86 protein-coding genes and 2 pseudogenes are annotated in these 88,194 nt (G+C 72.0%); 37 read left to right on the forward strand and 51 right to left on the reverse strand.

Annotated features, from left to right (window positions below; all coding sequences use genetic code 11):
* Both ACIBBD_RS35420 and trpS read left to right on the forward strand, forming a co-directional pair.
* Positions 1 to 256: hypothetical protein (locus ACIBBD_RS35420; protein WP_399423689.1), on the forward strand; the 256-nt coding region annotated here is incomplete at its 5' end.
* Positions 257 to 676: 420 nt separating this feature from the next.
* On the forward strand, positions 677 to 1,702 hold the full coding sequence (trpS, locus tag ACIBBD_RS35425) for a tryptophan--tRNA ligase (protein ID WP_399423690.1): 1,026 nt from the start codon (positions 677 to 679) through the stop codon (positions 1,700 to 1,702).
* Here trpS and ACIBBD_RS35430 read toward each other — a convergent pair.
* Complete coding sequence (locus tag ACIBBD_RS35430) at positions 1,642 to 2,640, reverse strand: GlxA family transcriptional regulator (RefSeq protein ID WP_399423692.1); 999 nt, start codon at positions 2,638 to 2,640, stop codon at positions 1,642 to 1,644. The genes trpS and ACIBBD_RS35430 overlap by 61 nt on opposite strands.
* A gap of 75 nt (positions 2,641 to 2,715) precedes the next feature.
* Between ACIBBD_RS35430 and ACIBBD_RS35435 the strand changes: the two genes are divergently transcribed.
* Positions 2,716 to 3,300, forward strand: a complete 585-nt coding sequence (locus tag ACIBBD_RS35435; protein WP_399423694.1) for a cysteine hydrolase family protein — start codon at positions 2,716 to 2,718, stop codon at positions 3,298 to 3,300.
* 19 nt (positions 3,301 to 3,319) lie between these two features.
* Here the strand turns inward: ACIBBD_RS35435 and proC are convergent, their stop codons facing one another.
* The 5 genes and pseudogenes from proC to ACIBBD_RS35460 all read right to left on the reverse strand — a co-directional run bounded on the left by proC (position 3,320) and on the right by ACIBBD_RS35460 (position 6,473).
* Positions 3,320 to 4,132, reverse strand: coding sequence for a pyrroline-5-carboxylate reductase (gene proC, locus ACIBBD_RS35440; RefSeq protein WP_399423696.1), 813 nt, complete (start codon positions 4,130 to 4,132; stop codon positions 3,320 to 3,322).
* A gap of 102 nt (positions 4,133 to 4,234) precedes the next feature.
* A pseudogene (locus tag ACIBBD_RS35445) lies at positions 4,235 to 4,418 on the reverse strand (ABC transporter permease); the annotation flags it as partial.
* Positions 4,419 to 4,463: 45 nt separating this feature from the next.
* The gene (locus ACIBBD_RS35450) at positions 4,464 to 5,228 is read right to left on the reverse strand and encodes a class I SAM-dependent methyltransferase (RefSeq protein ID WP_399423697.1); all 765 of its coding nucleotides are present in this window, start codon (positions 5,226 to 5,228) and stop codon (positions 4,464 to 4,466) included.
* A 362-nt stretch (positions 5,229 to 5,590) separates the two neighbouring features.
* A complete protein-coding gene (locus ACIBBD_RS35455; protein ID WP_399423699.1) occupies positions 5,591 to 6,112 on the reverse strand; it encodes an EamA/RhaT family transporter in 522 nt (173 codons plus the stop codon).
* Positions 6,113 to 6,158: 46 nt separating this feature from the next.
* Positions 6,159 to 6,473 (reverse strand): SH3 domain-containing protein, encoded by a 315-nt coding sequence (locus ACIBBD_RS35460; RefSeq protein ID WP_399423700.1) that lies wholly within the window; start codon positions 6,471 to 6,473, stop codon positions 6,159 to 6,161.
* Positions 6,474 to 6,656: 183 nt separating this feature from the next.
* On the opposite strand from ACIBBD_RS35460, the gene ACIBBD_RS35465 reads away from it, so the two are divergent.
* A complete protein-coding gene (locus tag ACIBBD_RS35465) occupies positions 6,657 to 8,912 on the forward strand; it encodes a serine/threonine-protein kinase (protein ID WP_399423702.1) in 2,256 nt (751 codons plus the stop codon).
* Between the two features lie 88 nt (positions 8,913 to 9,000).
* On the opposite strand, the gene ilvD is transcribed toward ACIBBD_RS35465, so the two are convergent.
* The 3 genes from ilvD to ACIBBD_RS35480 form a co-directional block, all read right to left on the reverse strand.
* On the reverse strand, positions 9,001 to 10,854 hold the full coding sequence (gene ilvD, locus ACIBBD_RS35470) for a dihydroxy-acid dehydratase (RefSeq protein ID WP_399423704.1): 1,854 nt from the start codon (positions 10,852 to 10,854) through the stop codon (positions 9,001 to 9,003).
* A gap of 364 nt (positions 10,855 to 11,218) precedes the next feature.
* Complete coding sequence (locus ACIBBD_RS35475) at positions 11,219 to 12,043, reverse strand: sugar phosphate isomerase/epimerase family protein (RefSeq protein WP_399423705.1); 825 nt, start codon at positions 12,041 to 12,043, stop codon at positions 11,219 to 11,221.
* Positions 12,044 to 12,588: 545 nt separating this feature from the next.
* A complete protein-coding gene (locus tag ACIBBD_RS35480) occupies positions 12,589 to 13,521 on the reverse strand; it encodes a Ppx/GppA family phosphatase (RefSeq protein WP_399423707.1) in 933 nt (310 codons plus the stop codon).
* Positions 13,522 to 13,616: 95 nt separating this feature from the next.
* Here ACIBBD_RS35480 and ACIBBD_RS35485 point away from each other — a divergent pair, with 95 nt between their 5' ends.
* A complete protein-coding gene (locus tag ACIBBD_RS35485; RefSeq protein ID WP_399423708.1) occupies positions 13,617 to 14,537 on the forward strand; it encodes a hypothetical protein in 921 nt (306 codons plus the stop codon).
* An 88-nt stretch (positions 14,538 to 14,625) separates the two neighbouring features.
* On the opposite strand, the gene ACIBBD_RS35490 is transcribed toward ACIBBD_RS35485, so the two are convergent.
* Complete coding sequence (locus ACIBBD_RS35490; protein WP_399423710.1) at positions 14,626 to 16,344, reverse strand: hypothetical protein; 1,719 nt, start codon at positions 16,342 to 16,344, stop codon at positions 14,626 to 14,628.
* Positions 16,345 to 16,594: 250 nt separating this feature from the next.
* On the opposite strand from ACIBBD_RS35490, the gene radA reads away from it, so the two are divergent.
* Both radA and disA read left to right on the forward strand, forming a co-directional pair.
* Positions 16,595 to 18,004, forward strand: coding sequence for a DNA repair protein RadA (gene radA / locus ACIBBD_RS35495; protein WP_399423712.1), 1,410 nt, complete (start codon positions 16,595 to 16,597; stop codon positions 18,002 to 18,004).
* Positions 18,005 to 18,084: 80 nt separating this feature from the next.
* Positions 18,085 to 19,209, forward strand: a complete 1,125-nt coding sequence (gene disA / locus ACIBBD_RS35500; protein WP_365461508.1) for a DNA integrity scanning diadenylate cyclase DisA — start codon at positions 18,085 to 18,087, stop codon at positions 19,207 to 19,209.
* Positions 19,210 to 19,291: 82 nt separating this feature from the next.
* Here disA and ACIBBD_RS35505 read toward each other — a convergent pair whose 3' ends face one another.
* The gene (locus ACIBBD_RS35505) at positions 19,292 to 20,113 is read right to left on the reverse strand and encodes a hypothetical protein (RefSeq protein WP_399423714.1); all 822 of its coding nucleotides are present in this window, start codon (positions 20,111 to 20,113) and stop codon (positions 19,292 to 19,294) included.
* A gap of 313 nt (positions 20,114 to 20,426) precedes the next feature.
* Here ACIBBD_RS35505 and ACIBBD_RS35510 point away from each other — a divergent pair, with 313 nt between their 5' ends.
* From ACIBBD_RS35510 to cseC, 5 genes are all read left to right on the forward strand, one after another.
* A complete protein-coding gene (locus ACIBBD_RS35510; protein ID WP_399423715.1) occupies positions 20,427 to 21,422 on the forward strand; it encodes an A/G-specific adenine glycosylase in 996 nt (331 codons plus the stop codon).
* A 301-nt stretch (positions 21,423 to 21,723) separates the two neighbouring features.
* Complete coding sequence (locus tag ACIBBD_RS35515) at positions 21,724 to 22,266, forward strand: SigE family RNA polymerase sigma factor (protein ID WP_390659458.1); 543 nt, start codon at positions 21,724 to 21,726, stop codon at positions 22,264 to 22,266.
* Positions 22,251 to 22,910: a hypothetical protein gene (locus ACIBBD_RS35520; protein WP_399423717.1), complete on the forward strand. Its 660-nt coding sequence runs from the start codon at positions 22,251 to 22,253 to the stop codon at positions 22,908 to 22,910. Before ACIBBD_RS35515 ends, ACIBBD_RS35520 begins: the two co-directional genes overlap by 16 nt.
* Positions 22,911 to 23,280: 370 nt before the next feature.
* Positions 23,281 to 23,982, forward strand: a complete 702-nt coding sequence (gene cseB / locus ACIBBD_RS35525; RefSeq protein ID WP_399423719.1) for a two-component system response regulator CseB — start codon at positions 23,281 to 23,283, stop codon at positions 23,980 to 23,982.
* 13 nt (positions 23,983 to 23,995) lie between these two features.
* Complete coding sequence (gene cseC, locus ACIBBD_RS35530; RefSeq protein WP_399423720.1) at positions 23,996 to 25,336, forward strand: two-component system sensor histidine kinase CseC; 1,341 nt, start codon at positions 23,996 to 23,998, stop codon at positions 25,334 to 25,336.
* Positions 25,337 to 25,483: 147 nt separating this feature from the next.
* On the opposite strand, the gene ACIBBD_RS35535 is transcribed toward cseC, so the two are convergent.
* The 3 genes from ACIBBD_RS35535 to ACIBBD_RS35545 form a co-directional block, all read right to left on the reverse strand.
* The gene (locus ACIBBD_RS35535) at positions 25,484 to 25,918 is read right to left on the reverse strand and encodes a VOC family protein (protein WP_399423722.1); all 435 of its coding nucleotides are present in this window, start codon (positions 25,916 to 25,918) and stop codon (positions 25,484 to 25,486) included.
* Positions 25,915 to 26,397, reverse strand: a complete 483-nt coding sequence (locus tag ACIBBD_RS35540) for a helix-turn-helix transcriptional regulator (protein ID WP_399423724.1) — start codon at positions 26,395 to 26,397, stop codon at positions 25,915 to 25,917. Before ACIBBD_RS35540 ends, ACIBBD_RS35535 begins: the two co-directional genes overlap by 4 nt.
* Before the next feature lie 225 nt (positions 26,398 to 26,622).
* Complete coding sequence (locus ACIBBD_RS35545) at positions 26,623 to 28,212, reverse strand: MDR family MFS transporter (protein WP_399423726.1); 1,590 nt, start codon at positions 28,210 to 28,212, stop codon at positions 26,623 to 26,625.
* 169 nt (positions 28,213 to 28,381) lie between these two features.
* Between ACIBBD_RS35545 and ACIBBD_RS35550 the strand changes: the two genes are divergently transcribed.
* The gene (locus tag ACIBBD_RS35550) at positions 28,382 to 28,975 is read left to right on the forward strand and encodes a TetR/AcrR family transcriptional regulator (RefSeq protein WP_399423728.1); all 594 of its coding nucleotides are present in this window, start codon (positions 28,382 to 28,384) and stop codon (positions 28,973 to 28,975) included.
* 51 nt (positions 28,976 to 29,026) lie between these two features.
* On the opposite strand, the gene ACIBBD_RS35555 is transcribed toward ACIBBD_RS35550, so the two are convergent.
* On the reverse strand, positions 29,027 to 29,620 hold the full coding sequence (locus ACIBBD_RS35555; RefSeq protein ID WP_399423729.1) for a M23 family metallopeptidase: 594 nt from the start codon (positions 29,618 to 29,620) through the stop codon (positions 29,027 to 29,029).
* Between the two features lie 517 nt (positions 29,621 to 30,137).
* On the opposite strand from ACIBBD_RS35555, the gene ACIBBD_RS35560 reads away from it, so the two are divergent.
* Positions 30,138 to 30,791 carry an HAD family acid phosphatase gene (locus ACIBBD_RS35560; RefSeq protein WP_399423730.1) on the forward strand — a complete coding sequence of 218 codons (654 nt, stop codon included), beginning with the start codon at positions 30,138 to 30,140 and terminating at the stop codon, positions 30,789 to 30,791.
* A gap of 78 nt (positions 30,792 to 30,869) precedes the next feature.
* On the opposite strand, the gene ACIBBD_RS35565 is transcribed toward ACIBBD_RS35560, so the two are convergent.
* Positions 30,870 to 33,395, reverse strand: coding sequence for an ATP-dependent Clp protease ATP-binding subunit (locus ACIBBD_RS35565; protein WP_399423732.1), 2,526 nt, complete (start codon positions 33,393 to 33,395; stop codon positions 30,870 to 30,872).
* A 430-nt stretch (positions 33,396 to 33,825) separates the two neighbouring features.
* On the opposite strand from ACIBBD_RS35565, the gene ACIBBD_RS35570 reads away from it, so the two are divergent.
* On the forward strand, positions 33,826 to 34,515 hold the full coding sequence (locus tag ACIBBD_RS35570) for an SCO3374 family protein (RefSeq protein WP_399423733.1): 690 nt from the start codon (positions 33,826 to 33,828) through the stop codon (positions 34,513 to 34,515).
* On the opposite strand, the gene ACIBBD_RS35575 is transcribed toward ACIBBD_RS35570, so the two are convergent.
* The 10 genes from ACIBBD_RS35575 to ACIBBD_RS35620 all read right to left on the reverse strand — a co-directional run bounded on the left by ACIBBD_RS35575 (position 34,494) and on the right by ACIBBD_RS35620 (position 42,843).
* Positions 34,494 to 34,829 (reverse strand): Lsr2 family protein, encoded by a 336-nt coding sequence (locus ACIBBD_RS35575; protein WP_399423735.1) that lies wholly within the window; start codon positions 34,827 to 34,829, stop codon positions 34,494 to 34,496. The genes ACIBBD_RS35570 and ACIBBD_RS35575 overlap by 22 nt on opposite strands.
* Before the next feature lie 225 nt (positions 34,830 to 35,054).
* Positions 35,055 to 35,588, reverse strand: coding sequence for an amino-acid N-acetyltransferase (locus ACIBBD_RS35580; protein WP_399423736.1), 534 nt, complete (start codon positions 35,586 to 35,588; stop codon positions 35,055 to 35,057).
* Between the two features lie 9 nt (positions 35,589 to 35,597).
* Positions 35,598 to 35,996: a BlaI/MecI/CopY family transcriptional regulator gene (locus ACIBBD_RS35585; RefSeq protein WP_399423833.1), complete on the reverse strand. Its 399-nt coding sequence runs from the start codon at positions 35,994 to 35,996 to the stop codon at positions 35,598 to 35,600.
* A 164-nt stretch (positions 35,997 to 36,160) separates the two neighbouring features.
* A complete protein-coding gene (locus ACIBBD_RS35590) occupies positions 36,161 to 36,340 on the reverse strand; it encodes a hypothetical protein (protein ID WP_399423738.1) in 180 nt (59 codons plus the stop codon).
* Positions 36,341 to 36,413: 73 nt separating this feature from the next.
* Entirely contained in the window at positions 36,414 to 37,136 is a 723-nt protein-coding gene (locus ACIBBD_RS35595) for a hypothetical protein (protein WP_399423834.1), read from the reverse strand.
* A gap of 266 nt (positions 37,137 to 37,402) precedes the next feature.
* Positions 37,403 to 38,200 carry a type III pantothenate kinase gene (locus ACIBBD_RS35600; protein WP_397964686.1) on the reverse strand — a complete coding sequence of 266 codons (798 nt, stop codon included), beginning with the start codon at positions 38,198 to 38,200 and terminating at the stop codon, positions 37,403 to 37,405.
* 14 nt (positions 38,201 to 38,214) lie between these two features.
* Complete coding sequence (nadC, locus tag ACIBBD_RS35605; protein ID WP_399423740.1) at positions 38,215 to 39,207, reverse strand: carboxylating nicotinate-nucleotide diphosphorylase; 993 nt, start codon at positions 39,205 to 39,207, stop codon at positions 38,215 to 38,217.
* A 5-nt stretch (positions 39,208 to 39,212) separates the two neighbouring features.
* The gene (locus ACIBBD_RS35610; RefSeq protein ID WP_399423741.1) at positions 39,213 to 40,928 is read right to left on the reverse strand and encodes an L-aspartate oxidase; all 1,716 of its coding nucleotides are present in this window, start codon (positions 40,926 to 40,928) and stop codon (positions 39,213 to 39,215) included.
* Positions 40,925 to 41,917, reverse strand: a complete 993-nt coding sequence (gene panC / locus ACIBBD_RS35615; protein WP_399423743.1) for a pantoate--beta-alanine ligase — start codon at positions 41,915 to 41,917, stop codon at positions 40,925 to 40,927. Before panC ends, ACIBBD_RS35610 begins: the two co-directional genes overlap by 4 nt.
* Complete coding sequence (locus ACIBBD_RS35620; protein WP_399423744.1) at positions 41,914 to 42,843, reverse strand: Rossmann-like and DUF2520 domain-containing protein; 930 nt, start codon at positions 42,841 to 42,843, stop codon at positions 41,914 to 41,916. The genes panC and ACIBBD_RS35620 overlap by 4 nt, the downstream gene beginning before the upstream one ends.
* 196 nt (positions 42,844 to 43,039) lie before the next feature.
* Here ACIBBD_RS35620 and ACIBBD_RS35625 point away from each other — a divergent pair, with 196 nt between their 5' ends.
* On the forward strand, positions 43,040 to 44,239 hold the full coding sequence (locus ACIBBD_RS35625; RefSeq protein WP_399423835.1) for a threonine aldolase family protein: 1,200 nt from the start codon (positions 43,040 to 43,042) through the stop codon (positions 44,237 to 44,239).
* On the opposite strand, the gene ACIBBD_RS35630 is transcribed toward ACIBBD_RS35625, so the two are convergent.
* A complete protein-coding gene (locus ACIBBD_RS35630; protein WP_399423746.1) occupies positions 44,229 to 44,444 on the reverse strand; it encodes a hypothetical protein in 216 nt (71 codons plus the stop codon). The two genes, ACIBBD_RS35625 and ACIBBD_RS35630, sit on opposite strands and share 11 nt — an antisense overlap.
* Before the next feature lie 160 nt (positions 44,445 to 44,604).
* Here ACIBBD_RS35630 and ACIBBD_RS35635 point away from each other — a divergent pair, with 160 nt between their 5' ends.
* Positions 44,605 to 45,711: a DUF5937 family protein gene (locus ACIBBD_RS35635; RefSeq protein WP_399423748.1), complete on the forward strand. Its 1,107-nt coding sequence runs from the start codon at positions 44,605 to 44,607 to the stop codon at positions 45,709 to 45,711.
* Between the two features lie 196 nt (positions 45,712 to 45,907).
* Here the strand turns inward: ACIBBD_RS35635 and ACIBBD_RS35640 are convergent, their stop codons facing one another.
* Positions 45,908 to 46,576 (reverse strand): response regulator, encoded by a 669-nt coding sequence (locus ACIBBD_RS35640; RefSeq protein WP_399423837.1) that lies wholly within the window; start codon positions 46,574 to 46,576, stop codon positions 45,908 to 45,910.
* A 119-nt stretch (positions 46,577 to 46,695) separates the two neighbouring features.
* Entirely contained in the window at positions 46,696 to 47,898 is a 1,203-nt protein-coding gene (locus ACIBBD_RS35645; protein ID WP_399423750.1) for a sensor histidine kinase, read from the reverse strand.
* A gap of 130 nt (positions 47,899 to 48,028) precedes the next feature.
* Between ACIBBD_RS35645 and ACIBBD_RS35650 the strand changes: the two genes are divergently transcribed.
* A complete protein-coding gene (locus ACIBBD_RS35650) occupies positions 48,029 to 49,198 on the forward strand; it encodes an SAM-dependent methyltransferase (RefSeq protein WP_399423752.1) in 1,170 nt (389 codons plus the stop codon).
* Positions 49,199 to 49,208: 10 nt separating this feature from the next.
* On the opposite strand, the gene ACIBBD_RS35655 is transcribed toward ACIBBD_RS35650, so the two are convergent.
* Positions 49,209 to 50,360 carry an NADH-quinone oxidoreductase subunit D gene (locus ACIBBD_RS35655; RefSeq protein ID WP_399423754.1) on the reverse strand — a complete coding sequence of 384 codons (1,152 nt, stop codon included), beginning with the start codon at positions 50,358 to 50,360 and terminating at the stop codon, positions 49,209 to 49,211.
* A 31-nt stretch (positions 50,361 to 50,391) separates the two neighbouring features.
* Between ACIBBD_RS35655 and ACIBBD_RS35660 the strand changes: the two genes are divergently transcribed.
* Complete coding sequence (locus ACIBBD_RS35660; protein ID WP_399423756.1) at positions 50,392 to 50,895, forward strand: PH domain-containing protein; 504 nt, start codon at positions 50,392 to 50,394, stop codon at positions 50,893 to 50,895.
* Positions 50,892 to 52,235, forward strand: coding sequence for a PH domain-containing protein (locus tag ACIBBD_RS35665; RefSeq protein WP_399423757.1), 1,344 nt, complete (start codon positions 50,892 to 50,894; stop codon positions 52,233 to 52,235). Before ACIBBD_RS35660 ends, ACIBBD_RS35665 begins: the two co-directional genes overlap by 4 nt.
* Before the next feature lie 263 nt (positions 52,236 to 52,498).
* On the opposite strand, the gene ACIBBD_RS35670 is transcribed toward ACIBBD_RS35665, so the two are convergent.
* Both ACIBBD_RS35670 and ACIBBD_RS35675 read right to left on the reverse strand, forming a co-directional pair.
* Complete coding sequence (locus ACIBBD_RS35670; protein ID WP_399423759.1) at positions 52,499 to 54,136, reverse strand: hypothetical protein; 1,638 nt, start codon at positions 54,134 to 54,136, stop codon at positions 52,499 to 52,501.
* 153 nt (positions 54,137 to 54,289) lie between these two features.
* Complete coding sequence (locus ACIBBD_RS35675; protein ID WP_399423761.1) at positions 54,290 to 55,411, reverse strand: alpha/beta hydrolase; 1,122 nt, start codon at positions 55,409 to 55,411, stop codon at positions 54,290 to 54,292.
* Between the two features lie 206 nt (positions 55,412 to 55,617).
* On the opposite strand from ACIBBD_RS35675, the gene ACIBBD_RS35680 reads away from it, so the two are divergent.
* From ACIBBD_RS35680 to ACIBBD_RS35705, 6 genes are all read left to right on the forward strand, one after another.
* Complete coding sequence (locus tag ACIBBD_RS35680; RefSeq protein WP_399423763.1) at positions 55,618 to 57,453, forward strand: phosphatidylglycerol lysyltransferase domain-containing protein; 1,836 nt, start codon at positions 55,618 to 55,620, stop codon at positions 57,451 to 57,453.
* 135 nt (positions 57,454 to 57,588) lie between these two features.
* A complete protein-coding gene (folP, locus tag ACIBBD_RS35685) occupies positions 57,589 to 58,557 on the forward strand; it encodes a dihydropteroate synthase (protein WP_399423765.1) in 969 nt (322 codons plus the stop codon).
* Positions 58,554 to 59,057: a nuclear transport factor 2 family protein gene (locus ACIBBD_RS35690; RefSeq protein ID WP_399423767.1), complete on the forward strand. Its 504-nt coding sequence runs from the start codon at positions 58,554 to 58,556 to the stop codon at positions 59,055 to 59,057. The genes folP and ACIBBD_RS35690 overlap by 4 nt, the downstream gene beginning before the upstream one ends.
* Before the next feature lie 282 nt (positions 59,058 to 59,339).
* Complete coding sequence (gene folB, locus ACIBBD_RS35695; RefSeq protein ID WP_399423769.1) at positions 59,340 to 59,699, forward strand: dihydroneopterin aldolase; 360 nt, start codon at positions 59,340 to 59,342, stop codon at positions 59,697 to 59,699.
* Entirely contained in the window at positions 59,696 to 60,307 is a 612-nt protein-coding gene (gene folK, locus ACIBBD_RS35700; protein WP_399423770.1) for a 2-amino-4-hydroxy-6-hydroxymethyldihydropteridine diphosphokinase, read from the forward strand. The genes folB and folK overlap by 4 nt, the downstream gene beginning before the upstream one ends.
* Positions 60,308 to 60,376: 69 nt before the next feature.
* Positions 60,377 to 60,862 (forward strand): DUF3180 domain-containing protein, encoded by a 486-nt coding sequence (locus ACIBBD_RS35705; RefSeq protein ID WP_399423772.1) that lies wholly within the window; start codon positions 60,377 to 60,379, stop codon positions 60,860 to 60,862.
* 53 nt (positions 60,863 to 60,915) lie between these two features.
* Here the strand turns inward: ACIBBD_RS35705 and folE are convergent, their stop codons facing one another.
* The 6 genes from folE to dacB all read right to left on the reverse strand — a co-directional run bounded on the left by folE (position 60,916) and on the right by dacB (position 68,899).
* Positions 60,916 to 61,521, reverse strand: a complete 606-nt coding sequence (gene folE / locus ACIBBD_RS35710; protein ID WP_399423774.1) for a GTP cyclohydrolase I FolE — start codon at positions 61,519 to 61,521, stop codon at positions 60,916 to 60,918.
* 142 nt (positions 61,522 to 61,663) lie between these two features.
* Positions 61,664 to 63,703 carry an ATP-dependent zinc metalloprotease FtsH gene (ftsH, locus tag ACIBBD_RS35715; protein ID WP_399423776.1) on the reverse strand — a complete coding sequence of 680 codons (2,040 nt, stop codon included), beginning with the start codon at positions 63,701 to 63,703 and terminating at the stop codon, positions 61,664 to 61,666.
* Positions 63,704 to 63,885: 182 nt separating this feature from the next.
* Positions 63,886 to 64,446 (reverse strand): hypoxanthine phosphoribosyltransferase, encoded by a 561-nt coding sequence (gene hpt, locus ACIBBD_RS35720; protein ID WP_037681206.1) that lies wholly within the window; start codon positions 64,444 to 64,446, stop codon positions 63,886 to 63,888.
* Positions 64,447 to 64,506: 60 nt separating this feature from the next.
* Complete coding sequence (tilS, locus tag ACIBBD_RS35725; RefSeq protein WP_399423777.1) at positions 64,507 to 65,544, reverse strand: tRNA lysidine(34) synthetase TilS; 1,038 nt, start codon at positions 65,542 to 65,544, stop codon at positions 64,507 to 64,509.
* Positions 65,545 to 65,781: 237 nt separating this feature from the next.
* Positions 65,782 to 66,900, reverse strand: coding sequence for a zinc-dependent metalloprotease (locus ACIBBD_RS35730; RefSeq protein WP_399423779.1), 1,119 nt, complete (start codon positions 66,898 to 66,900; stop codon positions 65,782 to 65,784).
* 352 nt (positions 66,901 to 67,252) lie between these two features.
* Positions 67,253 to 68,899: a D-alanyl-D-alanine carboxypeptidase/D-alanyl-D-alanine-endopeptidase gene (gene dacB, locus ACIBBD_RS35735; protein WP_399423781.1), complete on the reverse strand. Its 1,647-nt coding sequence runs from the start codon at positions 68,897 to 68,899 to the stop codon at positions 67,253 to 67,255.
* Positions 68,900 to 68,978: 79 nt separating this feature from the next.
* Between dacB and ACIBBD_RS35740 the strand changes: the two genes are divergently transcribed.
* Both ACIBBD_RS35740 and ACIBBD_RS35745 read left to right on the forward strand, forming a co-directional pair.
* Positions 68,979 to 69,470: an inorganic diphosphatase gene (locus ACIBBD_RS35740; protein WP_399423783.1), complete on the forward strand. Its 492-nt coding sequence runs from the start codon at positions 68,979 to 68,981 to the stop codon at positions 69,468 to 69,470.
* A 117-nt stretch (positions 69,471 to 69,587) separates the two neighbouring features.
* Entirely contained in the window at positions 69,588 to 71,249 is a 1,662-nt protein-coding gene (locus tag ACIBBD_RS35745) for a threonine/serine exporter ThrE family protein (RefSeq protein WP_399423784.1), read from the forward strand.
* Positions 71,250 to 71,289: 40 nt separating this feature from the next.
* Here the strand turns inward: ACIBBD_RS35745 and ACIBBD_RS35750 are convergent, their stop codons facing one another.
* Positions 71,290 to 72,264, reverse strand: a complete 975-nt coding sequence (locus ACIBBD_RS35750) for a DedA family protein (protein ID WP_399423785.1) — start codon at positions 72,262 to 72,264, stop codon at positions 71,290 to 71,292.
* 131 nt (positions 72,265 to 72,395) lie between these two features.
* On the opposite strand from ACIBBD_RS35750, the gene ACIBBD_RS35755 reads away from it, so the two are divergent.
* Entirely contained in the window at positions 72,396 to 72,761 is a 366-nt protein-coding gene (locus ACIBBD_RS35755; RefSeq protein WP_399423786.1) for a YbjQ family protein, read from the forward strand.
* A 15-nt stretch (positions 72,762 to 72,776) separates the two neighbouring features.
* Here the strand turns inward: ACIBBD_RS35755 and ACIBBD_RS35760 are convergent, their stop codons facing one another.
* Entirely contained in the window at positions 72,777 to 73,541 is a 765-nt protein-coding gene (locus ACIBBD_RS35760; protein ID WP_399423787.1) for a MerR family transcriptional regulator, read from the reverse strand.
* Between the two features lie 286 nt (positions 73,542 to 73,827).
* Here ACIBBD_RS35760 and ACIBBD_RS35765 point away from each other — a divergent pair.
* Both ACIBBD_RS35765 and ACIBBD_RS35770 read left to right on the forward strand, forming a co-directional pair.
* Positions 73,828 to 74,125, forward strand: a pseudogene (locus tag ACIBBD_RS35765) (ion channel protein); the annotation flags it as partial.
* A gap of 58 nt (positions 74,126 to 74,183) precedes the next feature.
* Positions 74,184 to 75,581 (forward strand): glutamate decarboxylase, encoded by a 1,398-nt coding sequence (locus ACIBBD_RS35770; protein WP_399423789.1) that lies wholly within the window; start codon positions 74,184 to 74,186, stop codon positions 75,579 to 75,581.
* Here the strand turns inward: ACIBBD_RS35770 and ACIBBD_RS35775 are convergent, their stop codons facing one another.
* The 5 genes from ACIBBD_RS35775 to ACIBBD_RS35795 all read right to left on the reverse strand — a co-directional run bounded on the left by ACIBBD_RS35775 (position 75,582) and on the right by ACIBBD_RS35795 (position 80,507).
* Complete coding sequence (locus ACIBBD_RS35775) at positions 75,582 to 76,340, reverse strand: ABC transporter permease (protein ID WP_399423790.1); 759 nt, start codon at positions 76,338 to 76,340, stop codon at positions 75,582 to 75,584.
* Positions 76,337 to 77,293 (reverse strand): ATP-binding cassette domain-containing protein, encoded by a 957-nt coding sequence (locus ACIBBD_RS35780; protein WP_399423792.1) that lies wholly within the window; start codon positions 77,291 to 77,293, stop codon positions 76,337 to 76,339. The genes ACIBBD_RS35775 and ACIBBD_RS35780 overlap by 4 nt, the downstream gene beginning before the upstream one ends.
* A gap of 75 nt (positions 77,294 to 77,368) precedes the next feature.
* Positions 77,369 to 78,010 carry a PadR family transcriptional regulator gene (locus ACIBBD_RS35785; protein WP_399423794.1) on the reverse strand — a complete coding sequence of 214 codons (642 nt, stop codon included), beginning with the start codon at positions 78,008 to 78,010 and terminating at the stop codon, positions 77,369 to 77,371.
* Between the two features lie 101 nt (positions 78,011 to 78,111).
* The gene (locus ACIBBD_RS35790; RefSeq protein ID WP_399423796.1) at positions 78,112 to 79,572 is read right to left on the reverse strand and encodes an aldehyde dehydrogenase family protein; all 1,461 of its coding nucleotides are present in this window, start codon (positions 79,570 to 79,572) and stop codon (positions 78,112 to 78,114) included.
* Positions 79,573 to 79,682: 110 nt separating this feature from the next.
* Positions 79,683 to 80,507 carry a helix-turn-helix domain-containing protein gene (locus ACIBBD_RS35795; protein ID WP_399423840.1) on the reverse strand — a complete coding sequence of 275 codons (825 nt, stop codon included), beginning with the start codon at positions 80,505 to 80,507 and terminating at the stop codon, positions 79,683 to 79,685.
* A 375-nt stretch (positions 80,508 to 80,882) separates the two neighbouring features.
* Between ACIBBD_RS35795 and ACIBBD_RS35800 the strand changes: the two genes are divergently transcribed.
* A complete protein-coding gene (locus ACIBBD_RS35800) occupies positions 80,883 to 81,368 on the forward strand; it encodes an ATP-binding protein (protein ID WP_399423798.1) in 486 nt (161 codons plus the stop codon).
* A 96-nt stretch (positions 81,369 to 81,464) separates the two neighbouring features.
* On the opposite strand, the gene ACIBBD_RS35805 is transcribed toward ACIBBD_RS35800, so the two are convergent.
* From ACIBBD_RS35805 to rpmG, 5 genes are all read right to left on the reverse strand, one after another.
* Entirely contained in the window at positions 81,465 to 81,725 is a 261-nt protein-coding gene (locus ACIBBD_RS35805; protein ID WP_399423799.1) for a DUF397 domain-containing protein, read from the reverse strand.
* Positions 81,726 to 82,486: 761 nt separating this feature from the next.
* Positions 82,487 to 82,720 carry a 30S ribosomal protein S18 gene (gene rpsR, locus ACIBBD_RS35810; RefSeq protein ID WP_399423800.1) on the reverse strand — a complete coding sequence of 78 codons (234 nt, stop codon included), beginning with the start codon at positions 82,718 to 82,720 and terminating at the stop codon, positions 82,487 to 82,489.
* Between the two features lie 4 nt (positions 82,721 to 82,724).
* Positions 82,725 to 83,909 carry a CobW family GTP-binding protein gene (locus tag ACIBBD_RS35815; RefSeq protein ID WP_399423801.1) on the reverse strand — a complete coding sequence of 395 codons (1,185 nt, stop codon included), beginning with the start codon at positions 83,907 to 83,909 and terminating at the stop codon, positions 82,725 to 82,727.
* Entirely contained in the window at positions 83,906 to 84,160 is a 255-nt protein-coding gene (locus ACIBBD_RS35820; protein ID WP_399423802.1) for a type B 50S ribosomal protein L31, read from the reverse strand. The genes ACIBBD_RS35815 and ACIBBD_RS35820 overlap by 4 nt, the downstream gene beginning before the upstream one ends.
* A gap of 9 nt (positions 84,161 to 84,169) precedes the next feature.
* Positions 84,170 to 84,334, reverse strand: coding sequence for a 50S ribosomal protein L33 (rpmG, locus tag ACIBBD_RS35825; protein ID WP_003999141.1), 165 nt, complete (start codon positions 84,332 to 84,334; stop codon positions 84,170 to 84,172).
* A 62-nt stretch (positions 84,335 to 84,396) separates the two neighbouring features.
* Between rpmG and rpmB the strand changes: the two genes are divergently transcribed.
* From rpmB to ACIBBD_RS35850, 5 genes are all read left to right on the forward strand, one after another.
* Positions 84,397 to 84,633 carry a 50S ribosomal protein L28 gene (rpmB, locus tag ACIBBD_RS35830; protein WP_399423804.1) on the forward strand — a complete coding sequence of 79 codons (237 nt, stop codon included), beginning with the start codon at positions 84,397 to 84,399 and terminating at the stop codon, positions 84,631 to 84,633.
* Positions 84,634 to 84,689: 56 nt separating this feature from the next.
* Positions 84,690 to 84,995: a 30S ribosomal protein S14 gene (gene rpsN / locus ACIBBD_RS35835; protein ID WP_399423806.1), complete on the forward strand. Its 306-nt coding sequence runs from the start codon at positions 84,690 to 84,692 to the stop codon at positions 84,993 to 84,995.
* 155 nt (positions 84,996 to 85,150) lie between these two features.
* Positions 85,151 to 85,708 carry a hypothetical protein gene (locus ACIBBD_RS35840; protein ID WP_399423808.1) on the forward strand — a complete coding sequence of 186 codons (558 nt, stop codon included), beginning with the start codon at positions 85,151 to 85,153 and terminating at the stop codon, positions 85,706 to 85,708.
* 203 nt (positions 85,709 to 85,911) lie between these two features.
* Positions 85,912 to 86,442: a DUF4232 domain-containing protein gene (locus tag ACIBBD_RS35845; protein ID WP_399423809.1), complete on the forward strand. Its 531-nt coding sequence runs from the start codon at positions 85,912 to 85,914 to the stop codon at positions 86,440 to 86,442.
* A 64-nt stretch (positions 86,443 to 86,506) separates the two neighbouring features.
* Positions 86,507 to 86,767, forward strand: a complete 261-nt coding sequence (locus tag ACIBBD_RS35850; protein WP_399423811.1) for a hypothetical protein — start codon at positions 86,507 to 86,509, stop codon at positions 86,765 to 86,767.
* A gap of 134 nt (positions 86,768 to 86,901) precedes the next feature.
* On the opposite strand, the gene ACIBBD_RS35855 is transcribed toward ACIBBD_RS35850, so the two are convergent.
* Positions 86,902 to 88,011 carry a DUF2786 domain-containing protein gene (locus ACIBBD_RS35855; protein ID WP_399423812.1) on the reverse strand — a complete coding sequence of 370 codons (1,110 nt, stop codon included), beginning with the start codon at positions 88,009 to 88,011 and terminating at the stop codon, positions 86,902 to 86,904.
* Positions 88,012 to 88,194 lie beyond the last annotated feature (183 nt).

The following is an 88,194-nucleotide window of genomic DNA, read 5'->3' on the forward strand; positions in this document are numbered from 1 at the left end:
GTTGAGTTCTCAAGGAACGGACGCTTCCTTTGTACTCACCCGAGAGACTCTCTCGCGGCTTTCCTCCGGGCGCTTCCCTTCGGTCTTGCGTTTCCGACTCTATCAGATCTTTTCTCGATCCGATTTCCTCGGCGCTTTCCAGGTTCCCGCTCTCGCGGCTCCCTTTCCGGCGGTTCTGACTCTATCAGATCCTTTCGGCGCTGATTTCCCGTCAGAGGGGTTGTCTTTCCGGCTGTTGGGCCGTTCCGACGAGTGAGACTTTAGCGGATTCCCGGCGCCCGAAGCCAATCGGGCCCTGCGCTCTTTCGAACGCGGATTCCTCATTTCGCGAATACGCATGCCAACTGAACGACGGCAGCCGAATCGACTGCTCACCGAGGAGTGGTTGGTACTTGCGGAATGGCTGCCCGGGGACCGACCGTGGTCGGCGCTCACGTCGGACAACCCGGAGAACACTACGTATCGGCTCGGGGTGTGTCAACTCATGTCCCACGGGCGCCCCTGGGGCGTACTCTGTGGGGCATGACAACGCGTACGTGCACCCAGCTGTGGTGGGCCGCCTGACGGCGGCCGGACTCACGTATGCACTCAACGGCCGCCGCTTCGGCGGCCGTTCTTGTTTCTCCCTCCCGAGGGGCGGCCGGCCGGTGCGGCGGCCCGACCAGGAGGTGGAGAGATGAAGCGGGTCTTCAGCGGGATCAAGCCGACCGGGCATCTGACCCTGGGGAACTACCTCGGGGCCATGCGGCAGTGGGCCGCGGTCGATCAGCACCGGGCGGACGCGCTGTTCTGTGTCGTCGATCTGCACGCGCTCACCGTCGATCATGATCCGGCACGGGTGCGTCGGCTCAGTCGGCAGACGGCGACGCTGTTGCTGGCGGCGGGACTGGATCCGGAGCTGTGCACGCTGTTCGTGCAGAGTCATGTGGACGAGCATGCGCGGCTGTCGTACCTGCTGGAGTGTGTGGCCACCGACGGCGAGATGCGGCGGATGATCCAGTACAAGGAGAAGGCCGCGCGGGAGCGGGGGCGGGGCGGGAGCGTGCGGCTGTCGCTGTTGACCTACCCGGTGCTGATGGCGGCGGACATCCTGGCGTACGGGACGGACGAGGTGCCGGTGGGGGACGACCAGGCGCAGCATGTGGAGCTGACCCGGGATCTGGCGCTGCGGTTCAACCAGCGGTACGGGCAGGCGTTCGTGGTGCCGAGGGCGACGCATCCGGCGGTGGCCGCGCGGGTGATGAACCTCCAGGACCCGACGTCGAAGATGGGGAAGAGCGACGACGCCGGGCCGGGGACCGTCTATCTGCTGGATGAGCCGGATGTCGTGCGGAAGAAGGTCATGCGGGCCGTGACCGACAGCGGGCAGGAGGTCGTCTACGACCGCGAGGGGCGGCCGGGGGTCGCGAATCTGCTGGAGATCCTCGCCGCGTGTACCGGTGGGAACCCGGAGGCGCTGGCACTCGTATACGAGTCGTACGGCTCTTTGAAGAAGGACACCGCCGAGGCCGTGGTGGAGGTTCTGCGGCCGGTGCGGGCCAGGCACAAGGAGTTGTGCGCTGATCCGGTGTACGTGGAGGGGGTGCTGCGGGAGGGGGCGGAGAAGGCACGGGCGATGGCCCGGCCGGTGGTGGACGCCGCTTATCGCGCCATCGGGCTGTTGCCCCCGGCGGCCGAGCCGGTGCTGAACGCGGCTCGGTAGGCGCGGGGGCTGGTGGCGAGGCGCGATGCGAAGTGCTGGCGCATCGTGACCTCGCTGCCGAAGCCGGCGCGGCGGGCGACCTCGGGCATGGGGAGGTCGGTGCGTTCGAGGAGTTTCTGGGCTGCGGCGAGGCGCTGGTCGAGGAGCCAGCGCAGGGGGGTGGTACCGGTCTCCGCGGTGAAGTGGCGGGCGAAGCTGCGCGGGGACATTCCGGCGTGGGTGGCCAGGTCGGTGACGGTGAGTGGTTCGTGGAGGTGGCGCAGGGCGTGTTCGCGGACGGCGGCGAGGGTGTCGGCGTCGCGGTGGGTCTGCGGGGTGGGGTGCTCGATGAACTGGGCCTGGGTGCCCGTGCGGAAGGGGGCGGTGACCATGGAGCGGGCGATGGTGGCGGCTGCCTCGGCTCCGTGGGCGGTGCGGACGAGGTGGAGGCAGAGGTCGATGCCGGCCGCGGTGCCGGCGGCGGTCCAGATGTTGTCGTCCTCGATGAAGAGGGCGTCGGGGACGACGGTGACCTCGGGGTGGTGGGTGCGGAGGAGGTCGACGAGGTTCCAGTGGGTGATCGCGCGGCGGCCGTCGAGGAGGCCGGCCTGGGCGAGGGTGAAGGCGCCGCCGCAGAGGGCGGCGAGGGTGGTGCCGCGGGCGTGGGCGCGGCGGAGGGCGTCGAGGACGGGGGCGGGTGCGGGGGTGAGGTGGTCGTCGAGGCCGGGGATCAGGATCAGGTCGGCGCGGGAGAGCCAGGCGAGGGCGCGGTCGGGGTGGAGGGCGAGGCCGCCGCGCATCGGGATGGGGGTGGTGGTGTCGGTGGCGACGCGGCGCAGGTCGAATGCGGGGGCGCCGCGGTCGGTGCGGTCGGCGCCCCAGACCTCGGTGATGACGGAGACGTCGAAGGCGCGGATGCCGGGGAAGGCCACCAGGGCGACGCGGTACGGGGTCTCCATGGCCGGCAGTAAACCATCGATCGCTGTCTTTCTGCCCTCTGGGGAGGGTGCCGGCCGGTCGGCAGGATCGTGGGCATGGAGATTTCGCAGAACGCCGCGCTGGTGGTCGTGGATGTGCAGAAGGGCTTCGAGGAGGCCGACTTCTGGGGGCCTCGGAACAACGCGGGGGCCGATGACAACATCGCTTCGCTCATCGACGTGTGGCAGGCGTCGGGGCGGCCGGTCGTCTTCGTACGGCACGACTCGTCGATGCCGGGGTCGCCGTTGCGGGCGGGGTACGCGGGGAACGGCTTCAAGGAGTACGTGGAGGAGCGGCGGGGGAAGGGGGCGGGGCCGGAGCTGTTGGTCACGAAGACCGTGAACTCGGCCTTCTACGGGACTCCGGATCTGGACGCCTGGCTGAAGGCGGAGGGGATCGCGCAGGTCGTCGTGGCCGGGATCCAGACCAACATGTGTGTGGAGACGACCGCGCGGATGGGCGGGAACCTGGGGTACGACGTCGTGGTCGCGTACGACGCCACGTACACCTTCGACCTGGAGGGGCCGTTCGGCTGGCGGCGGAGTGCCGAGGAGCTGGCGCAGGCGTCGGCGGTGTCGCTGCACGGGGGCGGGTTCGCGCGGGTGGTGACCACGGAGGAGGTCGTGGCCGCGGCGCAGTGACCGGCCGCGGCCCCGGGGGTCAGTCCTTCTTGCCGGAGGCCAGTTCGCGGCTGCGGTCGCGGGCGGCTTCGAGGGCGGCGATGAGGGCGGCTCGTACGCCGTGGTTCTCGAGTTCGCGGATGGCGTTGATGGTGGTGCCGGCCGGGGAGGTGACGTTCTCGCGGAGTTTGACGGGGTGTTCGCCGCTGTCGCGGAGCATCGTGGCGGCGCCGATCGCGGACTGGACGATGAGGTCGTGGGCCTTGTCGCGGGGCAGGCCGAGCAGGATGCCGGCGTCCGTCATGGCCTCGACCAGGTAGAAGAAGTACGCCGGTCCGGAGCCGGAGAGGGCGGTGCAGGCGTCCTGCTGGGACTCGGGGACGCGGAGCGTCTTGCCCACGGAGCCGAAGATCTCCTCGGTGTGGGCGAGGTCGGCCTCGCTGGCGTGGCTGCCGGGGGAGATGACGGACATGGCCTCGTCGACGAGGGCGGGGGTGTTCGTCATGACGCGGATGACGGGGACGCCGGTGGTGAGGCGCTCCTCGATGAAGGAGGTGGTGATGCCGGCGGCTCCGCTGATGACCAGGCGGCCGGCGGGGACGTGCGGGGAGAGTTCGTCGAGGAGGGCGCCCATGTCCTGCGGTTTCACCGTGAGGATGAGGGTGTCCGCGGTTTTGGCGGCTTCGGCGTTGGTGACCGGGGTGACGCCGTAGCGGGTGCGGAGTTCCTCCGCGCGTTCGGCGCGGCGGGCGGTGACGAGGAGGTCGGCGGGGGGCCAGCCGCCTCGGAGCATTCCGCTGAGCAGGGCTTCGCCGATCTTGCCGGTGCCGAGGACTGCGACTTTCTGGGTCATGGTGCGGGTGCCCTCCGGGGGATGCGTCGTCCTGGGTGCATCCTCGCACTGGGGATGCGTGAGCGGGGTGGGGTGTCCGGTGGGCGGACGTGGTGGGACACCTCACGCGGTGCGGTGGCGCAGGGTGGCCGCTCCCAGGCCCGGGGCCGGCGGTGTGCGGCTCGCCACGACGATCACGTCGCGGACGAAGTGGGTGGTCACGTCCGTGTGGGTGAGGCGTGGCGGGGGTGGGGAGGCCGCAGAGGAGGCGTTGGGGGAAGATCACCGCCGGCGTGAACTGGACCGCCGGACGCGTCGCGGGTGGTGCTCGGGGTGTGGTTGCCCCCGGGGGTCAGGGGCGGGTGGCGAGCAGCAGTTCCACGTCGTAGGTCTCCTCCACGGTGCCGTCGGGGAAGGCGGCCAGGAGGTGCCGGCGCTCCTCGGTGAGGAAGGCGGCGGTGCTCTCCTCGCCGTGGACCAGGAAGATCGAGTGGCTGCTGATGTTGGCCAGGTGCTTCTCGATGGTGACGCGGCGGCTCCAGCGGACCAGGCGGCGGGCGAAGTCGAGGCGGCCGGTGGGATCGGGGAGGGCGGTGTGGGCGCCGTTCTTGCCGATGACCTGGTCGGCACCGAAGTGGCGTTGGATGCGATCCGTCTGCGCGTCGATCCACGGCACGTCGAGGGCGCTTGCGTTCCACCACAGCGCCAGCGCGCCGCCCGGGCGCAGCACACGCAGCGCCTCCGGCACCGAGCGGGCCGGGTCGGTCCAGTGCCAGGACTGGGCGTAGGTGAGGAAGTCGAGGGAGGCGGTGGCGAGGGGGAGGCGGTTGCCGTCGCCGCGGACTATCGGCACGTCGGGGAGGGCGCGGTGGAACTGCGCCGCCATGCCGTCCCCGGGTTCGACGGCGAGGACGTCGGCGCCGCAGGCGTGCAGGAGAGCGGTCGAGATGCCCGTACCCGCGCCGATGTCGGCGACGCGGGCGCCGGCGAGGGGGCGGCCGGCCATGTCCTCGACCGCGTCGAGGAGGGCGGTCGGGTAGGAGGGGCGGTTGGCGGCGTACTGGGCCGCGGCGGTGTTGAAGGAGTGGGCTCTACTGGTGTGGGAGGGGGCCGTCATGGAGTCATGGTGGCGAGGGTGGGCGGGGAGGGGAACGGCTTTTTTCCGAGCCTTGGGTCTGGGAGAGGGGGATGGGGGTGTCGGGCCGGGTTTCGGTGCGTTCGGGCGTGGCGGTGTCGGGGACGGTGACTCGGGGCGGGCGAGGTGAGGCGGCGCGGGGACGGTGGCTCGGAGCGTTCAGCGCGGCGACGCGGCGTGGGGGACGGCGGCTCGGAGCGTTCGGGCGCGACGGTGCCGCGCGGGGACGCCGCTCGCAGCGATCACGCGCGCCGACGCGGCGTGGGGGACGGCGGCTCAGGCGCGTTCGGGCGCGGCGGCGTCGGGGCGCGGCGCGGCGCGGGAACGGTGGTGGCTCGCAGCGGTCAGACGCGGCGGCGCTTCTTCGACGGGTTGCCGGTGCGGCGGTTGGAGCGGCGCTCGTGCTGGGCGCGGGCCGTCTCGTACTCCTGGCGGTGGAGTTTCTCGCCCGGGGCCTCGGTGAGGGAGCGGAAGAAGTAGGCGAGCAGGGAACCGACGAAGCCGACGGCGAGCAGGCCGCGCAGGGAGGCCTGGCGGTCGGGGTCGGGGCGCTTGGTGAAGCTCTCCCAGGTGTGCCGGAAGGCCAGGGCGCTGCAGACGGCGAACATCACGACGACGAGCAGGGTCACGAAGCCGCCGATGTCGGCGATGGCCAGGCCCGCGTAGGCGAAACGGAGGACGAGGCAGGAGACCGCCGCGGCGAGCAGCGAGCCGGCGGCCACGGCGACGCGACGGAGCGGGTAGCCGTGGTCGTGGTCCACCCACGTGGTGCCGAAGAAGCGCAGGGGCTCGGGGCGGGGTCCCGTGGGGTCACCCGGGCCCGGGGAGCCCGCCGGGATGTCCGCGGTGCCGTTTTCGTCGCTCACGGGACGATTATGGCGGCCGACGGGGGCACGCTCCCCGGGGGGTGGGTCAGGCGCAGCGCGGCGCGATGTAGCCGTCGCTGCCCGTCCTCACGTACGCGTCCGAGACGAACTGGCTGTCGGCGATGTTGTCCCAGATGTTCGTGGTGCCGTACGGGCCGGTCACCGAGGTGCCCGGGGTCTGGCAGAAGATCGGCACCTTCGTGCCCTCGGGCAGGACCTTCACGATCGGGTAGCTGGTACCGGGACCGCTGCGGACGTTCAGCCGGACGCCGGGAGCGACCGGGTAGTACGTCAGGGCCGCCGCCGCGACGGCTTCCGCCTCGTCGCCGCTCTCGATCTCTTCCACACGGTCAACAGACATGGAAAAACCTCCCCCGTTACACCCCATGACTGCCATGGGGACACGTTGATTCCCCCGAATCACGACATGAAACACATGTGCGCAACTCGTACGCGGAGGCTAGCAAGCCGCCTCGGTCCCGTACGAGTCATCGACTAGGCTCCGTGCGTCGCGCGCGCGGCCGAAGCAGCACGGGGGTGGTTCATGACGCCACAGCGCAACACCGGGGCGGGCGCGGAAGCGGAACTTCCGGAGTACGTCGGCCACTACCGCCTGGAGTCCAGCCTGGGTTCCGGTGGCATGGGCGTGGTCCACCTGGCCCGCAGCACCTCGGGGATGAAGCTCGCGGTGAAGGTCGTACACGCCGAATTCGCGCGGGATCCCGAGTTCAGAGGGCGGTTCCGGCAGGAGGTGGCGGCCGCGCGGAGGGTCAGCGGTGCCTTCACCGCGCCCGTCGTCGACGCCGACCCGGAGGCCGAACGGCCCTGGATGGCCACGCTGTTCATCCCGGGGCCGACGCTCTCGGAGCACGTGAAGCGGAACGGGCCCATGGCGGCGGGAGAGTTGCGGCGGCTGATGGCCGGTCTCGCGGAGGCGCTGCGCGACATCCACCGGGTGGGGGTCGTGCACCGGGATCTGAAGCCCAGCAACGTGCTGCTCGCCGAGGACGGTCCGAAGGTCATCGACTTCGGCATCTCCCGGCCGAAGGACAGCGAACTGCGCACCGAGACCGGCAAGTTGATCGGTACGCCGCCCTTCATGGCGCCGGAGCAGTTCCGCCGGCCGCGGGAGGTGGGGCCGGCCGCCGACATCTTCGCGCTCGGATCGGTGCTGGTCCACGCGGCGACCGGGCGGGGGCCGTTCGACTCCGACAGCCCGTACGTCGTCGCCTACCAGGTCGTCCACGACGAACCCGACCTCACGGGCGTACCGGAGGGCCTCGCGCCGCTGGTGCAGCGCTGTCTCGCCAAGGAACCCGAAGAGCGGCCGACGCCCGACGAGTTGATGCGGGACCTGCGGTCGGTGGCGGCCTCGTACGACACGCAGGCGTTCATACCGGTGCAGCGGGCGGAGGACGGACCGGACACGCCCCAGCCGGACGCAGCCCCTGTGCCGGGGTCCCGGGCCGGCGTCCCGCGTTCGGACGAGCCCCGGCCGGACGGTCCCTGGCCGGACGAGCCCTGGCCGGAGGCGGCCCGGCCGGACGCTTCCCGGCCTGACCCGCCGGCAGCCGCAGAGGCCGCCGTGGGCACGGGACCGACGCAGGCGAGTGCGCTCCGGCGCAGGCGCAGGCGTGTAGGCCTCGCCGTCGGCGCGCTGGTCCTCCTCCTGGGCGGAGGGCTCGTCTCCGTCTCGTTGTTCGGCACCGACACGGACGGCACCGGTCGGGAAACGGGCGGATCGCGGTCGGCCTCGGACACGTTCAGTCCCTGGGCGACGCGACCGGCCACCGAGGGCGCGGGCGGCATGCCCCGGTGCACGTACGACGCGAAGCGGCTGATCTGCGGTCAGCCGGAGCAGGTGACCGCGCTCGATGCGTCCACCGGACGGGTGCTGTGGCGGCACCCCCTCTCCCCCGCCGACGAGCGCGGTGAGGCACCGGTGCTCGCGGGCGGGCTGGCGCAGGTGCTCACGCACTCGGGCAGGCGGGTGGAGGCCCTCGACCCGTCGACGGGCGAGACGCGCTGGGAGCGGGACGTGTCGGCGTACACGGGCATCCGGTACGCCGGCGGCACGCTGCTGCTGACCGCGGCCGACGGCACGGTGACCGGCGTGGACGCCGCCTCGGGCCGGACCGCGTGGAGCCGGCGGATCGCGGGCGCCGACCAGCCGTACTTCGTGTCGTTCCCCGGCGATCCGCTGGCGTACGTGACGAGCGCGTCCGGCGACGGGCGGACGCGGATCACGGCCGTGGACCCGGCCAGCGGTGAGGTGCGCTGGGACGAGCGGTTCAGCGGCACCCTGACCCCGGTGGGCACCGCGCGCGACAGCCTGGTCCTGCTGTCCGGCGGCGGGGACTACGGCAAGGCCGACGCCGTGGTCCGCTTCTACCCCGGGACGAAGGAGTCGCGACGGGTGGCGCTGAGCGTCGCGCTCCAGCAGGCGAGCGCGGCCGTGCACGGGGACCGCGTCTACCTGCTGACCTTCGACGGTTCGCTGGTGGCCGTCGACACGCAGGCGGGGAAGCGGCTGTGGTCCCTGCAGACGGCGGTGAGCCGGGGTTCGGTGCCGACGGCCGACGGTGAGTACGTGTACTTCAGCGCCCCCGACGGCCGTCTGCTCGCCGTGGACGCCGATGGGGGGAAGCTCATCGGGCAGACGTCACTGCGGCTCGGGGCGAACGCGGACGAGGTCGTGACCGCGCTGCCCGCGCCGGGCGTGGTGGGCTCCCGCGTCTACGCCGGCGCCCCCGACGGGACCGTGTTCGCCGTGGACGGGAGCGACCCCTCGGCCTGGTGATCCCGTCGGCCCGGCACCACGGCGAGGGACCGCCCCCGAGGAGGCGGCCCCACCGGCAGTCTTGGACGTCGCTCCGGTGCCGTGGACGTCAGCCCAGCATCGAGACGTCGCGGACCGCGCCCTTGTCGGCGCTCGTGGCCATCGCCGCGTAGGCGCGCAGGGCGGCGGACACCTTGCGCTCGCGGTTCTTCGGGGCGTACGTCCCGTTCAACGCCCGGTCGCGACGCGCGAGTTCCGCGTCGTCGACGAGCAGCTCGATCGTGCGGTTCGGGATGTCGATCCGGATGCGGTCGCCGTCCTCGACGAGGGCGATGGTGCCGCCGGCGGCCGCCTCCGGGGAGGCGTGGCCGATGGACAGGCCCGAGGTGCCGCCGGAGAAGCGGCCGTCCGTGACCAGCGCGCAGGCCTTGCCCAGGCCGCGGCCCTTCAGGTACGAGGTCGGGTAGAGCATCTCCTGCATGCCGGGGCCGCCCTTGGGGCCCTCGTAGCGGATGACGACGACGTCGCCTTCCTTGACCTGCTGGGTGAGGATCTTCTGGACGGCCTCCTCCTGCGACTCGCAGACGACCGCCGGGCCCTCGAAGGTCCAGATCGACTCGTCGACGCCGGCCGTCTTCACCACGCAGCCGTCGACGGCGAGGTTGCCCTTGAGGACGGCGAGCCCGCCGTCCTTGGAGTAGGCGTGCTCGGCGGAGCGGATGCAGCCGCCCTCGGCGTCCTCGTCGAGGGCCTCCCAGCGCTCCGACTGGGAGAAGGCCTCGGCGGAGCGGACACAGCCGGGAGCCGCGTGCCACAGCTCGACCGCCTCGGGAGAGGGGGAGCCGCCGCGGACGTCCCACGTCTTGAGCCAGTCCGCCAGGGACGGGCTGTGGACCGCGTGCACGTCCTCGTTCAGCAGGCCCGCGCGGTGCAGCTCGCCCAGGAGGGCCGGGATGCCGCCGGCGCGGTGCACGTCCTCCATGTAGTACGTGCGGTCCTTGGCGACGTTCGGGGCGACCTTGGCCAGGCAGGGGACCCGGCGCGAGACCGCGTCGATCTCGTTCAGGCCGAAGGGGACGCCCGCCTCCTGGGCCGCCGCCAGCAGGTGCAGGATCGTGTTGGTCGACCCGCCCATGGCGATGTCCAGGGCCATCGCGTTCTCGAAGGCGGCGAAGGTGGCGACGTTGCGCGGCAGGACCGTCTCGTCGTCCTGCTCGTAGTAGCGGCGGGTGATGTCCATGACCGTGCGCGCGGCGTCGACGTAGAGCTGTTTGCGCGCGGTGTGGGTGGCGAGGACCGAGCCGTTGCCGGGCAGGGAGAGGCCGATGGCCTCGGTCAGGCAGTTCATCGAGTTGGCGGTGAACATGCCCGAGCAGCTGCCGCAGGTCGGACAGGCGTTCTCCTCGATGCGGAGGATGTCCTCGTCGGAGATCTTGTCGTTCACGGCGTCGGAGATCGCGTCGACCAGGTCGAGCGTGCGGACGGTGCCGTCGACGAGGGTGGCGCGGCCGGACTCCATCGGGCCGCCGGAGACGAAGACCGTGGGGATGTTGAGCCGCAGGGCGGCGTTCAGCATGCCCGGGGTGATCTTGTCGCAGTTGGAGATGCAGACCAGGGCGTCGGCGCAGTGCGCCTCGACCATGTACTCCACGCTGTCCGCGATCAGGTCGCGGGAGGGGAGGCTGTAGAGCATGCCTCCGTGGCCCATCGCGATGCCGTCGTCGACGGCGATCGTGTTGAACTCGCGCGGGATGCCGCCGGCCTCGACGATCGCCTCGCTGACGATCCGGCCGACCGGCGCCAGGTGCGTGTGGCCCGGCACGAACTCCGTGAAGCTGTTGGCGACCGCGATGATCGGCTTGCGGCCGATGTCCGCACCGGGTACACCGGAGGCGCGCATAAGGGCGCGGGCGCCCGCCATGTTGCGGCCGTGGGTGACTGTGCGGGACCTCAGCTCGGGCATCGTCGCTCGCTCCTTCAGACAGATAGGGCTGCTCTCGAGCGTACGCCGCTCATCCAGGGGGCGGGACGAGGTGTCCGGAATGCGGGATGCGTGTCTCGTCGTCCCGGGGTGGTGAGAGCCGGACGGAAAGACGGGGGGCGTCGCCGGGAAGCGGTCGAGGGGCGCTTCGGGGGCCGGTCGGGCTTGGCCGCCGCGGCCGGCCCCGGCTCACCGAGTCCGTCGGCACCCGGGACCGTACCCGGCGCGGCCCGCGAGGAGTTCTCCGAGCGGGGCTGCGGGAAGACATCCGTCCGCGGCATCGTCCAGGCCGCGGCGTCGACTCGGCACTCGTGCACCACTGCTTGGGCGCGTGCGCCGGTGCCGGTCAGCGGCGGGGCACCTTCGCCGCCGAGGCCAGATGCAGGCGCGTGAAGGCGAGGGCCTCGGCGAGATCGGCCTCGCGTTCGGCGCTGGACATCGCGCGCCGCGTGTTGACCTCGATGACGACGTGCCCGTCGAAGCCGCTCAGCGCGAGGCGCTCCAGCAGTTCGGCGCAGGGCTGGGAGCCGCGGCCGGGGACGAGGTGCTCGTCCTTGGCGGAGCCGTTGCCGTCGGCGAGGTGGACGTGGCCGAGGCGGTCGCCCATGCGGTCGAGCATCTGGATCGCGTCCGTGCGGGCCGTCGAGGCATGGCTGAGATCGATCGTGAAGTGCCGGTAGTCGTCCTTGGTCACGTCCCATTCCGGCGCGTACGCGAGCATCTCGCGGTCGCGGTAGCGCCAGGGGTACATGTTCTCGACGGCGAACCGTACGTCCGTCTCGTTCGCCATCCGCCAGATTCCCTGGACGAAGTCGCGGGCGTACTGACGCTGCCAGCGGAAGGGCGGGTGCACGACGACAGTGGTCGCCCCGAGCTTCTCGGCCGCGGCGCGCGCCCGCTGCAACTTCACCCACGGGTCGGTCGACCACACCCGTTGGGTGATGAGCAGGCAGGGGGCGTGGACAGCGAGGATCGGGACCTGGTGGTAGTCGCTGAGCCGGCGCAGCGCGTCGATGTCCTGACTGACCGGGTCGTTCCAGACCATGACCTCGACGCCGTCGTACCCGAGGCGCGCGGCGATCTCGAAGGCCGTCGCCGTCGTCTCCGGATAGACCGAGGCCGTCGACAGGGCGACCTTCGCATCCGGGATGCGCACCACTGGTTCTGCCACGAGGGACAGCGTACGGTCCCGCGCTGCGCACCGGGGAGCGGGGCGTTGCGCCGGCCGTACGAGGGCGGGTCAACCGGCCACGCGCGCGTGCCTCATGGTGGCTTGTGAGCGGGGCGGAAGGGGCTTGACGGCGCGCTTTCGGGGGGCGAGGGGGCGCACTTCGCCGCTGAGGAGGGTGTCGGGTTTCACATGGGCGTACGGCTCGCGTCGCGGTCCCTTGGGCCTCAGGGCCCCCGGAGGCACCACCTGTACCAACGCGTCAGGAGGGTGGACGCTTTGGCACGGCTCGTGCCGGAGCCGGGGACAGGAAGTCGCCCACTCCGCCGGCGGTCGCCGATGTCGTGGGGACCGGCGCCGTCCCTGCCGCTGCCACGGGGAGCACCACCGCGGTGGCTGTCCTGATACATGCGGATGAGCATGCCGATGAGGAAGAGCTCGAACGGACGGGTGGACGTGCTCAAGGGCGCCGGGGGACGTCTGAGCCGCCGCACCTCGAGGGCGTCAGCGGCACCGACGGCACCGACCGCATCCGGGGGCAGGTCCGATCACTCCGTCGGCATGTGGTCCAGCCGCCGCAGGATCACGCCCTCGCGCAGCGCCCAGGGACAGATCTCCAGTGCCTCGATCCCGAACAGGTCCATCGCCCCCTCGGCGACCAGCGCGCCGGCCAGGAGCTGGCTCGCGCGGCCCTCGGAGACGCCCGGGAGCTCCGCGCGCTGGGCGGTCGTCATGCCGGCCAGACGCGGGACCCAGGCCTCCAGGGACTCGCGCTTCAGCTCGCGTTGGACGTACGGGCCGTCGGCCGAGCGGGCGGCGCCGGCCAGGCGGGCGAGCTGCTTGAAGGTCTTCGACGTGGCGACGACGTGGTCGGGGGCGCCGAAGCGGCTGAACTCCCCCACCGTGCGGGCGATCTCCGCGCGCGCGTGCCGGCGCAGCGCCCGTATGTCCTCGGGGTCGGGCGGGTCGCCGGGCAGCCAGCCGGCCGTGAGGCGGCCCGCGCCGAGCGGGAGGGAGACGGCCGCGTCGGGCTCCTCGTCGATGCCGTAGGCGATCTCCAGGGAGCCGCCGCCGATGTCGAGGACCAGCAGCTTGCCGGCCGACCAGCCGAACCAGCGGCGGGCGGCGAGGAAGGTGAGCCGGGCCTCCTCCTCGCCGGCGAGGACCTGCAGTTCCACGCCGGTCTCGGCCTGCACGCGCGCGAGGACGTCGTCGGCGTTGGTGGCCTCGCGCACCGCGGAGGTGGCGAACGGCAGCACGTCCTCGACGCCCTTGTCCTCGGCGGCCTGGAGGGCCTCCTGGATGACGGTGACCAGTTTGCCGACACCCTCGGGACCGATCGCGCCGCTCCCGTCGAGGAGCTGGGCGAGGCGCAGCTCCACCTTGTGCGAGTGCGCGGGCTTCGGGCACGCGCCGGGGTGCGCGTCCACCACCAGCAGATGCACCGTGTTCGATCCCACGTCGAGGACACCCAGTCTCATGGACGGAACGCTACTGCCCGTCGTCCCGTGCTCAGCCCCTCGTGCGCATCCTGAGACAGTGCTGTAAGCCGGCCCGGGCGACTTACCCTGGACGCGTGCCAAAGACGAAAAAGGCGAAGGACGAAAAGGCCGACAAGGCTGCCAAGACGGACAAATTCACCGACGGCGCTTCGCAGCCGAAGTCATCGAAGAAGTCGGGGAAGGCCCTGGTCGCTGACGAGAAGGGCCTCGACTTCGCGCGCGCGTGGGTGGAGTTCCCTGATCCGGCGGACGAGGAGCAGGTGTTCCGCTGCGATCTGACCTGGCTGACCTCTCGCTGGAACTGCATCTTCGGCAGCGGCTGCCAGGGCATCCAGGCGGGCCGCGCGGACGACGGCTGCTGCTCGCTGGGTGCCCACTTCTCCGACGAGGACGACGAGAGGCGGGTCGCCGAGCATGTGGCGCGGCTCACCCCCGACATCTGGCAGCACCACGACGAGGGCGTGCGGGACGGCTGGGTGTCGGAGGACGAGGAAGGCTCGCGCCAGACGCGTCCGTTCAACGGCTCGTGCATCTTCCAGAACCGCCCCGGCTTCGCGGGCGGCGCCGGCTGCTCGCTGCACATCCTGGCGCTCAGGGAGGCCCGCGAGCCGCTGGAGACCAAGCCGGACGTCTGTTGGCAGCTCCCGGTGCGGCGCACGTACGACTGGATCGACCGGCCCGACGACACGCGCGTGCTGCAGGTGTCGATCGGCGAGTACGACCGCCGCGGCTGGGGTCCGGGCGGCCACGACCTGCACTGGTGGTGCACGTCGGCGACCTCTGCGCACGGCGCGGGCGAGCCGGTGTACGTCTCCTACCGGGCGGAGCTGACCGAGCTGATGGGCAAGGCCGGCTACGACCGCCTGGTCGAGCTGTGCGAGGAGCGGCTCGCCTCGCGGCTTCCGCTGCTGGCACCGCATCCGGCGGATCCGGTGGACCGCGCGGAGCAGGCGGCTCCGGTGGGTCGGGTGGATCCGGCGGCTCCGGTGGCCTGACGTTCGTCACAGGAGCGGCCCGGGGCTCCGGCTCCGGCTCCGGGGCCGCTCCTGCTCCCGGTCCTCGGGCCGGCCGACGGGACGGCGCTCACGGCGCGTCGGGGCGGGGCGCGTCGCCGTCGCCGGGCGGCGGGACTGGGCTTCCCGGGGCGGACGGCGACGGGTCGCCGGGCGTGGGCTCCGGGGCGGGTGAGGACGGCGGATCGCTGGGCGTGGGGTCGGTGGGGGCCGAGTCCGTCGGGGTCGGCTCAGGGTCCGGGTCCGACGTCGGGGGCGGGTCGCTGGGGGTGACCGGCCCGGGACCGGGGTCGGAGGGGGTCGGCGCGATGCCGTAGCCCTCGATGGAGACGACGGCGCCCGCCGGGGCGATCGCCACGCGCGCGTGCCAGTGGCCGGAGGGCTCGCGCAGGTGGTCGACGTACACCTTGATCGTCACCGAGTCGCCGGGCTGGAGCGTGCCCGTGGAGCGGCTCAGGTAGAGCCAGGACTCCGCGGTGGTCGCCGACCAGCGGACGGGCTCGTGCGCGTCCGGGGACGCGGTGAGGGTGATCAGGGTGGTGTCGCCGCTGTTGGCGGCGGTCACGGAGAGCCTCCCGGCGCCGTTCCCGCCGAGCCCCGTGACGCTGATGACCTCGACGGAGACGTCCGGCTCGTCCCCCTTGGTGAAGCCGGAGCCGGGCCGGGTGCTGGCGTTCCCGGCGTTCTCGTAGTCGCCGGTCGCCTCGCCGTCGAGGCCGTCGGGGTGGTGTGCCTCGCCGGCCGTGGCCGCGCGGCCGTCGGCGCCCTCGGCGGTCGGGGTGCCCCGGTAGGCGGCCCACAGGGCGAGCACGGGCGCGGCGACCACCGTGGCGACGACGGTCGTCGTGATGGCACGCGCGCGGAGGCGGTCCCGGCGGGCCGCGCGGTCCTTGGGGTCCATCGGGAAGCCGCGCCGGTCGAAGCGGGGTGCCGCGGCACCCCGCGCGCGCGGGAGGCGCGCCAGGGCGGCGTGCAGTTCCGCGCGGGGTGCTTCCAGGACGGGCAGCTCGGCGGGCGTGACACCGGCGCCGGGCCAGCGGCCGGGGACGGCGCGCTCGGCGGCCCGGCGGCAGCGCGGGCAGTCGTCGACGTGCCGGACGAGTTCGCGGCGCAGGGGGGCGCTGAGCACGAGCTGGTGGTCGCCGGTGAGGCGCGCCACACCGGGACAGCCGCCGGTCTCGACGACGGCGAGGGCCGCACGGGTGCGCTCGACCTCGCAGGCGGCGGAGGCGAGCAGCTCACGGGCCGCGGCGAGGTCCCTGCCGAGGACGGCGGCGACCTCGGGGGCGGCGAGGTGGTGGCGTACGGCGAGTTCGAGCGCCTCGCGCTGCTCCGGGGTGGTGCCGGCCGCCTCCGGCCAGGCGAGCAGGGCGAGGCGGCGGCGCCGCTGTTCCTGGACCTCGTCGGGCACGGGCGCGGCACCGGTGTTCCGGGAGCCGCCGTGGCGTCCCGCCGCATGCGTGCCCTGACGTTTCTGCTTGGCCTCGGCGAGCTTGCGCAGGCATGCCCAGCGGGCCAGCGCGTACAGCCAGGCCCTGCGGTCCCCGGCGTCGGGGACCCGCTGACCACGCCGCTCGGCGAGCGCGAGGGCGTCGGCCAGCGCCGCCGTGGCCGCGTCGTGGTCGCACAGGACGGACAGGCAGTACGTGAACAGGCCGTCCAGATACGGCTCGTAGCGCGCGGGCGGCCGCTGCGCCAGCGTGCGCGCCGCAGCGCGGTCGCGCGCCTCCCTGTGCGCCCGGTCTGCGCCGGTCGTGCGGGTCGGGGTTTCCGGACTGCTGCTCATCATCCGTGCGACCGTAGGCGCCCGGGAACAGCCTCTTCTGCCCCCTTGCGTCCTTTTAATCCGTACGGGTGAAACGATCCCTCATAAGGGGACGGGAGCCGGTGGTTCCGTGGCGCGTTCACGACGAGGGTGGCTGATTCACAGGGGGTGCGCGTGCCCGGACGGCCGCTGCGACCGGCCCGCCCCGCCCGGTATGGACCCCGCTCGTCCACGGGCGCGGCCCGTTGTCAGTCCCGGCGGTTACGGTTTCCCCATGGCTGCCCGTACGAAGACCACCAAGGACCGCCCGTCCTACCGCTGCACGGAATGCGGCTGGCAGACGGCCAAGTGGCTCGGCCGCTGCCCCGAATGCCAGGCGTGGGGCACGATCGAGGAGTACGGCACGCCCGCGGTCCGTACGACGTCGCCGGGGCGGGTCACCACCTCCGCCGTGCCCATCGGCCAGGTCGACGGCCGGCAGGCCACCGCCCGCCCCACCGGCGTGCCCGAGCTGGACCGCGTCCTCGGCGGCGGGCTGGTCCCCGGCGCGGTGGTCCTCCTCGCCGGCGAGCCGGGCGTCGGCAAGTCCACGCTGCTGCTCGACGTGGCCGCCAAGTCGGCGAGCGACGAGCACCGCACGCTCTACGTCACGGGTGAGGAGTCCGCGAGCCAGGTCCGCCTGCGCGCCGACCGCATCGGCGCCATCGACGACCACCTGTACCTCGCCGCCGAGACCGATCTCTCCGCCGTCCTGGGCCATTTGGACGCCGTGAAGCCGTCGCTGCTGATCCTCGACTCGGTGCAGACAGTGGCCTCCCCGGAGATCGACGGCGCGCCGGGCGGCATGGCGCAGGTGCGCGAAGTGGCGGGGGCACTGATCCGGGCCTCCAAGGAGCGCGGGATGTCCACCCTGCTGGTGGGCCATGTCACCAAGGACGGCGCGATCGCCGGCCCGCGCCTCCTCGAGCACCTGGTGGACGTCGTCCTGCACTTCGAGGGCGACCGGCACGCGCGCCTGCGCCTGGTGCGGGGCGTCAAGAACCGCTACGGCGCCACCGACGAGGTCGGCTGCTTCGAACTGCACGACGAGGGCATCACGGGCCTTGCCGACCCAAGCGGACTTTTCCTGACGCGTCGTGACGAACCGGTGCCCGGTACCTGTCTGACCGTCACCCTGGAGGGCCGCCGCCCCCTGGTCGCCGAAGTGCAGGCGCTCACGGTCGACTCGCAGATCCCCTCACCCCGCCGCACGACGTCCGGGCTGGAGACCTCCCGCGTCTCGATGATGCTCGCGGTACTGGAGCAGCGCGGCAGGATCAGCGCGCTCGGCAAGCGGGACATCTACTCCGCGACGGTCGGCGGAGTGAAGCTCTCCGAGCCCGCCGCGGACCTGGCGATCGCCCTCGCGCTGGCCTCCGCGGCGAGCGACACCCCGCTGCCCAAGAACCTCGTCGCGATCGGCGAAGTGGGGCTCGCGGGCGAGGTCAGACGGGTCACGGGCGTCCAGCGCAGGCTCGCCGAAGCCCACCGTCTGGGCTTCACGCACGCGCTCGTACCGGGCGATCCCGGCAAGGTCCCCTCCGGGATGAAGGTGCTGGAAGTCGCGGACATGGGGGACGCCCTGCGGGTCCTGCCGCGCTCCCGTCGCCGAGACGCCCCACGGGACGAGGAGCAGCGCCGGTAGACTTTGCCCAGGTCTCGCCCGTCCGTACGAACCGAGTGCGCGAAACGGGAACACCCAGAACCTGCGACCGGAGGAGTGCAGTGGCAGCCAACGACCGGGCGGCAGCTCCCGGAAAGTCCGGTGGGAGTTCCGGTGCCGACGGCCTGATGCGCGCCTCGCTGAGTGCGGTGGCTCCCGGCACGGCCCTGCGCGACGGCCTCGAGCGGGTTCTGCGCGGCAACACCGGCGGACTCATCGTGCTGGGCTCCGACAAGACGGTCGAGGCGATGTGCACGGGTGGCTTCGTCCTGGACGTCGAGTTCACCGCGACGCGCCTGCGTGAGCTGTGCAAGCTCGACGGCGGCATCGTGCTCTCCTCCGACCTGTCGAAGATTTTGCGGGCGGGCGTGCAGTTCGTGCCCGACGCGACGATCCCCACGGAGGAGACGGGCACCCGGCACCGTACGGCGGACCGGGTCTCCAAACAGGTCGGTTTCCCGGTGGTCTCGGTCTCGCAGTCCATGCGGCTCATCGCCCTGTACGTCGACGGTCAGCGCCGTGTCCTGGAGGACTCGGCGGCGATCCTGTCCCGCGCGAACCAGGCGCTGGCCACCCTGGAGCGCTACAAGCTCCGCCTGGACGAGGTCGCGGGAACGTTGTCAGCGCTGGAGATCGAGGACCTGGTGACGGTCCGGGACGTCTCCGCGGTGGCACAGCGCCTGGAGATGGTGCGCCGCATCGCCACCGAAATCGCCGAATACGTGGTCGAACTGGGCACCGACGGCCGTCTCCTCGCCCTCCAGCTGGACGAGTTGATCGCGGGCGTGGAACCCGAGCGCTCACTGGTGGTCCGGGACTACGTCCCCGAGCCGACGGCCAAGCGCTCCCGCACGGTCGACGAGGCCCTGTACGAGCTGGACGCCCTCAGCCACGCCGAGCTGCTCGAACTGTCGACGGTGGCCCGCGCGTTGGGCTACACCGGCTCCCCCGAGGCCCTCGACTCGGCGGTCTCCCCCCGCGGCTTCCGCCTCCTGGCCAAGGTTCCTCGTCTGCCCGGCGCGATCATCGACCGCCTGGTGGAACACTTCGGCGGTCTCCAGAAGCTCCTCGCCGCGAGCGTCGACGACCTCCAGACGGTCGACGGCGTGGGCGAGGCGCGGGCGCGCAGCGTCCGCGAGGGGCTGTCGCGACTGGCGGAGTCGTCGATCCTGGAGCGGTACGTCTGACCGAGGGATGGGGACGGACGGTGCCGCCAAGGCGCCGGGCCGCGCCCCGAGTCAGCACCTGGGCGCCGCCGTCACCCCTGCCTCAGTCGGCCTCCAGCACGAACGACGTCTGCGCCTTCGCAAACCCCGGCGCCTTCGCCTCCACCAGATACGTCCCGGCTCCGGCGACCCCGGCCGGGGGCGTCGCGCACTCGGGCGCGCTGGGCCTGCGGTCCCACTCCAGGGTGTAGGTGAAGGTGCCGCCGGCCGGCACGCGGTACAGCAGACTGCCGGACACCTTGGGACAGTCGGCGGACGACCAGTAGTCCTCCGCGCCCCCTGCCTGAGTGATCGTCAACACCGCGTTCTTCGGCCCGAGATCGACCTTGCAGTCGCTCCCGGCGGAGTTCTTCGCCGTCAGCCGGAAGGTGGGCGTCTGGTCCGGCGAGTATGTGTTGCGGACACTGCGCAGGCTCAACGTGACCACGCTCGCGGTGCAGTTGGGCAACGTGGAGCCCGCCGGGAGGGTGGTGGAGGAGGCACTGCCGTTGGCGCCGTCGTCGGAGCCGCCCGAGCCCGCCGCGGCGCCACCACTGCCCGTGTCGGCGTCACCCGAACCGGAGCCGTCGCCCGAACCGGTGCCCGAGCCCGAACCGGACCCGCCGGAGTCCTCGTCGCCCGACTCGTCGCGGCCGCCCGGGTTTTCGCTGATGGCGGGCCCGGACCCGGTCGGTCCCGGCGTGATGGAGGACGCGGGGTTCTTGCCGTTGCCCCCGTCCGCGCCGTTCTTTCCGCCGCCACCGCCCGAGGCGACGATCCATGTGATCAGCAGCGCCAACAGGGCGACCACAGACAGCAGTACGACCCTCCGTCGCCAGTAGATGGAGGAGGGAAGCGGCCCGACCGGATTGCGCAGAGATCCCACGGCGCAAACTGTACGAGAGATCGCCGCGTTCCCCGGCCCCACCCGCCGCCCGGACCACAACTTTTCCGGATCATCATTTCGGAGACGGCCACCCGGCCCCCGACTTGCCTCCCCTCGCACCCCGGACGGTCGCAGGACGTGACGAGGAGGAGTCCGTCGCCACGGTCCGTGACCGCGGCTACTTTTTGCACGAGTGTGCCTTGCACCTCTGGCCACGGCTCCTCGGCACCCGTACCGGGGCGCCCCCGCACCCCACGCCGCCGGGTGGCGGTACGCGCGCGTGCCCCGGTGCGCATGGCAGGATCGAAAGGCCATGACTGCCCCCACGAAGCCCCCGCACAGCATCCCCGCCGACACCGACGCCGTCTCCGACCCCCTCCTCGGAGAGCAGTCGCCCTCCGGAGCCACCGACAAGACCCTCGCCGGGAAGACCTCCGGCACCCACCTGCACTCCCCCGTCATCGACTGGTTCGAGGACAACGCCCGCGATCTGCCCTGGCGGCGCCCCGAGGCCGGCGCGTGGGGGGTGATGGTCAGCGAGTTCATGCTTCAGCAGACGCCCGTCAACCGCGTCCTGCCGGTCTACGAGCAGTGGCTCGCCCGCTGGCCGCGCCCCGCCGACCTGGCCAAGGAGGCCCCCGGTGAGGCCGTCCGCGCCTGGGGCCGGCTCGGCTACCCGCGCCGGGCCCTGCGGCTGCACGGCGCCGCGGTGGCCATAACGGAACGGCACGGCGGCGACGTACCGTCGGACCACGCCCAGCTGCTGGCGCTGCCCGGCATCGGGGAGTACACGGCCGCCGCCGTCGCCTCCTTCGCGTACGGCCAGCGGCACGCCGTCCTGGACACCAACGTGCGCCGGGTCTTCGCGCGCGCGGTGACCGGCGTGCAGTACCCGCCGAACGCCACCACGGCCGCCGAGCGCAGGCTGGCCCGCGCCCTGCTGCCCGAGGACGAGAGGACCGCCGCCCGGTGGGCCGCCGCGTCCATGGAGCTGGGCGCGCTCGTGTGCACGGCCAAGAACGAGACCTGTCACCGCTGCCCGATCGCCGCGCAGTGCGCCTGGCGGCTCGCGGGCAAGCCGGAGCACGACGGCCCGCCGCGCCGGGGCCAGACGTACGCCGGTACCGACCGGCAGGTGCGCGGCAAGCTGCTCGCCGTACTGAGGGACGCGCACGCGCCCGTGTCGCAGGCGGTCCTCGACCGGGTGTGGCACGAGCCGGTCCAGCGCGCGCGTGCCCTGGACGGTCTCGTCGCGGACGGCCTGGTGGAGCCGCTGCCCGGTGGTCTGTACCGTCTGCCGCTGACCTGACACACCGTCACTTCACAGACGTGCCCCCTCCTCACGGCCCACGCCCGACTTCCGTCACACTCCCCTGCCGGACACAACACCCCATACCCGCACCATACGGCTCGCTTCCATACCCCGAACCTCCTTCCGTTACACAACCGACGGACAGCTGAGCGCTAGCCGCAGGCTGCCTCGGACAGTGCCGTGACAACCCCTCCGTAGCTTCGTCTGCGTGCCCCGGCAAGGGCACGAGGGCCACAGACCAGAAGCAGGAAACCGGCGGCGCGAGCCGGCCGGTACGGGGACACGGAGGCGGTTGATCATGGCGCAGGGCGAGGTGCTCGAGTTCGAGGAGTACGTCCGCACCCGGCAGGACGCGCTGCTGCGCAGTGCCCGCCGCCTGGTGCCGGACCCGGTCGACGCGCAGGACCTGCTCCAGACGGCGCTGGCGCGGACGTACGGCCGCTGGGAGGGCATCGCGGACAAGCGGCTGGCCGACGCCTACCTGCGCCGGGTCATGATCAACACGCGGACTGAGTGGTGGCGCGCCCGCAAACTCGAGGAAGTGCCCACCGAGCAGCTCCCGGACGCCTGCGTGGACGACTCCACCGAGCAGCACGCCGACCGTGCCCTCCTGATGGACGCGATGAAGGTGCTCGCTCCGAAGCAGCGCAGTGTCGTCGTGCTGCGACACTGGGAGCAGATGTCCACGGAGGAGACGGCCGCCGCCCTCGGCATGTCGGCCGGTACGGTCAAGAGCACGCTGCACCGGGCGCTCGCCCGGCTCCGCGAGGAGCTGGAAGCCCGCGATCTGGACGCACGCGCGCTGGAGCGTGAGGAGCGGGAGCGTTGCGCGGCGGCCTGACCGAGGCCGGGCCCACACCGGCCCGAGGCACCCTCCAGGCGGCGATCACGGCGGCGGCCGTGCTCGCCGCCCTCGCCCTTTTCGTCTCCGCCTGCACCACCGGCGGTACCGGCGCCCGGGACGAGGGGCCGGCCCACGCCGACGCGGCCGCCGGTGCCGCCACGGCCTCGCCCTCGGCCGCCCCCTCCAGCACCCCCGACCGCCGCGACGCGGTCCGGCTCGTCAAGGCCGACCCCGCGGTATCCGAGGAGGTCAAACGCGAGCTGAAGCCGTGCGTGGGAGACGAGTACCCGGTCGACGTGTCCTACGGCGACCTCACCGGCGGCTCCGACAGCGACATCATCGTGAACGTGCTGACCTGCGGTGACATGGTCGGCGTCGGCTCGTACGTGTACCGGGAGACGGACGGCCGCTACCGGAACGTGTTCAAGGCCGAGGAGCCCCCGGTCTACGCGGAGATGGACCGCGGCGACCTGGTGGTCACCCAGCAGGTGTACGAGAAGGGCGACCCGGTCTCCAGCCCGTCCGGCGAGAACGTGATCACGTACAGCTGGGCCACGGACCACTTCGTCAAGGAGTACAGCTGGCACAACGACTACAGCGTCGTCGGCGGGGACGCGTCGCCGGTGCCCGACAGCGGCTGACCGACGGCCGGTCCGGGAAAGGACGCGAGAGAAAATCTCCCGTCGCGTGAACCGATCGGACCGTCCGGACCGATGAACGAGTGAACGCACCACGCGCTCCGGGCGTCCCACCAAGGGACGGACCGCCGACCGACCGCCGACCGACCGGCTGCCCGCCCGCCACCGCCCGACATCGACGACATCGACGACACCGACCGGCAGACACCCTGCGCTCGGCACGTCACAGGCCGACCCCCCGTACGGCACCGAGAGCCCGTACCGCTACACCAGTACCCGTACCGCCACACCGAGACCCGCACCGCACCACCGAAACCCCGCCCACCCCACCAAGACCGTACGACCGACACCCACGAGGACTGAGAGCACCGGGATGGCAGATCAGACCCACGTCCTGTTCGTCGAGGACGACGATGTCATCCGCGAGGCCACCCAGCTCGCCCTGGAGCGGGACGGCTTCGTGGTCACCTCGATGCCCGACGGCCTGTCCGGCCTGGAGGCGTTCCGGGCCGACCGCCCCGACATCGCGCTGCTGGACGTCATGGTGCCCGGCCTGGACGGCGTGAGCCTGTGCCGGCGCATCCGTGACGAGTCCACCGTGCCGGTGATCATGCTTTCCGCGCGCGCCGACTCCATCGACGTCGTCCTCGGCCTGGAGGCCGGCGCCGACGACTACGTGACGAAGCCGTTCGACGGTGCCGTCCTCGTCGCCCGCATCCGCGCCGTCCTGCGCCGCTTCGGCCACGCGGGCGGCGGCGACCGAGCCGAACCGGGCGCCTCCCCCGCGGGCGGTGTGCTGACCTTCGGCGACCTGGAGATCGACACCGAGGGCATGGAGGTGCGCCGGGCCCGACAGCCCGTGGCCCTCACCCCGACCGAGATGCGCCTGCTGCTGGAGTTCTCCTCGGCTCCGGGCACGGTCCTGTCGCGGGACAAGCTGCTGGAGCGCGTCTGGGACTACGGCTGGGGCGGAGACACCCGCGTCGTCGACGTCCATGTGCAGCGGCTGCGGACCAAGATCGGCCAGGACCGCATCGAGACGGTCCGTGGCTTCGGCTACAAGCTGAAGGCCTGAGCGGGGCAGGGGTATGCGGGGGATGTTGCGGCACCTGGTTCCCGCCCGCCTGGAGCGCGCGGGCATCCGCTCCGGCCTGCGGTGGAAGCTCAGCGCTGCCATCGCGCTGGTCGGCGCGCTGGTGGCCATCGCGCTCAGCCTCGTCGTGCACAACGCGGCCCGGGTGTCCATGCTGGACAACGCGCGCGACCTCGCGGACGAGCGCGTCCGGATCGCCCAGCGCACCTACGAGGTGTCCGGGCGCCTCTTCCCCAGCATCGAGATCGACGACCCGGATCTGCCGTCGGAGCTGCGGCAGAAGGTCCAGGAGGGCCGCCGGGCGACCTTCGTCTCCGACCGCGCGGGCGGCGCGCCGGAGATCTGGGCGGCCGTACCGGTCAGGGACGGCCATGTGCTCTCCCTGCACACCGGATTCACCGACCGCAGCACCGACATCCTCTACGACCTCGACCAGGCCCTGGTGATCGGGTCCATCGCGGTGGTCCTCGGCGGCAGCGCTCTCGGCGTGCTCATCGGCGGGCAGCTGTCCCGCCGGCTGCGCAAGGCGGCGGCCGCCGCCAACCAGGTCGCCAAGGGCGAGACGGACGTCCGCGTACGGGACGCCATCGGCGGGGTCGTCCGGGACGAGACCGACGACCTGGCGAGCGCGGTCGACGCCATGGCGGACGCCTTGCAGCAGCGGCTGGAGGCCGAGCGCAGGGTCACCGCCGACATCGCGCACGAGCTGCGCACGCCCGTGACGGGCCTGCTCACGGCCGCCGAGCTGCTGCCGCCCGGCCGGCCCACGGAGCTGGTCCTGGACCGGGCCCAGGCCATGCGCACCCTCGTCGAGGACGTCCTGGAGGTGGCCCGCCTCGACGGGGCCTCGGAGCGCGCCGAGTTGCAGGACGTCCTGCTGGGTGAGTTCGTCACCCGGCGCGTCGCGGCCAAGGACCCGGAGATCGAGGTCCGCGTGGTGCACGAGTCGATGGTGACCACCGATCCCCGTCGCCTGGAGCGGGTGCTGTTCAACCTGCTCGCCAACGCGGCCCGGCACGGCAAACCGCCGGTCCAGGTCACCGTCGAGGGCCGGGTCATCCGCGTCCGCGACCACGGCCCCGGCTTCCCCGCGGACCTGCTCGCCGAGGGCCCGAGCCGCTTCCGCACCGGTAGCCGCGACCGCGCCGGCCACGGCCACGGGCTCGGCCTGACCATCGCCGCGGGCCAGGCCCGCGTCCTGGGCGCCCGCCTGACCTTCCGCAACGTCCGGCCGGCCGGGGCGCCCGAGCACATAGCCGCGGAGGGCGCCGTCGCCGTCCTGTGGCTGCCGGAACACGCGCCGACGAACACGGGGAGTTATCCGATGCTGCCTTGACGGGCGGGGGCGGCTCGGACGGGTGAGGCCGGCCCGGGCAGCACCGGCGGGCGAGGGGGACTGCTCGACAAGCGCCGCCCACCTGCGCCCCGCCCCGTCCAGTGCTCCCCTGCCGGGCGGTCCCGCCTCGCCGCGCACGGGACTCGTTCAGCCGAAGTCCTTCGAGAAGTCGAGCTCCTCGCTGCGCTCGGTCAGCGAGTACCAGTTGCCGTTGTCGTCGCGGAAGATCGCCTCGATGCCGTAGGGGCGCTCCTGCGGCTCCTGGATGAACTCCACGCCGCGTGCCCTGAAGGTCTCGTAGTCCCCGCGGCAGTCGTCCGTGCGGAAGGCGCCGGCGCCGATGACTCCCTTGCCGACCAGCTTCTTCAGCGCCTCGGAGGACTCGGCGTCGAGACCCGGGCCGTCCAGGCTCATCAGGGCCAGCTCGACGTCCGGCTGGTCCTTGGCGCCCACGGTGACCCAGCGCATGTCGCCCATGGCGAGTTCGGTACGCACCTCGAAGTCGAGCTTCTCGGTGAAGAAGGCCTTGGTGCGCTGCTGGTCGAAGGTCCACACGGTGGTGATGCCCAAGCCCTTGATCATGGCTCTGCGCTCCCGTCGGAGTCGGATCGGGTCGGTTCCTCTTCGTCACCGTAGGCGGAGCCGGACTCGGGCCGCTTCTTCGAAGTTGCGCTGGGGAAACCTCCCGCCCACAGCATGGCGTAGCACCCGGGGATGAGCGCGGCCCCACGGCCGACGTGCCGGGCCCGGTACTCACTGGGCGTGAACCCGGTACGGGTCTTGAACCGGGCGGAGAAGGTGCCGAGGCTGCTGAAGCCGACGAGGTGGCAGATCTCCGTCACCGACAGGCCGGCGCTGCGGAGCATCTCCTCGGCGCGTTCGATACGGCGGTGGGTCAGGTACTGGCCGGGTGTCTCGCCGTACGCGTCCTTGAAGGCGCGGACGAAGTGATAGCGGGAGTAGCCGGCGTGGGCGGCCACGGCGTCCAGGTCGAGCTCCGGGTCGGACCAGTCGCGATCCATGGCGTCCTTGGCCAGTCGCAACTGCCGCGTCTTGTCCATGGGCCGATGGTGACACGGGCCACCGACAAGCCCCGCGCCGTCGGCCGGACCGAGCCGCAGGGATCGGTCCCGTACGGCAGCGGGCCGGCGGCACCGCCCTCCCGGCAGGCCCCGTCCACCACGCCCCTCCCGGCAGTTCCCCTCCCGGCACCTTCCCCTCACGGGAGAGGCCCCCGGGGCGGACATCCGCCGGGGGCCTCGTGGACGACGTGGTGCGGGAGCGGGTCAGACGGGTTCCACCGCAGGCGCCTTGGCTGCGGGGGTCTCGTCCGTCGGCCCCTCCTGCTTCGGGCCCGCTCCCCGCAGCGGGACCTCCTTGACGAAGAAGGCCGCCACCAGAGCGATCACAGCCACCGCGGCCCCGAGGACGAACGCCGCGTGGGTGCCGTCGGACACCGCGTACTGGTACGCCTCCCGCGTCGGCGCCGGAAGCTGGGCGAGGCCGGCCGCGTCCAGTTGTGCGGACTGCTCGGTGACCTTCGCGCCCAGTGCGCCGGCCCGCTCGGCCATGACGTCCTCGACCCGGCTGTTGAACAGCGCGCCCATGATCGCGACACCGAAGGAGGAGCCGAGCGTACGGAAGAGGGTGGACGACGAGGAGGCGACACCCATGTCCTTCATCTCCACGCTGTTCTGCGCGACCAGCATGGTGATCTGCATCAGGCAGCCCATACCGAGGCCGACGACGGCCATGAAGACACCGGAGGTGAGCCGGGAGGTCCCGGTGTCCATCGTGGACAGCAGGTAGAGCCCGATGATCAACAGCACGCCGCCGACGATCGGGAAGATCTTGTAACGGCCGCTGCTGGTCGTGATCCGGCCCGCGACCATCGAGGTCACGAGCATCGCGCCGAGCATCGGCAGGAGCAGCAGCCCGGAGTTGGTCGCGGATGCGCCCTGCACGGACTGCTGGTACAGCGGCAGGAAGAGGGTCGCGCCGAACATCACGAAGCCGGTGATGAAGCCGATGAGGGACATCAGCGTGAAGTTGCGGCTGCGGAAGATGTGCAGCGGGACGATCGGCTCGGCGGCCCTGGTCTGCCAGAACACGAACCCGACCAGCGCGGCGACACCGATCCCGATCAGCTCCATGATCCGGGCGGAGCCCCAGGCGTACTCCGTGCCGCCCCAGGTGGTGACGAGCACGATGGCGGTGATGCCGACGGTCAGCAGCGCGGCGCCCAGATAGTCGACGCGCGCCTGGGACCGCTTCTTCGGCAGGTGCAGTACGGCGGTGATGAGGCCCAGGGCCACCACGCCGAGCGGCAGGTTGATGTAGAAGGCCCAGCGCCAGCCCCAGTGGTCGGTGATGGTGCCGCCGACCAGCGGTCCGCCGATCATCGCGATGGCCATCACGCCGGCCATCATGCCCTGGTACTTGCCGCGTTCCCGCGGCGGAACCAGGTCGCCGATGATCGCCATGACACCGACCATCAGACCGCCGGCGCCCAGGCCCTGGACGGCGCGGAAGGCGATCAGCTGGCCCATGTCCTGGGCCATGCCGCTCAGCGCCGACCCGAGCAGGAAGATCACGATCGAGCTGAGGAAGGCGCCCTTGCGCCCGTACATGTCGCCGAGCTTGCCCCAGATCGGGGTGGAGGCGGCGGTCGCGAGGGTGTACGAGGTCACCACCCAGGACAGGTGCTCCAGGCCTCCGAGTTCGCCCACGATCGTCGGCATCGCCGTGCCCACGATCATGTTGTCGAGCATCGCGAGCATCATCGTGATCATCAGCGCGAGCATCACGACCCGCACGCTCTTCGGCTGTTTGTCCGGTGTTGCGGTGTCCGTCTCAACGGTGCGTGTGTCCGCCATCGTTCCCACTCCCCCAGGGCCGCCACTTACTTGCCGCCCGGCTAGTTCAGTACACTCGGGAAAGTAGACCGGCAACTAGCCGGGCGTCAAGTAAGTTCCGGCCGGGCGGCGGGTAAGTTTTTCTTACCGAACGGCAGGGGATTTCCGCGGGACTCCGCGGAGTACGAGGATGGACGTCACCATGGACGGCACCAAGCAGCAGCGCCGCGGGAACACCCGCCAGCGCATCCAGGACGTGGCGCTCGAACTCTTCGCCGAGCAGGGCTACGAGAAGACCTCACTGCGCGAGATCGCGGAGCGGCTGGAGGTCACGAAGGCGGCCCTGTACTACCACTTCAAGACCAAGGAAGAGATCATCGTCAGCATCTTCGCGGACCTGACGAAGCCGATCGAAGACCTGATCGAGTGGGGCAAGGACCAGCCGCACACGCTGGAGACCAAGCGGGAACTCGTCCACCGCTACAGCCAGGCACTCAGCGGGGCCGCCCCGCTCTTCCGCTTCATGCAGGAGAACCAGGCGACGGTACGGGAGCTGCAGATCGGCGACTCGTTCAAGGACCGCATGCGCGGCCTGCGCGACATCATCATCGACCCGGACGCCCCCCTGACCGACCAGGTGCGCTGCATCAGCGCCCTCTTCACCCTGCACGCCGGCATGCACTTCCTGCACGACCTCGACGGCGACCCCGAGGAGAAGCGTGAAGCCGTCCTCGAGGTCGCCGTCGATCTGATCACCCAGGCCCACCGGGGTCCGCACTCCTGAGGGAGAGCCGTACCACCCCGAAGCGGGGACCCGTCAGGGAGCGGAGCCCCGTCAGATGGTCAGGCCCTTGCCCCGCAGGAACTTGACCGGGTCGACGGCCGAGCCGTAGTTGGCCGTCGTACGGATCTCGAAGTGCAGGTGCGGGCCGCTGGAGTTGCCGGTGTTGCCGGACAGGGCGATGCGCTGACCGGTCTTGACGATCTGGCCGATCCGCACGTCGACCTCCGACAGGTGGGCGTACTGGGAGTACATCCCGTTGCCGTGCTTGATGACGACGGCGTTGCCGTAGGCGGGGCCGTCGCCGGCGCCGTTGCCGCCGGCCTTGACCACGGTGCCGCCGTGCGCGGCGACGACCGTGGTGCCGTTCGGGACGGCGAAGTCCTGGCCGCTGTGGGTGGACTGCCACATGCCGCCGGCCTGGGCGTAGCTGGCGGACTTGGTGTAGTGGGCGACCGGCTTGACCCAGGAGGTGGCCGCGGCCGTCTTCGCGGCGGCCTGGGCGGCGACGGGCTGGGCGGCGGGCTGGGCGGCGGACGCCACCCCGCTCCCCAGCACGACCGAGGCGCCGAGAGCGGCGGCCCCGACGGCCACGCGGGTGCGGAGCTGGGACGTACGGGAAGAACGGGACGTGACGCGCTGGAACATCGAAACCTCATGGGGCCGGGGGCAGTGAAAACCACCCGACGCAGGACGTCCGCCGGATGGCCATCCCTTGGTAACCCGCCGGCTCGTAAAGCCCCAAACGTGTGATCTACGACGGAAGCTAGTATCTCCCGTCAAAAATGCACACTTCTTGACAGTCCGCCTTATCGCCCCAAATCCACCTCGGCGCCGGTAGAGGCCCTGCCACAACCGGAGTTATCCGAGGCTTTGGCACCTTTTGTCCGAATCGCCGTTGCCACTATTCCGCCTAGTAACGGACAAATCGCCTGTGCGGCATGTCACCGACGGTCCGTCGCAAGGCGCTTCGGAGTGTGACGGGGGCTACTCCCGTACACCCCAAGCGAGTTGTGACCCCCGTCACGATCGCCTGCACGAGGGTGTGACGGGCCTCTCAGACACGGCTACCGTCCAGTAACCCGCTGGTTCCCCTCAAGCCATCCCCACCGATGAGCATGCCCACGACACCCGCAGCGCCATGGACGCGAGAGGACCCCTCCACATGACCAGAGGCATCTGGACGCGCCGCATCGGCACAACCGCCGTGGCCACGGCCGCCGTCACCGCGATGGCCGTCCCGGCCGGCGCCCAGGCCGCGACGGCCACCGCCCCCTCCGCCGGCACCTCCACCGTCGCCACAGCCGCCTCCACCGCCGCCGCAGACGTCGACTACGACACCTGGCAGGCGGACTGCCAGGCCGTGATGGACCAGGCACTGCCCTATCTGAAGCAGCGCATCGCCGCCACCAAGCCGGGCGAGAAGCAGGCCGTCGTCCTCGACATCGACAACACCACGCTCGAGACCGACTTCGGCTTCAGCTACCCGCAGCCGGCCAACCAGCCGGTCCTCGACGTCGCCGAGTACGCCCAGGACCACGGCGTCTCGCTGTTCTTCGTCACCGCCCGCCCGGGCATCATCGCCTCGTTCACCGACTACAACCTCGATCACGTCGGCTACCAGGTCTCGGGCCTCTACGTCCGCGGCTTCCTGGACCTCTTCAAGGACGTCGCCGCCTACAAGACGGCCCAGCGCGTCGACATCGAGAAAAAGGGCTACACGATCATCGCGAACATAGGGAACAGCGCCACCGACCTGTCCGGCGGCCACGCCGAGAAGACCTTCAAGCTGCCTGACTACGACGGCCAGTTGTCGTAGTCAGCAACACGAAAGGGGCCGGTGCTCGAAAGCACCGGCCCCTTTCTTCGAGGTTCCGTCAGGCGAACCCCCGGAGGGTCACGCGTCCTTGCTCAGGTTCGGCCCGGCACCGCCGGCCGCCTGCTCGATCGGCGGGACGTCCGGCAGCGCCGACTTCTCCTCACCCCGGAAGGTGAAGGTCTTGGCGTCGCCCTCGCCCTCGGTGTCCACGACCACGATGTGACCGGGACGCAGCTCGCCGAAGAGGATCTTCTCCGAGAGCGAGTCCTCGATCTCGCGCTGGATGGTGCGACGCAGCGGACGCGCACCCAGCACCGGGTCGTAACCCTTCTGGGACAGCAGCTCCTTGGCGGACTGGGACAGCTCGATGCCCATGTCCCGGTCCTTCAGGCGCTCGTCCACCTTGCCGATCATCAGGTCGACGATCCGCAGGATGTCCGCCTGCGTCAGCTGCGGGAAGACGACCACGTCGTCGACGCGGTTGAGGAACTCGGGCCGGAAGTGCTGCTTGAGCTCGTCCGAGACCTTGTTCTTCATGCGCTCGTAGTTGGTCTTCGTGTCACCCGCGGCGGCGAAGCCGAGGTTGAAGCCCTTGGAGATGTCCCGGGTGCCGAGGTTGGTCGTCATGATGATGACCGTGTTCTTGAAGTCCACGACCCGGCCCTGGGAGTCGGTCAGACGACCGTCCTCCAGGATCTGCAGCAGCGAGTTGAAGATGTCCGGGTGAGCCTTCTCGACCTCGTCGAAGAGGACGACGGAGAACGGCTTGCGGCGGACCTTCTCGGTCAGCTGGCCGCCCTCCTCGTAGCCCACGTATCCGGGCGGGGAACCGAAGAGACGCGACACCGTGTGCTTCTCGCTGAACTCCGACATGTCGAGGGAGATCAGCGCGTCCTCGTCACCGAAGAGGAACTCGGCGAGCGCCTTGGACAGCTCGGTCTTACCGACACCGGACGGGCCGGCGAAGATGAACGAACCACCCGGACGCTTCGGGTCCTTCAGACCGGCACGGGTACGGCGGATCGCCTTCGACAGCGCCTTGACGGCGTCGTTCTGGCCGATGACCCGCTTGTGCAGCTCCTCCTCCATGCGGAGCAGGCGGCTGGACTCCTCCTCGGTCAGCTTGAAGACCGGGATGCCGGTGGCCGTGGCGAGGACCTCGGCGATCAGCTCGCCGTCGACCTCGGCGACGACGTCCATGTCGCCGGCCTTCCACTCCTTCTCCCGCTTGGCCTTGGCGGCCAGGAGCTGCTTCTCCTTGTCGCGGAGGGAGGCGGCCTTCTCGAAGTCCTGCGAGTCGATCGCGGACTCCTTGTCCCGGCGGACGCCGGCGATCTTCTCGTCGAACTCGCGCAGGTCCGGCGGAGCGGTCATCCGGCGGATGCGCATCCGGGAACCGGCCTCGTCGATCAGGTCGATCGCCTTGTCCGGCAGGAAGCGGTCCGAGATGTACCGGTCGGCCAGGGTGGCGGCCTGGACCAGCGCCTCGTCGGTGATGGAGACGCGGTGGTGCGCCTCGTACCGGTCGCGCAGGCCCTTGAGGATCTCGATGGTGTGCGGCAGGGACGGCTCCGCGACCTGGATGGGCTGGAAGCGGCGCTCCAGGGCCGCGTCCTTCTCCAGGTGCTTGCGGTACTCGTCCAGCGTGGTCGCACCGATGGTCTGCAGCTCACCGCGGGCCAGCATCGGCTTCAGGATCGAAGCGGCGTCGATGGCGCCCTCGGCGGCACCCGCACCGACCAGCGTGTGCAGCTCGTCGATGAACAGGATGATGTCGCCGCGGGTGCGGATCTCCTTGAGCACCTTCTTCAGGCGCTCCTCGAAGTCACCGCGGTAGCGGGAGCCGGCGACCAGGGCGCCGAGGTCCAGGGTGTAGAGGTGCTTGTCCTTGAGGGTCTCGGGCACCTCGCCCTTGACGATGGCCTGGGCGAGGCCCTCGACGACGGCGGTCTTGCCGACGCCGGGCTCACCGATCAGCACCGGGTTGTTCTTGGTGCGACGGGACAGCACCTGCATGACCCGCTCGATCTCCTTCTCGCGCCCGATGACCGGGTCGAGCTTGGACTCACGAGCGGCCTGGGTGAGGTTCCGGCCGAACTGGTCGAGGACCAGGGACGTCGAGGGCGTGCCCTCGGCAGGCCCGCCGGCGGTGGCGGTCTCCTTGCCCTGGTAACCGGAGAGCAGCTGGATCACCTGCTGCCGCACGCGGTTCAGATCTGCGCCCAGCTTGACCAGGACCTGGGCGGCGACGCCCTCGCCCTCACGGATCAGGCCGAGCAGGATGTGCTCCGTGCCGATGTAGTTGTGGCCCAGCTGAAGGGCCTCGCGGAGCGACAGCTCCAGGACCTTCTTGGCACGGGGGGTGAAGGGGATGTGGCCCGAGGGAGCCTGCTGGCCCTGGCCGATGATCTCCTCCACCTGCTGGCGGACCGCCTCGAGCGAAATCCCGAGGCTCTCAAGGGCCTTGGCGGCGACACCCTCACCCTCGTGGATCAGGCCCAGGAGGATGTGCTCGGTGCCGATGTAGTTGTGGTTGAGCATCCGGGCTTCTTCCTGAGCCAGGACGACAACCCGCCGCGCGCGGTCGGTGAACCTCTCGAACATCGTTAATCGCTCCTCAGAGCGGTCAGGCAGTGGGGGGAACTTCCCCTCCCTGTCCTTCCGCAGCTTAGTCCCGCAAGCGGGGACCGCTCATTCCAACTGCCGACACCGTCGATGGCCTCCTGACCCCGAACGCCGACATCTGCTCCAACCCGATGGTGCGAGACGATGTTCCCGCAGGCCAGGCAGTTACCCCCACCATCAGTACGCCGATGGCGAACGCGAGACGGCCTTTCCTGCGTGTCGCCCCCTCCCACTAGGGATGTCTTACCCGCTGGGACTGACACTCCATGCCGCGCGCACCGGTTCCCTCCGCTATGGGCGAACAACCTTGCGCCCCCCGACGCCCCCACGCGCCCCCCTCTCCGGCACGGCGCGCGTTCGGCTGAACACGCACCGTAACTCTCGGGCGGCCCGGACGGTTGCGCTTGGCATGGTTGGCTCAGTTCCTCCGGTCGCTTCCCCGGTCGTCCCCCAGGCCGCCGCTCCGACACTCCCGCTCCCCCTTCCCCGTCGGCCTCTCCACCCGGCCGGTGTGGCCGCTTCCCAGCCGCTCCCCGCGGCCGGGCCGGCCGCTGCCGAGGCCCGTCCGCCCGCCCCGGCCGACCGAGTCCGCGGCTGGTACGAGAACGAACTGGGGTGGACGACGGTGCCCGGGGAGCCGGTGGGGCTGTCGGTGGGTGTGCGCTTCGACGTCCTGGAGGTGCCGGCCGAGGCGGGTCACGCGGCGCTGCGGCGCCTGGCGCCGGGCTCTCCGGTGGCCGTTCGGGGTGACCGGATGCGGCTGCTGGTGGCCGCGGGGAGCGCGGAGGAGCTGCCGGGGATCCTGCGGTGGCTGGAGTGGGGGGAACTGCCGCTGGATCTGACGGCGACCGGGGCGGGCGGAGTCATCGAGGCGCCCTTGCCGCCGGGCCTGGAGCCGTCCTGGCCTGCGCAGGGGGCCGCCGTGTGGGTGCGGCCCCCCGAGACCGGGTGCGAGGTCGAGGCCTCACTGCCGACCGTGTCGGCGTTGGGGGGCGGTGGGGGCGCCCCCGATCTGGTGCGTTGGGTGGACACGCTGGCGACGCACTGCCACCGTGTCCGGCTGCGGCGCGTGAGCGCTCAGGCGTTGGCCTTCTCGTAGGCCTCGCGAATGGACGCGGGAACGCGGCCACGGTCGTTGACCTCGTAACCGTTCTCCTTCGCCCATGCGCGGATCTGCGCGGTGTCCTGGCTGCCGCCGGCAGTGGCGCGCGCCTTTCCGCGTCCGCCCGCGGCACGGCCTCCGGTACGACGACCACCCTTCACATAGGGGTCGAGAAGGCTGCGCAGCTTGTCCGCATTGGCCGTCGTGAGATCGATCTCGTAGGTCTTGCCGTCCAGCGCGAACGTCACGGTCTCGTCCGCCTCGCCGCCGTCGAGGTCGTCGACAAGAAGGACCTGAACCTTCTGTGCCACCGGATTTCCTTTCATCGATAACGTGAGGACCGGGGGTCCGCGGCGTCCGCCGTTTCGCCGCCCCCTGTTATATGCAGTACTGCAGTACGTCGGAAAGCAAACCGCTTTTGCTGCAAAAACACAAACCCCCGGGAGAGGACCGTGACCCGCCCTCCGCCCGGAAACATGCGCGTTTCGGACATAGGGCACCGGGCAAGGCGGGTCGGTCCGGAATGGACGCGACGATCACAGATGCAGAAGCATCCGGCTGTTGCCCAAGGTGTTCGGTTTCACGCGTTCGAGTCCGAGGAACTCCGCGACGCCCTCGTCATAGGAACGCAACAGCTCCGCGTAGACATCGGTGTCAACCGGCGTCTCGCCGATCTCCACGAAGCCGTGCTTGCCGAAGAAGTCCACTTCGAAGGTCAGGCAGAAAACACGGCGAACGCCGAGCCAGCGCGCGGTCTGCAGCAACTTCTCCAACAACTGGTGACCCACGCCGGCGCCCTTCAGGCCGGGCTTCACCGCGAGAGTGCGGACTTCCGCCAGGTCTTCCCACATGACGTGCAGGGCGCCGCAGCCGACCACCTCGGCGTTGTCGTCGCGTTCGGCGACCCAGAACTCCTGGATGTCCTCGTAAAGCGTCACCGTCGCTTTGTCGAGCAGGATGCCCCCGCGGACGTAGGCGTCAAGGAGACGGCGCACGGCCGGGACATCGCTGGTCCGGGCCCGCCGGACGGTGATGGCTTTACCGCTGACTTCGGGACTCTCTGCTGACATGTGCGGACGCTATCGCCCGCCGGTCTCCGTCGCCGAGCCGGGGTTCTCCCCGGCACTCCCCGGTTCTGCGGGTGCGGCTGTTTCCGGACCTTGGACGATCCGGACCGCGTCCCGCAGGGCCAGTCGCTGTTCGTCGCTCATCATGCCGAAGAAGGCGACGAGAGCGGCGGCGGGGTTGTCGCTCTGCGCCCAGGCGTCGTTCATCAGGGCCGCGGCGTAGGCGGCCCGGGTGGAGACCGCCTCATATCGATAGGCCCGGCCTTCCGCCTCACGGCGCACCCAGCCCTTCTGATGGAGATTGTCCAAAACGGTCATCACCGTGGTGTACGCGATGGACCGTTCCTGCTGAAGGTCTTCCAGGACTTCCCGAACGGTCACCGGGCGGTTCCACTTCCACACCCGCGTCATGACCGCGTCTTCGAGTTCTCCCAATGGGCGAGGCACACCTCAGAACAATAGTGGGAGATCCCACCAATCGCGTGCCGGACGTGAACTTTCTCGACGAACACGGACAAAAAGGGCGTACGACTCCCTGGCTGGGGAGCCGTACGCCCTGAGGTGAGCGCCGGGGATCAGGCGTCGGTGGTCGCGGAGGTCTGGCGGGCGCCGTCCGTGCGCGCCAGGGCGGCGTCGACGGCCGCGTCCTCCTTGGCCTTGTTGGCCCCGCCCTGGGTCTTCACGATCACCCTGATCACACCAATGAAGAACACGGCCATGACGACCGGGGGCACGAGCGCGGAGACATAGTCCATGGATCCAGGGTAGCCAGGGAGGAAGGGGACATCGGGGCGGGGTCGGTCCGCCGGAGGCGGGTGGCGGTGCGCCTCAGCAGACCGCGAGCCGCTGCTGCCCCGGGTCGGCGGGCGGCGGGGCCGGCTTGCCGTGCGGGAAGACCTCGCCCGGCGTGGGGACGGGCCGGCGCGTCGGCTCGGGTGCGGAGGGCTTCACGGGGACGGGTCCGGGAGCGGGGCGGGGGGCGGCGGGCTTCTCGGCGGGTTTCTTCTGCGGCTCGCCCTCGGGACCGTCGGCGGCCACGGCGACGGTGGCGGGGACATCGACCGCGACGCGACCGTCCGCCTGTGCCTCCACGGTGGCGGAGAGGCCCCCCGGCAGGGCCAGGAGGCGCGTACGGGACGCCGGCACGAGAGGAGCCGCGGGAGTGGCCCTGGGGGTCGCTCGGTGCGCCAGACGGGCGCGTACGTCCTGTTCGGCGAGGACCTGGCAGCGGGCGAGGAGGGCGGCGGCCGCCCTGTTGCCGCGCAGGGCGCGCAGCGCGGCGAGGTCGTCGGGGTCGGGCCGGTAGCCGGCGCCCAGCACCTCCTCCAGGAGGGTGAGGTAGCCGGCTGTGGCCCCGGGGAGGGCGGCGCGGTACCGGGCGAGGTCGGCCACCAGGAAGGCCCGCAGCCGGGCCGCCTCGCGCATCGCCTCGTCGAGGGACTCGGCGAGGCGATGGCAGTCCTGGACGTCCTCGGCCGAGGCGGGACCGGGGTGGAGGGCGAGGGCGAGGGCGCGGCGGAGCACACGCAGCTCCTCCGCACCGAACGCCATGCCGCCGCGGGATCCGTATGGCGTGGGCATGCGGCGACGATACGCGCTAATCAGACAAGTTCGACATAACGGACAGGTGTGGCGCGTCCGATTCCCCCCGACGCCCCGCGCCGCACCGTGACCCGCGCTGCTGCCCGGCGCCCGTGACGGGGCGGGGCAGGCATGCGCCGTCCCGTCGCCGGACGCGAGCGCGGGCCCGCTCGCCCTCGCCCGGCCCGCCCCCGCCCCGCGGGCCCGTCGCCGCACGCGCGCGGGCCCGCCGCGTCTCACATGCGGGACACGTTGCGCTCGTACACCAGCCGCAGGCCGATCAGGGTGAGCCAGGGCTCGTGCTCGTCGATCACCGAGGACTCGCCGAGGACCATGGGGGCGAGGCCGCCCGTGGCGATGACGGTCACGTCGTCCGGGTCGTCCGCCAGCTCCCGGGCCATGCGGCCGACGACTCCGTCGACCTGGCCCGCGAAGCCGTAGACCACGCCGGACTGCATCGCCTCGACCGTGTTCTTGCCGATGACGCTGCGGGGGCGGGCCACCTCGATCTTGCGCAGTTGGGCGGCCTTGATGCCCAGGGCCTCCACGGAGATCTCGATGCCGGGGGCGATGACGCCGCCGACATACTCCCCGCGCGCGCTGATCGCGTCGAACGTCGTCGCCGTGCCGAAGTCGACGACGATCGCGGGACCGCCGTAGAGCTCGTTCGCCGCGACCGCGTTGATGATGCGGTCGGCGCCGACCTCCTTGGGGTTGTCGAAGAGGATCGGTACGCCGGTCTTCACCCCGGGTTCGACGAGTACGGCGGGCACGTCGCCGTAGTAGCGGCGGGTCACCTCGCGCAGCTCGTGCAGGACGGACGGCACGGTCGCGCAGATCGCGATGCCGTCGATGCCGTCGCCCAGCTCCACCCCGAGCAGGGGGTGCATGCCCATCAGGCCCTGCAGCAGGACCGCGAGCTCGTCGGCCGTACGGCGGGCGTCCGTCGAGATCCGCCAGTGCTCGACGATGTCCTCACCGTCGAACAGGCCGAGCACCGTGTGCGTGTTCCCCACGTCGATCGTCAGCAGCATGGCCGGTCGCGCTCCTACTCCGCCGCTCGCAGGTCAAGGCCGATGTCGAGGATCGGCGAGGAGTGGGTCAGGGCACCCACGGCCAGGAAGTCGACACCCGTGTCGGCGTAGGCCTTGGCGTTGTCCAGGGTCAGCCGGCCGGACGCCTCCAGCAGGGCGCGCCCGGCGACGAGACCGACGGCCTCCGCGCACTCGCCGGGCGTGAAGTTGTCCAGGAGGATCAGGTCGGCGCCGGCCTCCAGGACCTCGCGCAGCTGGTGCAGGGTGTCGACCTCGACCTCGATCGGCACGTCCGGGAAGGCCTCCCGTACGGCCTCGAAGGCCTGGGCGACGCCGCCCGCGGCGACCACGTGGTTGTCCTTGACGAGGGCCGCGTCCGAGAGGGACATGCGGTGGTTGACGCCGCCGCCGCACCGTACGGCGAACTTCTCCAGGGCGCGCAGGCCCGGCGTGGTCTTGCGGGTGTCACGCACGCGTGCCTTGGTGCCCTCCAGGGCGTCCGCCCACGCGCGCGTGGCGGTGGCGATGCCCGACAGACGGCACAGCAGGTTGAGGGCGCTGCGCTCGGCGGTGAGCAGGTCACGCGTGCGCGTGGTGACCGACAGCAGCTTCTGGCCGGGTTCCACGCGGTCGCCGTCCTCCACGTGCCGCTCGACCTCGAACTCGTCCGAGCAGACGACGGAGATCACCGCCTCGGCGACGCGCAGGCCCGCCACCACGCCCGCCTCGCGCGCGGTGAAGTCGGCGGTGGCGACCGCCTCCTCGGGGATGGTCGCGACCGTCGTCACGTCCACGCCGTGGTCCAGGTCCTCCTGGATGGCGACGTTGGCGATGTCCTCGACCTCGACCGGGTCGAGGCCCGCGTCGGCCAGGAGCTGGGCGAGGGCGGGGTCGAGCCCGCACTCCAGGTAGTCCTCGTCGCCGTCGATGCCGACGTCGGCGCCACAGGCACAGCCGTCGCCGCAGCCGCCGCTCTGGACGAGGGGAAGGTCCTCGGGGGTGCTCACTTCTGTCACTGCTCCTGGTGGTGCTGCCGGGTCGGGGGGAAGTCTGCGGTATCGGTGGTGTGTACGGCGAGCGTCCGGTCCGGATTCAGCCGGACGACGATGTGACGGCGCCAGTCGGTGTCGTCGCGCTCGGCGTGGTCCTCGCGCCAGTGGCAGCCGCGGGTCTCCTCGCGCAGTCGCGCGGCGGCGACCAGGACCCGGGCCACGCACAGCAGGTTGGTGGCCTCCCAGGTGTCGACTCCCGGCTCGGCGGTCTTGCCGTTCTCGTGGAGGGCGTCGCGGGCCTCGCTGTGCAGCCGCTGCAGCTGGTCGGCGGCCTTCTCCAGTGACTCGGCGGAGCGCAGGACGCCCGCGCCGTCGGTCATGATCCGCTGGATCGCGAAGCGGGCCTCGGCGCCGAGGAGCGGGTGCGCGGGCCGGTCGGGCTGCTCGACCGGCGCGGGCACGGGCGCGGGGAGGCCGTCCGCCGCCCGGCTGTCCGCGATGTCGGCGGCGATGCGCTCGGCGTAGACGAGCCCTTCCAGGAGCGAGTTGGAGGCGAGCCGGTTCGCGCCGTGCACGCCGGTGCAGGCGACCTCGCCGCACGCGTACAGGCCCGGGACGGTCGTCCGGCCGTGGGAGTCGGTGCGTACGCCTCCGGAGGCGTAGTGGGCGGCCGGGGCGACCGGGACGGGCTCGGTGACCGGGTCGATGCCGTTCGCGCGGCAGGCGGCCAGGATCGTCGGGAAGCGGTGCTCCCACATCTCGGCGCCGAAGTGGCGGGCGTCGAGGAACATGTGCTCGGTGTCCTGCTCCTGCATGCGGCGCATGATGCCCTTGGCGACGATGTCCCGGGGCGCGAGCTCGGCCAGCTCGTGCTGCCCGAGCATGAAGCGCACGCCGTCCGCGTCGACCAGGTGGGCGCCCTCGCCGCGCACCGCCTCGGAGACGAGGGGCTGCTGGCCCTCCGCGTCGGAGCCGAGGAACAGCACGGTGGGGTGGAACTGGACGAACTCGAGGTCGCTCACCTCCGCCCCCGCGCGCAGGGCGAGGGCCACACCGTCGCCCGTGGACACGGACGGGTTGGTGGTCGCGGAGAAGACCTGGCCCATGCCGCCGGTCGCGAGGACGACCGCGGGGGCGTGCACGGCGCCCACGCCGTCGTGCTGGCCCTCGCCCATGACGTGCAGCGTCACGCCCGCGGTGCGGCCGTCGACGTCGGTGAGCAGGTCCAGGACGAGTGCGTTCTCGATCGTGCGCACGCCACGCGCGCGTACCGCCTCGACGAGCGCGCGGGAGATCTCCGCTCCGGTCGCGTCGCCGCCGGCGTGCGCGATGCGGCGGCGGTGGTGGCCGCCCTCGCGGGTGAGTTCCAGGCCGCCCTCGGAGGACTCGTCGAAGTGGGCGCCGGTGTCGATGAGGCGCCGTACGGCGTCGGGGCCCTCGGTGACCAGGATCCGCACCGCTTCCTCGTCGCACAGGCCCGCGCCCGCCACCAGCGTGTCGTCCAGGTGCTGTTCGGGGGTGTCGCCCTCGCCGAGGGCCGCGGCGATGCCGCCCTGCGCCCAGCGGGTGGAGCCGTCGTCCAGGCGGGCCTTGGTGACGACGACCGTCGTCAGGCCGGCGGCCTCGCAGCGCAGGGCGGCGGTCAGACCGGCGACTCCGGAGCCGACGACCACGACGTCCGCGGCGATGGCCCACCCGGGCGCGGGCGCGTGCAGTCGTATGCCTGTGCTGGTCACGAGGCGGCTCCGAAGGTGAGGGGAAGGTTGTCGATCAGCCGGGTGGTCCCGACCCGGGCGGCGACGGCGAGGACGGCCTCGCCGCTGAAGTCGTCCCCGATCTCGGTGAAGTCGGACGGGTCGACGAGCGCGAGGTAGTCCAGCTCCAGCGGCGGGCTCAGCCGGGCGGCCTCGTCGAGGACGAGGCGGGCGGCGGCGCGGACGGCCGCCGGGGCTCCGGGGACGGCCTTGGCGACGGCGTGCGCGTCGGCGGCCGCGCGGGACTCGCCTATGGCGCTGAGCGCCTCGGCACGCGCGTGCGTGGCGGGCACCTCACGCGCGCGTGCCCGCAGCGCCTCCTGCGCGGCGTGCCGGTCGCGGCCCGCGAACAGCGCCTGGGAGAGCGCGAGCGCGGTGCGCCGCTCGGCCGGGGAGAGGTAGCGGTTGCGGCTGGACAGGGCCAGTCCGTCGTCCTCGCGCACGGTCGGTACGGCGACGATCTCGACGCCGAAGTTCAGGTCCCGCACCATGCGGCGGATCAGGGCGAGCTGCTGGGCGTCCTTCTGCCCGTACAGGGCCACGTCCGGCCGGGTGAGGTGCAGCAGCTTGGCGACGACGGTGAGCATGCCGTCGAAGTGGCCGGGGCGCGAGGCGCCCTCCAGGCGCTCCCCCATGGGGCCCGCGCTGATGCGCACCTGGGGCTCGCCGCCGGGGTACACCTCGTCGGCGGACGGGGCGAACACCACGTCCGCGCCGGCCTGTTCGGCGATCTTGACGTCGGCGTCCAGGGTGCGCGGATAGCGGTCGAGGTCCTCGCCCGCGCCGAACTGCAGCGGGTTGACGAAGACCGTGACGACGACCTCGCCCTCCGGCCCGGCGATCTCGCGGGCGGTGCGGACGAGGGTGGCGTGCCCCTCGTGCAGGGCGCCCATCGTCATCACGACGGCCCGGCGGCCGGCACGCGCGCGTGCGTGCAGTTCGTCGGCGGTGCGCAGCAGGGTCGTGGTCATCCGGCTTCTCCCTCGGCGCCGTTGGTCCCGTTGGCGAGTACCCCGAGGAGGTCCTCGGCGAGCTCCGGCTTGAGCAGTCCGTGGGCGAGCGCGCGGTCGGCGGTCGCCCGGGCCATCGCCAGATAGCCGCCCACGGTCTGCGGGGCGTGCCGGCGCAGTTCGGCGACGTGCGCGGCGACCGTGCCGGCGTCCCCGCGCGCGACCGGGCCGGTGAGCGCCGCGTCGCCGGAGCGCAGCGCGTTGTCGAGGGCGGCGCCCAGCAGCGGGCCGAGCATCCGGTCGGGTGCCTCGACGCCGGCCGTACGCAGCAGCTCCATGGACTGCGCGACCAGCGTGACCAGGTGGTTGGCGCCCAGGGCGAGGGCCGCGTGGTAGAGCGGCCGGCTCTCCTCGGCGATCCACTCCGGTTCGCCGCCCATCTCGATGACGAGGGCCTCCGCGGCCAGCCGCAGCTCGTCGGGCGCGGTGACGCCGAACGAGCAGCCGGCCAGGCGCTGGACGTCCACGGGCGTGCCGGTGAAGGTCATCGCCGGGTGCAGGGCCAGCGGCAGCGCGCCCGCGCGCAGGGCGGGGTCGAGGACGCGCGCGCCGTACCGCCCCGAGGTGTGCACGAGCAGTTGTCCCGGCCGTACGGCGCCCGTCTCGGCGAGTCCCTCGACGAGTCCGGGAAGGGTGTCGTCGGGCACGGTCAGCAGGACCAGGTCGGCGCGCTCGAGGACCTCGGCGGGCGGGACGAGCGGCACGTCGGGCAGCATCAGGGCGGCCCGTCGCCGGGAGGCCTCGGAGACGCCGGAGACGGCGACCGGACGGTGTCCGGCGAGCTGGAGGGACGCGGCGAGCGCGGGGCCCACGCGGCCGGCGCCGACGACACCGACGGTGAGCCGCGCGGGACGGTCCCTGGGGTCTGGCTGTTGGCTTGTACTCACTCGACGGCGGCCTTCCCGTTCCAGTCCGCTCCGGGTACCGGACGATTTCTCGTCATGTTAACGCGATCGGTACGCGGAGCCTCCGGTTGTCCACAGGCTGTGGGTTTTCCAACAGCGGCGGGGAGGGACCTGCGGGTGCTCGGCCGGATCGGGGCGCGGCATGATCCGAGGTATGGCGGAGACGGCGGAACAGGGCATGAGGCAGGGCACGGGGCAGGGCGCGGGTCGGGGCGCCGCGCGGTCGGCGCGGGAGCGGCTGCGGGAGCGGCGGGCGGCCGCCCAGGGGACGGCACGGCGCGTCCTGTCGCGCGCGGGCTTCCGCAGGACGCTCCGCGACCAGCTCGCCCTGCTGTGGGAGGCGGCGCCACGGGTGTACGACCTGGACGAGCCCGGCGACCTGTACGGCAGCCGGGTCGTGGAGGCCCTGGAGAGGCGCGTCGCCGCGTTGCTGGGCACGGAGGCCGCCGCGTTCTTCCCGACGGGGACGATGGCCCAGCAGGTCGCCCTGCGCTGCTGGGCGGGCCGCACCGGCAACCCCACCGTCGCGCTGCACGGGCTGTCCCACCCCGAGGTGCACGAACGGAACGCGTTCAGCACGGTCAGCGGGTTGCGTCCGGTGCGTCTGACCAGTGAGCCCCGGCAGCCGACGGCCGACGAGGTGCGCGACTTCGAGGAGCCCTTCGGGGCGCTGATGCTGGAACTCCCGCTCAGGGACGCCGGTTTCCTGCTGCCGTCCTGGGAGGAGCTCGTCGAGGTGGTGGAAGCGGCGCGCGAGCGCGACGCGGTGGTGCACTTCGACGGCGCGCGCCTGTGGGAGTCCACCGTCCACTTCGGCCGTCCCCTGGAGGAGATCGCGGGCCTGGCCGACAGCGTGTACGTGTCGTTCTACAAGTCCCTCGACGGCTTCGGCGGCGCCGCCCTCGCCGGCCCGAGGACGCTCGTGGAGGAGGCCGCGGTGTGGCGGCACCGGTACGGCGGCATGGTCTTCCAGCAGTTCCCGACGGCGCTGTCGGCGCTCGTCGGACTGGACCGGGAGCTGCCCCGGCTGCCGGAGTACGTCGCCCACGCGCGCGTGGTGGCCGCCGCGCTGCGTGAGGGTTTCGCGGAGGCGGGGGTGCCGTGGGCGCGCGTGCACCCCGAGGAACCGCACACCCACGAGTTCCAGGTCTGGCTGCCGTACGACGGGGACGTGCTCGCCGAGGCGGCGGTGCGGCAGGCCGAGGAGACGGGGACGCTGCTCTTCGGCGTGCCGTGGGACCGGGCCGGGCCGGGCCTCGGCGTCACCGAGGTCACCGTGCGCGCCGACGGCCTGGCCTGGGCGGCGGACGAGGTGAAGGCGGCGGTCGCCGACTTCGTGGCCCGGGTGGCCGAGGTGGCGGAGGAGGTCAGCGGGTAGGGCGGGGCCGCGGACGCGGCAGCCGGCTCAGGGCCCTCCGTACGCGCCCGTGGGCCGGGCGGCCCGCGAGGACGGCGCGGAACCGGTGGTGGTCGCGCAGTGCGCGCGTCACCCGCCAGTCGTGCGTGCCGGGCGCGGGCGGGGTGGGCTCGCCGTGCCGCCGGGCGCGGTGGGCGTCGAGGGCGTACTGCTGCGTGGTGCTCATGGCCGGTGCCCCTTCGGGAGGTGGGGAACGGGGATCCGCAGGGCTTGGCGGTCGCCCCGGTGCCCCCGGCGTGCGCCGGGCCGGTGGGCCGCGCCGTGCCGATTGACGGCCGCCGTCAATCGGTGACGGCGTTGTCGGTGGCGGAGGGCACCATGAGGGCATGAGCGTGAGCATCGACGTCACGGGACTGCGGCCGGAGGGGGTCGCGATCGTGCCCTCACCCCTGGCCGAGCTCGGCATGGCACTGCACGCGCTGTCCGAGCCGGGGCACCACCCCGGGCTCCAGGGCTGGGTCACGAGCGTCACCGCGCGCCTGGACCCGCGTCTGGCGGACCGGATGTGCGAGGCCGACTTCCTGTGGCGGACGACGTTCTCGGACATCTTCCTGCCCTGCGCCGGTGTCCCCGGCGGACGCACGCTCCCGGGCGCCACGCTCGCCGAGGAGCTGGACCTGCTGGACAAGCTGACGGACGAGCAGTTCGTCGACTCAGCCTTGGAGTTCACCTGCGCGCCCGGGTACGACCTGCCGGGCTCCGGCGTCCTCTCCGACCCGGTCCTGCACCGCCGCGCCCTCGAACTGGCCGCCACGCGCGGACCCCGCCAGGTGCGCTTCACCCGGCGGCTGCTGGACGACCCGCCCCGCGTGCGTGCCTGGCTGAGGCGGTTCCTGGAGGACTGCGACGAGGCCTTCTTCGCCGATGTCTGGGCCCGGGTCCGTCACCCGCTCGCCGCGGACGCGCGCCACAAGACGGAGCTGCTGCACCGCAAGGGACTCGCGGAAGCGCTCGCCTCGGTCTCCTCCGCCGTGACGCTGGACGAGCACACCCGGCGGATCACGGTGGACAAGCTCGTCGAGGGCCGCACCACGACCGCGGACGGGGGCCTGCTGTGCGTACCGACGAGCCTCGGCTGGCCGCACCTGATGGTGCTTCACCGGTACGGCTGGCAGCCGGTGCTGCACTACCCGGTCGGCTCGCCAGAGCTGGCCTCGCCGCCCTCCGTCGAGCAGCTGACGCTGCGGATGACCGCCCTGTCCCACCCGGTGCGGATGCGGATCTGCCGGCTTCTGGCCCGCAGCGCCTACACCACGACCGAGCTGGCCCAGGCGCACGGCATGACGGCACCCGAGATATCCCGGCACCTCGGCGTCCTGAAGAAGGCCGGCCTGGTCACCACGCGCCGACGCGGGCGGTACGTGCTGCACCAGCTGGACGTGACGGTGGTGGCCCGGCTGGGCAGCGACTTCCTCGAAGGGATACTCCGCTAGGGACTCGAAGGGACACTCCGCCAGGGAGCGTCTCGTGGATCTTGCCGGGGTGCGGGCGCCGACCCGCCGGTCTGACGAGGTCCTGATCGGGTCCGCGTGGTTCAGTCGTCGGCGGGCCTGACGACGGTCCTGGTCAGGCCCCCGCGGTTCAAGTGGCCGCCGGGCCTGCCGTCGGCCCCGACCGGCCCCCCGCGGTTCAGTGACCGCCGGCCCGCACCAGGCCCGTCTCGTACGCCAGGACCACCACCTGCACCCGGTCCCGCAGGCCCAGCTTGGTCAGGATGCGGCCCACGTGGGTCTTGACGGTCGCCTCGGAGAGCACCAGCCGGGCCGCGATCTCACCGTTGGACAGTCCCTGGGCGACGAGCACCATGACCTCGCGCTCCCGCTCGGTGAGCCGCTCCAGCTCCTTGTGCCGCGGCTCCTTGCTCGTGCTGGGCAGCATCGGGGCGAACCGGTCGAGAAGGCGGCGGGTGGTGGAGGGGGCGACGACCGCGTCACCGCTGTGCACGGAGCGGATCGCGGCGAGCAGCTCGCCGGGCGGCACGTCCTTGAGCATGAATCCGGAGGCGCCGGCCTTCAGCGCGGAGAAGGCGTACTCGTCGAGGTCGAAGGTGGTCAGGATCAGCACCTTGGGCGGGTCGGCCTCCGCGCAGATGCGCCGGGTGGCCTCCACGCCGTCCAGCTTCGGCATGCGCACGTCCATCAGCACCACGTCGACCGCCGTGGAACGCACCACCTGGAGGGCCTCGACACCGTCGCCCGCCTCCGCCACGACCTCCATGTCCGGCTGGGCGGCGAGCACCATCCGGAACCCGGTGCGCAGCAGCACCTGGTCGTCGACGAGCATCACGCGGATCGTCATCGAGTCCTCTTCCATCTCTCTTGGGTGCCGTCGCCGGCTCTCTTTTGTGCCGTTCCGGACCGTTCGTGCCGTTGTCGGCCGGGGGCGTGACAGGTGTCAACAGGGGGCGTGCGTCGGCGTCAATGCGCCGGTTTGAGCGGGAGCAGGGCGCTGATCCGGAATCCTCCGCCCGGGCGCGGGCCCGCGTCCAGGGTGCCGCCGACCATGCCGACCCGCTCGCGCATCCCGATCAGGCCGTGCCCCTGGCCGTCGGCGCCGCCCTCCTCGTACAGCTCGTGCGGGGCGCCCTTGCCGTCGTCCTCGACGAGCAGGCCGAGTCCGTCGTCGAAGTAGACCAGGCGCACGCTGGCGCCCGCGTTCGGTCCGCCGTGCTTACGCGTGTTGGTCAGCGCCTCCTGCACGATGCGGTACGCGGTGAGTTCGACGCCGCTGGGCAGCGGTCGCGGGGTGCCCTCGATCTTGAAGTCCACGGGCAGCCCCGAGCCGCGGCACTGCTCGACGAGGTCCTCGATCTGCTCGACGTCCGGCTGCGGCACGTACTCGCCGCCCTCCTGGTGCTCGCCGGTGCGCAGCACGCCCAGCAGGCGGCGCATCTCGGCGAGGGCCTGGCGGCCGGTGGAGGAGATCGTCTCCAGTGCCTTCCTGGCCTGGTCGGGTGCGGCGTCGAGGACGTAGGCGGCGCCGTCGGCCTGCACCACCATCACCGACACGTTGTGCGCCACGACGTCGTGCAGTTCGCGCGCGATCCGGGCGCGCTCGGCGGCGACCGCGACCTTCGCCTGCGCCTCGCGCTCCCTCTCCAGGCGCGCCGCGCGCTCCTCCAGCTGCGCGAAGTAGGCGCGCCGGGTGCGTATGGAGTCGCCGAGCACCCAGGCGAGGGCGAACGGCACCGTCTGGAAGACGATGATCGCGACATATTCGGCGACGCTCGATTCCCTCTCCGGCCAGCGCAGCTGTGCCAGGGACGCGGCGCTCAGGCCCATGCCCAGGGCGAGCCGGGAGGCCCAGCGGGCGCCGGTCGCGGCGACCGTGTACACGATCACCATGAAGGCGAAGTCGGCGGCCGTCGTCGGAACGTTCAGGACGAGCTGGGCCAGCCCGAGCGCGCCGGCCAGCAGCAGCATCTTCTCGGGCATGCGCCGGCGCAGCGCGATCACCAGGCACAACAGGAGCACGATCGGGACGACCAGTGCCGGGGAGTCCGTGCCCGTGGCCTCCTGGCGTGTCGCCTCCGCCATGAGCGTGATCCCGAACAGGGCGACCGCCCAGAAGGCGTCCACCCCGGTCGGGTGCCTGCGGAGGAAGTCATAGAGGCGCTGCACGTAACCCAGCGTAGGGAAGCGGGATGCGTGCAGGGGTCAACCGGAGGGCCGATCCGGGGCCGGCGCGCATACTCCGCAAGGTGGAGGCCGTGATCAGTTGTGCGCATAGTCTGGCCAGGTGGTGGCGAACGTGACGGATCACGGCGAGTGGCGCGGCTGGCGTGCGGCGACGCGGGCCGCCCTGTACGGACCGGACGGCTTCTACCTGCGCCCCGAGGGTCCGGCCGGGCACTTCCGCACCTCCGTGCACGCGTCGCCGCTGTTCGCCGAGGCCGTGGCCCGGCTGCTGTGCAGGGTCGACGAGGCGCTCGGCCGGCCCGCGTCGCTCGACTTCGTCGACATGGCCGCCGGACGCGGCGAACTGGTCACCGGGGTGCTCGCCGCGCTCCCCGCCGACGTGGCCGCCCGCACACGCGCGTACGCCGTCGAGGTCGCCGCCCGCCCGGAGGGTCTCGCACCGCGGATCACGTGGCTTCCCGAGCCTCCCCCGCAGGTCACCGGGTTGCTGTTCGCCAACGAGTGGCTGGACAACGTGCCCGTCGAGGTCGCCGAGGTCGACTCGGCGGGCGTGACGCGGCTGGTGCTCGTCCGGGACGACGGCGTGGAGCGGCTCGGGGAGCCGGTGTCCGGCGCGGAGGCGGAGTGGCTCGCGCGGTGGTGGCCGCTGCCGGGCGAGGAGGGTCTGCGGGCGGAGATCGGGCTCCCCCGGGACACCGCCTGGGCGTCGGCCGTCTCCGGTGTCGCGCGCGGGCTCGCGGTGGCGGTGGACTACGCGCACACGAGGGACGCGCGCCCTCCCTTCGGAACGCTCACCGGCTTCCGCGAGGGGCGCGAGACGGCGCCCGTGCCGGACGGTTCGTGCGACATCACGGCGCATGTGGCGCTGGACGCGTGCGCGGACGCCGGGGTCGGCGCGGTGGCGGACGCGAGGGCCACCGCGGGGGCGGAAGCGGGAGCGGGAGCGGCGGTGGAAACGGGCTCGGGGAGCGCCGCGGGGGCGGACACGTCGGCGCACACGCCCCCCGGTGCGCGCCTGCTCGACCAGCGCGCCGCACTGCGCGCCCTCGACCTCACCGGCGCACGCCCCCCGCTCGCGCTCGCCTCCACCAACCCCTCCGCGTACGTCCGCGCCCTCGCGAGCGCCGGAGAGGCCGCCGAACTCACCGCGCCGGGCGGGCTGGGCGACTTCGTGTGGCTGCTCCAGCCGGTGGGAATCGCGGACCCACTCCTCGGGCGGTCAGATGGCGTTCCCGACGCGCTCCCCGGGCAGTCGGCCGGCGTTCCGGACCCGCCCGGCTGACCGACCGCCCCTACTTGTCGATGTCCCCGACCACGAAGAACATCGACCCGAGGATCGCCACCATGTCCGCGACCAGCGTGCCCGGCAGCAGTTCGGTCAGCGCCTGGATGTTGTTGTACGACGCCGAGCGCAGCTTCAGCCGGTACGGCGTCTTCTCGCCCTTGCTGACGAGGTAGTAGCCGTTGATGCCGAGGGGGTTCTCGGTCCACGCGTACGTGTGCCCCTCGGGCGCCTTGAGGACCTTCGGCAGCCGCTGGTTGACCGGGCCGGGCGGGAGGTCGGCGAGCCGGTCCAGACAGGCGTCCGCGAGGTCGAGGGCGTTGTGCGCCTGATCCAGGAGGCACTCGAAGCGGGCGAGGCAGTCGCCCTCGGTCCGGGTCACCACCTTCAGGGTGTCCTGGAGCTCGCCGTACGCGAGGTAGGGCTCGTCGCGGCGCAGGTCGAAGTCGACGCCCGAGGCGCGCGCGATCGGCCCGCTCACGCCGTAGGCGTGCACGGCCCGGGGCGTGAGGGTGCCCACGTCGCGGGTGCGGCCCCGGAAGATCTCGTTGCCGAGCACGAGGTCGTCGAAGACGTCCATGCGGGAGCGCACGGCGGCGACGGCACCCCGCGCGCGGGAGGCCCATCCGGCCGGCAGGTCCTCCTTCAGGCCGCCGACGCGGTTGAACATGTAGTGCATGCGCCCGCCGGAGACCTCCTCCATGACGTTCTGGAGCACCTCGCGCTCACGGAAGGCGTAGAACACGGGCGTGATGCCGCCCAGCTCCAGCGGGTACGAGCCCAGGAACATCAAGTGGTTGAGGACCCGGTTCAGCTCCGCGAGGAGCGTGCGCGTCCACACCGCGCGCGGGGGGACCTCCATGCCGAGCATGCGCTCCACGGCGAGGACCACGCCCAGCTCGTTCGAGAAGGCCGAGAGCCAGTCGTGGCGGTTGGCCAGCATGATGATCTGCCGGTAGTCGCGCGCCTCGAACAGCTTCTCCGCGCCGCGGTGCATGTAGCCGATCACCGGCTCCGCGTGCGTGATGCGCTCGCCGTCCAGCACCAGCCGCAGCCGCAGCACGCCGTGCGTGGAAGGGTGCTGGGGGCCGATGTTGAGCACCATGTCGGTGCTCTCCGCTGCGCCGCCGATCCCGACCGTGGTCTCCGTCGTAGGAGTCATGGACCCAGTCTCTCCTACGTACGCTGGCCGTATGGAAACGGGGAGCACGGCAGGCGTGGAGGCGACGGGGGCCGGACCCGGGTGGATCGGGCTGCCTCCGGGGCTGCTGCGGATGCGGCGGCTGTTGCTGGTGGTGTGGCTGGGGCTGGGGGCGGCCGGTGTGGCCGTGCTGCTCGGCCTGCTCGTCGGCCCGGCGTGGGCCGCGCTCGCGCTGCTGCCGCTGGCGGGGATCGGCTGGGGCTGGGTCATGCTGGGCCGCAACTGGCGCTCCTGGCGGTACGCGGAGCGCGCCGACGACCTGCTGATCAGCCGGGGCGTGCTGTGGCGGGAGGAGACGGTCGTGCCGTACGGGCGGATGCAGCTCGTGGAGGTGACCTCCGGTCCCGTCGAGCGGTACTTCGGGCTGGCCAGCGTCCAGTTGCACACCGCGGCCGCCGCGACCGACGCGACGATCCCGGGTCTGGATCCGGCCGAGGCGGAACGGCTGCGGGACCGGCTCACCGCACTCGGCGAGGCCCGATCGGCGGGGCTGTGACGGCGCCGGGCGTCGACGACGGCGTAGCCGGCGCGCTCCCGGAGCGGGCCGCCACCGAGCGCCGGCTGCACCCCGTCACGCCGTTCAGGCGGGCGTGGGCGCCCGTCGCGGTGCTCGTCGGCTGGGCCGCGCACGATCCGAACCAGACGCAGGAGCAGCTGACGCGGCTGACCACGACGACCCTGCTGGTCGCGCTCGCCGTGCTCGTCCCGGCGGCCGCCCTGTACGGGTTCCTGTCCTGGTGGTTCACGCACTTCGCGGTCACCGACACGGAACTGCGCATACGGACCGGCCTGGTGTTCCGGCGCGCCGCGCACATCCGGCTGGAGCGCATCCAGGCGGTCGACGTCACCCAGCCGCTGCTCGCGCGGATCGCGGGCGTCGCGAAACTGCGGCTCGATGTCGTCGGCGCCGACAAGAAGGACGAGCTCGCCTTCCTCGGCGAGGCCGAGGCACGCGCGCTGCGCGCGGAGCTGCTCGCGCGCGCGGCCGGCTTCGCACCCGAGACCGCGCGCGAGGTCGGCGAGGCGCCGGCGCGTGAACTTCTGCGCGTGCCGGCGCGTTCGCTGGCGGTCGCGCTGGTGCTGACCGGCGCCACCTGGGGCACGCTCGCCGCCGCGCTCGTCGTGCCGCCGGTGCTGTGGCTGGCCACCCACAGCGTGTGGACGGTCCTCGCGACCGGCCTGCCGCTGCTCGGCGCGGCGGGGGCGAGCAGCGCGGGGCGGTTCGTACGCGAGTACGACTGGACGGTGGGCGAGTCGCCGGACGGGCTGCGGATCGACCACGGCCTGCTGGACCGCACGCACGAGACGGTGCCTCCCGGGCGGGTGCAGACCGTGCGGATCGTCGAGCCGCTGCTGTGGCGGCGGCGCGACTGGGTGCGGGTCGAGCTGGACGTGGCCGGCTCGGCCAACTCCGTGCTCGTGCCGGTGGCCCCGCGCGCGGTGGCGGAAGCCGTCGTCACGCGCGTGCTGCCCGGGGCGACCGTCCCGGCGACGGCCTCGCTGTCCCGGCCCCCGCGCCGCGCCGGACGCTGCGTCCCGCTCTGGTGGCGGGGTTACGGCATCGCCGTCACGGACACGGTGTTCGCCGCGCGGCACGGGCTGCTGCGCCGGAGCGTGGCGCTCGTACCGCACGCCAAGGTGCAGAGCGTACGGCTCGCCCAGGGGCCCTGGCAGCGGCTGTGGCGCCTCGCGGACGTCCACGTGGACACCGGCGCCGACAAGACGGTGACGGCGCGTCTGCGGGACGCAGGGGAGGCCGCGGAGCTGCTGCGGGGCCAGGCGGAACGGTCACGGACCGGCCGCCGGGACGCGCGGCCCGACCGGTGGATGGCGTAGGGCCTGTCCAGGGCGGCGTACGGGGCCCGGCGTACGAGGCCCCGCACATGACGAAGGTCCCCCGCCGCAGCGGGAGACCGCGCACCTGACGAAGGGCCTCCCCGCGGCAGCGAGAGTCCCCGCACATGACGAAGGGCGTGCCCCTGCCGTGGCAGGAGACGCGCACCCGACGAAGGGACTTGCCCCGCCGTGGCAGGAGACCCCACTCATGGCGAAGGGCCTGCCCCGCCGTACGGAGACGGTGGGGCAGGCCCGGTGGCCGGTCACGAGACGGCGCTGCGCAGTCCCTCGACGTCGATCTGCTCGGTCTCGTCGTGCGCGGTCAGGTCGATCACCTGGCCGACCCCGCGCGCCTCCTCGTCCGCCGGCTTGAACTCCGCCTCGGACTCGGCCTTGTGCAGCGCGAGCGCCTCCTGGCCGACGACGTCGGCGAGGTCCTCGTTCTGCACGGCCTCCAGCGCCTCGGACGCCGACGACTTCTGCGTACCGAAGAAGTCGAACCCGCCCTCGGCCACCGGACGCCGCACCGGCTGCGCGGTCGGTACGACGGCCACGGCGGTCGGCACGGTGAAGTGCCCGGAGGGGGGTCCGGAGGAACCCCGCACGGGGTCGGCGGAGCGCGGGACGCGCGTGCCGGCGTCGGACGGGGCGGCCTCGCGGTCAGCGGCGTCGGGGGCCACGGCCTCGGGGTCCGCGGTCTCAGGGTCCGCGCTCTCGGCGGCCGTGATCTCGCGAGCCGCGAGCTCGGAGGCGGCAACCCTGGACGCGGGGTCGGGGGCGACAGGCGGTCCGTCGGCCGCGGGCCGCGCGGCTTCCGGCTCCAGCGTCGTGTCCGGCCCCAGTGTGGTGTCGGGCTCCAGCGCGGCGTCCGTGGCCTCGGCGTACTCCGGCCGGGCGGTGGCCTCTTCCGGAGCGGCCTGCTCCACCGGGGTGCCGTTCTCCCCGGCGGCCGTGTCGGGGGCGGCCGCGCGCGTGTGCTCGTCGACCGCCTCGGGCTTCCCCTCGGCCTCGTCCTCCCGCGCGGCCTCCGCGTCGGCGCCGGTCTCCGCGGGGGCGGTCCGGGCGGGCTCCGCCCCGGTGGGCACGTCGCCCTTCGCCGGCTTCGCCGATCCGGCCGCGTCGCCGTCGAACCGGGCCAGCGCGGCCTGGGCCCGCAGGAACAACTGGGAGCCGGCCGGGGAGAAGACCTCCGAAGCCCTCGGCGCGTCCTCGGCGGTCTCGACGTCCTCGGTCGCCCCGGCGGCGTTCGCCTCGTTCGCGGCGCCCTCCGCGCTCCCGACGCTCTGCGCGCTCCCGACGTTCTGCGCGCCGAAGCGCTCCACGCTCTCAAGCGTCTCCGCCTCGGCGGCCTCCGCCATGGCGGCCTTCCGCGTGGCGACCGCGCCCGTCCCCGCCCCGGGCGCCTCCTCGGCTGCCCGCGCGGGCGGCAGGGCACGCGCCGGGGCCGTGGCCTCTATCTCGAGCAGGCGGCGGCCCTCCAGGGCGGTCGCCCGCTCGGTCTCCGCCGTGGCGTAGCGGCGCAGCAGGGCCGCGTGCTCGTTGCGCAGGGCGGCCAGTTCGGCCCGCTTGGCCCGCAGTCGCTGCTCCAGCTTGACGCGCAGCTCACGCGATTCGTCGAGGTCGCTCTCCAGCTCCGCGACGCGTTCCTCGAAGCGCCACTCGTCGCTCGCACGCGCGCGCGTGAGGTCGGCGACCTGCTTGCCGGCCTGGATGTCCCAGCGGCGCATCACGACCGCGCCGAGGACCGCCGTCACCGCGGCGGCCGCGGCGAGCGCCCGGAGCACCAGTTGCTCCGAGAACGCCCAGGGGCCGAGGGCGCAGACGAGGGAGACGCCTGCGATCGCCGAAGGTGGCAGCAGCCTGTGCAAAGGCGGGGAATGGCGGTGACGTCCACGTGGCATGGCCAGAAACTTACCGCGCGTAGGCGAATGTTGGCGCCCCGCCCCGTAAAAACACAGCCATACCGATGCCTTCACACGGCATCAGGAAACAGAGCGGTCGCCGAATTCCCCGACATTCAAGATCATTTCCTGTTGGCCGGCCCGCACCCGACCTCACCGGCCGCTCAGCCGCCCGCTGATCCACTCCAGCGTCGGCGGGATCTCACGCCGCCAGGTGTTGAAGTTGTGTCCGCCGCTTTCGAGGATGATCGACGAGATCCTCGTCCTGTTCGTCGCCTTCACCTGGTCAATGAACTTCAACGTGGCCTTGTAGTTGGATTCCCCCACCTTGCTGCTGGTGACGAGCAGCGAGGTGTCCGGCGCGGGCCGGTGTCCGATAAACCAGCGCAGGTCGGCCTCGTCGCGCAGGGTCTCGTCGCCGTGGAAGAGGTCACCGGTGGTCGGGTCGATCGGCGCCTTGTAGTACGCCGACAGGCCGGCGCCCGCCGCGTAGACGTCGGGGTGGTGCATCGCCAGCTTCAGCGCGCAGTAACCGCCCGTGGAGTCACCGATGATGCCCCAGCCGCCCGGCCCGGCGCCCACCCTGTAGTGGGCCGTCACCGCGTCCGGCAGGTCCTTGGCGAAGAACGACTCGGTCTGCGGCCCGTCCGGTATGTCCACGCACTCCGTGTCCCGCGGCGGCGCCACCGTCGGCCGCAGCATCACCAGGATCATCGGCTGCATCCGCCCGTCCCCGGCGAGCTGCCGCGCGGTGCGCGGGTAGTGCAGCTTGTCCACGAGCGCCTCCGCCGTACCGGGATAGCCCGTGAGGACCACGGCCGCCGGGAACGTGCGCGTGCGCTGGCGGGGATCGAAGTACTCCGGCGGCAGGTAGACGTACGCGGGCGTGGCGATGTGCGTCGTCCGGCCGGTGATGGCGACCTTCTGGATCTGCCCGCCGACCCGCGGCCCTCCGCCCGCGCCCGCCACGCGCCGGGTGTCCACCACCCGCAGCGATCCCCGGCCGTCACCCGCCGCGTGGTCGACGACCACCCCCACGTCGGTCTCCCGGCCGAACAGGTCCGCCCAGCTCGCGTAGAAGCCGAAGGCCTGGTTGGCGGCGAGTCCCACCGAGAGGAAGAGCGCCAACTGGGTGGCGAACAGCAGGCCGACGCGCCCCAGGACGGACCGCCAGCCGCGCCGGGCCAGCCGCGGCCACTGCCACACCGTGCCGGCGAAGAGCAGTGAGGCAGACAGGACCGCCAGCAGCAGCACTGTGTTGCTCGTAAGACCCATGTGGTGTTCCTGCCTGCGCTTCCCGTCCGGGCTCCCGCGCCCCTCGCTCCCTCGCGAGGGCCTGCCCGGACTTTCCCAGTCCTTTTCAACGGCTTTGAGGAGGCGAGTGAACCTCTCTCCCCGAGACACCGTCCTAGAGGGCGCAATGTCGCCGGATGCCCGAATCGGCACCGGGTCCAAGGTCTCTCGCGGAACTACGGGATGCGATGTCTGTCAGGGAAGATGGGGAAAAGTCGGGCGGGGTTCCGAGCCGATCAAGCCGGGTGCGCAAGCTGATCCGGGGCCCGCGCCCCGAGTCCGTGCCCGCCCTCGTCGGCAGGGCCTGCGCCCTGGTGGGCCTGCTGGACGTCGCCGCGGGCGTCTTCCCGCGGTTCCGGCACAGCCGTATGCACACGATCGCCGAGGTGCTGCCCGGCGCGCTCGGCCCGTTCGCCGCCGCGCTCTCGCTCAGCGCCGGCGTCCTGCTGCTGCTCCTCGCGCACGGCCTCAAGCGCGGCAAGCGCCGCGCGTGGCGCGCGGCGGTCGCCCTGCTCCCGGCGGGCGCCGTCGCGCAGTTCACCTACCGGCACTCGGTCGTCGGCGCGCTGATCTCCGTCGCGCTCCTGGTGCCCCTGCTGGTCCACCGCGACCAGTTCAGGGCCCTGCCCGACCCGCGCAGCCGCTGGCGGGCGCTCGCCAACTTCGTGCTCATGGGCGCGGGTTCGCTCCTGCTGGGGCTGGTCATCGTCAGCGCCCACCCCGGCCGCCTGATCGGCGACCCCAGCCTGGCCGACCGCATCACCCACGTCCTGTACGGCCTGTTCGGCTTCGAGGGGCCGGTCGACTACCAGGGCAACACCTCCTGGACGGTCGCCTTCTCCCTCGGCGCCCTCGGGCTGCTCACCGCCGTCACCACCATCTACCTCGCCTTCCGTCCCGAACACCCGGCCGCCCGCCTCACCGAGGAGGACGAGGTCCGGCTGCGGGCCCTGCTGGAGAAGCACGGCGGCCGCGACTCCCTGGGCCACTTCGCCCTGCGCCGCGACAAGGCCGTCGTGTTCTCCCCCAGCGGCAAGGCGGCGGTGACCTACCGCGTCGTCTCCGGCGTGATGCTCGCCAGCGGTGACCCCATCGGCGACGTCGAGGCCTGGCCCGGCGCCATCGAGCGCTTCATGGACGAGGCCAGGGCACACTCCTGGACCCCCGCCGTCATGGGCTGCTCGGAGACGGGCGGCGAGGTGTGGACCCGGGAGACCGGACTCGACGCCCTGGAACTGGGCGACGAGGCGGTGGTGGACGTCGCGGATTTCTCGCTCGCCGGCCGCGCGATGCGCAACGTGCGCCAGATGGTCAAGCGCATCGAGCGCGCCGGTTACGAAACCCGGGTACGACGTGTCCGTGACCTCGGCGACGCCGAACTGGAGCGCATCCGGCGCGCCGCCGAGGACTGGCGGGGCACCGACACCGAACGCGGCTTCTCGATGGCCCTGGGCCGGGTGGGCGACCCCGCCGACGGCGACTGCCTCATCGCCACCGCCCACAAGGCCGACGCCGAACCCGGGCCGTACGGCGATCTCAAGGCGATCCTGCACTTCGTGCCCTGGGGCACGGACGGCGTCTCCCTCGACCTGATGCGCCGCGACCGCTCGGCCGACCCCGGCATGAACGAACTGCTGATCGTCGCCGCGCTCCAGGCCGCCCCGAGGTTCGGCATCGCGCGCGTGTCGCTGAACTTCGCCATGTTCCGCTCGGCCCTGGCGCGCGGCGAGAAGATCGGCGCGGGGCCGGTGCTGCGCGCCTGGCGCGGGCTGCTGGTGTTCCTCTCGCGCTGGTTCCAGATCGAGTCGCTGTACAAGTTCAACGCCAAGTTCCAGCCCCGCTGGGAGCCCCGCTTCGTCGTCTACCGGGCCTCCGGCGACCTGCCCCGCATCGGCTTCGCCGCCATGCAGGCCGAGGGCTTCGTCGACCTCGCCCTTCCCCTGCCGCGTTTCCTGCGCCGCCGTTCGTCCCCCGCACGCGCGTGTACGCACCAGCTGGCGGAGCGGGACATGCGGGCGGCGTAGCCGCGACGCGACGCGCCCGGGCTCGGGCACGGGCACGTCCGTGGAGACCGGCCCGGGCGGAAGCCCCGCCCCCGGCCGGCGGGCTTCCGCCCGGGCCGCACGATCGTGGCTCCCTGCGGGGCCTACGCTGAACGTATGAGCAAGCAGAGCGGACGCGGGCGCGTCGCCGGCCTTCCGGAATGGGACCGCAGCGCCGTCATGGGAGTCGTCAACGTGACCCCCGACTCCTTCTCCGACGGCGGCCGCTGGTTCGACACGACGGCCGCCGTCAAGCACGGCCTGCAGCTGGCCGCCGAGGGCGCGGACCTCGTCGACGTCGGCGGTGAGTCCACCCGCCCCGGCGCGACCCGCGTCGACGAGGCCGAGGAGCTCCGTCGCGTCATCCCCGTCGTCCGCGGCCTCGCCTCCGAGGGCGTCGTCGTCTCCGTCGACACCATGCGCGCCTCCGTCGCCGCACGGGCCCTCGCGGCCGGCGCCGCCCTCGTCAACGACGTCAGCGGCGGCCTCGCCGACCCGCGGATGATCCCGGTCGTCGCCGACGCGGGGGCGCCCTTCGTCGTCATGCACTGGCGCGGCTTCCTCCAGGGCGGCAACGTCAAGGGCGTCTACGACGACGTCGTCCGCGAGGTCGTCGACGAACTGCGCGCGCGCGTGGACGCCGTCCTGGCCGGCGGCGTCGCCCCCGACCGCATCGTCGTCGACCCCGGCCTCGGCTTCTCCAAGGGCGCCGACCACGACCTCGCCCTCCTCGCCCACCTCGACCGCCTGCACGCCCTGGGATACCCCCTGCTCGTCGCCGCCTCCCGCAAGCGGTTCCTCGGCCGCGTGCTCGCGGGACCGGAGGGCGCGCCACCGCCCGCCCGGGAGCGCGACGCCGCCACGGCAGCCGTCTCCGCACTCGCGGCCCACGCGGGCGCGTGGGCGGTGCGCGTGCACGAGGTGCGCGCGACGGCCGACGCGGTACGGGTCGCGCGCGCCGTGGAAGGAGCGCGTACGTCACCGGACACGCCGGGCGCGGCGACCGAGCCCGGGGCGCACTCCCCCGCGGACGCGCAGGCCCCCCAGCCCCCGCACACCCCCCATGGCGCAGAAGGAGCCCGGTGAGCGCCCCCCACACCGACGTCGAGCAGGTGGAGGCAGCCAACACCGCCTTCTACGAGGCGCTGGAGCAGGGCGACTTCGAGACGGTGTCCTCGCTCTGGCTCACCCCGGCCGACCTGGGCGTCGACGAGGAGTACCACGACCCGGCGGACGTGGGCGTGGTCTCCTGCGTGCACCCGGGCTGGCCCGTGCTCACCGGACGGGGCGAGGTGCTGAGGTCGTATGCGCTGATCATGGCGAACACCGACTACATCCAGTTCTTCCTCACCGATGTGCATGTGTCCGTCACCGGTGACACCGCCCTGGTGACCTGCACCGAGAACATCCTCAGCGGCGGCCCCGCCCCGAAGGCCGGCGAGGAGCTGGGTCCGCTCGTGGGCCAACTGGTGGTCGCCACGAACGTGTTCCGTCGCACTCCCGACGGCTGGAAACTGTGGTCGCACCACGCCTCCCCGGTCCTGGCCGAGAACGAGGAGGAGGACGACGAGGAGAGCCCCTCCTGAGCGGGTGGGCGGCACGGCGGGTGACCTGCGGAACCCCGGCCCCGGGGAGGCCCGGCGACCGGGGAGTGGTTGGAATCACGCACCGGGGGTAGTCGCGGCTACCAGCCCGTGAGCCGCCGGGTTCCGCCGGGGAAACGTACGGTGAAACCTCCTGGCGCCGACCCGGCCGACGCCCCCAAGGCCCGGTCCGGTCGGTGCTCGCAGGTAGATTCGTCCGAGGCCGGTGTGGCGCCCGCACACGGTACGGACCGGCCGTCACCGACGACTGCAGGAGTGATTCGCGTGGATCGTGTCGCGCTGCGCGGCCTGAAGGCCCGCGGGTACCACGGCGTGTTCCCCAAGGAACGCGAGGAGGGCCAGACCTTCATCGTGGACCTCGTCCTCGGCCTGGACACCCGTCCGGCCGCGGCCGACGACGACCTGGCGAAGACCGTGCACTACGGCATCGTGGCGGAGGAGGTCGTGGCCGTCGTCGAGGGCGATCCGGTCGACCTCGTCGAGACGCTCGCCGAGCGCATCGCCCAGGCCTGTCTGAAGCACGAGGCAGTTCAGGAGGTCGAGGTCTGCGTCCACAAACCGGACGCACCGATCACGGTCCCCTTCGACGACGTGACCGTCACCATCACCCGGAGCCGAGTATGACCGCTTCCTTCACCGAGGGTCACAGCGACCCGACCGTACAGCCGGTACCCGCCTCCGTCGTCGAGAAGGTCGACGCCGCCGACACCACCCTGCACAACCCGCAGCGCGCCGTCGTCTCCATCGGCTCCAACCTCGGCAACCGCATGGAGACCCTCCAGGGCGCCATCGACGCCCTCGAGGACACGCCCGGCCTGCGCGTCAAGGCCGTCTCCCCCGTCTACGAGACGGAGCCGTGGGGCGTCGAGCCGGGCAGTCAGCCCTCGTACTTCAACGCGGTCGTGATCCTGAAGACGACCCTGCCCCCGTCCTCCCTCCTGGAGCGGGCGCACGCGGTCGAGGAGGCCTTCCACCGGGTCCGGGACGAGCGCTGGGGCGCGCGCACCCTCGACGTCGACATCGTCGCGTACGCCGACGTCGTCTCCGACGATCCGCACCTCACGCTCCCCCATCCGCGCGCACACGAACGCGCCTTCGTCCTCGCCCCGTGGCACGACGTGGAGCCCACCGCCCAGCTGCCCGGCCGCGGGACCGTCGCCGATCTCCTCGACACCGTGACGCGCGAGGGTGTGGCGCCCCGCAAGGATCTGGAACTCCGGCTGCCCGAGTAGTCGTTAAGGTCGACAGGACCAGAGTCCCGCGGACACCTCCCGCGGGATCGGGGGAACCGAAGGGACACCGTGAGAGAGCTGCGCATCAGGGTGCTGGCGGGCGTCTTCGTCGTCGCCGGTGTCCTGTCCTGGGCGGGCGCCCGCCTCTGGAACTCGATCGGGACCCTCCCCAGCGTCCCGCTCGCCGCCCCCATCGTCCTCGCCGTGATCGCCGCGATCCTGCTGGCCACGGCCCTCTCGCTGCGGGGCCGCCTCAAGGCCCAGCGCGAGCGTCGCCCCGAGGCCAAGGGCGTCGATCCCCTGATGGCGGCCCGCGCGGTCGTCTTCGGCCAGTCCAGCGCCCTGGTCGCCGCCCTCGTCGCCGGCATGTACGGCGGTACGGGCGTCTTCCTCCTGGAATCCCTCGACATCCCCGCCCGCCGCGACCAGGCCGTCTACGCCGGCTTCTCGGTCCTGACCGGCATCGCCGTCATAGCGGCGGCGCTCTTCCTGGAGCGGGTCTGCAGGCTCCCGGAGGACGACGACAACAACACGGGAGCGGCTTCGGCGGCGTAAGCCCGCCGGCCCCTGCCCCGCGCCTGCGGCCCCTGCCCCGCGCCCTGACCGCGTCAGCGCGCCATGATCAGGCTCATCGCCTCGTTGCGCGTCGCCATGTCCCGCAGCTGCCCGCGCACCGCCGAGGTGAGGGTCTTCGCGCCGGGCTTGCGGATGCCCCGCATCGACATGCACATGTGCTCGCACTCCACGACGACGATGACGCCGCGCGGCTCGAGGATCTCCATCAGGGAGTCCGCGATCTGCGTGGTGAGTCGTTCCTGCACCTGCGGACGGCGGGCGTAGACGTCCACGAGACGGGCCAGCTTGGACAGACCCGTGATCTTGCCGGTGGTGGACGGGATGTACCCGACGTGCGCGACACCCCGGAAGGGCACCAGGTGGTGCTCGCACGTCGAGTACACCTCGATGTCCTTGACGAGCACCATCTCGTCGTGACCCAGGTCGAACGTCGTCGTCAGCACGTCCTCGGGCTGCTGCCACAACCCCGCGAAGATCTCCTTGTAGGCCCGCGCCACCCGCGCCGGTGTCTCCCTGAGTCCCTCACGGTCCGGGTCCTCGCCGACCGCGATCAGCAGTTCACGTATGGCGTTCTCGGCCCGTTTCTCGTCGAACTCACCGATGGAGCCCTCGCCGTCGAGCGTCACGGGGTCGGTCATTCCTGATGCCTCGTTCCTGTGCGGGTCGCGTGTGGATCACGCGTGTGCGTGCGACATGGCCAAAATGCCGCGCCCCCCAGGCTAGAACCAGGGGGGCGCGGCATCCATTCCGGGCCTGGTGGGCCACCGTGGGCCCAGAGCGTCAGCTCTCCGGACGCTCCTCGGTGGCCGGCTCGGCCGCCGGGGCGGGGTCCACCGCGGTGGACTTGGCGGTGGTGATCGCCGGGGTCGCGCCGTTGGCACCGTTGGTCAGTGCCAGCTCCTTCGGGGAGAGCACCGGCGGCCGGGTGGACGGCGTGCGCCGCGAGGAGCCGGTCCAGGCGGGCCGCGGCGGGCGCTTGACGATCGGGGCGAAGATCTCGGCGATCTCCTCCTTGCCGAGGGTCTCCTTCTCCAGCAGCTGGAGCACCAGGTTGTCGAGGACGTCGCGGTTCTCGACCAGGATCTCCCAGGCCTCGTTGTGCGCGTTCTCGATGAGCTTCTTGACCTCTTCGTCCACCAGCGCGGCGACCTCTTCCGAGTAGTCGCGCTGGTGAGCCATCTCACGGCCGAGGAACGGCTCGGTGTTGTCGCCGCCGAACTTGATGGCGCCGAGACGCTCGGTCATGCCGTACTGGGTGACCATCGCGCGGGCCGTGGCGGTGGCCTTCTCGATGTCGTTCGCGGCGCCCGTGGTCGGGTCGTGGAAGACCAGTTCCTCGGCCGCGCGGCCGCCCAGCATGTAGGCGAGCTGGTCGAGCATCTCGTTGCGCGTGGTCGAGTACTTGTCCTCGTCCGGGAGCACCATCGTGTAGCCGAGGGCCCGGCCGCGGGACAGGATCGTGATCTTGTGGACCGGGTCGGAGTTCGGGGAGGCCGCCGCGACCAGGGCGTGACCGCCCTCGTGGTACGCGGTGATCTTCTTTTCCTTGTCCGACATGATCCGGGTCCGCTTCTGCGGGCCCGCCACGACGCGGTCGATGGCCTCGTCGAGCATGTGGTTGTCGATGAGCTTCTTGTCGGAGCGGGCGGTGAGCAGCGCCGCCTCGTTCAGCACGTTCGACAGGTCGGCGCCGGTGAAGCCCGGCGTGCGGCGGGCGACCGCCGCGAGGTCGACGTCGGGCGCGACCGGCTTGCCCTTCTGGTGGACCTTGAGGATCTCCAGACGGCCCTGCATGTCCGGGCGGTCGACCGCGATCTGGCGGTCGAAGCGGCCGGGACGCAGCAGCGCCGGGTCGAGGATGTCGGGCCGGTTCGTGGCGGCGATGAGGATCACACCGCCCTTGACGTCGAAGCCGTCCATCTCGACGAGCAGCTGGTTCAGCGTCTGCTCTCGCTCGTCGTGACCACCGCCGAGGCCGGCGCCGCGGTGGCGGCCGACCGCGTCGATCTCGTCGACGAAGACGATCGCCGGGGCGTTCGCCTTGGCCTGCTCGAAGAGGTCACGGACTCGGGAGGCACCGACACCGACGAACATCTCGACGAAGTCGGAACCGGAGATCGAGTAGAAGGGGACGCCCGCCTCGCCGGCGACGGCGCGCGCGAGCAGGGTCTTGCCGGTGCCGGGAGGCCCGTAGAGCAGGACGCCCTTGGGGATCTTGGCGCCGACGGCCTGGAACTTCGCCGGTTCCTGCAGGAACTCCTTGATCTCGTGGAGCTCCTCGACGGCCTCGTCCGAGCCGGCGACGTCCGCGAACGTCGTCTTCGGCGTGTCCTTGGTGATGAGCTTGGCCTTGGACTTGCCGAAGTTCATGACCCGGGAGCCGCCGCCCTGCATCTGATTCATCAGGAACAGGAAGACGACCACGATGAGGACGAAGGGGAGCAGGGAGAGCAGGATGCCCACGATGGGGTTCTGCTTGGACGGCGACACGGTGTAGCCGTCCGGAATCTGCTTGTCCTGGTACTTGGTCTGCAGCGTGTTGGCGATGGTCACGCCCTGGTCGCCGATGTAGCTCGCCTGGATCTTCGAGCTGCCCTCGACCTTTTCGCCGTTCTTGAGCGTGACCTTGATGGTCTGCTCGTCACCGGTGGTGAGCTTGGCCGACTCGACCTTGTTGTCGTTGATCGCTGCCACGACCTGGCCGGTGTCCACCGTCTTGTAGCCGCCGGACGAGCCGACGACCTGCATCAACACGACCACGGCAAGGACGGCCAGCACGATCCACATGACCGGCCCACGGAAGTATCGCTTCACGTCCATCCATACGGAGCGGTACCGCCCCGTCCCTCCTGCCATAGTGAGTTTGATAAGACAGTTCTTCTGACGGTACCCCAGCATCGGCGCCCGAAGCCGCACAGGACGGCTGAGGAACCCGTCTGCATGCTTCAACGGCGCGGAACCCGCTGGGGTTCCCGGTCGTCCTACAAGGGAGTCCTTGTGGCTCAGCCGCCGTAGACGTGGGGCGCGAGCGTACCGACGAACGGGAGGTTGCGGTACTTCTCGGCGTAGTCGAGGCCGTAGCCCACGACGAACTCGTTCGGGATGTCGAAGCCGACCCATTCCACGTCGATGGCGACCTTCGCGGCCTCGGGCTTGCGCAGCAGCGTGCACACCTTGAGCGAGGCGGGCTCGCGGGAGCCGAGGTTCGAGAGCAGCCAGGACAGGGTCAGGCCGGAGTCGATGATGTCCTCGACGATGAGGACGTGCTTGCCCTTGATGTCCGTGTCGAGGTCCTTGAGGATCCGCACGACGCCGGAGGACTGGGTGCCCGCGCCGTACGACGACACGGCCATCCAGTCCATGGTGACGGGGGTGGACAGCGCCCGCGCGAGGTCCGCCATGACCATCACCGCGCCCTTGAGGACGCCGACGATCAGCAGGTCTTTGCCCGCGTACTCCGCGTCGATCTTCGCGGCCAGCTCGGCCAGCTTCGCGTCGATCTCTTCCTTGGTGATGAGTACCTGCTTGAGGTCGGCACCCATGTCTTTCGCGTCCACCCGCATCACTTTCGGTCGTCCCACCGGCCGGCCGGCCCCTCCGTGGAGTGCTGGGAGGGTCCGGATTCAGCCTTGCCGAATCACCAGTCTGCCACCCTGACGCTGGGCGACGACTTTACCGGGGAGATTGATGGCTCCCTGGCCGCGCCAGCCGGTGATCAGCCGGTCGACCTCCTCGATGTGCCGGGCGAACAGCGAACCGGCCGGGGCGCCCGCCTCGATGGCGGCCCTCCGCAGGATCCGGCGGCGCACGGCGGGCGGGAGGGCGTAGAGCTTGGCGCACTCCAGGAGGCCGGCCGCGTCCCGTACGGCGGCCTCCGCCTGGCGGGCCCAGGCGTCGAGGGCGTCGGCGTCGTCGCGGGAGAGCTGGGCGGTCCGGGCGAGGGCCTCGACGACGCCCTTGCCGAGGGCCTTCTCCAGGGCGGGCAGGCCTTCGTGGCGCAGCCGGGAGCGGGTGTAGGCGGGGTCGGCGTTGTGCGGGTCGTCCCAGACGGGCAGGGACTGGACCATGCACGCCTTGCGGGCGGTCTGCCGGTCGAGTTCGAGGAAGGGGCGGCGGTAACGGCCGCCGGCCCCCGAGACCGCGGCCATTCCGGACAGGGATCGGATGCCCGAGCCGCGGGCGAGGCCGAGCAGGACGGTCTCGGCCTGGTCGTCGCGGGTGTGGCCGAGCAGGACGGCGGCGGCGCCGTGGCGTTCGGCGGCGGCGTCGAGGGCGGCGTAGCGGGCGTCGCGGGCGGCGGCCTCGGGGCCGCCTTCTCGGCCGACGGTGACGGCGGTGGACTCGACCGGGTCGAGGCCGAGTTCGCGCAGGCGCACGACGACTTCCTCGGCGCGCAGGTCGGATCCGGGTTGCAGCCCGTGGTCGACCGTGATGCCGCCGGCGCGGATGCCGAGCTTCGGGGCTTCGAAGGCGAGGGCGGAGGCGAGCGCCATGGAGTCGGCGCCGCCGGAGCACGCCACGAGCACGAGCGGCGGGGCGGGGCGCTCGTGCGGGGGGACGCCGGGGGAGGCGTCGGTGGTGCCGGTGTGTTCGATGAGGAGGTCGTGGAGGACGCGGCGGACCGCCAGGCGTATCGCCGCGACCGCAGGATGGGGACCCATGTCCGGTTCCCTTCATGAAGTTTTCGGGGGGTGAGCCCGAGGTCGGTCACTCAGAGTGTGTAGATGGTGACAGAGCCGGGCCGTTCCCCGAGCATTGCACGCCTACGCGGGGCTCACGGTCCCTCGGACGGGTGATTGGAGGGGCGTTCGCCTGCCGTCGGCCGGTATTCCGGATCACCGGAGTTCACGAGGGATCACGCGGGATCACGTCGGGCACATCGGTGCTCATGACGCGGCCTAGCGGTGCACCCGTGCGACCCAGTCCGCGGGTTTGGCGATCTCGGCCTTGGTCGGGAGGGTGTTGGGGGAGGTCCAGACGCGGTTGAAGCCGTCCATGCCGACCTCTTCGACGACCGACCGTACGAATCGTTCGCCTTCCTGGTACTGCCTGAGCTTGGCGTCCAGACCCAGCAGCTTGCGCAGGGCCATGTCCAGGCGGGAGGCGCCCTTGGCGCGGCGCTGCTGGAACTTCTCGCGGATCTCGGAGACGGTCGGGACGACTTCCGGACCCACGCCGTCCATGACGAAGTCGGCGTGGCCCTCCAGGAGGGACATCACGGCGGTGAGGCGGGCGAGGATCTCGCGCTGGGCGGGGCTCTGCACCAGTTCGACGAGGGAGTGACCGCCGTCGTCCTCCTCGCCCTCGGGTCGGCCGCCGACGAGGGACTGGGCGGCTTCCCGGACGCGCTCCAGGAAGGTCATGGGGTCGACGTCGGTCTCGGCGAGGAAGGCCTGGATCTCGCCCTCGAGGTGGTCGCGCAGCCAGGGCACGGCGGAGAACTGGGTGCGGTGCGTCTCCTCGTGCAGGCACACCCAGAGGCGGAAGTCGTGGGGGTCGACGTCGAGTTCGCGCTCCACGTGGACGATGTTCGGGGCCACGAGGAGGAGGCGGCCGCCGCCGTCGGCGCCGGCGGGCAGGTCACGGGTGGGCGGGGCGAAGGTCTCGTACTGGCCGAGGACGCGGGAGGCGAGGAACGACAGCAGCATGCCGAGTTCGACGCCGGTGACCTTGCCGCCGACGGCTCCGAAGACCGCGCCGCCCGGGCTGTTGCCGCGGCGCTCCTGCATCTTGTCGAGGAGCGGTTTGAGGATCTCGCGGAAGCCGGCGACGTTCGCCCGGACCCAGCCGGGGCGGTCGACGACAAGGATGGGGGTGTCGTGGGTCTCTTCGGTGCCCATACGAGTGAAGCCCCGGACGTGTCCCTCCGAGGCCTTGGCGTGGCGGCGAAGCTCCGCGACGACGGCGCGGGCCTCGTCGCGGCTCACCTCGGGGCCCGGCCGTACGAGCCGGGTCGCGGTCGCGACCGCGAGATTCCAGTCGACCATCCCGGAAGAGGCACCACCGATGCTCGTCATGTGTCAACCGTACGTGAGCGCTGCCACTGGGGGCAGGTCGCGGGAGCTCGGTGGGGGGTGCTTCAGGGTCGGGGGTCGGGGTTGAGCCGGGGGTGTCGGGTGCGAGAGCAGTGTTCGTGCCGGGCCCGGGGCCGGGGCCGGGGGCGGGTCGAGCGGCCCGGCACCGACGGGGCGCCGCGCGCCCATCCCTGCCGCCCCGGGCGGCGCGACGGCCCCCGGAGCGACGGCCCCCGGGCCCCCGGCTCGGGCCCCCCGGCATGCGGCGGCGCCGCTCGCGCGCAGTGGCGGCCGTGCGGGGCGGCGGCTGCGGGGCGGCGGCTGCGGGAGGGGGCCGCCGCCCTCGTGGGCCCGGCTACCGGCAGCCGCAGGCCGCCAGTGCTGTGGCCGCCCGGTCCAGGGCCGACTGGGCCGAGAAGGGGTCCGTCGTGTTCGAGGTGAGGAGGGCGAAGGCGAGGAGGCGGCCGTCCTGGTCGACGACGGTGCCGGCCAGGGTGTTGACCCCCGTCAGGGTGCCGGTCTTGGCGCGGACGATGCCGGCCGCGCCGTCGGTGTAACGGGTGGAGAGGGTGCCGGTGAAGCCGGCGACGGGCAGGCCGGTGAGGGCCGGGCGGAGGTCGGGGTGGGCCGGGTCGCCGGCCTTGGCCAGGAGGGCGGTCAGGAGGTTCGCCGTCAGGCGGTCCCCGCGGTCGAGGCCGCTGCCGTCCCTGAACTCGGCCCCCGTCATGGGCAGTCCGAGCCGCGACAGCTGGGCGCGGATCGCCTTGCCCGCGCCGGCGAAGTCGGCGCGCACGCCGGTCGCGACGGCCGTCTGACGGGCCAGCGCCTCGGCGATGTCGTTGTCGCTGTTGGTCAGCATGCGTTCGACCAGGGTGGACAGGGGCGGTGAGGAGACCGTGGCCAGGGTCTCCGCGCGCGCGGTCGCCTTCGACGGTCCGGGGGCCGTCGTCTTGACGCCCTGTGCCCGCAGGAAGTCCGCGAACGTGCTCGCCGCGTCGGCCGCCGGGTCCGGTACGCGGGCCGCGGGGCCGCTCGTCGAGTCGTCCGTGCGGCCCTCGTCGGCGGTGAGGGGCGTGACGCGGGCGAGGTTGGGGTTGACCCCGATGGGGTGAAATTCGGAACCGGCGTACAGGGTGGTGTCGTAGGACAGCGTCGCCTGGGTGATGCCGCGTTTCTTCAGGGCGGTGGCGGTGGCGGCGGCGAGGGTGCGGAGGCTGGCGAAGCCCTGGGCGTCGGCGCGGGCGGTGAGGGTGGGGTCGCCGCCGCCGACGAGGACGACCTCCTTGGTGCCGGGTTCGAGCGCGACGCGGGTGGTGAGGCGGTGGTCGGCGCCCATCGCGGTGAGCGCGGCGACCGCGGTGGCGATCTTGGTGGTGGAGGCCGGGGTGAGGGCCTCGTCGGCTCCGGAGCCGTACAGGAGGTTTCCGGTGGCCATGTCGACGACCGCGGCCGTCCGGCGGGTGCCGAGGGCCGGGTCGGTGAGGAGGGGGTCCAGGACGCGGGCGAGGGCGGTGGTTGCGGGGGCGGACTTCACGGTGGTCGTGGCGCCGCCGAGCCCGGCGAGGACGGAGGCGGCGCTGGGGGCGGGCCGCGGCGCGTCGGCCGCCGTGTCGGACGTATCGGACCCATCGGTCGTGCGGCCGTGATCTGCGCCACCCGTCCGCTCCAGTGCGGCGGCCCGCTGGCGCTCGGCCGTACGCTGACCGGTGGAGTCCCAGGGGCCGGCGGCGGTCACCACGCCGACGGCCAGCGCCAGTCCGGCGGTCGCCGCACCCGCGGTGTACTGCCAGGTCCGGTCGGCCTTCGGCCTCGTGATCCGCGCGAGCTGCGGTTTCGCCGCCTGCGTGAGCCGTGCGACCCGCGGCTCGGCGGCCGCCGCGACGCGCGCGAGACGGGGTCGTACGATCCCTGCGGCCCGTGCCAGACGCGGTCGCACGGCGTCCGCGACCCGCACCACATGCGGTCTCGCGGCCCGCCAAGGCCTCAGCTCTGGCACGACCACCAGCCCCTTTCGCGATCACACACCTGCGTGAGGGACACTTAACCACCAGAACTATGTGCTGATCATGGAGGAGCCACCGGTGGAGTTCGACGTCACGATCGAGATTCCGAAGGGTTCGCGGAACAAGTACGAGGTGGACCACGAGACCGGTCGGATCCGCCTGGACCGTCGACTCTTCACCTCGACCGCCTACCCGACCGACTACGGCTTCGTCGAGAACACCCTCGGCGAGGACGGCGACCCGCTGGACGCGCTGGTCATCCTGGACGAGCCGACCTTCCCGGGCTGCCTCATCCGCTGCCGCGCGATCGGCATGTTCCGTATGACGGACGAGGCCGGCGGCGACGACAAGCTGCTGTGCGTCCCGGCGACCGACCCGCGCGTGGAGCACCTGCGTGACATCCACCACGTGTCGGAGTTCGACCGCCTGGAGATCCAGCACTTCTTCGAGGTCTACAAGGACCTGGAGCCCGGCAAGTCCGTCGAGGGCGCCAACTGGGTGGGCCGCGTCGACGCCGAGACCGAGATCGAGCGGTCGTACAAGCGCTTCAAGGAGCAGGGCGGTCACTGACCTCTCCCTTTGACGCGAAAGGGGCCGCACGCGCGCGTGCGGCCCCTTTCGCATGTCCGTGGGGGCTTCTGCGCATACTGAGGCTTACGGAATGTGTCGTTCAGGGAGCGTTGCTCAGTGACGGAGGCGGAGGACCGCAAGCCGCAGTCGGACGAGGCGAGGAGCACGTTCGATCCCGAGATCACCTCCGAGTTCGCGATCCCGCCGGGGCTGGCCGTCCCCCGGGTCGGGGGCGAGTCGGAGACCACGTCGGAGTTCGCGGTTCCCGAGGGGCTGGACACCCCGCAGCCGGTCTCGGGCGAGCCCGAGGGATCGGCGTTCACCCCGCCGAGTACGTACAGCGCCCGGCACGCTCCGGTCGCGTTCACGCCCGCCGAGGGCGTACCGGTGGTCAGCCTGACCAAGGACGTGCCCTGGCAGGACCGGATGCGCACGATGCTGCGGATGCCGGTGACCGAGCGGCCCGCGCCGGAGCGGGCGCCCAAGGCGGAGGAGGGCGGTCCGGCCGTCCCGCGCGTGCTCGACCTGACCCTGCGTATCGGTGAGCTGCTGCTGGCCGGCGGGGAGGGCGCCGAGGACGTCGAGGCCGCGATGTTCGCGGTCTGCCGCTCGTACGGGCTCGACCGCTGCGAGCCGAACGTCACCTTCACCCTGTTGTCGATCTCCTACCAGCCGTCCCTGGTGGAGGACCCGGTGACGGCGTCGCGGACCGTGCGGCGCCGGGGCACCGACTACACCCGGCTCGCGGCCGTCTTCCAGCTGGTGGACGACCTCAGCGACCCGGAGACGAACATCTCCCTGGAGGAGGCCTACCGGCGGCTCGCGGAGATCCGCCGCAACCGGCACCCTTACCCCACCTGGGTGCTGACCTCGGCGAGCGGGCTGCTCGCGGGCGCGGCCTCGGTGCTCGTCGGCGGTGACGTCGTCGTGTTCGTGGCCGCCGCGCTCGGCGCGATGCTCGGCGACCGGCTCGCCTGGCTGTGCGCGGGGCGCGGGCTGCCGGAGTTCTACCAGTTCCTGGTGGCCGCGATGCCGCCGGCCGCGCTGGGGGTCGCGCTGACGCTGGCGCACGTCGACGTGAAGGCGTCGGCGGTGATCACCGGTGGTCTGTTCGCGCTGCTGCCCGGACGGGCCCTCGTGGCGGGCGTCCAGGACGGGCTGACCGGCTTCTACATCACCGCGGCGGCGCGGCTGCTGGAGGTCACGTACTTCTTCGTGGGCATCGTCGTGGGCGTGCTGGTGATGCTCTACCTCGGTGTGCAGCTCGGCGCCCATCTCAACCCGGACGCCGCCCTGGGCATCACCGAGCGGCCGCTGTGGCAGATCGGCGCGTCGATGCTGCTGTCGCTGACCTTCGCCGTGCTGCTCCAGCAGGAACGGTCCACCGTGCTGGCCGTGACGCTGAACGGCGGTGTCGCCTGGTCGGTGTACGGCGCCATGCACTACGCCGGCGGCATCTCGCCGGTCGCCTCCACGGCCGTCGCGGCGGGGGTGGTGGGGCTGTTCGGGCAGTTGCTGTCGCGGTACCGGTTCGTGTCGGCGCTGCCCTACACGACAGCGGCGATCGGGCCCCTGTTGCCGGGGTCGGCGACCTACTTCGGCCTGCTGGCGATCGCCCAGAACGAGGTCGACGCCGGGTTGGTGTCCTTGACGAAGGCCGCGGCGCTGGCCATGGCCATCGCCATCGGGGTCAACCTGGGGTCGGAGATCTCGCGGCTGTTCCTGCGGATCGGATCCGCCGAGAAGAGGCGGGCCGCCAAGCGGACGCGGGGATTCTGAGCGGCGGCGCAGTCCCCGCGCCCCGGGGCGCCTCAGGGCGTCAGTAGCCCTGGTTGTACGGGTACTGGCCGTTCTGGTGCTGCTGGCCGCCGTACGGCTGCTGCTGGGGCTCCCACTCCTGCTGCTGCGGGTACGGCTGCTGTTGTTGCTGCGGGTATGCCTGCTGCTGGGGGTACGGCTGCTGCTGTTGCTGCGGGTATGCCTGCTGCTGCGGGTACGGCTGCTGCTGTTGCTGGGGGTGCTGCCGGCCGTAGTGCTCGTTCTGGTAGCCGTCCTGGCCCTGGTTGCCGTACGGCTCGTCCTGGTCGATGCGGCGGAGCTGGGTCGTGGCGTCGTCCATGGCGGGGACGTGGGCCTGGAACGGGGCGGGGGCCGCGGGCCGGTCCGCCGCCTCGCGCTTCTTCTTGGAGCGCTCGCGCAGGTACTCGACGATGATCGGGACGACGGAGACGATCACGATGAGGACGAGGATCGCCTCGACGTTCGTCTTGATGACCTCGATCTGGCCGAGCCAGTAGCCCGCGAGGGTGACGCCGCTGCCCCAGGCGACGCCGCCGATGATGTTGTACGACAGGAATGTGCGGTACTTCATGCTGCCGGCGCCCGCGACGATGGGGGCGAAGGTGCGCACGATGGGCACGAAACGGGCGAGGACGATCGCCTTGGGGCCGTACTTCTCCATGAACTCGTGGGCCTTGTCCAGGTTCTCCTGTTTGAAGAGCTTGGAGTTGGGCCGGTTGAAGAGCTTGGGGCCGAGGAACTTGCCGATCATGTAGCCCACTTGGTCGCCGACGACGGCGGCGATCACGATGAGCGTGCAGACCAGCCACAGGGGCTGGCTGATGTACTGTCCCTCGGCCACGAAGAGGCCCGCCGTGAACAGCAGGGAGTCACCAGGGAGGAAGGCGAAGAGGCCGGACTCGGCGAAGACGATCAGCAGGATGCCGGGAAGGCTGAAGGTCTCGATCAGGTAGTCCGGGCTGAGCCACTCGGGGCCTAGCGCAAGCGTGGTCACGGGGATGTGGCTCCTGCTGTGGGGTACGGGCTGTGGGCTGGCTGCCCAAACGTATCAACGCAGCCGACTCGCCCCGGGTTCCATGGGCTACCCAGGATGCACTGTGCCTCTGACGGGGCAAACCTGTGGGCATGGGAATCGAGGACTACGGCGGCGGGCAGGGCCCCGAGCCGGACGTACTGGTCGTCACCACGAACGACGTACCCGGACACCGCATCGAGCAGGTCATCGGCGAGGTCTTCGGACTGACCGTGCGCTCACGGCACATCGGCAGTCAGATCGGAGCCGGTCTGAAGTCGATGATCGGCGGTGAGCTCAGGGGCCTCACCAAGACGCTCGTCGAGACCCGCAACCAGGCCATGGAGCGTCTGGTGGAGCAGGCCCGCGCGCGTGGGGCGAACGCGGTGCTGGCCTTCCGCTTCGACGTGACGGAGGCCGCGGACGTGGGCACCGAGGTGTGCGCGTACGGGACGGCGGTGGTCCTGGCCCGGGAGTGACCCCGGGCCAGGACCTCATGCCGCGCCGTGCCGGTCCGCGTTGGCGGCGATCGCCTCCTTCAGGTGCTCGGCGAGACCCGGGCGCAGGGAGTCGTAGAACGCCTTGAAGCGCTCGTCGGCGACGTACATCTCGCCGAGGCACCGGTGCAGCTCGTACGAGCACTCGTAGAACCATCCGCAGATGTGCCGCCGGTGCTCCTCGGCCAGGTCCATGGCCGCCTCCGCGGTGGGCGGTTCACCGGCGGCCATGACGGCGTCGTAGCGCTCGCTCCAGGCGGCCACCTCGGCCTGCATGCGCTTCCAGTCGTCCTTGGTGTACGAGGCGGCCCGGCGCTGCGACTCGGCGTAGGCCTCGGTGCCGCCCCAACGCTGTTCCGCCTCCTCCGCGTACTGCTCGGGGTCCTTGTCGCCGAAGACCTCGAAGCGTTCCTCGGGGGTCAGGTCGATGCCCATCTTTCGTGCCTCCATGGCGTGCTCCACGGCCGCGGCCATCTTCCGCAGCTTCTCGATCCGGGCGGTCAGCAGTTCGTGCTGGCGGCGCAGGTGTGCGCGCGCGTCGACGTCCGGGTCGTCGAGCAGGGCCGCGACCTCGTCGAGCGGGAAGCCGAGCTCCCGGTAGAACAGGATCTGCTGCAGCCGGTCGAGGTCGGCGTCGCCGTAGCGCCGGTGACCCGCGCGGCTGCGCTCGCTCGGGACGAGCAGGCCGATGGCGTCGTAGTGGTGCAGGGTGCGCACCGTGACCCCGGCGAAGCCGGCCACCTGTCCGACGGAGTAGCTCACTTCGTCCGCCCCTTTCTCGGTACGCGCTCCACAGTGGGCCCTGACGTGACGTGAGGTGCAAGCCCGTTTCCAGGAGGCGTCCGCCGGACCGCCTCCCCCGGGATGTTGCGCCGGTTTTGTCCGCTTATGGTGAGCCCGTGCCCCAGGACACCGCGCGGCAGGCGCCCCCCGCTCCGGCGACCCGGCGCGCGCCCTGCCGGGGCTGCCGCCGGCGGCCGTGCCGATGCCGGCGGGCGGGCCGGGCCTGGGCGTGGAGAACCCGGTCACCGCCGTGGACGCCGGGCTCGCGTCCCGCGGCTTCCGGGGCGGGCGGATCTTCCCGGCCGTGTTCGCCGGTGCCGCCCTCGGCCTCACCGCCCACGCGCTCGCACCGGGGGCGCATCCGGCGGTGGGCGTGGCGGGGGGCGTGCCCGGTGTGCTCCTCGCCACCACCCGGCAGGGCCGGGTGAGCCTGCTCGTCGCCACCGTCCTGGTCTCCTCGCCCGCCGTCCTCGCCCTGCCGTTGCATCGCCTCGCTGCCGGCCTGGCCGCTGGTGACGGGGCGGCCGCAGACGCAGGTGAAGAAGGACGGAACGACCCGTTGAGCGTCTTTGAGCCAATTTCATCCCATGTGAGCCACTTTCATCCTGAGGAGTGCCGTCCATGCCGTTGCACGAGGGTTCTGGACCCGATGAGCGCCCGCTGTCCGTCAACCCGTTCTACGGCCCGGCGGATCCGGTCGGCGGCATGGCCCAGGCGCCGCCCAAGCACCGGCTGCCGGACACCCCGACGCCACCGTCGACGGCGTACCAGCTCGTGCACGACGAGCTGATGCTGGACGGCAACTCCCGGCTGAACCTGGCCACGTTCGTCACCACGTGGATGGAGCCGCAGGCCGGGGTGCTGATGGCGGAGTGCCGGGACAAGAACATGATCGACAAGGACGAGTACCCGCGCACCGCCGAGCTGGAGCGGCGCTGTGTGGCGATGCTCGCCGACCTGTGGAACGCGCCCGACCCGTCCGCGGTCGTGGGCTGTTCGACGACCGGGTCGAGCGAGGCCTGCATGCTCGCCGGGATGGCCCTCAAGCGGCGCTGGAGCAGGCGGAACCCGGCGCCGGGCGCCCGGCCGAACCTGGTGATGGGCGTCAACGTCCAGGTCTGCTGGGACAAGTTCTGCACCTTCTGGGAGGTGGAGCCACGTCAGGTCCCCATGGAGGGCGACCGCTTCCACCTCGACCCGCAGGCCGCGGCCGAGCTGTGCGACGAGAACACCATCGGGGCCGTGGGCGTTCTCGGTTCCACCTTCGACGGCTCCTACGAGCCGATCGCCGACCTGTGCGCGGCCCTGGACGCCCTCCAGGAGCGGACCGGCCTCGACGTCCCGGTGCACGTCGACGCCGCGTCGGGCGGGATGGTCGCGCCCTTCCTCGACGAGGACCTGGTGTGGGACTTCCGCCTCGCGCGCGTGGCGTCGATCAACACCTCGGGACACAAGTACGGGCTCGTCTACCCCGGCGTCGGCTGGGCGCTGTGGCGCGACAAGGAGGCCCTGCCCGAGGAGCTGGTCTTCCGCGTGAACTACCTGGGCGGCGACATGCCGACCTTCGCGCTGAACTTCTCGCGCCCCGGCGCCCAGGTCGTCGCGCAGTACTACACCTTCCTGCGGCTGGGGCGGGAGGGCTACCGGGCCGTGCAGCAGTCCACGCGGGACGTCGCCCGGGGCATCGCCGCCCGGGTGGCGGCGCTGGACGACTTCCGGCTGCTGACCCGGGGCGACGAGCTGCCCGTCTTCGCCTTCACCACGGCCCCGGACGTCGAGGCGTACGACGTCTTCGACGTCTCCCGGCGGTTGCGCGAGAGCGGCTGGCTGGTGCCCGCGTACACCTTCCCGCCGCACCGCGAGGACCTGTCCGTCCTGCGCGTGGTGTGCCGCAACGGCTTCTCGGCCGACCTGGCCGACCTGTTCGTGGAGGACCTGACCCGGCTGGTGCCGGAACTGCGCCGGCAGCCGCATCCGCTGACGCGGGACAAGGGGGCGGCGACCGGGTTCCACCACTGACTACCGGCTCATGCGCGCGAACCTCCGTACCGCGAGCGGGAAGAAGACCGCCAGCAGGACCAGCGGCCAGGCGACGGCCGCCCACACGTGGTCCGACTGTCCCGCCGGACCGAACAGGTCCCGTACCGCCGACGCCGTGCGGGACATCGGGTTCCAGTCGACGACCGTGCCCAGCCAGGCGGGCATGGACGCGGGCGTGGCGAAGGCGTTGGAGAGGAATCCGACCGGCCAGACCAGGATCTGGACGGCCTGGACCATCTCCGGCCGGCCGGCGACCAGCGCCAGGTGGATGCCGATCCACAGCATCGCGAAGCGCAGGAGGAGAAGCAGGCCGACGGCGCCCAGGAAGGCGCCCGCGCCGCCCTGCGCGCGCCAGCCGAGCGCGCCGCTCACGCCGATCAGCACGGCCAGACCCAGCACCGACTGGAGCATGTCGGCCGCCGCACGGCCCACCAGGACGGCCCCGTCGGCCATCGGCATCGACCGGAAGCGGTCGATCACCCCCTTGTTCAGATCCTGGGTGACGGCGAGCATCGTGCCCTCCAGGCCGAAGGCCATGGTGAGCGCGAGCATGCCGGGGACGAGGTAGTGGAGGTAGTCGCCGCTCACCCCGCGCCCGCCGCCGACCAGGTAGCCGAACATCAGCAGCAGCATCACCGGGAAGACCAGCCCGACGACCAGCCGGCCCGGCTGCCGCGCCCAGTGGGCGAGTTCACGCCGGGTCATGGTCCAGGAATCGGTCAGCGCGTACGTACTCACACGGCCTCCTTCGTACGGTCGTCCCGTCCCGTCAGGTGCAGGAAGACCTCGTCCAGGGTGGGGCGGCGCAGGGCCACGTCCTCCGCCTCGATACCGGCCTCCTCCAGGGCGCGGACGACACCGGAGAGGGCGGCCATGCGGTCGGTGACCGGGGCGCTGAGCAGGCGGCGGTCGGGGTCCACGGACACGTCGTCCCCGGACACGGGCAGCAGGGCGAGGGCGGCGCCCAGGTGGCCCTCGTCGCGCAGGACGACGTCGATGCGGTCGCCCCCGGTGCGGGCCTTGAGCTCGTCGGCGGTGCCGTCGGCGATGACCCGGCCGCGGTCGACGACGCTGATGCGGTCGGCGAGCCGGTCGGCCTCCTCCAGGTACTGGGTGGTGAGCACGACCGTCGTGCCGCCGCCGACGAGCGAGCGGACCGCGGACCACACCTCCGTGCGGCCGCGCGGGTCGAGGCCGGTGGTGGGCTCGTCCAGGAAGAGCACCGCCGGGTCGGTGATGAGGGAGGCGGCCAGGTCCAGGCGGCGCCGCATGCCGCCGCTGAAGGCGCGCACCGGCTTGCGGCCGGTGCCGGTGAGGTCGAACCGCTCCAGGAGTTCACCGGCGCGCACGCGCGCGTGACGGGCGCCGAGGTGGTGGAGGCGGCCGAACAGCTCCAGGTTCTGGCGGCCGTCCAGCCCCTCGTCGAGCGCCGCGTGCTGGCCGAGCAGGCCGATGCGCAGGCGGACCTCCCGGGCCTGGCGCACCACGTCGTACCCGGCCACCTCGACCCGGCCGCTGTCGGGTCGCAGCAGTGTGGACAGGATCCTGACCAGGGTGGTCTTGCCGGCGCCGTTCGGGCCGAGCACCCCGTGCACGGTGCCGCGGGCGACGGCGAGGTCGAGTCCGTCCAGTGCCTGGGTGTCGCCGTATCTCTTGCGTACGTCGCTGACGGTGATCGCCGCGTCGGCCATGGGCCCCAGCCTTCCTCTAGTCAAACTTGACTACCCGCCCAAAGTATCGCCGCGCCCTCGACTCGTCAAACTTGATTAGTGGGCGTCCCCGGGATGCCGCTCCCCCGTCGCGTACGGGTTCTCCTGGCCCTCCGTGAGGACGCCGACGAAGGGCTCCCCCTCGCCGGCGAAGGTGTAGGCGCCCCCCTCGATGCGGGCGATGAGCCCCTGCGTCCACTCGGCCTCGGCGTCGGCCGTGTGGATCCAGAGGTTCATGATCTCGCCGATGTGACCGAGTTGCTCCGGGCCCTGCTCGGGCACGTAGTGCTCGGTGACGGCGGAGCGCCACTCCTCGATGCCCCGGATCCGCTCCTTCAGGAGCGCGACGGCCTCGGCGCGCGGCAGGTCGACGATGAAGCCGATGGCCGCCGACTTGATGTCCGTCTTCTGGTCGTACGAGGTCAGCGCCTCGCGGACCAGCCGGAGGAACTCCTCGGTGCCCCGCTCGGTGATCTCGTACTCCGTGCGGGGCGGGCCGCCGGCGGTGGACGGGGCGATCTCGTGCGCGTGCAGCAGTCCCTGCTTCGCCATCTGCTTCAGGGCGTGGTAGATCGAACCCGGTTTGGCGGTGGACCACTCGTGGGCGCCCCAGTACTCCAGGTCGTTGCGCACCTGGTAGCCATGGGCCCGCCCGTGCTGGCGGACGGCGCCGAGCACGAGGAGACGGATCGCTGACATGGGGCCCAGGTTATGACCTCGGCCTCGGTCGAGGGACCACGGCCGCGGGCCGGCGACCGTCCGACCGCCCTGGGGCACCCGGGGCGGGTCGAGCGGCCCGCTCAGAACGGGAACCCGCTCCGGCCGTGCTGCACCGAGATCCACTTCGTCGTCGTGAAGGCGTCCAGCGTGGTCTCGCCGTTCAGGCGGCCGACGCCCGAGTTCTTCTCGCCGCCGAAGGGGACGAGCGGCTCGTCGTGGACGGTGCCGTCGTTGACGTGGAACATGCCGGTGTCGATCTGCTGGGCGAAGCGGACGCCGCGCTCGATGTCACCGGTGTGGACGGCGCCGCTGAGGCCGTACGGGGTGTCGTTGACGAGACGGACGGCCTCCTCCTCGCCGTCGAAGGGGATGAGGAAGGCGACCGGGCCGAAGACCTCCTGACGCAGCAGGGGGGAGTCGGCCGGGACGTCCGTGAGGACGGACGGCTCGACGAGGTTGCCGGTGGTCGTGCCGTGCACCAGGGCCGTCGCGCCCTCGGCCACCGCCTGCTCGACGGTGGCCGAGACGGCCTCCGCCTGCGAGGAGTTGATGACCGGGCCGATCACCGTCCGCGGGTCGCGCGGGTCGCCGGCCTTGAGGGACCGGACCTTGGCGACGAACTTCTCGGTGAACTCCCCGGCGATCGAGCGGTCGACCAGGACGCGGTGGGCGGCCATGCAGACCTGGCCCTGGTGGACGTAACGGCTGAAGACGGCCGCGTCGACCGCGTAGTCGATGTCGGCGTCGTCGAGGACCACGAGGGCGCTGTTGCCGCCCAGTTCGAGGACGGTGCGCTTGAACTGCGCGGCGCAGACGGTGGCGACGTGGCGGCCGACCTTGTCGGAGCCGGTGAAGGAGATGACCCGCGGGACCGGGTGCTCGATGAAGGCGTCTCCGATCTCGGCGACGTCGGTGAGGACCACGTTCAGCAGGCCGGCGGGCAGACCCGCGTCCTCGAAGAGCTTCGCGACCAGCGTGCCGCCGACGATCGGGGTGTCCTGGTGGGGCTTGAGGACCACGGCGTTGCCGAGCGCCAGGGCGGGCGCGACGGACTTCAGCGACAGCAGGAAGGGGAAGTTGAAGGGGCTGATCACGCCGACGACGCCGACCGGCACGCGGTAGAGGCGGTTCTCCTTGCCGTCGACCGGCGAGGGGATGATCCGGCCCTCGGGGCGCAGCGCCAGGTGGATCGACTCGCGCAGGAACTCCTTGGCGAGGTGGAGCTCGAAGGCGGCCTTCAGGCCGGTGCCGCCGAGCTCGGTGATGATCGCCTCGGTGATCTCCTGTTCTCGGTCCTCGATCAGGCGCAGCACCTTCTCGAAGACGGCGCGGCGGGCGTAGGCGTTGGTCGCGGCCCAGGCCTTCTGGGCACGGGCGGCGGCCCGGTAGGCCTGATCGACCTCGTCGACCGTGGCTATGGTGATCGAGGCCAGCTTCTCGCCGTCGTAGGGGTTGAAGTCGATGATGTCCCAGGAGCCTGTTCCCGGGCGCCACTCACCGTCGATGTACTGCTGGGCCAGGTCGGTGAAGTAGGACGGCATGTGATCCCTCAATCCCCTGCGCTGCGATCGACGTCACGATCTGATCACACGTCATCGTACGTGTGTGGCAGTGGAGTTGGGGTCAGCCCGGGTTTCTCGGGGACAAAGCCCTAGGAGAGCTGGAGCAGACCGCGCAGCAGGTCCCGGCTCTCGTCGGGTCCGGGGCTGTCCTGCTGGAGCTCCTTCAGCGCCTGCTCGTACTGGGCGACGTCCTCGCGTTTGTCCAGGTAGAGGGCGCTGGTGAGCTGCTCCAGGTAGACGACGTCCGACAGGTCGGACTCCGGGAAGCTCAAAATGGTGAAGGCCCCGGACTCCCCGGAGTGCCCGCCGAAGCTGAACGGCATGATCTGCAGCCGTACGTTGGGGCGCTCGGAGATGTCGATCAGGTGCTGGAGCTGTCCGCGCATGACCTCGCGGCCGCCGTAGGGCCGGCGCAGGGCGGCCTCGTCGAGGACGATGTGGAACTCGGGGGCGTTCTCGGCGACGAGGTACTTCTGCCGCTCCAGGCGCAGCGCCACCCGCCGGTCGATGTCGGCCGCGCCGGCGCCCTTCATGCCCCGCCGCACGACCGCGTGCGCGTACGCCTCCGTCTGCAGCAGCCCGTGCACGAACTGCACTTCGTACGCGCGGATCAGCGAGGCCGCGCCCTCCAGGCCGACGTACGTGGGGAACCAGTTGGGCAGCACGTCGGAGTAACTGTGCCACCAGCCCGCGACGTTGGCCTCGCGCGCGAGGGAGACGAGCGCCTGGCGCTCCGACTCGTCCGTGATGCCGTACAGCGTCAAGAGGTCTTCCACGTCCCGCGTCTTGAAGCTCACCCGGCCCAGTTCCATCCGGCTGATCTTCGACTCCGACGCCCGGATCGAGTAGCCCGCCGCCTCGCGCGTGATGCCGCGTGCCTCACGCAGTCGCCGTAGTTGCGAACCGAGCAGCATCCGCCGCACCACCGATCCGGGCTCTCCCGCGCTCACCTTCGCCAGCCTCCCCAACCGTCTTCAGGGCCCGCAGTCTGCCACTAAAGCACTTCGAGCAGTACTCGTCCGATTACACAGATGGAAAGAAGCCAAAGGATACGCACAGCGCGGCGCGAGGGAAGAGTGAGGGGAAAGCAAGGGAAGTGCTCCTGAACGGCGAGAAGATGGCGGAAAAAATGGCCAAGAAGCGGTACGGGCAGGTTCATTTCGGTCACGTGCACGTGCATCTGCCCTTGCATCCGCCCGGCGCATCGGAAACCATGGTCCCGCGCCACCGCTGCATCGCAACGACCGCGAATCCCGGGAGTGCCTCGCATGGGGACGAATGGATCGACCATGCTCGAGCCGTTACGGCAGGGCCTTCCGCCGCTTGATCCCGCGGCCGTCTCCAACGCCGCCTCCTGCGCCCTGCCCGCCCGTTTCGAGGCGGTGCGCGAGGCACGGCAGTTCACCCGCAGAACCCTCGCCCAGTGGGACGTCGGCGACCGTTTCGACGACATCTGTCTGGTCGTCTCCGAACTGGTGACCAACGCCCTGCGGCACGGCCTGACGCCCGACTCCACCCCCTACGGGACGGGCGAGCCGCCTCCGCCGGTGCGGCTGCACCTGATGCGGTGGACCGAGCGACTGGTGTGCGCGGTGCGCGACCCCAGCCACGACAGCCCGCTGCCGCGCGAGGCGGACGACTTCTCCGCCGAGTCCGGCCGCGGCCTCTTCCTGGTCGACTCCTTCACCGACGGCTGGGGCTGGCACCCGCTGACCGGCGCTCTGGGCGGCAAGGTCGTCTGGGCGCTGTTCCGGCTGCGCACGGTCGGCGAATGACGAACCGCGGCACCTTCTGGTGCCGCGGTTCTACGCGCGTTGTCACGGCCTTTGCGCCGATTCCTCCCGCTCGCCGCACGCCGGAGCGGGCGGACGTCAGCTCGCGATCAGGTGGTCGAACTCGCCGTCCTTGACGCCCAGCAGCATCGCCTCGATCTCCGCCCGGGTGTAGACGAGCGCGGGGCCGTCCGGGAAGCGCGAGTTGCGCACCGCCACGTCACCGCCCGGCAGCCGCGCGAACTCGACGCAGGAACCCTGCGAGTTGCTGTGCCGGCTCTTCTGCCAGGCAACCCCGTACAACTGTGTGGCCGCCATGCCGTTGTACACGTCGTGCCCCCCGTCAACGTCGTGGTCCACAGGTCGCTCCCTGGTGGTGCACTGGCTCGTGTGGCCATTGGTGCCGTGGTCAACTGTTCCGGATCATAACCCCGTTCATGTGCAGGTGCATGAGCAGATGCACGTGCACGCCGGGTGCCTGTGCAGTTACAGCTTTGACGCCCGCTTTACCGATTCGTTCGGTTCGCCGAGCCTCGCCCGCCGGGCCCGGAGCCCTGCGGCCCTGCGGCACCTGGTCCTCATGTGCGCTGTGCGGCAGGAGCAACGCGCGAGGTAGTCCGGATCGAACCACTCGTGCACAGAAGGAGACGCACGGGGTGGCGTTCGTGTTCCGTCCGTCGCGGACACGGCTCGGCCGGCGACGGTGCGTGAGCGCGCCACGGCTCGTCCGCCCGGGGTCCCGCCCGGGCGGACCGGGGCCCTCCGTTCGGCGTGGCGGGCGAGGCGCCGTCAGTCTCCGCCGGGCCCCCGCCCCCGCCCCGGCGGTCCTCCCGCGCCTGCCCGCACCCCGGCGCGAGCAGGGCGCGGACGGCTGCCCCCGTCCCGGCGCCCGCGAGAAGCGCTCGCCCCGTGGACGACGGTGGGGTCGTCCACGGGGGCGAGGTCGGACCGGGCTTCGTGCGCGAAGACTTGGAGAGCCTGTTGGCGGGGGCCTCCCCGGAGGATGTGTCCGCACGGCCGGGACGGTCGACGTAATTCCGCTCGTCCGAAGGGCGGTGAGGCCGTACGGCGTCGGCGGGTCCGTAAGGACGCGGCCGGTCCGCGCTCCCGCCCTCGGCGCGTCAGCGGCTGCTGTACGGCAGGAGGGCCATCTCCCGGGCGTTCTTGACCGCGCGGGCCAGTTGGCGCTGCTGCTGGGCCGAGACCCGGGTGACCCGGCGGCTGCGGATCTTGCCGCGGTCGGAGAGGAACCTGCGCAGCAGGTCGGTGTCCTTGTAGTCGATGTAGGTGATGCCGGCCTGGTCCAGCGGGTTGGGCCGGTTCTTGACGGGCTTGCGCTCGCTCTTGCGGGGCATGGGGTCAGACCTCCAGGAGGGTGTCGAAGGCGGGCGGCAGCCGCTTCCAGGCGTCGCGCCCGGCGGCGTACTCGGCGTCGGTGAGCAGGCAGGACTCCAGCAGCTGTTCGAGGCCGTCGCGGTCCAGGCCCGGGGACGTGAAGACCAGGTGCTGGCAGCGGTCGCCGTGCTCGGGGTGCCAGTCCAGCGCGGCGGCGGCGCGGCGCACGGGCGGGACCATGTCCCAGGCGGCGTCGGGGAGGGACGCCAGCCAGGGCCCGGCCGACTCCACGCAGAGCGCTCCGCCGGCCGCGTCCCAGTGCAGCAGCACGTCGGGCTTGTCGGCGAGCCAGAACCGGCCCCGGCTGCGGGCGGCTGCGCAGGTCAGGTCCTCCAGCGCCGCGTAGAGCCGCTCCGGGTGGAAGGGGCGGCGACGGTGCCAGACGAGGGTCGAGACGCCGTGCGCGTCGGCCTCGGCGGGGAGCAGGGCGCAGGCCGGGTGCTGGGCGGCGGCGGCCGCCTCCACGTCGAAGCCGGCGAGGGCGGCCTCGGCCAGCGGGGAGAGGGCGCCGGGCGTACTCGCGAGCGCGGGGGCGCCCGCCGGGTCCCCCGGGTGGCCGCCCGGCACGGGGACCCGACGGGCCGTCGGATGGAGCTGGGCCAGCAGCTCGCGGTCCTCGTCGTCCGCCTCCGGGGAGTCGACGACGGCCAGGACCGGGGCGTACTCCAGCTGCCGGGCGAAGGTGTCGGCGACGGTCCGCTGGTCGGTGGCGGCCGCGGCGAGGCCGGCCTCGGCGAGGTCGTCGCCGTTGCCGAGGCACGGCAGCAGCAGCGCCGGGTCGACGGCGGTGATCACGCCGGTGACGGTGAGGTCACCGGCGACGACCACCTCGGCCATGGCCTTCGGTTCGACGGAGTCCCACAGCTCGACGACCGCGAGGCGGGTGGTGCCGTCGTCGGCGAGGCGGCGCAGCTCGGGCACGAGGTCCTCACGCAGGGCACAGCAGGCGCAGTCGTTGACGAGGGGCGCCTCGCCGGCGGAGAGGACGCCGGTGGCGTCCCGGACGGTCCGTACGACCGTGCCGTCCACGGCGGTCGCCAGGTCGTGGTGGAGGGCCACGCTGCCGGGCACGTCGGCGAGGAGCCGCGCGACGGTCACCCGGCGGGCGTCCGCGTGCAGCCCGCCGACGATCACCACCGACAGACTCACGCCGTGCCCCGCTTCCCGTACCGGAGCTCGAAGCGCTCCACGCGGCCGGCGGTGTCCAGGACGCGGGCGGTACCGGTGTAGAAGGGGTGGCTGACGTTCGAGATCTCGACGTCGACGACCGGGTAGGTGTTGCCGTCCTCCCACTCGATCGTCTTCTCGCTGGTCATCGTCGAGCGGGTGAGGAAGGCGTGGTTCGCGGCACGGTCACGGAAGACGACGGGACCGTAGGCCGGGTGGATTCCCTTGCGCATGGCGGTGGTTCAGCGCTCCTCTCGGAAGTCGACGTGCCGGCCGACGACGGGGTCGTACTTGCGCAGGGTCATGCGGTCCGGGTCGTTACGGCGGTTCTTGCGGGTGACGTAGGTGTAGCCGGTGCCCGCCGTGGAGCGGAGCTTGATGACCGGGCGCAGTTCGTTGCGTGCCATGCTGCTATCTTACTGAAAATGAATTCCATTAACAGTAGCGATCGAGGAGAGGTACGTCACCCGTGTCCGCGCACTGCATGCTGACCGGCGCCCAGCCCGGCTTCGGCAACCGCATCTCCCACTCCCACCGGCGCACCTCGCGCCGCTTCGACCCGAACATCCAGTCCAAGCGGTACTGGCTGCCCGGCGAGGGCCGCTACGTCCGGCTGCGGCTGAGCGCGAAGGGCATCAAGACCGTCGACACGATCGGCGTCGAGGCGGCCGTGGCCCGCATCCGTGCACGGGGGGTGAAGGTCTGAAGCGGGGACGGGGGACTACGGCAGGGTCCGCGGGAGCGAGGAACTGAGGAGCCGACATGGCGAAGAAGAGCAAGATCGCGAAGAACGACAAGCGGCAGGAGGTCGTCGCGCGGTACGCCGAGCGGCGGGCCGAGCTGAAGGAGATCATCCGACGGCCGTCCTCGACCGAGGAGGAACGGCTGTCCGCGCAGCGGGAGTTGCGCCGCCAGCCCCGGGACGCGAGCGCCACGCGCGTCCGCAACCGGGACCAGGTGGACGGGCGGCCGCGCGGCTACTTCCGGACGTTCGGGTTGTCCCGGGTGAGCCTGCGGGAGCAGGCGCACGCGGGGTATCTGCCGGGGGTGCGGAAGTCATCCTGGTAGGCGGGGACGGTTGAAGGCGAGGGAGTCGCCCGGTGGGCGGGGACGGCCGGCCGCGATCGGGGGCTTCCGGCGGGGAGGCCGGCGCGGGGTCTGCTGGTAGCTTGCTGCGGACCTTCCGGCCGACCGGGCCGTCCGGCTACCGCTTGGGAGCAGCAGTGACTACGGCGAACCTCTGGCGCCCGGCGCCCTCCTCGCGCCCGTCGCCCTTCGCGCGTCCCGCGCGCGGGACGTCCCGTCGGCCGGTACGGGCCGCCGCCGTGGCCGCCGTGCTGGCGGGCGCGCTCGCGCTCACCGCGTGCAGCGGCGACGACGGCGGGTCGGACGGCGGCCCGTCGGCCACGCCCGGTACGACCTCGAGCCCGGACCCCACGGGCGGCTCCGGCTCGGTGTCGGCCTCCGGTGAGCTGGAGGGCAGCTGGCTCGCCACCACGGACGGCAAGGCCGTCGCCCTGATCATCACCGGTGAGCAGGCCGCCCTCTTCGCGACCGGCGGGACCGTGTGCAGCGGGACCGCCGGCGAGGAGGCGGGCCTGCGGATGATCCGTCTGAAGTGCACGACGGGCACGAAGGACCGCACGACCGGCACGGTCGACTCCGTCGACGCGAAGTCCCTCCGGGTCACCTGGGAGGGCGGCGCCGGCAGGGAGACGTACACCAAGGCGGAGGGCGGCCAGTGGCCGTCGGGGCTGCCGACGGCGGGAGTGGGGTCCTAGGCGGACGCCCGCGGCCGGTGTCGTGGCCGGACGCCGTATGAGACCGGGTGTCGTGGCCGGACGCCGTGGGTGATCGGGCGCCCCGAGCGGGTGTCAGGGCCGGATCTCGTGGTCGGTACGGGAAGTCGGGGGTGGGCGGCCGTGGGGGGCGATCATGCGTGATGATCCTCCCAGCACCGTCACGTCATCCGAGGGATCCACACATGCGCGCCGTTCCGATCACCGTCACCGCAGTCGCCGCCGCCTTCCTCCTCACCGCCTGCGGCGGCGGGGACGACAGCTCCTCCGGTGGCGGGGAGAGCAAGGCCGCCTCCGGCTCGGCCTGCGCCGCCGGCGACCTGGGCATGGAGGTCGGCGCGGTCAACGCCGCCCCCGCCGCCGGCGACACCGGCAACGTCACCGTCAACCTCACCAACAACGGCGCCCAGTGCACCCTGGACGGCTTCCCCGTGGTCGAGCTGGAGGCCGACGGCAGCAGCATCGCCGTCCCCCAGGACGAGGCCGCCGAGGGCCAGAAGCTGACCCTGCCGGAGCAGGGCACCGCCGCCTTCACCCTCACCTACGTGCGCGGCGAGGAGGGCGGCTCGCAGAGCCTCGCCGTGAAGACGCTGAAGTACGGGCTGCCGGGCGGCTCGGCGGACCAGAGCCTCCCGTGGTCGTACGGCGATGTGGCGCTGAAGGACGGGAAGACCCCGGACGCCTCGGTGAGCGCCTTCCAGCAGGCGGGCGACTGAGCGTCGGGAAGCCGCCTCGCGGGCCCGGGAAGAATCACGTCGCCCGGCAACCTCCTGCCGGGCGGTGGCGGCACCGGGCCAGACGGACGAGGAAGGCCATCGCACGCCGGACGAGAGCTGCGACCTGAGTGTCGTCGGGATCAACTCCAACTACGGCGACACGGCCAAGCTGTCCGACGTGACGATCGTCGGCGGCAGCAGCGAGAAGATCACCGTGTGCGAGTGCTTCGAGGGCAACAGCAGCGGTGACGAGCCGACCGAGCTGGGCAGTGGCCCGGACGGCACGCACTGCGTCTACGACTCCTCGGACGTGACCTACCAGTGATGTCCGTCCGCTGATCCCTCTCCGCCCGCCCGGTGCCCGTCGTGGGACCGGACCGGACCGGCGGGCGGCAGCACACGTGTCCGGCGGGCCTTCCTCGTGGAACGCCCGCCGGACGCGTGTGCGTCGCGGGCGTCTCAGGGCAGGCGGGGCCGGGAACTCATCCGGGCCCTGTCCGCCGCCTCCACGCCCTGCGTCCAGCCCGCCTCGTCGGTGATGCCGCGCAGGCGGGTGGTGGTCGTCTGCGGGAACATCCGGTCCGTCGCGTCGGTGACCGCGAGGTCGCGGGAGGCGAGGACCGGGAGCAGGGCGTCGGTGAGCTGGGTTTCGGCGGCGGTGGTCAGGCGAGTGCCGATGCGGTGGGCGTAGGCCGCCAGGAAGGACTGGCGGAAGCTCTTGGTGCGCTTGCGGCCGGCGGCTCGCTGGGCCGCCTCCGCCCCGGTCATCGCGGTCTGGGCCTGCACCAGCAGGGAGGTGTAGAGGAGCTCCACCACCTCCAGGTCGGCTTCGAAGCCGACCACCGTGGAGAAGCAGAACGGCTCGTTCCACACCGCGCGGCAGTGGTTGGCGTCGGCGACCGCGTCCAGCAGGACCGCCTTGGCCTGCTCGTACGGGGGCTCGACGCCGATGCGGCAGGCGCCGGGGGCGTCCGGGGCGGGTGCCTGGGCGTCGAGCAGGGCCTCGTCGACGCTGTGCCGGGTCATCAGCTCCTGCGCCTTCGCGGTGAGCGCCTCCGCCTCCTCCGGGTACCCCGTCGCCTCCGCCTTGGCGAGCAGCGCGCGGATCCGGGTGAGCATGCGGGAGCCGGAGCGGGGCTGCCGGCCCGGCCTCGGCTCCTGGAGGGGGTCGAGGGTGGGCAGACGCAGCAGCAGGCGGTACAGCTCCAGGACCGTGGTGGCGTGGGAGAAGCGGTCGGTGCGGGGCGGGGCCTCGGCGGTGAGCTCCTCCAGCTGAGCCGTCCAGCGCCGGCCGCGCGGGGGCTCCTGCCGCGCCTGTGCGCGGACCAGGGACGCGAAGAGGCGTACGTGGGCCTCGTCCAGGTCGCGCCGCACGAGCCGTACGACGTCCGCGGGCTGCCAGCCGCGCCGCCAGGCCGCCGCCACGAACTCCTCGCCGCGGCGCGCGAGTTCGGCGTCCGCCGCGGGGTCGGCGGCGAGGAGGGACGCGCCCGTGTCGAGGGCGGCGTCGCCGGCTTCGTGGAGGGCGGCCCGCAGGGCACGGTCGACGGTGGTGGGCGTACTGCTCATCCGGTGATGGTGACACGCGCGCGTGCCGTCGTCTTCGCCCAGGGCTGGGTCAGGGCCGCGAGGCCGGGGTCAGGGCCGCGAGGCCGGGGTCAGGGCCGCGAGGCCGGGGTCAGGGCCGCGAGGCCGGGGTCAGGGCCGCGAGGCCGGGGTCAGGGCCGCGAGGCCGGGGTCAGGGCCGCGAGG

Origin of the sequence: Streptomyces sp. NPDC051315, assembly GCF_044455165.1 — a bacterium.
Taxonomy (GTDB): Bacteria; Actinomycetota; Actinomycetes; order Streptomycetales; family Streptomycetaceae; genus Streptomyces.

Excerpts from the sequence above, each read along its gene's own strand:
- tilS (WP_399423777.1), bottom strand. The coding sequence starts at position 65,544 with ATGGGTCCCCATCCTGCGGTCGCGGCGATACGCCTGGCGGTCCGCCGC.
- ACIBBD_RS35560 (WP_399423730.1), top strand. The coding sequence starts at position 30,138 with ATGACCAGAGGCATCTGGACGCGCCGCATCGGCACAACCGCCGTGGCC.
- ftsH (WP_399423776.1), bottom strand. The coding sequence starts at position 63,703 with ATGGACGTGAAGCGATACTTCCGTGGGCCGGTCATGTGGATCGTGCTG.
- ACIBBD_RS35480 (WP_399423707.1), bottom strand. The coding sequence starts at position 13,521 with ATGAGACTGGGTGTCCTCGACGTGGGATCGAACACGGTGCATCTGCTG.
- ACIBBD_RS35590 (WP_399423738.1), bottom strand. The coding sequence starts at position 36,340 with ATGGACTATGTCTCCGCGCTCGTGCCCCCGGTCGTCATGGCCGTGTTC.
- ACIBBD_RS35510 (WP_399423715.1), top strand. The coding sequence starts at position 20,427 with ATGACTGCCCCCACGAAGCCCCCGCACAGCATCCCCGCCGACACCGAC.
- ACIBBD_RS35625 (WP_399423835.1), top strand. The coding sequence starts at position 43,040 with ATGAGGCAGGGCACGGGGCAGGGCGCGGGTCGGGGCGCCGCGCGGTCG.
- ACIBBD_RS35730 (WP_399423779.1), bottom strand. The coding sequence starts at position 66,900 with ATGACGAGCATCGGTGGTGCCTCTTCCGGGATGGTCGACTGGAATCTC.
- folE (WP_399423774.1), bottom strand. The coding sequence starts at position 61,521 with ATGACCGACCCCGTGACGCTCGACGGCGAGGGCTCCATCGGTGAGTTC.
- rpmG (WP_003999141.1), bottom strand. The coding sequence starts at position 84,334 with ATGGCACGCAACGAACTGCGCCCGGTCATCAAGCTCCGCTCCACGGCG.
- ACIBBD_RS35540 (WP_399423724.1), bottom strand. The coding sequence starts at position 26,397 with ATGGACAAGACGCGGCAGTTGCGACTGGCCAAGGACGCCATGGATCGC.
- ACIBBD_RS35670 (WP_399423759.1), bottom strand. The coding sequence starts at position 54,136 with ATGCCACGTGGACGTCACCGCCATTCCCCGCCTTTGCACAGGCTGCTG.
- ACIBBD_RS35855 (WP_399423812.1), bottom strand. The coding sequence starts at position 88,011 with ATGAGCAGTACGCCCACCACCGTCGACCGTGCCCTGCGGGCCGCCCTC.
- radA (WP_399423712.1), top strand. The coding sequence starts at position 16,595 with ATGGCTGCCCGTACGAAGACCACCAAGGACCGCCCGTCCTACCGCTGC.
- ACIBBD_RS35790 (WP_399423796.1), bottom strand. The coding sequence starts at position 79,572 with ATGCCGTCCTACTTCACCGACCTGGCCCAGCAGTACATCGACGGTGAG.
- ACIBBD_RS35550 (WP_399423728.1), top strand. The coding sequence starts at position 28,382 with ATGGACGTCACCATGGACGGCACCAAGCAGCAGCGCCGCGGGAACACC.
- ACIBBD_RS35780 (WP_399423792.1), bottom strand. The coding sequence starts at position 77,293 with ATGGCCGACGCGGCGATCACCGTCAGCGACGTACGCAAGAGATACGGC.
- ACIBBD_RS35545 (WP_399423726.1), bottom strand. The coding sequence starts at position 28,212 with ATGGCGGACACACGCACCGTTGAGACGGACACCGCAACACCGGACAAA.
- ACIBBD_RS35565 (WP_399423732.1), bottom strand. The coding sequence starts at position 33,395 with ATGTTCGAGAGGTTCACCGACCGCGCGCGGCGGGTTGTCGTCCTGGCT.
- ilvD (WP_399423704.1), bottom strand. The coding sequence starts at position 10,854 with ATGCCCGAGCTGAGGTCCCGCACAGTCACCCACGGCCGCAACATGGCG.
- ACIBBD_RS35430 (WP_399423692.1), bottom strand. The coding sequence starts at position 2,640 with ATGGAGACCCCGTACCGCGTCGCCCTGGTGGCCTTCCCCGGCATCCGC.
- ACIBBD_RS35585 (WP_399423833.1), bottom strand. The coding sequence starts at position 35,996 with ATGACGCGGGTGTGGAAGTGGAACCGCCCGGTGACCGTTCGGGAAGTC.
- ACIBBD_RS35820 (WP_399423802.1), bottom strand. The coding sequence starts at position 84,160 with ATGCGCAAGGGAATCCACCCGGCCTACGGTCCCGTCGTCTTCCGTGAC.
- ACIBBD_RS35640 (WP_399423837.1), bottom strand. The coding sequence starts at position 46,576 with ATGACGATCCGCGTGATGCTCGTCGACGACCAGGTGCTGCTGCGCACC.
- ACIBBD_RS35755 (WP_399423786.1), top strand. The coding sequence starts at position 72,396 with ATGGGAATCGAGGACTACGGCGGCGGGCAGGGCCCCGAGCCGGACGTA.
- ACIBBD_RS35785 (WP_399423794.1), bottom strand. The coding sequence starts at position 78,010 with ATGTCAGCGATCCGTCTCCTCGTGCTCGGCGCCGTCCGCCAGCACGGG.
- ACIBBD_RS35630 (WP_399423746.1), bottom strand. The coding sequence starts at position 44,444 with ATGAGCACCACGCAGCAGTACGCCCTCGACGCCCACCGCGCCCGGCGG.
- hpt (WP_037681206.1), bottom strand. The coding sequence starts at position 64,446 with ATGCGGGTGGACGCGAAAGACATGGGTGCCGACCTCAAGCAGGTACTC.
- ACIBBD_RS35450 (WP_399423697.1), bottom strand. The coding sequence starts at position 5,228 with ATGACGGCCCCCTCCCACACCAGTAGAGCCCACTCCTTCAACACCGCC.
- ACIBBD_RS35580 (WP_399423736.1), bottom strand. The coding sequence starts at position 35,588 with ATGTCAGCAGAGAGTCCCGAAGTCAGCGGTAAAGCCATCACCGTCCGG.
- panC (WP_399423743.1), bottom strand. The coding sequence starts at position 41,917 with ATGACCACGACCCTGCTGCGCACCGCCGACGAACTGCACGCACGCGCG.
- cseC (WP_399423720.1), top strand. The coding sequence starts at position 23,996 with ATGCGGGGGATGTTGCGGCACCTGGTTCCCGCCCGCCTGGAGCGCGCG.
- folK (WP_399423770.1), top strand. The coding sequence starts at position 59,696 with ATGACCGCTTCCTTCACCGAGGGTCACAGCGACCCGACCGTACAGCCG.
- ACIBBD_RS35795 (WP_399423840.1), bottom strand. The coding sequence starts at position 80,507 with ATGCTGCTCGGTTCGCAACTACGGCGACTGCGTGAGGCACGCGGCATC.
- ACIBBD_RS35660 (WP_399423756.1), top strand. The coding sequence starts at position 50,392 with ATGGAAACGGGGAGCACGGCAGGCGTGGAGGCGACGGGGGCCGGACCC.
- ACIBBD_RS35535 (WP_399423722.1), bottom strand. The coding sequence starts at position 25,918 with ATGATCAAGGGCTTGGGCATCACCACCGTGTGGACCTTCGACCAGCAG.
- rpsN (WP_399423806.1), top strand. The coding sequence starts at position 84,690 with ATGGCGAAGAAGAGCAAGATCGCGAAGAACGACAAGCGGCAGGAGGTC.
- ACIBBD_RS35490 (WP_399423710.1), bottom strand. The coding sequence starts at position 16,344 with ATGATGAGCAGCAGTCCGGAAACCCCGACCCGCACGACCGGCGCAGAC.
- ACIBBD_RS35675 (WP_399423761.1), bottom strand. The coding sequence starts at position 55,411 with ATGGGTCTTACGAGCAACACAGTGCTGCTGCTGGCGGTCCTGTCTGCC.
- cseB (WP_399423719.1), top strand. The coding sequence starts at position 23,281 with ATGGCAGATCAGACCCACGTCCTGTTCGTCGAGGACGACGATGTCATC.
- ACIBBD_RS35770 (WP_399423789.1), top strand. The coding sequence starts at position 74,184 with ATGCCGTTGCACGAGGGTTCTGGACCCGATGAGCGCCCGCTGTCCGTC.
- folP (WP_399423765.1), top strand. The coding sequence starts at position 57,589 with ATGAGCAAGCAGAGCGGACGCGGGCGCGTCGCCGGCCTTCCGGAATGG.
- ACIBBD_RS35635 (WP_399423748.1), top strand. The coding sequence starts at position 44,605 with ATGAGCGTGAGCATCGACGTCACGGGACTGCGGCCGGAGGGGGTCGCG.
- ACIBBD_RS35845 (WP_399423809.1), top strand. The coding sequence starts at position 85,912 with ATGCGCGCCGTTCCGATCACCGTCACCGCAGTCGCCGCCGCCTTCCTC.
- ACIBBD_RS35800 (WP_399423798.1), top strand. The coding sequence starts at position 80,883 with ATGCTCGAGCCGTTACGGCAGGGCCTTCCGCCGCTTGATCCCGCGGCC.
- ACIBBD_RS35465 (WP_399423702.1), top strand. The coding sequence starts at position 6,657 with ATGACGCCACAGCGCAACACCGGGGCGGGCGCGGAAGCGGAACTTCCG.
- ACIBBD_RS35555 (WP_399423729.1), bottom strand. The coding sequence starts at position 29,620 with ATGTTCCAGCGCGTCACGTCCCGTTCTTCCCGTACGTCCCAGCTCCGC.
- ACIBBD_RS35600 (WP_397964686.1), bottom strand. The coding sequence starts at position 38,200 with ATGCTGCTGACGATCGACGTGGGGAACACGCACACGGTGCTCGGCCTG.
- ACIBBD_RS35435 (WP_399423694.1), top strand. The coding sequence starts at position 2,716 with ATGGAGATTTCGCAGAACGCCGCGCTGGTGGTCGTGGATGTGCAGAAG.
- ACIBBD_RS35595 (WP_399423834.1), bottom strand. The coding sequence starts at position 37,136 with ATGGCGTTCGGTGCGGAGGAGCTGCGTGTGCTCCGCCGCGCCCTCGCC.
- ACIBBD_RS35680 (WP_399423763.1), top strand. The coding sequence starts at position 55,618 with ATGTCTGTCAGGGAAGATGGGGAAAAGTCGGGCGGGGTTCCGAGCCGA.
- ACIBBD_RS35515 (WP_390659458.1), top strand. The coding sequence starts at position 21,724 with ATGGCGCAGGGCGAGGTGCTCGAGTTCGAGGAGTACGTCCGCACCCGG.
- ACIBBD_RS35655 (WP_399423754.1), bottom strand. The coding sequence starts at position 50,360 with ATGACTCCTACGACGGAGACCACGGTCGGGATCGGCGGCGCAGCGGAG.
- rpsR (WP_399423800.1), bottom strand. The coding sequence starts at position 82,720 with ATGCCCCGCAAGAGCGAGCGCAAGCCCGTCAAGAACCGGCCCAACCCG.
- proC (WP_399423696.1), bottom strand. The coding sequence starts at position 4,132 with ATGACCCAGAAAGTCGCAGTCCTCGGCACCGGCAAGATCGGCGAAGCC.
- ACIBBD_RS35570 (WP_399423733.1), top strand. The coding sequence starts at position 33,826 with ATGGTTGGCTCAGTTCCTCCGGTCGCTTCCCCGGTCGTCCCCCAGGCC.
- ACIBBD_RS35460 (WP_399423700.1), bottom strand. The coding sequence starts at position 6,473 with ATGTCTGTTGACCGTGTGGAAGAGATCGAGAGCGGCGACGAGGCGGAA.
- trpS (WP_399423690.1), top strand. The coding sequence starts at position 677 with ATGAAGCGGGTCTTCAGCGGGATCAAGCCGACCGGGCATCTGACCCTG.